We start from the raw sequence: 113,646 nt of genomic DNA on the forward strand, positions 1-113,646 counted from the left end.
GAACTACGAGACCACCGCAGGATGAAAAGGGCTCATTGTCTTGACTCACGAGTAGGGCCCGCTACCTGAAATGTGCGGTAATTTTCGTGATCGTAGCCATATTGTGTCAGGACACCAAGATCCGTTACGTTCAGGACTTTTCGAGATATTCCGCGCGGTCTTCGGCGACCAGTTGGCGGACCATCGTGGCCAATCCCGGATAGGGCTTGAGGTCAGGGTCGTCGGCGATGAGCGCCTGGGCTACGACCCGCGCGTCGGCGATGACGTCCTCGTCGCGCAGCAGCGACAGCATCTTGAGCCCGGAGCGCGATCCGGACTGGCTCGACCCGAGGATGTCGCCCTCGCGCCGCATCTCCAGGTCGAGCCGAGCGAGCTCGAAACCGTCCAAAGTGGAGGCCACAGCGGCCAGCCGGTCGCGGGTGGCGGTGCCACCCGGCATATCCGTGACCAGCAGACACAGCCCCGGCGCGCTGCCCCGGCCGACCCGGCCGCGCAGCTGGTGGAGCTGGCTGACACCGAACCGGTCGGCGTCCATGATCACCATGGCGGTCGCGTTGGGCACGTTGACGCCGACCTCGACGACCGTGGTCGCGACCAGGACGTCGATGTCGCCCGCCGCGAACGCCCGCATCACGCGGTCCTTCTCGTCGGGCGCGAGCCGCCCGTGCAGGATCCCCAGCCGCAGACCGGCGAGCGCGCCCTCGGCGAGCAGCGGCGCCACATCGGCGACCGCCAACGGCGGCCTGCGGTCGGTCCCGGAGTCCTTAGGGGGCTCCCCCTCATCGGTGTCCTCCGACGAGACCTCCTCGCCGATCCGGGGGCAGACGACGTAGGCCTGGTGGCCCTTGGAGACCTCCTCGCGGATGCGCTCCCAGACCCGGTCGAGCCACGCGGGCTTCTCCGACACCGGCACGACGTTGGTCGAGATCGGGGACCGGCCCGCGGGCAGCTCGCGCAGCGCGGAGGTCTCCAGGTCGCCGTAGACCGTCATCGCGACCGTGCGCGGGATCGGCGTCGCGGTCATGACCAGCACGTGCGGGCTGACGTTCTCCCCCGCCCGCGCGCGCAGGGCGTCGCGCTGCTCGACGCCGAAGCGGTGCTGCTCGTCGACGACGACGAAACCCAGGTCGGCGAAGGAGACCTTGTCCTGGATCAGCGCGTGCGTGCCGACGACGATGCCCGCGGCGCCGCTCGCCGCGTCGAGCATGGCCTGCTTGCGCTGCGGCGCGGTCAGCGAACCGGTGAGCAGCGTGATGCTGGTGGCGTTCTCCGCGCCGCCGAGCTGGCCGCCCTGGGCGAGGTCGCCGAGCATCTCCGCGAGCGACCGGGCATGTTGTGCGGCAAGGACTTCCGTGGGCGCGAGGAGCGCGGCCTGCCGACCGGAATCGACGACCTGCAGCATCGCGCGCAGGGCCACGATGGTCTTGCCGGAGCCGACTTCGCCTTGCAGCAGCCTGCTCATCGGGTGACTGCCGGAGAGGTCCTCGGCGATCGCGTGGCCGACCTCGACCTGGCCCTTGGTGAGGGTGAACGGCAGCCGCTGGTCGAACGCGTCGAGGATGCCGCCGGGCCGCGGCGGACACGCGGGCGCGGGCCGGGCTCCACTGGCCATCCGGCGCTGGGCGAGCACCAGTTGCAGCGCCAGCGCCTCATCCCACTTGAGCCTGGTCTTCGCGGACTCGACGTCGGCCCAGTCGGCGGGCAGGTGGATCGCGCGAACCGACGCGTCGTACTCCGCGAGGCCGAGCTTGTCGCGCAGCTCGTCGGGGAACGGGTCCTCGATCTCGTCGAGCATCCCCAGCGTCTGGCTGACGCACTGGGCGATCTGCCAGGACTGGATCTTCGCCGACGCCGGGTAGACCGGGATCAGGCTGCCCGCGAACTCCTCGGCGTCGACCTCGTCGGTCGAGTCGAACAGCTGGTAGTCCGGATTGGCGAGTTGGAGCTTGTTGCGAAACGCGGTGACCTTGCCCGCGAAGAGCGCGTTGAGGCCCGGCTTGAGCTTGTCCATGTGCCATGGCTGGTTGAAGAACGCGCACTCCAGCGACTTGCTGCCGTCGGTGAGGACGACCTCGATGATCGAGCCGCGCTTGGTCTTCATCTGCCGCTTGTTGACCGAGACGACCTTCGCCATCACCGTGACGTGCTCGCCGACCTCCAGACCGGCGATCTCGGTGAGCTTGCCGCGCTCGGCGTAGCGGCGGGGGTAGTGGCGCAGCAGCTCGCCCGCGGTCTCCAAGGAGAACGCGGCCTTCAGCGCGTCGGCCGACTTCTTGCCCACCACCCGGTCGAGCTTCTCGCTCAGCGAAGCCATACCTCTCCGTTCCGCACTCGGCTCGCCCGATTATGTCGACTCGCACCGACACCGGCACGCGCCCCTCGCCGTGCCTGTGGACAACCCCGGTTATTCGAGGCCGAGCGTGAGCACCGATTCGGACTGGCCCCCGCGGTAGACCACCAGTTCGGCTTCCGGCCGCGCGGTCCGCAGGTACTCGGTCAGCGCTTCGGCGAGGCCCTCGGGGGCGTCCCGGCCGAGCAGCGCGGTCACCAGTTCCCCGCCCACCGCGAGCATCCGCTCGACAACCCCGCACGCGACCTTGATCAACGCGTCGGACAGCGGCGGGCCGGGCTCGATCAGGACCACCTCGCCGTCGGCGAACCCGACGACGTCGTTCGCCGCGCACGAGCCGATCCAGGTGATCGCCGCCTCCGCGGCGACCACGACCGCGCCGCGCCGGGTCGCCGCCGCGGCCTCGGCCATGGCGACCACGTCGTCGCCTGACCGGCGCCTCGGGTCGTGGACCGCGATCGCGGCGAGCGCTTGCACAGGGGACGCGCACGGCACCACGACGACGTCCTGACCGGCGGCGACAGCGCGGATCGCGGCCTCGTCGGCGATCTCCATCAGCCCGGCGTCACCCGGCAGCACGGTCACGTGACCCGCGCCGGTGCCGGTGATGACCTGCAGCAGCTCGTAGGGCGTCGGCACGTCCGCGTCGCCGACCCGGAGCACGGCGACGCCCTCGGACAGGAACAGCTCCGCGAGGTCGTCGCCGCGCACAGCGGCCACCACGGCCCGGTCCTTCGTATATCGGCTGGCCTCACCGGAGACCGCGTCGGCGAATCGCGCGACCCGGATCTTGCGGGGGCGTCCGACGTCGACCCCGGCCTCGATGGCGGCGCCGACGTCGTTGCAGTGCACGTGGACGGTCCACAGGTCCGCGCCGTCGCCGACGACGGACACGCAGTCGCCGAGGTCGTCGAGCGCGTCGCGCAGCCGGTCGACCTCGGTGGCGTTCTCCAGCAGGTACATGACCTCGTATGCGTACAGCTCCGACCCGGCCTCCCGGGCCGCGACCAGCGGGTTCTCCGCCCGCCGGGGTGCGATCGGGGCGTCGGCGGTGACCCGCGCGGCGGCGGCCAGCTCGGGCGGCTTGCCACCGATCACCGCGACCAGCGCGTCGAGGACGACGACGACCCCGCGTCCGCCCGCGTCGACGACCCCGGCCTCGGCGAGCACGGCGAGTTGGTCGGGGGTGCGGTCGAGCGCCTCCGCGGCGGCGATCGCGGCGGCGGCGGCCACCTCGTGCAGGCCGTCGGGGCCGGTGGCCGAGGCGGCGGCGTCGAGCACGCTGAGCATGGTGCCTGGCACCGGCTTGGACACCGCGGCGGTGGCCAGCTCGGCCCCCCGCTTCAGCGCCGCCCGCAGCTCGGGTCCACCGACTTCGCGCTGGTCACGGACCGTTTCGGCGATTCCGCGAAGCAACTGGGAGATGATCACCCCGGAGTTGCCCCGCGCGCCCGCGAGCGCGCCCCGGGCGAGCACGGCGAACGCGCCGCCCGCGTCGGACCGCTCCATGACCGGCGCGCGCAGCAGCGCTTCGAGGGCCGCACGCAGCGTGTTGAGCAGGTTCGAGCCAGTGTCGCCGTCGGCGACCGGGTAGACGTTGATCCGGTCGATCGCCGCGCGGTGGGCGTCCATCGACTGCACGCAGGCCGCCGCCCAGCGACGCACCTCGCCCGCGTCCAGTGCCTGCAGCACGCAGCCTCCCAAATCCGCCGGTATCCGGGCAGCGTAGCGACCGGGTCCCGCCCCGGTTTGGAACACCACACCGGCACCCGTTACGCTGTGCTGACTGCCCGGGCCCCTGGGGCCCTCGTATGTGCGCCCATGTACAGATCCGTTTATGGGCACCGCAACCTGAAGGAGTTCGACGTGGCTGCCGTGTGCGACGTCTGTGGCAAGGGGCCAGGCTTCGGCAAGTCGGTCTCGCACTCCCATCGGCGTACCAACCGTCGTTGGAACCCGAACATCCAGACCGTGCACGCCAAGCTGGGCATTTCTCAGCGCAAGCGCCTGAACGTGTGCACCTCCTGCCTCAAGGCGGGCAAGGTCGTGCGCGGCTGACGCTGCCGCAACTTGTCGTCGAAACCGGCGTCGGTGACTCAGGTCACTGACGCCGGTTTTGTCATGCCCACCGCGCGCAGCGCGCGCAATGCGGCCAACCCGGCGAGCAGCGACGCCGCGCCCGCGATGGCGAACGACAGCCGGGGCCCGACGAGCGCGACCACGGCGCCGCCGAGCACGGTGCCCAGCACGTTCGACCCGATGAGGATCGCGCCGGCGGCGGCGAACACCCGCCCGCGCAGTTCCTGTGGCGTCCGTGAGCGCACCAACCCCTGGTTGCACACGTTCTGCACCCCGTTGGCCGCGCCGCCGAGCAGATAGCCCGCCGCCACCGGCGCCGCGAACGGCAGCAGCGCGGGCACGAGCATCGCGGCGCCCATCGTGCAGCAGGACAGGCCGAGACCGGTCAGCAGCACCCGCTCGGTCCGAGCCCGACCGGCCAGGCGCACGCCGACGAAGACCCCGATCATCCATGCGGCGTGCAGGATCCCCAGGGTCGCGGCGCCGCCGTGGAGCACGTCGACGACGTAGAAGACGTTGGCGACGTCGGCGATCATCACCCCGGCCATCGCCAGCGCCAGGCTGACCTGGGCGACCCGCAGCACCGGGTCCGCCGCGACGTGCCGCGCCCCAGCCATCGCCTCGCCCCGCCTACGCCGGGCGCGCGTCCCGCGCGGGTCGCGCTCGGCCCGCACGAAGCCGAGCAGGCACGCCTGGAGGAGGTAGGTGGCGGCGTCGAGGTACAGCGCGTCCCGGGTGCCCAGGGCGGCCACCAGCAGCCCGCCCGCCGCCGACCCGCCGAGCATCCCGAGTGTCCGTCCGGTCGCGACGACGGCGTACCCGCGGGTGGAGTCGCGCTCGCCGCAGATCACCGGGACCAACGCGGCCGCGGCCGGGTTGACCACTGCGGTGCCGCAGCCGAGCAGCACGAGCATGACCAGCACCAGCGGCAACCGGTCCAACACGGACACGACCCCGAACACGGCGCCCGCTTGGACCAGTTGGCCGACGATCATGAGCCTGCGGTTGGGCAGCCGGTCCACGAGCAGCCCGGCGAGCGGTGCGCCGAGGGTCACCGGGACGAACTCGGCGATCAGGATCGCGACGACCGCGTAGGGGCCGGAATCCTTGACGTGCAACAGAAGGACGATGAGCGTGATGGCGGTGCCGAACATCGACACAGCGGAACCGGATGCAACCAAAAGGAGATCGCGTCGGCCCAGCACACCGCCGACGCTACTGACGATCTTGGTGGAACAAAACGGACGTCACACCCTTGCCGGACGGTGCTACTCGGACACGCAGTCCTCCGCGGAAGCGTTCACCCGGTCGCCCCAAACGCTCCACTAACGGCCGATAGGAGACAGGGTCGAATCGTTGGCCAAGTCAACGTCCGTTGCTTTACGGCAGTTTCCAGTCGATGGGTTCGGCGCCTTGCTCTGCCAACAGGGCGTTGGCCCGGCTGAACGGCTTGGAGCCGAAGAACCCCGCGTGCGCGGAGAGCGGACTCGGGTGCGGGGACTCGATGCAGGGCACCGGGTCGAGTATCGGCCGGAGGTTGCGGGCGTTGCGGCCCCACAGGATCGCCACCAGGGGGCCGCCGCGGGCGGCCAGCGCCCGGATGGCCTGCTCGGTCACCTGCTCCCAGCCCTTGCCCTGATGCGAGTTCGCCTTGCCCGGCTCCACCGTCAACGCGCGGTTGAGGAGCAGCACCCCGTTCCCGGCCCACGGCGTCAGGTCGCCGTTCGACGGCAGCGGGTGGCCGAGGTCCTCGCAGTACTCCTTGTAGATGTTGACCAGGCTCTTCGGGATCGGCCGGACGTCCGGCGCCACGGAGAACGACAGGCCCACCGCGTGCCCCGGCGTCGGGTACGGGTCCTGGCCGACCACCAGCACCCGCACGTCGGCGAAGGGCTGTTGGAAGGCACGGAGAACGTTCTCCCCGGCGGGCAGGTATCGGCGCCCGGCGGCGATCTCCGCGCGCAGGAATTCGCCCATCTCGGCGATCTTGTCCGCGGCGGGGGCCAAGGCCGTCGCCCACCCGGCTTCGACTATCTCAGTCAGCGGTCGTGCCACGCCGGAAAACCTTACTCAGTCAAGCCTGCGCAGCCCCGCCCGGTAGGTCTTGGCGTGCTGCAGGTAGCCCTCCACGATCCCCGACGTCATGTCCTCGGGCACCACATGGCCCTCGCGGATCTTCGCCGGAACCCCGAGCGCCATCGATCGCGCGGGGATGAAACCGTTGAACGACATGACCGTGCCCGCGCCGAGGATCGAGCCCTCCTCGACCACGGAACCGTTGAGCAACACCGAACCCGACGCGATCATGCAGCGGTCGCCGACCGTCGCGCCCTCGATGTGGACGTTGTGCCCGATGACGCAGTCGGCGCCGATGATCGCGGGGTGGAACGGGGTGCAGTGCACGACCGTGCCGTCCTGCACGCTGGTCCGCTCCCCCACCACGATCTCCCCCGCGTCGCCGCGCAGGACGGCCCGCGGCCACACCGAAGCACCGGCGTGCAGGGTGACGTTCCCGATGACCGTGGCGTCCGGGTGGACGTAGGCGTCGGAATGGATGGACGGAGTCAGGTCGCCGAGGGCGTAGACGGGCACGCGATCTCCTTGCCGAGGTGGACGGACAACTCGTGCCCGGCGTAGTAGCCGAACGCGGGAACAGGTGTGTAGCCGGAGGACTTGTAGAGCGCGACGGCCTCGGGCTGCATCAGACCGGTCTCGAGGATCAACCGCGTGATCCCCGCATCGGCGGCGGTGCGCTCGATCTCGGCGAGCATCCGCCGGGCCAGGCCCTTGCCGCGGCCGTCCGGGGAGACGTACATGCGCTTGATCTCGGCGGTGCCGTCTCCGTGGTCACGCCAGGCGCCGGTGACCAGCGGGCGGCCGTCGACGTAGCCGACGAAGAAGCGACCCTTTGGCGGGAGAAACTCGGTCGGGTCTACCGGGCCTTCGTCGGGGCTGCCGTAGCGGACCACGTACTCCTGCTGCACCTCGTCGATGAGCAGCTGGGAGTGCGGGTGGTCGTAGGGCCGGGCTTCGATACGCACTGGTCGATTGTGGTTTATGCGAGTGCGCGACTAAAGGTCAGGTCTGTCACCTCGGGATGCTAGAACGGTCACATGACGCAACAGTCCGTAACCATGGCACTCCGCAAGGTCGCAGGGGACTGCGAACTCGCGCTCGCCCAAGAGGCCACCTGTGCCCTCACCTAGCCCGTTCCACACATACCGGCGGTCGGCATGGCGGTTGGAGATCCCGCAGGCCTTCGCCATCCCAAGAGAGCAGGAGCGACTCCGCGCGTTCCGCGCGGGTGAGCCCGAACCGCCGCACAGCGACAGCTATCGCGAGTGGTTCGAACTCACCAGGTCGAATGTCGCATCGGGCAAGACGATGGGGCGCGTGCGCGTGGTCCGTAGACCGCTCAGCGAATACGTCCGGTTTCAGTTCACCTGGGGCATCCCAAACAACATATCGGCAGGCGAGGACATCCGGATCCTCGACGTCACCGACCTCGACCTGTCACTGCCGGACCACGACTTTTGGATCTTCGACGAGGAGAGCGTCCTCCGAATGGACTTCGACAAGGACGGCGCGCTGACGAGCCAGGGAATCCTGGCCGGCGCAGACCTCGACCAGTACCGGGAATGGAAGCGCATGGCGCTGGCTCACTCCGTTCCCTTTGAGGACTATGTACGCCCCTGAGCGGCAGCGTCAGGAACGCCAGGACTTGGCCCGTGCCCTACGCAAACTGCGGAGGGCGTCCAGCCTGTCGGGCGAAAGGCCGGCGGCTCGATGCGCCCTGCTCATTCCAAGATCAGTCGGATCGAGCCCGTGCACCGGCCGGATTGCTGTTTATGCGAGTGCGTGACTAAAGGTCAGCTCTGTCACCCAGGGATGCTAGAACGTAGTCATGACAACACAGCCAGTGATGACCCTTCAGAAGATCGCAGGCGATTGCCACGACCGCGATTGCCCTACCGTGTACGTGTCAGACCGAGGGACTGTCGTCTTCCAGGGTGATGCGGTGACAGAAGCAGGCGGCCTTCGCCTCGGCGACGGCGAGCAGGCGGTCGAACTGCCGATGAGTGTGGTGAGAGAGGCGATCAGTGCGCTCGGGACCTGAGCCGACAGGGGATCCGTTCCTTGACTTCCGATCATCGGCGTGGCGTTTGGAGACCCAGCAGGTCTACTCGTTCCCACGCGAAATCGAACTCCTCCGACGCTTCCTGGCGGGCGAGCCCGAGCCCCCGATCGACGCACAACTCCAGGGTTGGCACGACCTAGTCCGAACCAGCGTCGCAGCGGGAAAGACGATCGGACGGGTGCGAGCAGTCCGACGACCGCTGACCGACTACGTCCGCTGCCAGTTCGCTTGGGCTATTCCCCATAACATCGCGGCAGGCGAAGACATCCGGATCCTCGACCTGACCGACGACCTCGATCTTCCCGATCAGGATTTCTGGCTGTTCGATGACACCGACGTTTTGGAACTCAATTTCCGCAAGGACGGCACGCTGCTCGATCGGCAGATGTCGACCGGACCGGACGTATCGAGGTACCTACGGTGGCGACAAATAGCTCTCGACCACGCGGTTCCATTCGAGGACTATGTTCGATCCTGAGCGACAACAGCAAGAGCGCAAAGACCTTGCCAAGGCCCTCCGCGACTTGCGGAGGGCCTCAGGCCTGTCCGGTGATCGACTCGCTGCCCGGTGCGCCATGTCGCAGTCCAAGATCAGCCGGATCGAAAGTGGGAAGGTCCTTCCGTCAATAGTTGATGTTCAGCGAATCCTGGCCGCGCTGGGCGTGGCGAATGACGCCGCCAAGCCGTTTCTTGATCTGGCGCGGGTAGCCAATGTTCATTATCGATCCGTGCGTTCGCTCGCAGAGATGGGCATCTGGCGAGGACAGGAGGAACTCGGCGCACTGGTCGAATCGGCGTCGACCATCCGCTACTTCACTCCCGCCGCGCCGTCCGGCCTGCTCCAGACCGCCGACTACGCGAGGGCCATCCTTACGCCGACCATCAGTGGCAGGCCGGCCCGAAACGTCGACCGGGCCGTGGAAGCCCGACTGAAGCGGCAGCAGGCACTGCACGACCGCTCCCGCCGATTCATTTTCATCATGACGGAGCAGACCGTGCGATGGCGGCAGGCACCCGCGGAAGTCATGTCCGCACAGTGCCACCACATGGCAGAACTGGCCGAACTGCCGAACGTTACGATCGCCGTCGTTCCCAACGACGCCGAGATGGATTGCGGTGTACCCCTCAATAGCTTCACCGCGTATGACGAACGGTTCGTCCTGGTCGAGTTGTTCTCCGGCGAGATGATGCTGCGCGATCCACGAGACGTGGAGTATCACCTCAACATCATGAACCATTTTCTGGAGCGCGCACTTGTCGGAGCGGAAGTTACCGCCCTTCTGCGACGAATCGAATTCTGATTATGCTGGAGCGCGAATAAAACACGCGCACCTGAGCGGTCGCCAGTTACGTTCGACGCGTGGAGATTCTGGGACTCACCAATCCTTATCGCGGCGATAAACCGTGTTCTCGAGCATTCCGGCACGGATTCACGTTCCGCTGGGTCAAAGGCGACCGCTACGTCGCCGTCATGCGCGGGTTCTGTGTCGACGCTCGGCGGTACCTGATCCTGCACGACCATCTCGCGGGCCATCAAGTCCACGAGAAGCCTCAACCGCTGGTCGACGCGATTTCCGCCCCTCCGGACGAGTGGTGGGACAACGCGCTTCTCCGGCACATCGCTGATTCCTGGGTCAACGGGCGGTCGCACCTCAGGAGGACGGGATGACGCAGCCCGTCCTGCTTGTCCGCCTGCGCTCAGGTCCCGGGATCGGTGAGCGGCGACGTGGAGTGCATCTGGTTTCCGCGCCCGACTCCGTGCCGGAGCACCTCACGGCGTGGTGCGGCATCAAGATCGCACCCGGTACCGCCGACCTGCTTCCGGAGTTCTCAGGAATGCCCTGCGAGCTGTGCCTGGCCCGGGCACCTCGACCGATCCTGCCGACAGGAGGATGAGCACGCCGAATGTCCGGACACCTCGAACAAGCGGCGGCGGCATTCGCCGCCGCTAGTCAAAGCGTTCCCCTCGACCATGTGCAGGCCGCCACCGGCCTGATTCCGGCAGTCGTGCAGGCGATCAGCCAGGCAGGTGGCCAGGCGGGACAGGAGCTGGTCCAACTCGCGCTGAGCGTTCAGGGGGATCTCGATGGGATCAGCGGAAGGTTGCTGGACCTCCGCGAGAAATGGACTCCGCGACGCAGGCCGTGTTGCGGGGAAGCGTTTGAGCGGCGCCGGGTAGCGAAAGTACCCAAGCGCCCGCCTTTCCGACAATCGCTGTTGAGGCTGGCGAGCTACGTTCGTTTCCTTCGTTCTCGGCAGCGAAACGTGCCCTGGGCACACGGGCGGGCCACGAGTTGCACCACATCGTCGAACAGAATCAGGGTGACATGCGAGCCGGCCGATCTACCGGCTACAGCGGATTCACCGAGCACCGGATCAACACGACCGACAACCTCGTCTGGCTGCCGATATCCGTCCATCGGCGCATCAGCCGCCACTACGCGACCAATGACAGGTTCACGGGGACACCGCCGCGGCGGCTTCTCAGGGGCACATCACGGGATCATCAGCACAGCTACGGCTTGCGGCAGATAGCCCGCGCACAGCGCCAGGAGGACAGCGATGGATCACCCTGACCAGCTGCGCAAAGAGTTCGAGGGTCGCGTGCGCGCACTCGACGCGACCACCGTCGAAGGCGATCCTGACGCCCGCCGAATCAACCAACTGTCCGCCGAACTGAGGGATCGGGTAGCCGAATGGGACGAACTCGGCCTCACCCAGGAGATCCTGACACCCCTGCTGAGATCCGAGGCGGCAGGCATCCGCGCTTCGGCGGCAGGGTTCCTGCTTCGGCGCGGCGAACAGGAACGAAGTCTCGTCGTGTTGCGTGAGATCGCCGAAGACATCTCCTTGGGCGATGTCTCCTCGATGGCTGAAACAGCACTCATGGCGTGGGACGCCGAACAGCGCTAGCGCCAGTGCTGCCAGCCCGCGGCGCCCTCGTAAGTGGCTCCATCGACGGTGACGCCCGAGCCCCGGGTGACCGTGCCGATCGCGCGCCAGCCCTCCGGGATCGCGCCCGGGTCGGGGAAGGTCGCCGCCAGGGCGTGGTCTTCGCCGCCGGTGAGGACCCAGTGGCGCGGGTCGGCGCCCAGGGCCTGGGCAACGTCGATCAGGCGCTGGTGCACCTCGATCAGGTCGGTGCGCACATCGATGGCCACATTGGATGCGACGCCGATGTGGCCGAGGTCGGCGAGCAGGCCGTCCGAGACGTCGATCATCGCGGTGGCTCCGCAGTCCGCCGCCTGCGGTCCGGCGGCATAGGGGGGTTCCGGGGCGCGGTGGGCGCCGACGACGGTGACCGGGGAGCGGAAACCCCGGCCCAGCACGGCCAGCCCGGCCGCGCTCCAGCCGAGGCGGCCCGCGACGGCGACGATGTCTCCGGGCATGGCGCCGCCGCGGGTGACCGGCATGCGGCCCTCCAGGTCGCCGAGGGCGGTGACTGAGATCACCATCGTGTCGGAGCTGGCCATGTCGCCGCCGATGATGCCGATGCGGGCTCTCGACGCCTCGTGCCACATGCCCGCTGACAGTTCGTCGATCACCGATACCGGTGTCGTCGACGGGCACGCGAGGCCGACCAGCACCGCGGTGGGGACCGCGCCCATGGCGGCGATGTCGGCGAGGTTCACCGCGATCGCCTTGCGGCCCACCTGATCCGGCGGCGACCAGTCGAAGCGGAAATGCACCCCCTCGACCAAGACATCCGTGCTGGCCACGACTCTGCCGTCGACCGCGGCGACCACGGCGGCGTCGTCGCCGGGGCCGAGCAGCGTCGGGGCGCCTTGTTTGCGGCCCTCGGTGATTCGGCGGATGAGACCGAACTCACCCACATCGGCCACGGTTTCCTGGCCATGGGTCGAATCCGGTCGCACGACTTCCTCCGATCACCGATGTTCGGATTCCCCAACGAATCCTGAACTGGGGTACGTTGCTGAACACGTTCCTACATCTTGGGGACTCCTAGCCGCGAAGGGGCGCGCCGTGGTCCACGCATACATCCTGATCCAGACCGAAGTCGGCAAGGCGGCGGCGGTCGCCGCTGAAATCGCCGAGATCTCCGGGGTCACCACCGCCGAGGATGTCACCGGACCGTACGACGTCATAGTCCGGGCCGAAGCCGACAATGTCGACCTCCTGGGCCAACTGGTGGTCGCCCGCATCCAGAATGTGGACGGCATCACTCGCACGCTGACCTGCCCGGTCGTCCACCTCTGACCCATGGTCTAGTGGGCCGGTGAGCGACCAGCCCCCAACCGGGCCGCCTCGCGCCGCCGTCATCGCCGCCGTGGTCCTTGTGGGCCTGCTGGCGGCAGGCGTGGTGATCGCGAGCCGGTTCCTGCCGTCCGACACCGCGACTCCGGCGCCGACGACCTCCGCCGTGCCCAAGACCGGACCGGTCGGGCTGGTTCCCGTCGAGGCCCCCGACTCTGGGTCGGCCCATTGTGCCGCCGTGATCGCCGCGCTGCCCGCGTCGCTGGTCAGCGCGGGGACGACCCTGTCGAAGCTGCCGCTGGCCGACCCGGCCCCGCAGGCCGCCGTCGCCTGGGGCGACCGGATCGCCCCGCCCGTGGTCTTGCGCTGCGGGTTGCCCAAACCGGCCGAGCTGACGCCGACCTCTGCCCTGCGTGAGGTGTCCGGCGTGCGCTGGCTGCCGATCGAGGGCACTGGCAGCTCCACCTGGTTCGTCGTCGATCGGCCGGTGCACCTCGCGTTGACGCTGCCCGACGGCGTGGGCACCGGGCCGCTGCAGACAGTGTCCGAAGTGGTCGGTGCCACGCTCCCCGCGCAGCCGGTCAAGCCTTAGCGGAGCCCGGTTCCGCGGGCGATCGCGGTGTCGATGAGCGTGGACAGCAGCGTCGGGTAGTCCACGCCGGTGACCTCCCACATCTTCGGGTAGGCCGAGGTGGGGGTGAAGCCCGGCATGGTGTTGATCTCGTTGATCGTCAGCGTGCCGTCCTCGCCGACGAAGAAGTCGACCCGGGCCAGTCCCTGGCAGTCGAGCGCGTGGAAGGCCTCGACGGCCATGGCGCGCAGGCGTTCGCTCACGTCGTCGGGGAGCTTGGCCGGGATGTCGAGTTCGCAGACGTCGTCGAGGTACTTCGAGTCGAAGTCGTACCAGTCGATCCCGTCGACCAGCCGCACCTCGGCGGGCTGGGACGCCTCGACGCGGCCGTCCGGGAACTCCAGGACCCCGCATTCGACCTCGCGGCCGACAATGGCGGCCTCGATCAAGACCTTCGGGTCGATCTCGCGCGCGTGCGCGATCGCCGCGTCGAGCTGGTCCCACTCGGTGACCCGGCTGATGCCGGTGGACGACCCGGCGCGCGACGGCTTGACGAACACCGGCAGCCCCAGGCGTTCGCGCTCGGCGGCGTCGAGCGTGGTCTGTCCGCGGCGCAGCTCGATGTACGGGCCGACGGGCAGCCCCTCGGCGATCAGCAGCTTCTTGGTGTAGCCCTTGTCCATCGCCACGGAGCTGGCGAGCACGCCCGGCCCGACGTAGGGCAGGCCGACCATCTCCAGCAGACCCTGGATGGTGCCGTCCTCGCCGTAAGCGCCATGGAGCATGGGAAAGACGACGTCGACGCCGGAGAGCACCTCGCCCTCGCGCCCCTTCTCCAGCACCACAAGGCGCCCCGAGGTCGGGTCGGCGGGCAGCGTCAGCTCGGTTCCCGCCTCGACGCTGGGCAGCGTCCGGCCCTGGATGCGCAGCGCCGCGGGATCCGACGGCCCGAGCACCCAGGCGCCGTCGCGGGTGATCCCGACGGGCAGGACCTCGAAGCGCTCCGGGTCGAGGTTGGTGAGCGCGCCCGCCGCGGACACACAGGAAATCGTGTGCTCGGTGCTGCGTCCGCCGAACACGACGGCGACTCGGATCTTTGAGCTGGACATGGGTCCCGACCCTACCCGGATGGGCTAACGGCGGACCCGATCGACCTCGCGAACAGCTCCACCAGCACCGGGATCGCGTCCGGCAGCTGTTCGCGGGAGCACGCCGCGTACCCGAGGGCGATGCCGAACCAGCTCGCCCGGCCGCTGTGGTGGCGGGCGAGGCCGTCGAGCAGCAGCCCCCGGCTCAGGCCCTCGTCGATCATGGCGTGCTCGGCCTCGGCGGAGTCGAGTGGGACGACCAGGTGCGCGCCCGCGTCGTCGCCGATCATCGGGATGTCCGCCGCCTGGAGGGCATCGACGAGCAGCGCCCGGCGCTCCGAGAGTTCGCGGCGGAGTTTGCGCAGGTGCCTGCCCAGGTCGCCGTTGCGCGCGAGTTCGACGAGCACGAGCTGGCCCGCGGCGGCCGGGCTGACTCCGCACTGGTCGCGGTGTTCGAGCACGGCGGTGACGACGGACGGCGGCGCGACCATCCAGCCCGTGCCGAGAGTCGGCGTGAGGATCTTGCTGGTGGTGCCGAGGTGCACCACGACGTCCGGGGCGAGCGCGGCGAGCAGGGGCAGTGGGGCGACGTCGTAGCGCAGTTCGCCGTCGTAGTCGTCCTCGATGACCAGCCAGCCCTCGCGGCGGGCGCGTTCGACCAGCTCGACCCGCCTGCCCGCGGACATCCGGCGGCCCAGCGGGTACTGGTGGGCGGGCGAGCAGTAGACCATCTTGGTGGCGGCGGGCAGCCCGTCGAGGAGCAGCCCGTCGGCGTCCACATAGGCGGGAACGACGCGCAGACCCGCGGCACGCAGGGTGTGCACGGCCCGCTGGTACCCGGGCTCCTCGACGGCGACGATGTCGCCCCGGCGCAGCACGGCCGCGGCCAGTTCGCTCACCGCGGCCGTGGTGCCGCCGGTGGCCAGCACGGACTCGCCTTGGCCGCCGTCGTCGAACTCGCCGCTCACCCGGAGCCCTCGATGGCGCAGCAGGTGCTCGGCCACGACGGCCCGGTAGGCGGGCAGACCTGCCCGCTGCGGCCTTGACAGCGGGGCGACGTCCGCCGCGCCGCGCCAGGCCCGCCGCCACGCGGAGCGGTCGATGCCGCCCGCCCACGGCGAGCCGGGGGTGAGGTCGATGGCGTCGGCGGCGATGACGTCCAGGCGTGGCCTGCGCGGCTTGGCGCGTAGCGATCCGGGGGGCTCGGTGGTGATGTAGGTGCCGGAGCCGTGGCGGCCCGCGATCCAGCCTTCGGCGTGCAACTGCTCGTAGGCGGCGGCCGTGACCGTGCGGCTGACGTCGAGTTGCGCGGCCAGCGCCCGGGTCGAGGGCAGCCGGTCGCCGCTGCGGAGCCTGCCGTCGCCCGCCGCGGCACGCAGCTCCTCGGCGAGCTGCACCGCGAGCGGGGTGGCCGACTCGCGATCGAGGGTGACCGGCAGCGCTGGACTCTCCGCCATAAGTGGCCTCCTGAAATCCCCGAGCTGTGGCTCTACAGGGATGCCACTCTACTCGGCAGGCTAGCCGGGTGACCCAGACACCGCTCTCCCCGACCAGCCGGAGCACCGTCCGACGGGGCAAGAAGCGCGCCGTCGCCGACCGCGCTGTCCTGCACTCGATCCTCGACTCCGGCCTGGTCTGCCACCTGTCCACGATCATCGACGGCGCGCCGGTGGTGCTGCCGACCGCCTATGGCCGCGACGGCGACACCCTCTACGTGCACGGCTCGACCGGCGCTCTGAGCCTGCGGACAGCGGGCGCGGGCGTCGAGGTGTGCGTCGCGGTGACCCTGGTCGACGGGATCGTGTACTCGAGGTCGGTGTTCAACCACTCGATGAATTACCGCTCGGCTGTCGTGCACGCCACCGCGACCGCGGTGACCGACCCGGACACGAAGTGGCACGCCTTGAAGGTCGTGACCGACCACGCCGCCCCCGGTTCATGGGACTACGCGCGCGAACCCAACGCCAAGGAACTGGCGCAGACCTCGGTGCTCGCGATCGACCTCACCGAGGCGGCGGTCAAGGTCCGGGCGGGCGGGCCCGCGGACGACGAGGACGACATCGAGGCGAACCGTGTGTGGGCCGGTGTGCTTGCACTGCACCAGGTCTGGGGCGAACCGGAGCCGTGCGAGTTGCTTCCGGAGGGGTTCCCGGCACCGGAGCACGTGGTCGCGCGCGAGGTCCGATAGCCGCCGGCTCGGGCAGGCTGCGGCGGACAGGCTGGGCGCATGACGTTCCAATTCCACGCCATCCCCGCCGCCGTCCTCACCGAGGTCCGCTCGCAGCCCACGCAACCGTGGACCGCGGGCGGCGGTGAGCCGCTGCGCTGCTGCCTGCGCGACGCCACGGCGGGCGAGGAACTGATCCTGTTCAACTACGAGCCGCCGCTGCCTTCGGACAGTCCCTACCGGGAGAAGGGCGCGGTGTTCGCGCACCCGGCCGACTGCGGCGGTCCCGCCGCGACCGACCGGTATCCGTCCGACTGGCTCGGCAGGCCACAGGTGCTGCGCGCCTACGACAGGCGGGGCTGGATTCACCCGTCGACGACGGTCCACGACGGACAGGACCCGGAAGGCGAGATCGCCCGACAGCTGGCGGACCCGAAGGTGGCCTGGGTGCACAGCCGCAACATCGCCTACGGCTGCTACATGTTCACGGTCACACGGGCTGCGGGCCGGTGAGCGGGTCGAGCCGGTAGTGCCCCATGGGCGGGCGGCCCTCGCGGTAGACGTGGATGCTCACCGCGGGGTCGGTCCCGGCGTTGGCGACCTGGTGGACGTAACCGGGGCCGAACACGCGGGTCTGGCCGACCGTCACCGGGTGCAGCACCTCGGCGGGCCGGGCGCCGCCGCGGGCCACCCGCTCGGTCAGGACGCCGGACACGACGGTGAACGCGCCCGCCACCGAGCCGTGGTCGTGCAGGTCGGTGCCCTGGCCCGGCAGCCACGACATCAGCCAGATCTCCTGGCCGTCGGCGCGGTCGATGAGCGCGGTGAAACGCTCGGCCGGGTCATAGCTGAGCAGGTCGCGCCAGCGGTCGCGGTCCAGGGCGTACTCGCGGGCGATCAGCGCCGGGTGCGCGAGGGCCGGGGTACCGCCAAGGGCGATGGTGTTCGGGGGAACGGCGAACATCTTCAAGTCTCTTCTCGGGATGCACGAGCACGACACGACCGGAACAGGTCGCAGGGCGGGCTGGATCACCGACAGAGACAGAGCGCGCCTGCGACACGACAGAGGTCGATGTGACCCCGTCGGCCGGTCATGGCGCGGAACAGCATGCCAATAGGGAACCATGAGTCCGGGCGACCGTCAAAGGCGCCCAGTTGATGAGACGACCCATCCGGACCCGCCAGGGCGCCGAATGTCAGCTGACGGGGTTGGACGGATGAGAGCGGGTGGCCATGGCCGACCGGGTTCGGCGGATCACGGGGAGCGTGCCCGATACGGAGCTGCCCCCGGACGCGGGCGCGCTGCTGCAGCGCGTCGCACGGGGCGACGAGCAGGCGTTCAGTGCGCTCTATGACCTTGTCTCAGCGCCCGTGTTCGGGCTGGTGCGACGCATTGTTCGAGATCCGGCGCAGTCGGAGGAGGTGACCCAGGAAGTGATGCTCGAGCTGTGGCGCACCGCCGCCAGATACGCCCCCGACCGGGGAAGCGCGATGACCTGGGTCATGACCCTGGCCCATCGCCGCGCCGTCGACCGCGTCCGCTCGGCGCAGTCGGCGACCGACCGCGAGGACAAGGCGTTCCGTCGCGAGACCACGCGGCCCTTCGACGAGGTCGCCGAGCAGGTGAGCACCCGCCTGGAGTACGAGCAGGTGCGCCGCTGCCTGGCCTCGCTCACCGATCTGCAGCGCGAATCGGTCGAACTCGCGTACTACCGCGGGCTCACCTACAAGGAGGTGTCGGAACTGCTCGACACTCCGCTCGGCACGGTCAAGACTCGACTCAGAGACGGACTCATCCGTCTGCGCGACTGCTTGGGGGTGGCCCGATGACCCCGGACATCCACGCGTTGACCGGCGCCTACGTCCTCAACGCGGTCACCGAGACCGAACGCGCGGACTTCGAACGCCACCTCGCCGAATGCGGGGCGTGCGCCGAGGAAGTCCGCGAACTGGAGGCCACGGCGACCCGCCTCGGCGAAGCCGCCGCCGCGGGGCCGCCCGCCGCGCTGAAGGCGGCGGTGATGGCGAGGATCGGCGAGGTGCGTCAGCTGCCACCGGTCCGCGACGAGTTGGCGGTCCGCCGCAAGCGGTGGTCCACGCGGATCCTGGGCATGGCCGCGGCCGCGCTGCTGGTCGTGTCGGTCGCGCTCGGGGTGGTCACGGCGCAGAGCAGGCAGGAACTCGACGCGGGCAGGCAGCAGGTGGCGGCGATGTCGGCGCTGCTGGCCGCCGAGGACGCGCGGCTGGTCAACGGGTCCACGCCGGACGGACTGGTCGGCACGGTCGTCGTGTCACGCAAGCGCGGTGAGGTGATGCTGCTGGCGGACAAGATGCCCGCGGCGCCGCAGGGCAAGACCTACCAGGTCTGGCTCATCGGCGAGGACAAGCGCTCGATCGGCTTGATGGCGCCCGACAACGGCCGAGCGGCCCTCATGGCCGCGTCCGCCATCCAGGACGCGGTCGCGATCGGCGTCACCGTCGAACCCGCGGGCGGCTCGGACCAACCCACCACCGACCCCGTCATGGCCATGACGCTTCCCACCTGACCCGGCTTTCGTTTCGGTCGCGAGTCCAACGTTCAGAACAACGAGTCCAACGTTCAGAACAACGAGTCCAACGTTCAGTACATCGAACTTCCGTCTTACGTCACGTGAGGCTGGAAATCAGATGTTCTGAACGTTGGACTCGTTGTTCTGAACGTTGGTCTCGTTGTTCTGAACGTTGGACTCGCGACCGGAACGAAAGCTGGGTCAGGGGTCGAGGGCGGTGAGGAGGTCGGCTACCAGGTCGGTGGGGTCCTCGCAGCCGCAGGAGAAGCGGAGAAGGCCGTCGGGGACGGGGTCGCCCCAGCGGGCTCGGCGGTCGGCTGTGGAGTGCAGGCCCCCGAAGCTGGTGGCGGCGGACACGAGGGTGGCGGCGGACACGAACGCGTCCGCTGCCTCCGCCGACTCCATTTCGAAGGTGACCACACCGCCGAAGCGACGCATCTGGCGGGACGCGATCTCGTGTGCGGGGTCGTGTGTGGAGCCGGGCCAACGGATCCCGCGGATCCGTGGGTGCTCGCGCAGCGCTTCGTAGACGGCCGCCGCGTTCTCCGCCTGCCTGGCCAGACGCAGGTCCAAAGTCCCCAGACCCCGGTGGGCCAGCCATACCTCGAAGGGACCCGGGACGCCGCCGCTGCCGGTGCGCTCCGAGCGGAGCCGGGCAGCCAGGTCAGGGTCGGCGGTGCTGATGTGGCCGAGCACCACGTCGCTGTGGCCGGAAAGGGCCTTGGTGTCGCTGGCGAAGACCACGTCCGCGCCCAGCGACAGGGGGCGTTGCCCCAGTGGCGTGGCCGTGGTGTTGTCGACTGCCATGAGCGCGCCCGCCGCGTGGGCGAGGTCGGCCACGGCCGCGATGTCGCACACGTCCAGGCGCGGGTTCGACGGCGTCTCGACTATCACCAGACGGGCGCCCTCGACCATGTCCTCGGTCCACACCATGCCGGTCGGCAGTTCGCGGACCGTCAGGCCCAGCGCGGCCAGGTTGTCGCGGACGTAGGTGCGGGTCAGGTAGTAGCCGTCCGAGGGGAGCACGACGGTGTCCCCCGCGCGAAGCACCGTGCGCAGCAGGGACGTCGTCGCGGCCATGCCTGAGGCGAACACGACGCACGTGCCGCCGTCGAGGTCGCCGATGGCCGTCTCCAGCGCGTCCCAGGTCGGGTTCTCGGCGCGGCCGTAGGTGCGCGCGCCGCCGAGGTGGAACTGGGAGGCGAGCACCGGCTGCGGCCCCACCGGGGCGCCGGGTTCGGCCGGGGGCAGTCCGGCGTGCACACAGCGGGTGCCGTCGCCGAGGGTCATCGTTCCGGCTTCGTCTTGCGCCCGATCAGCTCGCCCGCCATCTCCCGCGGGTCGAAACCGTCGTGGCAGACCCGGTGGACGACCTCGGTGATCGGCATCTCGACCCCGTGGCGCTGGGCGAGTTCGCGGATCGAGGAGCAGGACTTCACTCCTTCGGCGACCTGGCCCTGCGCGGCGGCCTGGGCCTGCGCGACGGTCTCGCCCTTGCCGAGCCGTGCGCCGAAGGTCCGGTTGCGCGACAGCGGCGAGGAGCACGTGGCGACCAAGTCGCCTAGGCCCGCCAGTCCGGAGAAGGTCAGCGGGTCCGCGCCGAGCGCCGCGCCCAGCCGGGCGGTCTCGGCGAGGCCGCGGGTGATCAGCGTGGCCAGGGTGTTCGCGCCGAAGCCGAGGCCGGTGGCCATGCCGCAGGACAGCGCGATGACGTTCTTGCAGGCGCCACCGATCTCGCAGCCGATGACGTCGGTGATCGTGTACGGCCGGAAGTAGCTGTTGGTGCACAGCTCCTGCAGCGCGATCGCGCGGTCGTGGTCGCGGCAGGCGATGACCGACGCCGTCGGCTGCTCCTGCGCGATCTCCACCGCGAGGTTCGGTCCGGACACCACCGCGACACGATCCTCGGCGACACCGGTGATGTCGACGATGACCTCGCTCATCCGCTTGAGGGTGCCCAGTTCCACGCCCTTGGCCAGGCTCACCAGGGTCGCGTCCGGCGGCAGCAGCGACGACCACGCGGCCAGGTTGTGCCGAAGGCTCTGGCTCGGGACGGCGAGCACGACCGTGTGCGCGCCGTCGAGCGCCACCCTCGGGTCCGATGTGGACCTCAGGGTGTCCGGGAGCCGAACGCCGGGCAGGTACTCGGCGTTCTCACGGTGGCGCTCGATGGCCTCCGACACCGAGCCGCGGCGGGCCCACAGGGTGACTTCGCGGCCGCTGTCGGCCATGACCTTGGCGAAAGTGGTGCCCCACGACCCGGCACCTAGGACGGTGATCTCAGCCATGTCAGATCGCGGTCTCGTCGCGCTTGGCGCCGGGCCGGAAGAACTCCGCGGGCGGCTGCTCCTCGCGGATCTCGGCGAGCAAGTCGCGGACCTGGGTCATCAGCAGGTCGGTGACCTCGCGAAGCAACTGGTTGGTGATGGGCTTGCCGCGGTACGGCGAGAGGTCGACCGGGTCGCCGACAACAGTGCGCACGTGCTTGCGCGGCAGCGGTCGGAACTTCTTGGTGTAGCCGTCCCAGATGTCGTTGGTGCCCCAGCGCGCGGCGGGCAGCACCGGCGCGTCGTTCTCCAGAGCCAGCCGCGCCACCCCGGTGCGGGCCCGCATCGGCCAGCCCGTCGGGTCCTTGCTGATGGTGCCTTCGGGGTAGATCACCACGACCTTGCCCTCCTTGAGCGCCTCGTGCGCGGCCCGCAGGCTGTCCTTGGCCTCGGAGGAACCACGGTAGACGGGAATGCCGCCGGAGCCCTTGAGGATGCGCCCGAAGATCGGCACCTTGAACAGGCTGTCCTTGGCCATGAACCGCGGGACCCGCTTGTTTCGGTGCACGAACACGGCGTCGTTGGGCGGGTCGAGGTGCGAGACGTGGTTCATCACGAGCAGCGCGGCCCCGGTGCGCGGCAGCTTCTCGCCGCCCACGTAGGTGCGCTTGCCCAACCAGGTCATCGGGTAGAAAGCGGCGGCGGCCGCACCGACCCAGAACCCGCCCTTCTCGCGCTTGCCCAACGTTCGTCCTCCTCCTGCTGCTGCCGTGGCCCGTGAGTCTCCCTGGCGACCCCGCCTCCGGTCCAGACGGGGTGTCCTCGGGCGAGCCGGCAGGATCTCGGATCGTGGTGGACTTGGTGGTCCCGGTGAAGCACCTCGACCGGGCGAAAACGCGGCTGCGCGGCACGGTGCCGGGCGGTCCGGGCGGCCACCTCGAACTCGTGCTCGCCCTGCTCGTCGACACCCTCGTCGCCGCCGTCGCGGCCCCCGGCGTGCGCCGGGTCCTGGTCGTCTGTGAGGACGAGCGGGTGACCGAGGCGGTCGCCGCGACCGGGGCGGAGTGTGTCGACGAGCGCGGGCTGCCGGGTCTCAACGCGGCACTGCGGTTCGGCGCGGACGTCCTGCTCACCGACGACCCGGACACCACCGTCGGCGCGCTGCAGGCCGACCTGCCCGCCCTGCGCCCGGCCGACCTGGGCGCGGCGATCAGCCGGGCCGCGGGCGCCCGGGCGTTCGTCGCCGACCGGGAGGGCACCGGCACGACACTGCTGATCGCCGCCGCGGGGACCTCGCTCGCCCCGAGGTTCGGCGCCGGGTCGGCGCTCGCCCACGGTCGCACCGCGTTGATGGTGGGCGCCGGACTGGCCACGCTGCGCTGTGACGTGGACACCGCGGCGGACCTCACCGAGGCGTTGGCGCTGGGCGTCGGACCCCGGACCAGCGAGGTCGTGCAAGGTATTCGGAAGGTGTGCTGACAATTAACCGCTCGGTTCGCCGGACAGTGGGCTGATGGCCGCTTCTTGCTGAACAATGAAACCGTGAGCACCCAGAGCAGTCAGAGCAGCGAGAACACCGACGAGAAGGTCATCGCCCCACCCGCCGCGGCGACCGACGGCCGGGCGGTCGAGCCACGCGCGCTGCCGTCCGCTCCGCCCGCGGCGACCCCCGCGGCGGCGGTGACCGACCTGCCCGACGACCGGTATCTCAACCGCGAACTGTCCTGGTTGGACTTCAACGCCCGGGTGCTCGCCCTGGCCGAGGACTCCTCGCAGCCGCTGCTCGAACGCGCCAAGTTCCTGGCGATCTTCGCCTCGAACCTCGACGAGTTCTACATGGTGCGCGTCGCGGGCCTCAAGCGGCGCAACGAGACGGGCCTGTCGGTCCGCAGCGCCGACGGGCTGACCCCGCGTGAACAGCTGGCCTACATCGCCAAGCGCAACCAGGAACTCGTCGAGCAGCACTCTCGGGCGTTCGAGGAGCGGGTTCGCCCGGAGTTGGCCGAGCGCGGCATCCGCATCGCCACGTGGAGCGAGATCACCGACGACGAGCGCACCCGGCTGTCGGCCTACTACCGCGACCAGGTCTTCCCGGTGCTCACCCCGCTGGCCGTCGACCCGGCGCACCCGTTCCCCTATATCTCCGGCCTGTCGCTCAACCTCGCGGTGACGGTGCGGGACCCGGAAGGCGGCATCGAGCGCTTCGCCCGCGTCAAGGTGCCCGACAACGTGCCCCGGCTGGTGCCGATCGACCGCAGCGCCGACGAGCAGGTCGCGATCTTCCTGCCGCTGGAGGAACTGATCGCCGCGCACCGCAACACCCTGTTCGCGGGCATGGACGTCACCGGCGTGCACGCGTTCCGGGTCACCCGCAACGCCGACCTCGAGGTCGAGGAGGACCGCGACGAGGACCTGTTGCAGGCCCTGGAAAGGGAGCTGGCGCAGCGCCGTTTCGGCGCGTCGGTGCGCCTGGAGGTCGCGGGCGACATGACCGAGCACATGCTCGAACTGCTGCTGCGCGAGTTGGAGGTCCACCCCAACGACGTCGTCGTCGTGCAGGGACTGCTGGACCTGTCGTGCCTCTGGCAGCTCTACGGCGTGGACCGCAAGGAGCTCAAGGACCCGGTCGTCGTGCCCGCCACGCACCCGGCGTTCGGCGAGCGCGAGACACCGAAGAGCATCTTCGCCACCCTGCGCGAGGGCGACGTGATGGTGCACCACCCGTACGACTCGTTCTCCACGAGCGTGCAGCGCTTTGTCGAGCAGGCCGCGAGCGACCCGCACGTGCTGGCCATCAAGCAGACGCTCTACCGCACCTCCGGCGACTCCCCGATCGTCGACGCCCTGATCGACGCGGCCGAGGCGGGCAAGCAGGTCGTGGCCCTGGTGGAGCTCAAGGCCCGGTTCGACGAGCAGGCGAACATCAAGTGGGCGCGCGCGTTGGAGAAGGCGGGCGTGCACGTGGTGTACGGGTTGGTGGGTCTCAAGACCCACTGCAAGATCTCGCTCGTGGTGCGGCAGGAGGGGTCCACGATCCGCCGCTACTGCCACATCGGCACGGGCAACTACAACCCGAAGACCGCGCGGCTCTATGAGGACGTCGGCTTGCTCACCGCCGAACCCACCATCGGCGCCGACCTGACCGACTTGTTCAACGTGCTCACCGGTTACGCTCGTCAGGACACGTACCGGGGTCTGCTCGTGGCCCCGTACGGTGTGCGGCGCGGGATCATCGAACGGGTCGACGACGAGATCGCGCACCAGCGCGCGGGCAGGCCCGCCGGGATCCGCATCAAGGTCAACTCGCTGGTGGACGAGCAGGTCATCGACTCGCTCTACCGGGCGTCGCAGGCCGGGGTGCCGGTGGAGATCGTGGTGCGCGGCATCTGCGCCCTGAAACCGGGTATCCCCGGGCTGAGCGAGAACATCGAGGTCCGGTCGATCCTGGGCCGGTTCCTGGAGCATTCGCGGGTGTTCGTTTTCAAGGGCTGCGACGAGCACTGGATCGGCAGCGCCGACATGATGCACCGCAACCTCGACCGCCGGGTGGAGGTCCAGGTCCGGGTCACCGACAAGCGGCTCACCAAGCAGTTGGACGACATGCTGGATTCGGCCCTGAACCCCGCGACCCGCTGCTGGGTCCTCTCCGGCAACGGCGACTGGCACCCCTCACCGGTGGGCGCCAAGTCGGTTCGCGACCACCAGGCCGAACTCCTCAAGCGCCACCGAGCCCTGGGTTAGTCCCGTGACAAATCCCATCCTCGCCGCCGGCGCCGTGCTGTGGCGGCGGTCGGCGGAGGTCGAGATCGCCGTGGTGCACCGTCCGCGGTACCGGGACTGGACCCTGCCCAAGGGAAAACTGGACGAGGGCGAGTCGCTCTACGCCGCCGCGGTGCGGGAAGTCGCCGAGGAGACCGGATTCCGCTGCGCGCTGGGTCGGTCCCTGGGGCACGTGTCGTACGCGGTGGACGGCGTGCCGAAGACGGTCGACTACTTCGCGGCGCGGGTCGTCGACGGGGAGTTCACCGCCAACGACGAGGTCGACAGGCTGCGGTGGCTGACTTTGCCCGCGGCGGCGGAACGCCTGACCTATGACCACGACCGCTCGGTGCTGGCTGGCTTCGCCGAGACCGGCCCGGAAACGGCGACCGTGTTGCTGGTCCGCCATGGCCACGCGGGCCGCCGTGACAGGTGGCCCGGTCCCGACGACGAACGACCGCTGTCCAAGACCGGGAGGGGGGAAGCGAAAGCCCTCGCGCACCTCATCCCGCTGTTCGCCCCGGACCGGGTGCACTCGGCCCCGAAGGCACGGTGCGTGCAGACAGTCCGGCGGGTGGCCGAACAGCTGAATGTAGACGTGCGTCTGGAAGCGACACTGCTCGAGTCGGCCGATCGGACCGACGCTGTGGACCGCCTACGGGAGATCGTCGGCGACGGCGGGACAGCGGTGGTGTGCAGCCAGGGCGGAGTCATTCCCGACCTGGTCAGCGACCTGGCGAAGGATTCCAGTGTGGACGTTGGCGAGGTCCGCAGCCGCAAGGGCAGCCTCTGGCTCCTGTCCTTCGCCGGGGACACAATGATAGGAGCCCTATACATAAGGCAAGCGTGACATGGCGCCTGGTGGCGCGGCTCGGCCGCTTTGTGGTGACCAAGCAGGACTGGGGTGCAGGCGCCATGGCACAACCCCACACACGCGAGAGCCCGCACGGGAGAAGCGTGCGGGCTCTCGCGATGTGCCTGTCTGACTACTTCTTGGCTGCCCGCTTCGCGGGAGTGGCCTTCGCCGTCGCCTTGGCCGCGGTGGTCTTCGCCGCGGTCGTCTTCTTGGCGGTGGTGGCCTTGGCCGCTGCAGGCTTCTTGGCCGCGGTCGTCTTCGCCGCCGCCTTGGGGGCCGCCTTCGCCGCGGTGGTCTTCGCCGCGGTCGTCTTGGCCGCGGTCGTCTTCACCGCCGCCTTCGGGGCCGCCTTCGCCGCGGTGGTCTTCGCCGCGGTCGTCTTGGCCGCGGTCGTCTTCACCGCCGCCTTCGGGGCCGCCTTCGCCGCGGTGGTCTTCGCCGCGGTCGTCTTGGCCGCGGTCGTCTTCACCGCCGCCTTCGGGGCCGCCTTCGCCGCGGTGGTCTTCGCCGCGGTCGTCTTGGCCGCCGTGGCCCTGGTGGTCGCGCGAGCCGTGGTGGCCTTGGGGGCCGCCGCGGGCTTCGCCGCCGCCGCGCGGGTCCGCGTGGTGGTGCTACGCGTAGCCGTGGGACGTGCCGTGGCGCCGGCCGCCGCCCGGGTGGTCCGGGTCGCCGTCGCGGTGCCGCGAGCCGCGGGGGCCTTGGCCGCCGCTGCCGCCGGACGAGTGGCCGCCACCTTGGGCAGCTTCTTCGTCCCGCTCACGACCTCCTTGAACATCGTGCCCGCGCGGAACGCGGGGACGTTGGTCTTCTTCACCTTCACCGTCTCGCCGGTGCGAGGGTTGCGCGCGGTGCGGGCAGCGCGAGCGCGCTTCTCGAACACGCCGAAGCCGGTGATGTTGACCTTCTCGCCCTTGTTGACCGTACGAACGATCACGTCGACGAGACCGTCGACCGCAGCGCCTGCGGCCTTCTTGTCGCCAAGACGCTCGGACAACGCCTCGATGAGTTGGGCCTTGTTCACCCTTCAGTCCTCCGTTTGAGACCACACTGCCGTTAACGGCCCAATTTGGCCGACTTCACGCCACCGTATGCCTATAGGCGCGTAATTTCCACGCGACGCGCCCGATTTTTCCTTGCATCGTGCGATGTTCGGCCCCCTGAGGGGTCGAAATCGGCGAAATCGGGTCCGTCACGCTGAAAGTGGGCGGCTGGATTGTGGTCCCGGGATACCCCTTGAGGGAAGGGAATCCGGGAGTCGATCAGGGGGCTACAGCGGGGTGGTTACCGGCTTCCACTTGGGCCTGGCCTGCTCGAACTCGGTCACGGCGGCCTCGTGGCGCAGGGTCAGGGCGATGTCGTCGAGCCCTTCGAGCAGCCGCCGGCGGGTGTAGTCGTCGACGAAGAACGGGGCGGTGAAGTCCTTTGCCCGGACCGTCTTCTCGATGAGGTCCACCGTGACCTCGGTCCCAGGCTCGGCTTCCAGGATCTTCCAGAGCAACTCGATATCAGACTGCTCGCACTGGGCGGCCACCAGGCCCTGCTTGCCGGCGTTGCCGCGGAAGATGTCGGCGAAGCGGGCCGAGAGGACGACCCGGAACCCGTAGTTCAGCAGCGCCCACACCGCGTGCTCACGCGATGAGCCGGTGCCGAAGTCCGGCCCGGCGACCAGGACGCTGCCCGCCCGGTAGGGCTCCTGGTTGAGGATGAACTGCTCGTCGCCGCGCCAGGCGGCGAACAGGCCGTCCTCGAAACCGGTCCGGGTGACCCGCTTGAGGTAGACGGCCGGGATGATCTGGTCGGTGTCCACGTTGGACCGGCGCAACGGCACCCCGACGCCGGTGTGGGTGGTGAACGGCTCCATGGTGTTCTCCGTCCTCAGTTCAGGTCGTCGGGGGTGGACAGGGTTCCGCGCACGGCGGTGGCCGCCGCGACGAGCGGGGACACCAGGTGGGTCCGCCCGCCCTTGCCCTGCCTGCCCTCGAAGTTGCGGTTCGACGTCGACGCGCTGCGCTCGCCGGGGGCCAGTTGGTCGGGGTTCATGCCCAGGCACATCGAGCAGCCCGCCTGCCGCCACTCGGCGCCCGCGGCGAGGAAGACCTTGTCCAGGCCCTCGGATTCGGCCTGCGCGCGCACCCGCATCGAGCCGGGCACCACGAGCATCCGGACGTTGTCGGCCACGTGGTGACCGCGGATGACGGCCGCGGCGGCCCGCAGGTCCTCGATGCGGCCGTTGGTGCAGGAGCCCAGGAACACCGTGTCGACGTGGATGTCGCGCAGCGGCGTGCCTGGCGCGAGGCCCATGTAGGTCAGTGCCTTCTCGGCGGCGATCCGCTCGTTCTCGTCGGCGATGTCCGCGGGGTCGGGCACGCTCGCGGTCAGTGGGAGCCCCTGGCCCGGATTGGTGCCCCACGTCACGAACGGCACGAGCGAGTCGGCGTCGATGACGACTTCCTCGTCGAAAACGGCGTCGTCGTCGGTGCGCAGCTCGCGCCACGCGGCGACGGCGGCATCCCAGTCCGCGCCGTCGGGGGCGTGCGGGCGGCCCTTGAGGTACTCGAAAGTCGTGTCGTCGGGCGCGATCATGCCCGCGCGGGCGCCTGCCTCGATGGACATGTTGCACACCGTCATCCGGGCTTCCATCGACAGCGCCTCGATGGCGCTGCCGCGGTACTCCAGGACGTAGCCCTGACCGCCGCCGGTGCCGATTCGCGCGATCACCGCGAGGATCACGTCCTTGGCCGTGACGCCGTGCCGCAGCTCACCGTTCACCGTGATCGCCATCGTCTTGAATGGACGAAGCGACAGGGTCTGGGTCGCCAGCACGTGTTCGACCTCGGAGGTGCCGATGCCGAACGCCAGCGCGCCGAACGCGCCGTGGGTGGAAGTGTGGCTGTCGCCGCAGACCACGGTCATCCCCGGCTGGGTGAGGCCCAGCTGCGGCCCGACGACGTGCACGATGCCCTGCTCGACGTCGCCCATCGGATGCAGCCGCACACCGAACTCGGCGCAGTTGCGGCGCAGGGTCTCGACCTGCTTGCGGGACACCGGGTCGGCGATCGGGAGGTCGATCCCCGTCGTCGGCACATTGTGGTCCTCGGTGGCGATGGTCAGATCGGGCCTGCGCACCGGTCGACCGGCCAGCCGCAGGCCGTCGAACGCCTGTGGGCTGGTCACCTCGTGAATGAGGTGCAGGTCGATGTAGAGCAGGTCCGGTTCGGCGCCGTCACCGCGACGCACCACATGCTGGTCCCAAACCTTTTCGGCGAGCGTTTTGGCCATCGCTCTCACCATCAACTTCCCATGGACTGGACTTCCCATATAACGGGAACGTAGTATCGCCTTGTGGGACAGCATAGCGGCATCGGGGTTTTGGACAAGGCAATGGCGGTACTGCAGGCCGTTGCGAAAGAGCCCTGCGGATTGGCGGAGCTGTGCACCAAGACCGGACTGCCAAGGGCCACGGCCCATCGCCTGGCGGTCGGCCTTGAAGTGCATCGCCTGCTACGCAGGGGTTCTGACGGTCGATGGCGACCGGGTGCGGCGCTCGGGGAGTTGGCGGGCGGCGCGACCGACCCGCTGCTCGACGCGGCCACCGCGGTGTTACCGAGATTACGTGACCGAACCGGCGAGAGCGTCCAGCTCTACCGCCGCGACGGCCTGCACCGCATCTGCGTGTGCTCGGCGGAGCCGCAGAGCGGGTTGCGGGACACCGTCCCAGTTGGAACGCGCCTGCCGATGACGGCCGGGTCGGGAGCCAAGGTTCTTGCCGCGTGGGCGGATCCCGCCACGCAGCGCAGCCTCCTGGCCGACGCGGTGTACGGCGAGCGCGCGCTGCTCGAGGTCCGCAGGCGCGGGTGGGCGCAGAGCGTCGCCGAGCGGGAACCCGGTGTGGCCAGTGTTTCCGCGCCCGTGCGCGACGCCACGGGGACGGTGGTGGCCGCGGTTTCGGTCTCCGGCCCCATCGACCGGATGGGACGTCGTCCGGGCGCCCGCTGGGCCGCGGACCTGCTCGCCGCCGCGGACGCCCTGCAAAACCGCCTCTAGCTGTCGTTTGTGTCGCCCGACAAGGTGTCGGGCGACACACAACGAGACTTAATCGTCATCGCGGCTGAGTAGTGCTACGGATCTCTTCCGGGCCTAGGCGAGCCATTCTCAGTCCATGGCAGCCGACAGAACCGCACTCGCGCGTCTCGCCGAGGAGATCGACGAACTTGGGCGCCGACTGACCCTGGTCGGCGCCGAACTGCGGACGATGCGGACATCGGGCGAAGCGGTGCCCCAACAGGCTCCGCCCGCCGCGCCCGCGTGGCCCGTCCCGCCCATGGCGCCCCCCGCCTTCACGTGGCCGTCGCCACCCATGGTCCAGCAGCCGATGCCCCAATACGGGATGGCTCAGCACGCGATGGCCCAGCCGCGGCCGCTGGGGCCCATGCCCGCGCCGATCCGCCGGGAGTCGCTCGGCGAGAAGCTGGGCAAGGAGGGCGCGGGCAGCAGGATGCTGGCGTGGATCGGCGGCGCCGTCACTCTTCTCGGGATCGTCCTGCTGCTCGTGCTGGCGATCCAGCGCGGCTGGCTAGGACCGCTCCCCCGGGTCCTCGTCGGCGCGGGTTTCGGCCTCGCGCTGGTCGCCGTCGGCCTGCGGCTGCACCGCGATCCCGCGGGTCGCACCGGGGCCTTCGCCCTCGCCGCGACCGGCATCGCCGTGCTCTACCTGGACACCATCGCGGCCACCACCCTCTACGAGTACCTGCCGGTCGTCGTCGGCTTGGGCATCGCGCTCGCCATCGTGGTCGGCGGTCTGCGGCTGGCCACCCACTGGGACTCCGCGTCGCTCGGCACGGCCGTGGTCCTGGGCTGCGCGGTGTGCGCTCCCCTCATCACCCAGGGCTTCACCCCGACGCTGGTGACGTTCCTGCTGGCCGTGCAGGTGGCGACGACTCCGGTTCAGCTGAGCAAGGAGTGGACCCCGGCGGCCTGGGGCGCCGGGATACCACCGCTGCTGGCCTCGGCGATAAGCACCTTCGTGCTCGCGAAGCCTGGTTCGTGGACCAACACCGCAGCCGCGGTGGGCGCCGGGGTGATCGGTCTCGGGCTGGCCGTGCTCGCCACCCACCGCCGCCCGGCGGACCCGGCGGCGCTGAGCCTGCTGGCTCTCGCGGCCGCGCCGACGCTGATCGCCGCGCTCTTCCTGCCCAAGTCCCAGGCCGTCCTGCTGGCCGCGGGCGCCGCGGCGGTCCTGCTGGGGGTGTGTGTGGCCCTGCGTGGGACGGCCGGACAGCTCGCGGGCATCGCCGGGATGGCGGCGGCCTTCCAGGCGACGGTCACCCAGTTCGACGGCACCGCCCGCACCGCCATCCTCCTCGCCGAGGCGCTGTTGCTCACCCTGGTGGCCTGGCGCGTCCGCAAGGACTTCGCGCTCGCGGGCGGACTCGCCTTCGCCGCGGTCGGCGGCATGCTCGCGTGGAGCACCGACTTCCCACCCACGATGATCGCCGAGTTCCGTCCATGGACGTCCGGGAGGCTCGCGGGCGCCTGTCTGGTGGCGGCGCTGATCCTCGCTGTCTCGGTGGCGCTGCCGTGGACGGCCTCGCGGTTGGGCAAGCTGGGCGCTCCGGGCAAAACCATGCCGCCATGGTTGTTCGGCGGATTCCTGGCGCTGTATGGGGCGGCTGGAGTGGTGCTCACCGCGTCCCTGCTGGTGTTCCCGGGCAGGACCGGATTCCTCGTCGGGCACGTGCTCATCACGGTCTCGTGGACCGCGGCGGCGCTGGTTCTGCTCGTGCGCGGGATCGACGTCCCCGCGTTGCGGACCATCGGATTGGTGCTCGTGGGCGCGGCGGTCCTGAAGCTCATCCTGTTCGACCTGTCCGCGCTGGACGGCATGGCCCGGGTCGCGGTCTTCCTCTGCGCGGGCCTGATCCTGCTGGCCGCGGGCGCCCGCTATGCCCGCAAGGTGGCCGCGACCGCCCGGCCCGAGGAGAAGATCTCTTAGCCGGAGCGGGATTCGCCGGGCGCGGGAGTCCGTGCCCGGCGAACCGACCGGTCAGCGGTGCCCGTGACCGCTGTGCGCGAGCATCTCGCGCGTCTCGTGGATCGCGCGGAACGAACGCGGTTCCACCCCGGAACGGCCTGCCGTGGTGGGTCCGTTCGGGCCGACGGCGGGCTTGCCCGCGGTGTAGAGCCAAGTCGTGAACAGCGCCCGCAGATCCTTTCCGGACGTCTTCTCCGCCAAGGCCCGGAACTGTTCGGTGGTGACGTTGCCGTACTGGTGGTCGGCGGGCCACGTGCGCAGCGTCTTGAAGAACGCGGCGTCACCCATCGCGGTCCGCAGCGCCCGCGGGGTCATCGCACCGCGGTCGTACACCGCGTCGTCGAACTGTCCGGCGGCGCTGGGGTCGCCCGGAAGCACCTGCCAGAACGGGTCCCCGGCCGGGATCGAGTCGTAGGTGTACCGCGCGAGTTGCGCCGGGGTGCCCTCGCCGAGGTGCTCCGACCACAAGTATTCCGCGTAGGTCGCGAAACCCTCGTTGAGCCAGATCTCCTTCCACCGCGCGACCGACACCGAGTCGCCGAACCACTGGTGCGCGTTCTCGTGCGCGACCACATAGGTGTCGCAGCCGCGGCGGAAGAACCGGTCGCTGCAGATCGGCCGGGTCTGGTTCTCCAGCGCGAAGGCGATCGCGGTGCTCACCACGCCGCCCTGCGCCTCGAACGGGCAGGGCCCGAACTGGGTCTCCTGGAACTCGACGATCTCCGGCGTGCGCTCCACACTGGCCCGGGCGGCGCCGCCGTAGACCAGGTCGTCGCCGTACGCGGTGATGAAGGACGGGCCGTTGGGCGTGGTCTGGTCGCGCGGTTCGAACTTCCCGACGGCGAGCAGGGTCTCGTAGGTTCCCTGTGGCTTGACACTGCGCCAGTTCCGCCGGACCCAGCCGTCGATCTGCTGCTGGGTGCCGACGAACACGCCGTTGGAGATCACCTTGTAGTCCTCGGGCGCGGCGACGGAGACGTCGAACGTCGTCTTGTCCAGCGGGTGGTCATTGCTCGGGTACCACCACGGCGCGATCTGCGGCTCGTCCGCGGCGAGCGCGCCGCCGTCGGCGCCGATCTTCCACGCGTTGTAGCCGTAGCGCTCGTACTTGCCCGGGGTGTCCTTGTAGCTGACCACGTTCGTCATGACCGTGCCCTTGGCGATGGGCTTGGCGGGGGTGACGACCAACTCGCCGTCCTTCGATCGAGTCGACGCGACGGCGTCGTTCATCCGCACGGAGTCCACTCGGAGCAGGAAGTCCAAATCGAATCGGGACAAGTCCTGGGTGGCGGTCGCGGTGACCGTCGTGGTGCCCCACAGCTCGTCGCGGAAGAGCTTGTGGCTCAGCCAAACGTCGTAGTGCGAGACGTCGTAGCCGCCGTTGCCGTCCCCCGGGTAGTGGTCGCCGATTCCGGCCGCGCCCCGGCGACGGGGCCGCACTGGCCGGGGTGGACACGAGCACCGCCACCACCGCGGCCGACATGACGAGTTGTGATCGCACGCGCATGAATCCCTGCCTCCTGGTCGGATTCGCCGGAACCTGCCACGAGGGATCACGCGCCACTAAAGACCAAATGGCGGCACGTGGCCGCCATTTCCGACAGACTTCCCATCGAATCGGCCTTCAAGGCACCTTTCTTCCCGGGACGACCGGTGACCGCGAAAGAATTCGCGGCCACCGGCACTGTCCTACTGGGTGTCCGTCGCGGTCAGCGTGATCGGCACCGCGGCGCCGAGCCAGAGCTGGGTCAGGACGTAGCGGGTGCCGCTGGGCAGCGTCCCCGACTCGTCCGCCGCGGCGGACGCGGCTGACCCGGTGAGCTTGCAGGCGGCGTCGTAGAAATACAGGTCGAGGTCGTACGGCGCGGGCGAATCGCCCTTGACCTCCACGTTGTGCGCGCCGTCGCCGAAGCTCGCCGGGACCTCGGTGACCCAGCCGTCGGCGCCCTGCGCGGGCGCGGCGGGCACGCCGCACGCCGCGGTCATGGCGGCGGCGGTGACGCCGGTCGGGGCGGTCCCGGTGGACGGGTTGGCCGCCACGATGGTGCCGGTGTCGGTGATCGGCTCGTCCGGCGGCAGCGGCGGGAGGGGCTCGATCCCCTTGACCTTGCCGGAGAACACCTGCACCTCGGCGGTCTGCACGACCGTCTTCGTCTCACCCTGCGCCGAGTCCGTCCAGAAGCGGATGTACTGCGCCTGCACGGGCTTGTCGAGGGTGAACGTCCGGTAGTTCAGGTCCGGGGCGGTCGGCCGCGGGGCCTGGTAGCCGAACGCCGCGGACTCGGTCCGCACGGTCTTCCAGTTCACGCCGTCGGTCGAGGTCTGCAGGGTGAACCCGCGCAGGGCCTCGAAGCGCGACGTCGTGAAGGCGCTGACCTGGATCGCCGAGATCGGCGCCGCCTTGGCCAGCTTGACGGTCGCCTTGCCCGTGCGCGGAGCGGACTTCCAGACACTGCCCGCGGTGTCGTCGAGCAGCTTCTCCGCGCCCGGCGTGGTGCTGTCGACAACCGTCGCGCCCATCGCCGTCGAGGCGAGGTTGGGGCTCAGCGTGAACTTCCGCGCGGTGGTCGCACCCGCGGCGACCGCGACATCGTCGAAGGTCTGGGTCCCGAAGCCGGGGGCGAAGATCGTCACCGGGTAGCGGCCCGCTGTCACCGGGGCGGAGAACGCGCCGGTCGCGGAGCTGGTGCGCAGCGCGCTCACCCTGGCCTCGAACCGGCCGAGCACGATCTTCGCGCCCGCCACGGGCGAACCGGTGGCGGCGTTGACGACGCTGCCGGTCAAAGTGCCGTTGTGGGCCGGGTTGAGGTGCGCGAACGACGGCACGGGATCGGTGTCCTCCCCGCCGTCGGTCGCCGCACCGACACCGAGTCCGCGCTGGGCGAACGCGCCGAAGACAAGGTCGACGACGGTGTCGTAGTCCGACCGCGTGTGGTAGCGGTTGTCCAACGCCGTCCGCATGGCGTCGCGCATGTCCACGAAGGACGGGTCCGGCGGGGACAGCGGCATCGCGTCGGTGACGATCCTGGCGGCCATCTCCCCGCCCCGCGCCTCACCGAACTTGGCGACCAGGGACTTGCGCATGGTCCAGAGGGTCGTCGTCCAGATCTCACCGTCCGCGTGTACCTGGGGACCGCTGAGGTCGTAGCCGACGTCGCCGAAGGTCGTCGGGTTGCTGTCGTAGTCCCAGTTGCGGATGCCGCGCTCGCCGTTGCCGGTGGCGTACTCGCCGACGACCGCCTTGCTCGCCAGTCCCTTGCCGTAGAGATAGTTCAGCGCGTACCAGTCGCCCCAGCCCTCGCCCATCGCGCCGGACTGGTGGGCGCCAAGGCTGTTGTCCTCGCCGCTGACATACCGGTTGGACAGACCGTGGGCGTACTCGTGCTCGATGACCGAGGCGTCGAAGTTGCCGTCGGTGTACGGGCCCTCGAAGGCGTCGTTGATCGGCTCCCACAGGAACATCCCGCTCCACGGCGGGATCCCGTCGGGCAGCGTGAGCATGTAGGCGTTGTCCCGGCCGGTGTACGTCGGCGCGCCACCCGAGGCGGCTCCCGCGTGGACCAAGCCGATGATCGGGTCGCCGCCCTGACCGCCCTTGCCGTTGTTGTTGACCTGGAAGTTGCCCGCGGACTCGGTGAAACCGAGTTCGGCGAACTCGTCGTGGATGCGGTTGTGGTGGAAGAACAAGTTGGTGGCCGCCGGATCGAGGTCGAGCGCGTAGCTCGGCGGGACGGTCGCGCCGTTGGTGCGGGCCCAGTTCGCCGCGTAGGCGTAGTTGAACTGGGAGGTCGGGCTCACCGGGCGCGGGCCCTGGTCGGCGGGGACGAGGAAGTTGGAGTAGTTGGCGTAGCTGTTGGCGTTGTTGCCGAACGTCGTCGGGCCCGGCAGACCGGCCAGCCCGGTCGGGTCCACCCAACCTGAGGGCGACTGCGGGGTGGGCCCGAACGGCTTGATGACGGGGTTCCCGCCGCGCGCCGCACCCGGGTGGTTCTCGTAGACAGTCCCCTCGGACTCGTGCGCGACAAGGTTCGCGCGGTAGAGCACGGCGCCGGTCTCGGCGTCGACCATGGTGTCCCACGCCGCGTCGAGCGCCTTGACGAACAGGACCCGGTACGCGGGCCGGGCGCCGTCGGCGGTGGGGAAAGCCGCCCGCTGGACATAGGACTCGGCCGCGAACGGGCCCTTGGCGAAGGTCTGGAAGCCCGCGCGCTCCCCCGCGCTCGTGGCGGTGAAGGCGACGCCGGGGGCGAGCGAAGCGACCACACCCTGCAGCGCCTGCGCCGAGGTGAGCCGATAATCGCCGCGCAGGTCGCCGCCGCGAGCGGTGGCACCGGAGTAGGACAGCACCCGTCCGTCAGCGGTGACGGCCACGACGAGATGCCCGCCTCGAGCGGCACGGACGCCTTCGAAGGTCTGGGCGAAGGTGACCAGCCGAGTGCCGGTGCCCGCGAGTTCATGCTCGCGCACGACGGCCATCCCCGCCACGTCGGCGGCACCAAGCCCGAAGGCGGCGCGGTGGCTGTCCACGAAGGACCTCGCGATGACCGCGGCGGCGCCGGCGGCGGGTCCGGTCAGCCAGCCGCCGTCACGCCGGATGGTGCGCGGCGTCCCGAACCTGGGATCCCAGGTCACGCGCGTGCCACTGCCCGCCAGGCCTGCCAGCCGGTTCGCGGCGGCGAGTTGCTCACCGGTGGGGGCGACTTCGGTGGCGCGGCGCACGTCGACGCCCTCGCCTGGGGGCGCCGCCGGGTCGACGGTGACCGAGTTGGCGACTGGCACGAGCGCCACTGTGGTGGCGACGGCCAGCGCGGCCGCTAACAGCGGACGGACACGCATGATTGCTCCTCACGTGCACGAGCAGGGGATCCGATCGGACGTGAATCGGGGGGACGCCCTGGACGCAACAGCGAAGCAGCGGAATTACGCCATTTGTCGCAACGCTACGGAAACCTCGGAATCACGCTCGGCAGCAAAGTCGGCAACCCAGGCCTGGTCCGCACGCTCGGGGTGGTGGTCGTGACCTGCGGTGGCTTGGTCGGACCGCCCGCGGTGACCGGGACGACCGTGGTGGTCGGGAGTATCCGGGCAGGTCGGGTGGTCGCCGCCGCGGAAGTCGTGGACGTCGGCGACGGCTCGACCGTCAGGGCGCGCAGCCGCTCCAGCTCAGCGCGCAGCCGCCGCTCCTCGACGGGGTCGCGGACCTCGCCGATGAGCACGGCCGCCCGGTCGAGCAGCGTTCGCGCGGACTGCACGTCACGACGTTCGATGGACCCCCGCACCTCCCCGAGGACCTGCTCGGCGGCGGCGATGGCGACCCGGTCGGTCCCGGCGGGGACCGCGGGCGAGGAGGGCCCGTCCGGCTGGTTGCCGGTGAGGCTGACCACCCCGACGCCTGCCGCGATGACAGCCGCCGCGGCGGCGACCCAGCGGACGGCCCGACCGGCGGCGCGCGGCTTCGCGGGCGCGCTCGTGCGGCGCTGGGCGTTCCTGGGCCGCGCGGCGCGCGTGATCTCGTGCACGACCGGGGGCGCGAGGAACGCGGTGGTCTCACCCGACGTGGCCGGTTCGCCGGACGGCAACGGGTCGAGCGTGCCGACATGCGGCTGATAGGACACGTCCGGAACCTCGGTGGCAGGCGGCGCCGAGTCGACAGTGGCGACGACAGCCGGTGATCCGGGCCTCTCCGGGAGGGCCGCGCGCCACTCGGCGAGCAGGGCGATGGGGCCCGCGGCGTCCTCGATGGCGTCGCCGCGGCCGATGCGGTCGAGCAGGTCGTCGTCCACGGCGAGGCGGGCGAGGTCGACGGCGGACTGGTCGTCGGTCATGCCACCACCTCGTCGGCCGGGTCCCGCGTCCACTCCCGCAGGCGCGCGAGCGCCCTGGACTGTGCCATGCGCACAGCGGCGGGCGTCATTCCCAACACCGCCCCGACCTCCTCCGCGGACAACCCGGCGGCGATTCGAAGCGTGATGATCTCACGCTGGGCGTCCGAGAGATGATGAAGCATCCCGGCGACCCGCTGAAACAGGTCCGCCGACAACGCGTGCCGCTCCGGGCCCGGCGCCTCGTCGGCGGGTTCGGGCACGCGGTCGAACGGGAACACCGAGCGTGCCTTCATCGCCGCGCGGTGCGCGTCGGCGACTTTGCGGGCGGCGATGGCGTACACGTAGGCGGTGAACGGCAGCCCGCGGTCCTGGTAGCGGCGCAACGACTGGAAGACCGCGAGACACACCTCTTGCGCCACGTCGTCAGGTGAGGCGTACCCCCGGCCCGAGGCCCCCAGCCGAGCCCAGCAGTACCGCAGGATCCCCGGCCGGATGGCGGCGAGCAGCGCGGCCTCGGCCCGCGAATCGCCGAGCACCGCCGACCGCACGACCTCGCGGTCGACTATGCGGTCGACACCGCGGTCGACACCGCCATCGACACGGCCGTCCGACTCAGCCATCACCACGCCCCTCCGCCTGCCGCCCGGGATCGCCGGACTCACGCACACGGGACAACGACAGACGGGCGAACAGGTCACTGCGGCACGGTGAGTAAACCGCGCCGCGGTGGGTAACTCACTGGGTATGACCAACCGTCTCGACGACCGGACCCACCGCGTCAGGGACCGGGTGGACCACCGGATTCAGCACACCACCCAGTTGGCGCGGATCGCCCGCCACAACCCGATACCGCTGGCCATCGCCGCGCTCGTCACCGCGCTGGTCGCTCGCTTGGTGCGCCGCAGGATCGCCCACTGACGACAGTCACCGCCCGAGGCAGTGTGACTCTCCCGGACAGCTGCGCAGCAGCTTGACCTCCGGCGCGCCGGTGATCGGCCCCGGAGCGTCGGCGGTGGCGGGGGGCCACTGGATGGAGATGGCGATCGACGACGAGTTGTTGTCGTAGTTCTTCTCGATCAGCCCGCGGTCCTCGTTCACCGTGTGGACCAGGTCGTAGGTGCCGGACGGCACGTGCGTGATGTCCAGCCACTGGTAGCCGATGCGGAACTCGTACTCGTCGCCCGCGCCGACGGAGATCCCCTGTGTCACGTCCAGCGCGGACGGCTGGTGCATGCCGCAGTAGTTCTCGCGCAGGTACTTGGCGAGTTCGCCCGTCGGGCTGGCGGTGTCGCGCGGGGTGTGGGGCAGGTCGTCGGCGTCCTTGGTGACATAGCGGTCGCCGAGGCAGAAGCCGTTCTTCCGATCGCTCACCACGGCCGCGCCCAGGTGGTCGCGCAGCTGGAACCGGTCGAAGCCGTTGAGGTGCCAGTGGTGGTGTGACTCGGCGGGCTCGTAGTACGCCGTCGCCGGGGTCGACGCCTGTGCTTCGCCGTAACTGTTCGGGAGCGGTCCGCCCGCGCCGAGTTGGAAGGCCTGGCGCACCGACATCAGCGGCTGGTCGACGCTGTCGCGGTGGCTGAACAGCAGCATCGGGCCGTCACCCACGTTGTCCACCGAGGTGGTGAACCGAAGTCGAACCGCCTTGGCCTTGCCGAAGTAGCCGATGCACCGACCCTTGGGCGCGTCCGCGTCCTCGACCAGGCAGACATCCCAGTCGGTGCAGGTCGCCGGGTCGCCCGCGAAACCACCTGGACAGCCGACCGGGCCCTGACGCAGATCCGGGACCATCGCCTCGGCCATGGCGCCCGCCTGAGCCGATGGCGCCAGAACCGCCGCCGCCACCACCGCGGCGGCCAGTGCCGCATACGTCCTGATCATGTGTTCCACGTCCGTCCGGAGATCTTGATCATCAACCGTCGACCCTAGCGACGGCCGCGCCGGGCGGTCTACAGAGGACAAGCCAGGTTCACTCGATAGATTGGGAAAGAAGAACCGGAAGTGCGCAGGCCATCACGCGTCGACCAGGATGCCCGCCACCCGGTTGGCCAGCCCCACGCTGGAGTTCCAACTGGTGACCTCCGGGTAGACATGCGCGGTGGTGGCCAGCAGCAGCGGGGTGTCGGCGACCTCGATCGGCGGCTGGTGGGTGAGAAATCCGAGTGGGTACACCGGCTCCACGAACGGCGCCTTGAACACCTGGACGTCCTCGATGTCCTCGGCGGTCAGACCGAGCCCGGCGTAGAGGTCGACCAGCTGCCCGGTCCACCTCGCCGCGATCGCGTCGTCGTCCTCGCGGTAGAGCGCTGACTCCCGGTCGGTGTAGCGCATGGCGTACACCAGGTGCCTGCCACCGTAGGCCTCGACGCCCGCCAGTTCGGACATCTCGATCACACCGTCGAAATCGGTGCCGGAGCGCAGCACCGGCGTCCAGTAGTGCCCGGCCAGCGGCCTGCGAAGGAAGAACAGCGCGTTCACCACACCCTGGTAGGGCAGTTGCAGCCCGGGCAACCGCGCGGCCAGGTCGGCGTCGGCGAGACCGCGCAACAGCGGCAGGGACACCGTGGACACGAGATGGTCCGCTTCGAGGACCTCGTTGTCCGCCAACGTGATCCGTGCCCGATCGGCATGCGTGGACACCTGCCGCACCGGGACCGAGGTGCGCACCGTCCCGCCTTGCGACTCGATCGACGCCCGGAGCCCGTCGATGAGCGACTTGTAACCGCCTTCGGGATATCCGCGGGTGGCGACGTTGCGCTCGCGGCCCAGGCGCTGCCACAGGTAGAGCGCGGGCACGTCGCCGAAGGACGGCCCGAACTTCGAGCCGAACATCGGCGCGAGCAGGTCCTCCCACACCTTGTCGCCGTACAGTCCGCGCAGCCAGTCCTCCGTCCGGGTGGTGTCGAGGTCACGACCCTTGCCCAACCGCCGCAGCAGCAGGGACATCGCGCCGAACCTGATCCGGTCGAGCGGACCCAGCGGGCGGAACCGCAGCAGGTCCAGCGCCGAGTTGAACGGGTGGTGCGCGCCGTCGACGATCATGCCCATCCGGGTCGGACGCCAGCGGATCGCGTCCCGCAGCCCGAGTTCGCCGAGCAGCCCCAACAGGTTGTCGTCGGTGGGCATGACGCAGTGGTAGAAGCGTTCCACCCAGCGGTCGCGCCAGGGGAAGAAGGTGCCAAGGCCGCCGAGTTGGTCGCCGCCTTCGAGCAGTGTCACCCGGATTCCGGCCTGGGCCAGGCGATGGGAGGTCGCCAGGCCGCAGATCCCGCCGCCGATCACCACCGCGTGCCGCGTTGTCGCGGTCATGTGCTCAAAGCTCCCGGTACGGCGCGGGCGCGAGCCGGTCGCGGATGAGCAGGCCCAGGTACTGCACGATCGTACGGCGCAGCCTGAGCTTGCTCGGGCCGCGCTTGCGGTCGTAGCGCAGTTTCAGCGGCACCTCGGTGATGACCGGGTGGCAGTGCCGCAGCTTCAGCAGGAGTTCGACCATGCAGGCGAACCCCTGCTCCTCGATGAGGCGCTCGCCCCAGTGCAGGCTGGCGCGTTCGAGCAGGGTGACCCGATAGGCGCGGAACCCACTGGTGAAGTCGTGGACTCCGTCGACCTTGAGCATGCGCCGGAACAGTCCCGCGGCGCCGCGGGAGAGCAGCCTGCGGAACGCGGGCGCGGTGTCGTCATCGCCGCCGTCGGTGAACCGGGAGCAGACGACGACGTCCGCGCCGCCGGCGATCTCCGCGCGCAGCAGCGGGATCAGTCCCGGGTCATGGGTGTCGTCGGCATCCATGACCACCACGATGTCGTCCTGCCCCGCCGAGTCCAGGGCGGCGCGCAGACCTGACCGCACGGCCTGGCCGAGGCCCAGGTTGACCGGATGGCGCACCAGCCGCACGTCGAGCCCGTCGACGCCCGCGGCGGCGACCTCGGCCGTGGCGTCCGACGAGCCGTCGTCGACCACCCACACCGTCAGCATCTCGGTGCGTCCGACTTCGGCGAGCCTCGCCAGCAGCGGTGGCAGCGACGCCGCCTCGTTGTAGGCGGGCAGCACCACGTGCGAATGGCAGGTCGTCGGCGTCGCCGGGCGAGTCGGAGCTGTCGGCGAAGTCGCGGTCACTGTCGCGTCGGCACTCGGGGCGGTGCCCGGCATGGTCCGCGACGTGCTGTCCCGTAGTACCACTGGCCCCCATTACGTTGGTTTCTCGGCTGGGGACAGAATTATTTGCCTGCGTGGTGAATGGGCCTCCGACCACCCCGGGCTTTGTCGTGCAGAATGCGGGCGAACGCGGCCGGGATCGGCTAAAAACTCCTTGTCACACCAGACTTGAGTCACCCAAAGGAGGGATCGGAAAGATCTCGAACAGGTGAGTCACGGCGCTAGTGAAGCAATTCAGCCGGCGTCGGGTAGTCAATTATCTCGTTCAGGTGAACTCTAATGGTTGAAGGTGGTCGAATGTGACTGGGATGCCTCAGCGAAGGTCGTGGAAACCAGGCTCAGATTTCACCCGAAAAGGTGGTTCCGGGTGAACCCGACAAGTTCCACGGTCACCTCGCTTCCCGCACCGAGGAGGCGACTGGCCCCGCCACGACCGCGACCGGCCGAGAGCACGTGGGTGGCCGACGCGCTCAGCCGGGTGAACGGCGTCGCGGTCCTGCTGGTCGTCGTGGACGTGGTCGCGCTGGTGGCCGCCTCGGTGACCGTCACCCTCGACCTGGCCTGGACGTTCGCCCTGGCGGGCGCGCTGCTCACGTTCCGGGGAAGCAGCAGGCTCTACCGCAGGCGGTTGCGGCTCTCGTGGCTGCACGAGCTGCCGCGGTCGGCCATGGCCACCGCCACCGTCTTCGCCACGCTCACCTGCGCCGCCCTGATCCTGGGGGTGTCCACGCCCGCCACGGCGACGGCCCAGTGGGCGGTACTGGTCTTCGTCGCCTACAGCGAGCCCGCCCGGGCCGGGGTGTTCGCGCTCGGCCGCTGGTGCCGCCGCAGGTTCGACCGCTGCGACAGGTCGCTGGTCGTCGGCGCGGGCAAGGTGGGCGCGGACCTGGTCAGGGCCATGCTCGACCACCCGGAGTTCGGCCTGCGCCCGGTCGGGTGCCTCGACACCGGGCCCGTCCCCGCGGCGCTGCCGGTGGAACTGCTGGACGAAGACCTGGCCGAGGCGATCACCCGGTTGCGGGTGGGGACGGTGGTCCTGGCGTTCTCGCACCGCGACTCGCCCCTGGTGGAGGCGGCGATCACCGCGCACCGACTTGGCTGCAACACGCTGGTCGTGCCCCGCATGTACGAGCTGCACGCCGACGGCCCCGACATCGAACGGGTGCGCAGCTACCCGCTGATGCGCCTGGGCACCGCCCCCACGAGCCGCCCGAGCTGGTGGGTCAAGCGGGCCTTCGACCTGGTGGTCGCCGGGGTCGCGCTGATCCTGCTCGCGCCGGTCATGGCGCTGTGCGCGCTGGCCGTCCTGGTGGAGAGCGGCAGGCCGGTGCTCTTCCGCCAGGTCCGCGTCGGCATGGACGACGAGACATTCGTCCTCTACAAGATCCGCACGGTCCGAATGCGCGGCGACGACGATTCGCAGATTCGCTGGTCGGTGGAAGGCGATACCCGGGTCGGGCCGGTGGGCCGATTCCTGCGCCGAACCGCGCTCGACGAGTTGCCGCAGCTGTGGAACATCATTCGCGGCGAAATGTCGGTGGTCGGTCCGCGACCCGAAAGACCGGGTTTCGTTCGCGAATTCTCCGCGATTCACGAACTATACTGGGCCCGTCATCGGGTGCCGACCGGTCTGACCGGTCTCGCCCAAGTCCACGGTTTGCGTGGAGACACCTCGATCGGCGACAGGTGCCGCTACGACAACTATTACATCGCGAATTGGTCATTGTGGCTGGACCTCAAGATCTTGCTGATGACGGTGGGTGAGCTGGTATGTCGACGGAATCGTTGAAGACCCCGGGCATGGCTTCGCGCGGACGACTCAGCCGCGCGCTTGCGGGCGTTGTGCTGATGTCCGCGACAGCCTGCGTCTCCAGTTCGGCCGGGGAATTCGACGCGCCGCCGCCGAAACCGCTCGCGCCCTGCGCGTGGTGGTACGGAATCGGTGATTCACCGTCCGCCGCGGAGATCGAGTCCGCGGCGAAGCGTTATCACGTCGTGGTGCTCAACTCGTGGGAAACCGCGGCCATGCGCAAGCTCCGCGAGCTCAATCCCAAGATCAAGGTCCTGGTCTACAAAGACCTCTCCAGCACCCGCAATTACCCGGGCGCCGTCATCGGCGACAAGGACGCCGACCAACTGCCGACCGGTCTCGGCTACCACAAGACCCAACGCGAGCATCCCGAGTGGTTCGCCGTGGACACCGCCGCCAGGCGCATCGAGTGGCAGGGCTACCCGAGGCACTGGCAGATGACGACCTGGGTCAAGCAGTACCAGGAGGCGTGGGCGTACGCGGTCACCAACGAGGTCACCCGCGAAGGCTGGGACGGGGTGTTGGCGGACAACGACTTCAACTCGCTGAGCCACTACTCGCCCGCGGTGCTGGCGGGCACGACGGACGCCGCCGCCACCGACCGGCTGCTGCGCGACGGCCTCGACGCGTTCCTCAGCGTCGCCGGGGATTCCCTGGAGAAGGCCGGAAAGTTGTTTGTTCCCAACGTGTCGGAGACCTTCCTGACGCCGGGGCGCTGGACGGCGCACTCCCGCTTCGCCGGCGCGATGGAGGAGAATTTCGGGTTCCGCGACGACAACGGCGCGGGCGGCCTGCTGACCTTCCAGGGCAACGAGTGGAAGGAACTGCGCGGCCAGGCCGCGCTCGGCGAGTCCTGGCTGCTGCTGGTGACCCGCGCGAGAAGCGCGCGCGAGGAACGCGTCGGATACGCCAGCGCCGCGCTGCTGGCCGGTCCGTACACGTGCTGGAACCTGGCCACGACGGCCGATTACAGCAGGCCGGAGTTGTCGCGGCTGCACAGATCCGGCCTAGGCGAGGCGGTCGAGGCGGCCACCCGGCACCCGAACGGAATGTGGACGCGGGAATTCACCGGTGGCTGGGTGGCGGTGAATCCGACCGGGGCGACGGCGGAGGTGGCGGTGCCCGCGGGGCTGGTCACGATCGACGGAGCCGCGGTGACCTCGCCGCTGCAGGTCACGGCCGCGGACGGGGCCGTGCTGGTCAAACCGAAGACGAATTCACCCACCCCAGTGCCATAACTCCCCGAATGGGTGGGGTTTCGCTGCCGAATAGCCGAAACCCGGCACTGATCGAAGTCGATCAACCACTTCTATATACCTCGAAAGGGTAATGGAAATACAGCCCGTACGCTCCCGACATCATCGAGCACGACATTCTCAGGGAGCATCGTGCGCGGCTATCTCGAACTCGCGGCGTCCACGACGATGTACGGGCTGGGGATCGTGGCCCAGACCATCGCGGCCCGGCGAGCTGAGCAGCGGCCCGGGTCCGGCCTCGGACTGCTGGCGCGGCTGGCCACCGACCGGATCTACCTCCTCGGATTCGCAGGCCAGGTCGGCGGGTTCGCCCTCGCTTTCCTTGCCCGGGAATCACTTCCGCTCTACCTGGTCCAGGCGGGCTCGTCGTCGGCCGTCGGGCTCGCCACCGTGTTCGGTGTGCTGATGCTGCGCTGGCGCGTCCGCGGGATCGAGATCGCCATGCTGCTGGTGATGGCCTTCGGCCTCGCCCTGCTGGCCGCGGCGTCGACACCTTCGGTGGCGAACGACATCCCGACCGGCACCGGGCTGGCCATGCTCGGGCTGCCACTGCTCGCGGGCGCGGTCGCCGTGCACCTGGGTCTGGTCACGACCGCCGTGCCTCTGGCCATCTTCGCCGGGCTGGCGTTCTCGGTCGTAGCCATCACCAGCCGCACGATCGCCGACGAATCCCTCACCGCGCTCGTGCTGCACCCGCTGGCGTGGCTGATGCTCGTGGCCGCGCTGGTCGGCCAGGCGTGCTTCGCCATGGCGCTGCAGCGGGGCTCCACCACCTCGACCGCCGCGTCGATGGACGGCACGACGGTGATGATCGCGTCCGCCGTCGGCGTGCTCGCCCTGGGCGACCAGATCGCGCCGGGCCGGTCCTGGTGGGTCGCGCTGGGTCTTACCCTCGTCGTGTTCGGCGTGCTCGTGCTCGGCGCGGCCTCGCGGTCCGCCCCGGCCGTCGTCACCGCGGGAGCCCGGGAGCTCGGGTGAGCGCGCGACCCGTGGCCAGCGTCTCGCTGGATCTGGACAACCTGTGGGCGTACTTGAAGACCCACGGCGACCCGAACTGGGAGCGCAGGCCGACTTTCCTGCCCGCCGCCGTGCCGCGACTGTTGGAGGTCTTCGGTGAGCACCGGCTGACCAGCACCGTGTTCGTGGTCGGCGCGGACGCGGAACGTGACGACGGGGCCGCGGCGATCGGCGCGATCACCGCGGCGGGCCACGAGGTGGCGAACCACTCCTTCGGGCACGAGCCGTGGCTGCACAGGTATTCCCGGGCCGAACTCGAGGTCGAGGTGGCCAAGGCCGAGGAGGCCATCGTCGGCGCGGGCGCGCCGCGGCCGACGGGTTTCCGCGGTCCGGGGTTCAGCGTCACCCGGGACCTGTTGGAGGTGCTCGCCGAACGCGGCTACCGCTACGACGCGACCACGCTGCCCACCTGGATCGGGCCGCTCGCCCGGGCGTACCACAACCGCACCGCGCCCACCGCGGGCGAGCCGGGCCGCGACGACCTTTTCGGCGGGTTCTCCATGGTCCGCGCGCCGAACACGCCCTACCGCTGGCGAGTCGGGAGCGGTGCGCTGACCGAGCTGCCGGTGACCACCATGCCGTTGCTCAGGACGCCCATCCACGGGTCGTACCTGCTGCAGTTGCACCAGGCTTCGCCCCGGTTGGCCCGCGGCTACTTCCGTACGGCGCTGTTCTTGTGTCGGCTGCGTGGTGTCTCACCGTCACTGCTGCTGCACCCGACAGACGTCCTCGGCGCCGCGGACGCGCCCGGGATGGAGTTCTTCCCAGGCATGTCGGTGCCCAGTGGGCAGAAGGTCGCCCTGCTCGGCTGGGTACTCGCCGAACTGCGCGGGCACTTCGACGTCGTGGGCACCGGCGAGCACGCCACCCGGGTCGGCGCCGAGCTGCGCGACCGGGACGTGAGCCGGGTGCGCCGATGCGGGTGACCACCGCCGTCAGGCCGCGGTGGACGAGTTCGTCGACCGTCTGGCACACCCCGGTGCTAGGGATCCTCGCGTGCGCGACGGTGGCCCTGGCGCCGATGGAGGGCTACCTGTTCGCGGTGCACGGCCAGCTCGCCAAGGTGGCGCCCGCGCTCCTCGCCGTGGCCTGGGTGGTGATCCGGGTGCGCGAACGCCGAGTCCCGCGCGCGCATCCGGTCCACGCGGTGCTGGCTCTGTTCGCCGTGGTCCTGCTGGCGTCGGCGGCCGTGCACACGGGCGGGCAGTTCACCATGGACTACACCGTGCGCTGGCTGCCGTTCCTGCTGCTCACCGTGATCATCGCGGACCTCGCGGCGAGGGAGCTGCCGATCCGGCTGCTGCTCGGCGCCGCCGCTGCCGGCGCGACCGCGGCGGCGGGCACGGCGCTGTACGCGATGTTCGCGCAGGGGCTGCCTCGGGCCAGTGGGCCGGTCGAGGATCCCAACGACCTTTCCTACTTCCTGGTCGTGGCCGTGCCGATGCTCATCGCGGCACTCCCCTCGGGCAGGCACACGCCGCCGACGTACCTTTCCGGCCAGACGTTCCTTTCCGGCCAGTCGACGGCGATCGGCCTGCGCGTGGTGGCGGCACTGGCCGGGGCGACCCTGGTGGCGGGGGCGATGGCGACGTTGTCGCGCGGCGGGTTTCTCGCGCTCAGCGCGGCGGTGGGCTGGCTTCTGCTTCGGCGGGTCCTGCCGCTGCGGGTGTTCGCGGGCGCGTTGGCCGTGATCGCCCTGATCGGCGCGTCGGCCATGTCCCTGGCAGGTCCGGCCCTGGCGAAGGCCTTCGGTGAGAAGAGCTTCATCGCCGGGTCCAATGTGGACGCGAGGGAGCTGCGGTGGCAGGCCGCCGCGCGCATGCTCGCCGAGAACCCCGTGCTGGGCGTCGGTCCGGGCGGCTTCCGCAGCGAGTACGCGGCGGCATCGCACAACGCCGAGATCGGCGAGCAGACACCCGTGGCGCACAACATGTACCTGGAAGTCGCCGCCGAACTCGGGCTGCCCGGGTTCGTGCTGTTCCTCGCCCTCCTCGTGCTGGCCACCGTCGCGACCGAACGCGTCCTGCGCGCGAGCCGACACCGGCGGCCGATGGTTGCCGTGCAGGCGGCCCTGATCGCCGTGGTGGTCGCCTCCACTTTCTTGTCCCAGCAGTACTACCTGCCGCTGTGGCTGCTGATCGGCCTCGCCGTCGCGGCCGAGTCGCGTCTTCACGAACGGAGAGGAAGTGCCGATGCGGGTGCTCCATGTGATCAGTGAGATGGGTGCGGGCGGCGCCGAGGCGCTTGTCTCGGGCATGGTCGGCGAAGGCGCCGGGTTCGGCTGGGAGTCGGCCGTCGCCTCCGGCGGCGGATACCGCGCGGACCGCTTGCGGGAACAGGGCTGCACGACCTTCCCGGTGCCGATCGCGCGCCGCAGCGCCATCGGCGTGCTGCGCGCCACGGGCGCGGCCGCCAAGGCCATTCGGGAGTTCGACCCGCAGGTGGTGATCGCCCACAACGTCTCCGCGAGCGTGGTGACCAGGCTGGCGATGCTGCGCGCCCGGCGGCGACCGGTGTTGACGGTCTTCCACGGGGTCGCCGACGCCGACTTCCCCGGGGCGGTCCGGCTGCTGCGGCGCACCTCCGACGCCGTGGTGGCGGTCTCCTCGGCCACCGCCGACCGGCTCCGCGTCACGGGACTGACCACACCGGACCCGGTCGTGGTCGCCAACGCGGTGTTCCCCGAGCGGCCCACCCTCGATCGCGCGGTGGTGCGCCGGTCGCTTGGGGTGGTGACCGACGCACTGCCGGTCGCCCTGTGCCTGGCCCGACTGGAGCCGCAGAAGCGCCACGACGTGCTGCTCGACGCCTGGGCCCGGCTCGGCGGCGACGCCGTGCTGTGGTTGGCGGGCGACGGCAGCAGGCGCGCCGCCCTCGAGCAGCAGGCGGCCGAACTCGGGCTCGCGGGCCGGGTCCGGTTCCTCGGCAGCCGGTCGGATGTGCCGAACCTGCTCGCCGGGGCCGACGTGACGGTGCTGACCAGCGACTGGGAGGGCATGCCCATCGCGGTGCTGGAGTCGCTGGCCGCGGGCCGACCGGTCGTCGCGTCCGATGTGGATGGTGTCCGGGAAGCGCTGGCGCACGGTGGCGGGATCACCGTGCCGCCCCGGCAGCCGGACGCGACCGCCGCCGCCCTGCGCACGCTGCTTTTCAACCCGGTGGCCCGGGCCGCCGCGGGTGCCTGCGGACCGGCGGCCGGACACGATCCGCACACGCTCATGAAGTCCTACGACGAACTCATCCGGACACTCGCGGGAGAGCGGCTGTGAAGGCGATCCTGTCCAGAACTCCCCTGTCGGTGTTGGCGGGACTGGCGGCGGGCCTGCTCATGACCGCCATCGTCCTGATCGCCGCCGAGGCGCGCGGCGAGGTGTTCGAGGGGCGGGTCGGGCTGCTCGCCCAACCGGTCCCGGACGCGCGGACCCCGTACGGCGAGGTCGTCTCGCTGGGTCTGCCCGCCATGGTCGAACTCGCCCGCAGCCCGTCGGTGCTGGAGGCCGCCACGCACGGTCTCGGGATCTCGCCCGCGGACCTGGCCAAGAGTGTGTCGGTCGAACTCGTCCCGGCCTCGGCGCTGGTGCGGCTGGCCGTGCGCGCGCCCACCGAGGCCCAGGCGCAGGCCGCCGTGTCCGCCATAGCCAAGGCGATGGTCGGCGCCGATCTGCTCGCGCCCGCGGGAAAGCTGCGGCTCGTCGACGAGCGGGCCGAACTCACCAGGGTCGCCCCCGACCGTCCGCTGGCCTTCGGTCTGGCGTTGGCGGCGGGCGCCGTGGCGGCCTTCGGCACCGGGACAGCCATCACGTTGCGCCGAGCCCGCTCGGTCAAGGCGGCGCTGGACGCCGCCGGGGTGCGCCACCGGGTGACGGTCGCGCGTGAGGACGACACGGACCTGGCCGACCGGCTCGCCGTGCTGTGCGCGGCGGCGGCCCGCCCCGCCCGAGTGGTGGCCGCCGCGCCGGACCTGGCCGACCGCGCGGACGCGCTGGCGGAACGACTGCCTGACAAGACCGGTGAGCCCGGTGATGGGAGTGCGGTGATCGTGATGGTGCACAAGGAGAATCCCGAGGAGGTGGCGACCGTGGTCGGCCTGCTCCCGTCGTCCTCGGTGCTGGTGGCGGTGGTGCTGGCATGAACAGCCGCACCCTGCGCGTGGTCACCGGGCTGGTCGCCGTCGTGGGCGCGCTGAGTGCCTGGCGTGCGCTGCAGCCATCGCTGCGCGTCCCGATTCCCAGCCTGGCCAACAAAGCCGAAGAGCGGATGCAGGACTTCAGGGACGCCCTGTACTTCCCGATCCGGGAGTTCATGGACGGCGGCAACCCGTACAACCCGGCGGTCATGTTCGCGAACTGGCCGGTGCGCCAGGACTTCAACCTGTACCAGCCCTACCACCTGGTGCTGCACCTGCCGTTCGCGCTGCCGTCCTACCGGGTCGGCGCGGTGGCGTTCACGGTGGTCTCGTTGCTGCTGCTGACACTGCTGGCGTGGATGGCGGCGGCGCACGTCCGGGTCCAGGTGCCGATTCCCCTGGTGCTCGGCACTGTCGTGCTGGCCACGCTGCTGGTGACCAGCCAGCTCGGCAAGGCGCAGTTGTACGTCGGACAGGTCAATCCCCTGATCGCGGTCGGCGCGGCGGGGGCGCTGATGGTCCGGTCGAGCCACCCGCGCTGGGCGGCGCTGGCACTCGCGGCGGCCTGGCTCAAACCGCAGTTCGGCCTTCCGCTGGCGATCCTGCTGTTCGCGCGTGGCTCGCAGCGGGTCGCGCTGACCGGCACGGCGATCGCGGCGGTCGCGAGCCTTCCGTGGGTGGCGCTGCTGATCGCGCGTGGCGGCGGTGTCGGCCCGTTCCTGGACGTGATCGCGGCGAACCTGGCCCACGCCAACAGCACCTCGTACGGGGCCGTGGACTCGGTGACGGCGCAACGGGTCGACCTTCCCGCGGTCTTGTTCCGGGTCACCGGTTGGGTCGCGCCGGGAGCGGAGGCGTTGGCACTGGTGGGGATCCTCGCGCTCAGTGTCGTCCTGCTGCGGCGGCTCGACCGGCTCGGGAACCCGAACGCCACGGCGATCGCGGATCTCCTGACCTGCCTGGCGGTCGTGGTCGCCGTGGTGCACCAGCCCGGCGACCTCCTGATCGCCGTGCCGGCGACGGCGCTGGTGGCGGCCCTGTGGTGGCGGCACCGGCGGGAACGCGACTGGCGGCTGGTCGGGTTCGCGGTCGCGGCGCTGGCCGTGCCTTTCGCGCATCTGCACTTCGTGGACAACGCGGTGGTCTCGCTTCTCGGCGCACGGGCGGGCGTCACGCTCGACGGTGTGGCCATCGTGACGGCCTGGGTGCTACTGGTGGTCTTCGCCGTCCGCCTTGTGCGCGAACCCGTTTTGCAGGGCGCCCGGTGACGGACCTGCTCGGCGTCCGCGCGGCCCGCGGGTCGCTGTGGCTGCTGGGCGTCAACGTCGTCTCCAAGGGCAGCCAGATGGCGGTCACCCTGGTCCTGGCCGCCTTCCTCACCGAAGGCGACCTGGGCACGGTGTCGCTGGTGGTGTCGCTGGTGAACATCGGCCAGGTCATCCAGTCCATGGGTGTCTACGACGTGATCAGCCGCACCGACCGCGACCCGCGGCTGCTGGCGGGGACGGTGCTGACGCTGAGCGTGGGCGCGGGCGCCGTGCTCGCCGCCGCGCTCGTACTCGCCGCCGACGTGGTCGCCGAGTTGTTCGGCACGCCGGGGGCGGCGCCGCTGATCCGGCTGGCGGCGGTGACCCTGCCGTTCTCGGCGGCGGGCGGGGTCCTGATGGGACTCATGCACCGCGACCTGGACTTCCGCCGCCGGATGCTGCCGGACGCGGGCAGCGCGGTGCTGGGCGCGGCGGTCACGGTGGTGCTCGCGGCGAACGGCGACGGTCCGCGGGCGTTGGTGATCGGGTTGCTGTGCACCGCGATCGCGCAGCCGGTCCTGGGCACGCTGGCCGGGGTCCGGTGTCGGCCGAGCTGGGATTCGGGCGCGGCCCGGGAGGCGCTGCGCTGGATCGCCGTGGTGGGTCCGGCGGCCATCGTCGCGGTGCTTTTGGTGACGGTGGACTACCTGGCGATCGGTCACGTGCTGGGCGCGGAGGCACTGGGCGTGTACTCGCTGGCCTACCGGATCGCCTGGGTGCCGTACATCCTCGTCGCGGTGGTTCTCGGCGGAGTCGCGTTCCCCCTGTGCGCGGCACTGATCCGGTCCGGGCGCCGGGCGGAGCTGCCCGCGGTGGCCAGCCGGTTCACCCGCGCCACCCTGGCGGTCACCGGCGGGCTGTTCGTGGTGGCCGCCGTGCTGTCCGACCGAGTCGTCCTGCTTGGTGCCCGCTGGGCGCCCGCCGCCGGTGTGCTGGCCCTGCTGTGTGGGTACGGGCTGGCCATCAGCCTGCTTCAGACGTGGCACCAGGTGATCAAGGCGGCCGGGCATGCCCGGCTGTACCTCGGGCTGCAGACAGCCCATCTCGTCGTCCTGGTGGCCGCGCTGGTGCCGGGAACCAGGTTCGGTGTCGCGGCGGTGGCCGCCATTCAGCTCGGCGCGGCTTGGCTGCTGGTCTGCGGCACGTGGTGGGCGATGGTCCGGCGCGGCCTCGCCTTCCGCCTGGGGGACCTCGCCCGAATGGCTCTGGGCGTGGGACTCGCGGGCGCGGTCTGCGCGGGCGCGGCGATCGCGCTCGACGCAGGCTGGACGCGCTCGGTTGCGGGCACGCTCGTCGAGGGACTGCTGCTGCTCCTGGTCTACGGCGGGGCTCTCCTGCTCGTCGACCGGGAAGTGGTCCGAGAGCTGCGCGGATTCCGGGCGGTGGGCCGGTGAGGGTGATCCACGTGACGCAGCCGGTGACCGCGGGAGTGGCCGCCGTGGTGCTGGATCTGGCGGTGGCGCAGCAGCGGTCGGGGTGGTCGGTCGCCATCGCGTGTCCGCCCGAGGGGTGGCTGGCGGAGCAGGCGCGGGAGGCGCGGATCGAGGTGTGGCCGTGGGCCGCGACGCGGATGCCGGGGCCGTCGTCGGCGGTGGAAGCGGTGCGGCTGCGCCGGATTCTGAACCGGGTCGCACCGGATGTCGTGCATCTGCACAGTTCCAAGGCGGGTCTGGTGGGCAGGCTGGTGCTCCGCGGCCGGGTGCCGACGATCTTCCAGCCGCACCTGTGGTCGTTCCAGACCGCCGACGGGCTTCTGCGCCGGGCGTGCGGCGCCTGGGAGCGGGCCGCGTCGCGGTGGACGCACCAGTTGGTGTGCGTGAGCGACGACGAACTGGCGGCGGGTCGGGGCGTGGGGGTTTCCACGCAGGCGGAGGTGGTCTGCAACGGGGTCGACACCGCCCGGCTGCGCCCTGGGGACCGCGCGACCGCCCGCGCCCGCCTCGGCCTGGCCGTGGACGCGCCGACGGTGGTGTGCGTGGGGCGGCTCGCCCCGCTCAAGGGGCAGGACCAGTTGCTCGCGGCCTGGCCCGCGGTGCTTGCCACCGTGCCCACGGCACGTCTGGTGTTCGTCGGCGACGGTCCGATGGGAGACCCGTGGCGCGAGCGCATCGCGGTCGCGCGGCACGAGTCCGTCCAGTGGTGGGGGCACAGCGAGGCGGTCGCGGACTTCTACACCGCGGCGGACGTCGTGGCCCTGCCGTCGCGGGCGGAAGGGATGGCACTGGTGCCGCTGGAGGCGATGGCCTGCGGCAGGCCGGTGGTGGCCTTCGACGTCGGCGGGGTGCGGCAGAGCGTGGCGGGCACGGGCGCCGTGGTGCCCGCCGGGAGCGTCCCGGCGTTGGCCTTCGCGATCGTGCGACGGCTGGCCGACCCCTGTTTCGCGGCCCGGGAAGGCGAGTTGGCGAGGCTGCGCGCCGAGACCCTGTTCGACCGTGATCGTGCGACGGACCAGATCGCCACGCTCGTCGAGAAGCTTGTCTCCCCAAGGGAATCCGTATGACCCAGCGGCTTCGGATCGCGTACCTGCTGACCCAGGACCACGGCGGGCCGGTGGACCTCACCGTGCGCCTGGCCGCGACCCTGATCGACTCCGGCGAGGCCGAGGTGCGGGTCTTCGGCCCGCCGCCGCGGCGGGGCTCGGACCTTGTCGATGGGCACCACGAGCTCATAGCCGTCCCCCGCAAGGGAGACCTGGGGGCGGCGCGGAGGGCCAGGGCCGCGCTGCGGGCGTGGAGTCCCGACGTGGTGCACGCCCAGGACCGTCGGGCGGGCTTGGTCAGCGCGGGCCTGCCTCGCGTCGTGCACACCTACCACGGTGTCCCGGACGACGTGGGCGAGCCGTGGTTCCGCGGCACCCGGGGCGCGCCGAAGCCGTCGAAGTACACCAGGGCCGTCCTGGCCGCCGACGCCTTGGTGGCGCGCGTCGTCGCCCGCACGGTGGCCCCGGCCCCGAGCATGGCCACGTTCCTCACCGGCCGCCTCCGCGTCCCCACGCAACGGGTCGTCCACATCGACAACTGCGTGGCGATGGGCGAGGCCCGCCCGACGGCCGGGCCCGTCCGGAAGTTGCTGTTCGCCGGTCTCCTGGTGGAACGCAAGGGCTTGGACCTCCTGCTGGCGGCACTCGCCATCCCCGACACCATGCCCCCCGACGCGACCCTGACGGTGGCGGGCGACGGCCCAGAACGCACCAGGGCGGAACGTCTCGCTGATCGGCCGGGGTTGCGTGGCCGCGTGCGGTTCCTCGGTTTCCGGTCCGACGTGCCCGTTCTCCTGCGCCAGCACGACGCTTTTGTGTTGCCATCCAGGATGGAGCAGCAGCCACTGGTGATCGCGGAGGCGATGGCGGCCGGGAAGCCGGTGCTGGCCACCGACACGGGCGGCGTCGCCGACATGCTGACCGTCCCCGGCACGCGGCGGTACTTGGCCACCCCGGGTGATGTCCACGACTTGGCGCGGCAACTGCGCGCCCTCTTCGCCGCTCCCGCACACAGTGGCGACCTTCTGGCGGCCAACGCCCGCTCCCGCTTCTCCCCGGAAACCTGCGCCCACCAACACCTAACCCTATACCGAACCCTCACTGCTCCCATGTGATCCCGCGCGTGGACGGCAGCGGGTTGGGCCAGCCGGCTTTCGCGGGAGGCGCGTCTTGAGCCCGGTTCCGCGACCTGGGTGGGGTGCACCTTCGGGTGGTTGGGCTTGATTCGGGGACCCCTGAGATGGCCCTGCGGGTCAAGAAGGTGGGGAGAGGGAAGCCCCGCCCCCGCGAGGGTATGGCCATCTCCGCCTCGAATAAAGCCCAACCACCCGAAGCTGCAGTCCCGTTGGAGCCCTCGCGTCAGCAGGGAGAGGGGCTCACCCCGAGCCACACACGTCCACCTGCCACCCACCGGCGAGCGCAGCGACGCGTCTCCCGCGGGAAGCCGTTGGGCGGGTTCGCGGTGGAGAGGCCGTGATCCACTCCACCCCGATGCGCGCAGCGCGAGCCCCACCGCTCCGCTCCTCTCGATGCGCGCAGCGCGAGCCTCACCCTTGGCCCGGTAGGGCTGGCATGGTCACCGATCGCACCGTGGGCGACGTGCCTACTGGTTACACACCCGATGCGCGCAGCGCGAGCCTCCCCCTTGGCCCGGTAGGGCTGGCATGGTCACCGATCGCACCGTGGGCGACGTGCCTACTGGTTACACACCCGATGCGCGCAGCGCGAGCCTCCCCCTTGGCCCGGTAGGGCTGGCATGGTCACCGATCGCACCGTGGGCGACGTGCCTACTGGTTACACACCCGATGCGCGCAGCGCGAGCCTCCCCCTTGGCCCGGTAGGGCTGGCATGGTCACCGATCGCACCGTGGGCGACGTGCCTACTGGTTACACACCCGATGCGCGCAGCGCGAGCCTCCCCCTTGGCCCGGTAGGGCTGGCATGGTCACCGATCGCACCGTGGGCGACGTGCCTACTGGTTACACACCCGATGCGCGCAGCGCGAGCCTCCCCCTTGGCCCGGTAGGGCTGGCATGGTCACCGATCGCACCGTGGGCGACGTGCCTACTGGTTACACACCCGATGCGCGCAGCGCGAGCCTCCCCCTTGGCCCGGTAGGGCTGGCATGGTCACCGATCGCACCGTGGGCGACGTGCCTACTGGTTACACACCCGATGCGCGCAGCGCGAGCCTCCCCCTTGGCCCGGTAGGGCTGGCATGGTCACCGATCGCACCGTGGGCGACCACGCAATTGGTTACACACCTCGAAGGCGCGTAGCGCCGAGCCACGCCGGGTCAGGCGTGCTGATCGCACCGTGGGGGTCCGGGGGGTCGCCCCCCCGGGTGAAATAGCGAAAGAGCCCCCTATGCCTGCTTTCCAGGCATAGGGGGCTCCCACTCTGTAGCCCCGACGGGATTTGAACCCGCGCTACCGCCTTGAGAGGGCGGCGTCCTAGGCCGCTAGACGACGGGGCCAAGGAACTTTCATCTTAAGTTATGTTGTCTTGCTGGCGGGAATCCTACCAGATGGCTTTGGACTCTTTACCGCTGGGGTACCAGGACTCGAACCTAGACTAACTGAACCAGAATCAGTCGTGCTGCCAATTACACCATACCCCAATGGCTATTCGATCAGCCCTGTTCGGATCTCTCCGTTAGTGCTGTTCGGGGCGCCGGAGAAGATGTTAGACCACACCCCGTACGGAGGAGAAATCGGGGCCTACCGTCGCGGGGTGGGGACTCCGGAGGCGCTGGTCAGTGTCGGTGTGCGGTAGTCGGTGACCAGGAGTTCCGGCAGGTCGGCGAGGCTGTCGATCACGGGGACGACGGTGTCGGTGTGTTCGCTGCCACCGGTGCGGTCGAGCCAGACGCCGTGGAGGCCCGCGGCGCGGGCGGCCAGGGCGTCGAGGTCGAGGCGGTCGCCGATGTGCAGGGTCTCACTGGGGTGTACGCCCAGTTGGGCGCAGGCCGCGTGGAAGATCGCCGGGTCGGGCTTGGCGACGCCGAGTTCGCCCGCGCTGACCACGACGTCGAAGTAGCGGGAGATGCCTTGTGCGGCGAGGCGTGCCCGCTGGTGAGGGGCTGAGGCGTTGGTCACAGCGGCGATCATGAAACCGGCGGCGCGGAGCCAGTCGAGGCAGGGGCGGGCGTCGGGGAACAGGGTCCACGCCTGGCGCATCTGGTCGAGTCTGCGGTCCTCCAGCACCGCGACGGCGTCGTCGTCGATGAGGGCGCCGAGGTCGGCCAGGAACGCCTTGGTGCGGGTGCGGCGCATCGTGTCGTAGTCGAGTTCGCCGGAGACGACCATGGCGCTGTGCTCGTCGGTGACGCGCTGCCAGGCGGGCCACATGTCGTCGCGGCCGATCAATTCGGTGAGTGCCGATCTTGCCGACCCAGTGAAATCGATCACTGTGTCGTCGATATCCAGGCACACCGCGTGAATTGTTGGCGGGCAGTGGTCGCGGGTCAGCGCTCCGGGCGTGGCCGTCGGCAACATAAAAGACATGAGCGCTGATGTCATTCAGCGACGATATGTTGTCGAAGCGCCTTTTCGATTCGTCTGCACAGGTGATATTTCGGCTACTTGCACGGTCAAGCACGAACGCGCCGCGATTGGTCCCGAAAGAGTTCTATCGCGGCGCGTTCGGCAAGCGTTACGGCAGTGCGGCGCGCAGCCTGGAGAGGGTGCGGTCGCGGCCGAGCAGTTCGAGGGACTCGTACAGCGGCGGGGACACCGTGCGGCCGGTCGCGGCGACCCGCACGGGGGCGAAAGCCTTCCGCGGCTTGAGACCCAGGCCGTCGATCAGCGCCGCCTTGAGCGCCTCCTCGATGGCCGGGGTGGTCCACTCGGCGAGACCCTCAAGCGCCTCGATGCTCGCGTCGAGGACGGGCTTGGCGTCCGGTCCGAGCGCCTTCGCCGCCGAGTCCTCCTCGGGGGCGAATTCGTCCTCGGGGGTGAACAGGAACCGCATCATCCCGGCGGCGTCGGCGAGCACGATGACTCGCTCCTGCACCATCGGCGCGATCGCGTCCACTGTGGCCACCTGCTCGGCGGTCGGCTCGGCGGGAAGCAGTCCGGCCGAAATCAGATAAGGCAGCGTCCGGCTGACGAACTCCGCGGGCGCCAGCGCGCGCACGTGTTCGGCATTGATCGCTTCGGCCTTCTTGAGGTCGAATCGGGCCGGATTGGAGCTGACTTTGCCGATCTCGAATGCCTCGACCATCTCCGCCATGGTGAAGATGTCGCGGTCGTCCGCAATGGACCAACCGAGCAGCGCGAGATAGTTGAGCATTCCCTCTGGGACGAATCCGCGCTCGCGGTAGGCGAACAGATTCGACTGCGGGTCGCGCTTGGACAGTTTCTTGTTGCCCTCGCCGCGCACCAATGGCATGTGTCCGAAATGCGGGGTGAACTCGGCGACGCCGACCCGCCGCAGTGCCTCGTAGAGCGCGATCTGCCGCGGGGTGGACGGCAGCAGGTCTTCGCCGCGCAGCACGTGGGTGATCCGCATGAGGGCGTCGTCGACCGGGTTGACCAGGGTGTAGAGCGGCTGGCCGTTCGCGCGGACGAGGACCGGGTCGGGCACGCTGCCCGCCGGGAAGCTGATGTCGCCGCGGATGAGGTCGGTGAATCCGATGGCCCGGTCGGGCATGCGCAGCCGCAGGGTCGGCTCGCGACCCTCGGCCCGCAGCTTGACCTTGTCCGCGTCGGTGAGGTCGCGGTCGAAGTTGTCGTACCCGAGCTTCGGGTCCTGCCCGGCCGCCTTGCGCCGCTCCTCCACCTCCTCGTTGGTGGAGAACGACTCGTAGAGCTCGCCCGCCTCGGTCAACTTGCGGATGACCTCGGCATAGCGGTCACCGCGCTGGCTCTGCCGGTACGGGCCGTAGTCGCCGCCGACCTCGGGGCCTTCATCCCAGTCGAGTCCGAGCCAGCGCAGCGCGTCGAGGAGGGCTTCGTAGCTCTCCTCGGAGTCGCGCGCGGCGTCGGTGTCCTCGATGCGGAAGACGAGTTTGCCGCCGTTGTGCCGGGCGAAAGCCCAGTTGAACAGCGCTGTACGGATGAGCCCGACGTGCGGGGTGCCGGTCGGAGACGGGCAGAAGCGGGCTCGGACTGGGGAGTTCGCGTCAGGAGTACTCATGGCCCGATCAGCGTATCTCTGCCGATCTCACTTGACCGACTCGACGCCCGGGTGCATCCTGAGCTTATTCAACCGGCGTTGAAAAGGGGAGATCACCATGGACCGCACGACGGTGTGCGTGGCGGGCGGCGGGCCCGCCGGGATGGTTCTGGGGCTGCTGCTGGCAAGGGCGGGGATCGAGGTCACGGTGCTGGAGAAGCACGACGACTTCCTGCGCGACTTCCGCGGCGACACCGTGCACCCGCCGACCTTGGACCTGCTCGACGACCTCGGCCTCGGCAAGCAGTTCGCCGCGCTGCCGCAGAGCCGGATCCAGCAGGTCCAGGTCCCGTACAAGGGCGGCTCACTCGTCCTCGGCGACCTGACCCTGCTGCGTGGCAGGCATGACTACATCGCGATGGTCCCCCAGTGGGACCTGCTCGACCTGCTGGCCAAGGCCGCGCGTGAGGAGCCGACGTTCACCCTGCGGATGGGCACGGAGGCGACCGGGCTGATCCGGGAGAATGGCCGCGTCACCGGCGTGACCTACTCGACGAGGGACGGTGGCAGCGGCCAAATCCAGGCGGACCTGACGGTCGCCTGCGACGGCCGGACCTCCCTGCTGCGGGCCAAGGCGGGCCTGCGGTCGAAGTCGTACCCGACCCCGATGGACGTCTGGTGGTACCGCCTCCCCAAGCACGAGGGCGACCCGTCGGGCATCGTCGGCCTCCTCGGCAACCACCGCGCCGCCGTGATGATCGACCGCGCCGACTACTGGCAGTGCGCCACCCTCATCCGCAAGGGCACGGACGCGGAGGCCCGCCGAACCCCGATCGAAAACCTCATGCGGGACATGACGGAAGCCGCTCCCTGGCTGTCCGACCGCGCCGACGCCCTGTCCTCCTGGGATGACGTCAAGGTGCTCGACGTCAAACTCGACCGCCTGCGCCAGTGGCACATCGACGGCCTGCTCTGCCTGGGCGACGCGGCCCACGCGATGTCCCCGGTCGGTGGTGTGGGCATCAACCTGGCGGTCCAGGACGCGGTGGCGGCGGCCCGACTGCTGGCGGCCCCGATCAAGCGCGGCACGTTGTCCACAAAGGACCTGGCGAAGGTTCGACGGAGGAGGCTGCTGCCGACGGTGGTGGTGCAGACGATGCAGCGGATCGCCCACGCGAAGGCCCTCAAGCCCGCGCTGGACGGCGAGGTGAACATCGCCCAGTCCGTGGTGCCGCCCAGGCCGCTGCGGCTGATGGCCCGAATCCCGGCCCTGCGCCGAATCCCGGCTCTGATCGTCGGCCGCGGTCTGCTCACCGAGCCGACCCCGGTCTTCGCCCGCCGCTGACCACGCGAGTCCCCACCTCCCGACGATGAGTTCTCACGTGAAGTGGGAACTCGGTGTCGGGAGGGTGGGGACTCGCGGGGGTTTAGCGGAGGGTGACGGGGTTGGTGAGGGTGCCTAGGCCAGCGATGGAGACCGAGACGCTCTGGCCGTCCTTGATCTGGCCGACGCCCGCGGGGGTGCCGGTCAGGATGATGTCGCCGGGCAGCAGGGTCATCACCGCCGAAACCCACTCCACCAGCTTCGGCACGTCGTGGATCATGAAGGCGGTGCTGGAGTCCTGCTTGACCTCGCCATCCACCGTGGTCGTCAGGTCGAGGTCTTCCGGCGAGACCGACGTGTCGATCCACGGCCCCAGCGGGCAGAACGTGTCGTGCCCCTTGGCCCGGGTGAACTGCCCGTCCGCCTTCTGCTGGTCCCGCGCGGTCACGTCGTTGGCGATCGTGTACCCCAGGATCACGTCCTTCGCGCGCGCCGCGGGCACGTCTCGGCACGGCATGCCGATGACGACCGCCAGCTCGCCTTCGAAGTCGACGTGATCGGAGTCACGCGGCAGCTTGATGGCCGCGTCGGGGCCGATGACCGTCGTGGACGGCTTCATGAAGATGACCGGGTGGGACGGGGCCTCCGCGCCCATCTCCTTCGCGTGGTCGGCGTAGTTCTTGCCGACGCACACGATCTTCGTGGGCAGGATCGGGGCGAGCAGCCTGGTGTCGGCCAGCGGCCACCGGCGTCCGGTGAACGTGGGCGTCCCGAAGGGATGCTCAGCGATCTCCGCCGCGACCAGGTCGTTCCCGTCGCCTTCGACGGCGACGAAGGCGACACCTTCCGGATGGGCAATTCGAGCGATACGCACGACCACACCCTAAGCCCCCCCGTTTCGGTCGCGAGTCCAACGTTGACGACAACGAGTCCAACGTTCAGAACATCACAGGTTCCAGCTCACAGTGACGTAGAGCGGAAGTCGATGTTTTGAACGTTGGACTCGTTGTTGTGAACGTTGGACTCGCGACCGAACGGGTCAGCGTTCGGTGGGGGTGAGGCTCTCCTTGGCCAGGAGGTAGCCGGGGAGGGCCTTGTCGTAGTCGGCTCCGTCGGCGGCGGTCACGGAGACGACCACCGACCGCAGCGGGGTCACCATGGCGAACGCGCGGGCTCGGGCGCCTTGCTCTTTGACGTAGGTCACCTCGACGCCCTCGCCCATGCCGACGTTCGTGTCGCGGTACTGCGGGTCGGAGATGGCGCCCTCGCTGCCGAGGAACTTCTCCAGCGCCCCGCGCGGCGTCGAGCCGGGCTCACGGCCCACCCAGGCCCGCAGGAACGCCGCCTTCCCGCTGCTCTCCTTGACCTGGCAGGCCAGTGCCAGACCACCGCGCGGCGACCCGCCCGGCGGCGTGGGCACGACCTCCCACTGCTGACCGATGTCGAACACCACCGGCATCGAACACGTGTCCGGCGTGCCGACCTGCTGCGCGGTGGCCGCGGGCGTGGCCCGGGTGTGCCAGACGTCGGAGGCGGGGGGCGCCGAACTGGGCGGCGGCGCGGCGTTGCCCGGCTGGGTGCCACCGCCCGCACACCCGGTGACCATGATCGCCACCGACACGATTGCCGCCGCCACCTGAATCCGACGCACCCGACTGCCTCCTCTGCCCTGAAAGGCCTACGGACGCAGGCCCCCACCCGTCGGCACACCCGACCGGACACGCATGGCCTTGTGCGTCAGCGCGTCGCAGAGGGCCAGCCAACTGGCCTCGACGATGTTGCCGTGCACGCCGACCGTGGTCCATTCGAGCCCGTGGTCCGTGGACTGCACCAACACCCTCGTGACGGCATCCGTGCCGTGTTCGGTTGCACGCGGACTACCACCGGAGGTCAGAATCCGGACCTTGTAGTCGGTCAGCTCGACCTCGTCGATCCACGGCAGGTGCGGCACCAGCGCCTTGCGCAGGGCCGCGTCCAGCGCGTGGACCGGCCCGTTCCCCTCGGCGGTGGCGATGACCCGGCGTCCGGCCACGTGCACCTTGACCGTGGCCTCGGAGACGACCTCGCCATCGATCCGGTGGTCGAGGATCACCCGATAGGACTCCAGTTCGAACGGCGTCCGAACCGCCTCGGCGCCGCCGACCTCGTCGCGCAGCAGCAGTTCCAGGGAGGCGTCGGCGGCTTCGAACGACCAGCCGCGCGCCTCCAGTTCCTTGACCTTGGCCAGCGCGTTGTTCAACGCGTCGGGCCTGCCGGCCAGGTCGACCCCGAGCTCGTGTCCCTTGAGCTCCAGGCTGGCCCGGCCGGCCATCTCGGTGACCAGCACCCGCATGTCGTTGCCGACGATGACCGGATCGATGTGGTTGTACAGCTCCGGGTCGACCTTGATCGCGCTCGCGTGCAGGCCCGCCTTGTGGGCGAACGCTGACGTCCCGACATAGGCCTGGTGGGTGTCGGGAGCGATGTTGGCGATCTCGGCAAGAGCATGGGAGACCCGGGTGAGCTCGGGCACGGCCTCGGTGGGTAGCACCTGCATGCCGAGCTTGGTCACGAGATTTCCGATCACGGCGAACAGGTCGGCGTTGCCTGCCCGCTCCCCGTAGCCGTTCGCGGTGCACTGGACGTGGCTCGCGCCCGCCTGCACGGCCGCGACGCTGTTGGCCACCGCGCAGGACGTGTCGTCCTGACAGTGGATGCCGACCCGGAAGCCGGTCTTGTCGATGACCGTGCGGACCGTCTCGGCCAGGCCGAGCGGAAGCTGCCCGCCGTTCGTGTCGCACAGGACGGCGACGTCGGCGCCCGCCTCCATGCCCGCGCCGATGACGCGCAGCGCGGTGTCGGGGTCGAATGCGTAGCCGTCGAAGAAGTGTTCGGCGTCGAGGAAGACCCGCCTGCCCTCGCCGACCAGGAACGCCACGGTGTCGCGCACCATCTCCGCGGCCTCGTCGACGTCGGTGCGCAGGGCGAGTTCGATGTGCCTTCGGTCGGACTTCGCGACCAGGGTGACGACCGGCGCCTGCGACTCCAGCAGCGCCCTGACCTGCGGGTCCGTGGCCGCCTTGGCCCCGGCGCGCCGGGTCGAGCCGAACGCGACGAGCGCGGCGTGCTTGAGGTCGAGTTCCTTGGCCGCGCGGGCGAAGAACTCGGTGTCCTTGGGCATGGCGCCCGGCCAGCCGCCCTCGATGAAGCCGACGCCCATGTCGTCGAGCAGGCGGGCCACCGCGAGCTTGTCGGTGACGGAGTAGGAGATGCCTTCCCGCTGGGCACCGTCGCGCAGGGTGGTGTCGTAGACGTGGAAGGTGTCGCCGAGCGGTGTGCCTGCGGGCGTCGTGCGGGTCACGGGGGCTCCTGGGTCAGAGGGCATTTCGTTGGCCGGAAAACAAAAAGACCCCCCGCATGGATGCAGGAGGTCAGCGCGCCGGGTGTGTAGCTCTGCTACCCAGCGCGCTCGTCAATAATGATCATGGAGAAAGTGGCCACGGCCTGATAGTGCCACAGTGGACGTGGCGGTACCAACTCGCGGACCCAGGTTCCCAAGCCCTGGGACCCGCGAGTCGGCAGCGCAGGTCAGCGGACCGCGACCACGACGTGGTCGTCGCCGAATTGCCAGACCGGACCGGCCGCGGCGAAGCCCGCGTCGGTCAGCAGGCCCACGTACTCGCCCACCGTGAGGCCGCTGGAGGAGACGTGGGAGATGGTGACCGCGGAGTGCGCGGCGGCGAGGTCGCCCATGCCAGGTTCGGCGAGCACGGCGTCCCACCAGGCCCGCCAGTCCTCGTTGTCCACGACGCCCACGCGGACCGCGCGGGCCTCCCGGACGACCTTGGCGTACGCGTCGAGCGGCCCGTCCAGGTGCATGTTGTCGGCGTTGACCAGCACGCCGCCCGGCCGGAGCCTGTTGGCGGCGGTGACGAACACCTGGGCCAACTCGCCCGGCACGAGCCAGTGCAGGGCGGTGCTGGAGACCACGGCGTCCCACTCCCCCGCCATGCCCACGGCGTCAGCCCAGGCCGGATCGCCGAGGAGGGCGCGGACGAACCGGACGTCGGCCCGGGTGCCCGCGTTCGCCAGCTCCAGCAGCAGCGGGTCGGCGTCGACTCCGACGACCTCGGCGTGTGGCAGCGCGTCCGCGATCCGTTCGGCCAGCGAGCCGGGGCCGCAGCCGATGTCGACGATCCGAGGCTTGGCGATGCCGGCCGTGGCCTGCCGGACCACGTCGACGACGACCCGGAACCGCTCTTCTCGGTCGGCGACGTAGCGCTCCTGCTGGGCGTCCCACCGGTCCAGCCACTTCCGTGCGGTTATCGTGTCCACAAGCCCCTCCAGTAACTGACGAAATCAAGAACGACAGTGACAAACCTAGAGACAAGGACGTGACTGGTCAAGTGGACTTCGACAGTCACTCAAGCGTGGTGACCCAAGTGGCACTGGCCTTGATGAACGAGGTGTCCCCGGGATGCAGGCGCGGCCGTGAGTTCCCCGCGCCCGACGACCTGCCCAAGGCCATGACCAGGGCGATCGCGTCGGTCAACCCGAAGTGGGGCGGCCCGCCGAACGACGCCGCCGCGGCGCGGCTGGCGGCCTGGGCGGTCCGACTGCACCAGGCGGTCAGGGCCGTGGACGTGGGCGACGTCGACACCGCGTGCGTCGAGGTGAACCAGGTCATGCGGGAAGCGGGCGCGCTGCCGACCTTGGCGCGGCACGACAACGAGCCCTGGCACCTGCACTTCCACGCCGTCGACGCGCCGTGGGACGAAAGCTGGGCGGCGTCGATGGCCACCAGCCTGGCCATCGTGCTCGGCAACACCACGATCGAACGGCTCGGCATCTGCAACGCGACAGCGTGCGACCGGGCCTATTTGGACGTCTCACGCAACGGAACGCGGCGCTTCTGTTCCACGGCTTGCCAGAACCGGGTCAAGGCGGCCGCGTTCCGCGCGCGTCAGTCGGGTTAGCGGCCCAACAGGAACTTGTTGAACTCCACGATCGCGGCGGGATTGCGCGGCCCTTCGACGAGTGCCGCGTAGGGCAGCACGTAGAACCGCTTGTCGCGGATCGCGGGCACGCTCGCGAGCGCCGGATGCGAGAGCAGGAACTGCTTCTTGGCCTCGATGCTGTCGCTGGGCCCGTTGCCGTAGTCGTTGATCAGGATCACCTCAGGTGCCCGCTGGACCACGGACTCCCAGCTCACCGTCGTCCAGCTGTCATCCAGATCGCCGAAGATGTTGTCCCCACCCGCTTTCGCGATGATCTCCTGCGGGCCGGCGTTGCGCCCGGACGTGAACGGCTGGTCGATCCCGGCGTCGTAGAGGAACACCTTGGGCCGCTTCCAGTCCGCGGGAAGCGCCTGGGCGGAGGCGACCTGCTCCTGGTAGCCCGCAACGAGTTCGTCCGCCCGCCGCCGCACGCCGAAGACCGTCCCAAGGTTGCGCAGGTCCGTGTACAGCGCCTCCAAGGGGTCCATGATGCCGCGCTGCTTGCCGACGCCGTTGCGGCACGACTCGGTCAGCAGGTAGCTCTGGACGCCCAACGCCTTGAGGCTGTCGGGCGTGAGGCCCTTGGTCTCGTTGAACCCGTAGTTCCAGCCCGCGAACACGAGATCGGCGTTGGCGCCCTGGATCGGCTCCAGGGCGATGTCCTCGGCGATGCGCGGGACCTTCTCGAAGTCCGCCTTCCACGGCGAACTCGCGATGCCGCGGTCCTGCCCGCGGTCCACTGTGTACCCGGCCATCCGGTCCGCCAGGCCGAGCGCGAACATGATCTCGGTGATGCCGATGTCGTTGGCCACCACCCGAGACGGCGCGCGGTCGAACTTCACGTCCGCGCCGCAGTTGCGGACACTCACCGGATATCCCTGTGTGGGCGCGGAATCGTCGGCCGCGATCTCCGCACCACAGGCGGACGTGGTCAGCACCATGGCGACGGCCAGGACTCGGGTTTTCACTGAATCTCCTCTTGGTGGACGAGCCGGTCATAGAGCAGCTGTGGGGCACCGGAAACGGGATGCTCGACGACGAACGCCCGCACCCCGAACACCTCGGCGACCAGTTCCGGGGTGAACACCTCGGCGGGCCGTCCACTGGCGACGATCCGCCCTTCGGCCAGCACGTGGACGCGGTCGCAGTAGGTGGCGGCGAGGTTGAGGTCGTGCAGCACGGTCAGCACCGTCAGCCCGGTACCCGCCACCAGCGCGAGGATCTCGTGCTGGTGGCGGATGTCGAGGTGGTTCGTCGGCTCGTCGAGCACGAGGACTTTCGGCTGTTGAGCCAAGGCGCGGGCGACGAGCACCCGCTGCCGCTCCCCGCCGGACAGCGTGAGCACGCTGCGCTCGGCGAGGTGGGTGGCGTCGACGCGTTTCAGCGCCTCCGCGCAGATCGCGGCGTCGGCCTCGTTCTCGCGCTCGAAGGTTCCCTTGTGCGGCAGGCGGGCCATGGCGACGACCTCGGCGACGGTGAAGTCGAGGTCCACCTGGCTGTCCTGGGTGACGGCGGCGAGCACGCGGGCGCTGTCCTTCGGCGCCATCGCCGCGAGTGGTTCGCCACCGAGCAGCACGGCTCCCGTGTTCGGGGTCAGTGAGCGGTAGACGCAGCGCAGGGTGGTCGTCTTGCCGCTTCCGTTGGGTCCCACCAGACCGACGACGCTGCCGGTGGCGGCGGTGAGCGAGACGTCGGACACGATCGTGCCGACGGACAGGTCGCGGAGTTCGATGTCCATCAGCGGCCGCCGAACACGTAGCCGCGGCGACGCATGAGGAACACGAAGCACGGCACACCCACGACCGCCGTGATCACGCCCAGCGGCAGCTCCTGCGGCGCGGCGACCGTGCGCGCCACCAGGTCCACCCAGATCAGGAACACCGCGCCCGCCAGCGGCGCCACCGTCAGCACGCGCCGGTGGTCCGCGCCGACCACCATCCGCACCAGATGCGGCACGACCAACCCGACGAACCCAACCGCGCCGCTCACCGCGACCAGCGTCCCGGTGAGGACCGACGACACCACGAACAGCGTGCGGCGCAAGGCGGTCGGGTCGACACCCAGGGTCAGCGACGTCTCATCGCCCATGGACAAAGCGTTGAGGGAGCGGGCGATCAGCCGCAGGTAGACGAGACCGACGACCACCGCCGCGGTCGACAGCGGCAGCATCGCCCAGGTGGCGGCGCCGAGGCTGCCCAGCAGCCAGAACAGCACCGACCGGGCCGCTTCCCCGTGCGGCGCGAGGAAGATCAGCACCGTCGTGACCGCCGAGAAGGCGTACGCCATCGCGGTTCCGGTCAGCACGAGCCGCAGCGGCGTCAGGCCCTGCGACGTCCGCGCCGCAAGGTAGACCAGCACCGTCGCGACCAGCGCCCCAAGCGACGCCGCCACGGACAGCGCGTAGAGGCCCATCGACGCGAACACCCCGAACACGACCACCGTCGACGCTCCGACCGACGCCCCCGACGACATCCCCAGCACGAACGGGTCCGCCAACGCGTTGCGCACCATGGTCTGCACGACGACACCGACCACGGACAGCCCCGCCCCGACGACGGCGGCGAGCAGCACCCGGGGCAGTCGGATCTCCCACACGATCCGATAGGTGCCCGCGTCGGCGTGATCGATGATCCCGCCGAACAGGGCGGCGCGCAGGTGGGTGACGGTGTCGACGAGGGGAACCCGGACCGGGCCCAGTGCGACACCGCACACCACGGACACCAGGAGAGCCACGCAGAGCAGCGCGACCGTCGGCCCGAGCGGGCGCCTGGACAAAGGGACAGGGGCGGACACGGGCACCTTTCGGAGTGCGGGTCCGAAACGAAACCCACGACCCCGGCACGCGCGCGTCGACACCGGAAGGGACTTCGCCCGCAGACCTCGGCGGGAGAGAGCTGGCTTGCGCGGGTTGTCAGGTGGTCGGGCTCGTCCGCCGTGAGGCGGACCTACCGTTGCGGGTCAGCGCCGGATTTTGACCGGTCTTCCCCTTCGAACCGCGGATGAAGTTGTGGCACGCATGGTGGTGGCACGGCGACTGGCCTGTCAACGCGACATGCTCCGCACGTGCGAATGGCCACACCCGCGTCGGCGGATGTGGCCATTCGGACGAGCTTTCTCCTAGCTGACGCGCACGTTCGACGACACCAGGGCCGCCAGCCGGTCGCCGATGGCGAACGTGCCACCGGGCGACGCGTGGTCGCGGGTGGCGAGGTCGAACGCCACCGACGCCTCGATCCGCCGGGCCGACTCGTTCTGGCCCAGGTGGTCGAGCAGCAGCGCGACCGACAGCACGGCGGCCGTCGGGTCGGCGATGCCCTGGCCCGCGATATCCGGCGCGCTGCCGTGCACCGGCTCGAACATGCTCGGGTTGCGCTTGGTGATGTCGAGGTTGCCGCTGGCCGCGAGGCCGATGCCGCCGGTGACCGCCGCCGCCAGGTCGGTGAGGATGTCACCGAACAGGTTGTCGGTGACGATCACGTCGAAGCGGGTCGGGTCGGTCACCATGTGGATGGTCGTGGCGTCCACGTGCTGGTAGGCGACCGTGACCTCGGGGTGCTCGAGCGAGACCTCCTCGACCACGCGCGACCACAACGAGCCCGCGTGGGTGAGGACGTTCGTCTTGTGCACCAGCGTGAGGTGCTTGCGCGGACGGGCCGAGGCACGGCCGAACGCGTCGCGGACCACCCGCTCGACGCCGAACGAGGTGTTGACGCTCACCTCGGTGGCGATCTCGTGCGGAGTGTCCTTTCGCAACAGACCGCCGTTGCCCGCGTACAGGCCCTCGGTGCCTTCGCGGACGACGATCATGTCGATCTCGCCCGGGTCGACGATCGGGCTCTTGACGCCCGGGTAGAGCCGCGCCGGGCGCAGGTTCACGTGGTGGTCGAGCTCGAACCGCAGACGCAGCAGAAGGCCGCGCTCCAGGATGCCGCTCGGCACCGAAGGGTCGCCGACCGCGCCGAGCAGGATCGCGTCGTGCTCACGCAACTCGCCGAGCACCGACTCCGGCAGCAGCTCACCAGTCGCGTGCCAACGCGACGCGCCGAGGTCGTAGCGGGTGATCTCGGCGGTCGGAACGACCTCGCCCAGCACTTTCAGTGCCTCAGCGATGACTTCCGGCCCGATCCCGTCACCTGGGATCACCGCGAGCCGCATGCACACACCTCCCGGAGTATCGGCCCGAACTGACAGGGCCTCGTAGACGAACGAAAGGCTACCGGCAATAAGCCCGATTGCCGCACCTCGCCACCCCTCTGGGTGGTTTCATCACACCTCGACCGTGCTTCTGCTACACCTGCGGTGCCGAAACCGGCTGAGAGACAACCATTCCGGGCACGCGGACGGGAAGATCGAGCATCCCAGCAGTTGGACCCGATCAGGTGTCGCGCTCCCCGCGGCCGCGGGGAGCGGACGGAATCCAAGTCGATCAGCCGAAGTCGATCGAGCGGACCGTGCGGGCGCCGATGGACTTGCCGATCGACTCCAGCACCGACTGGTCGACCGAGCGGCCCACGCGCAGCACCATCACCGCGTCGGTGCCGTCGGTGGTCTGGCTGATCTGCGCGGCGTCGATGTTGATGCCCGACTCGCCGAGCAGGGTGCCGACGGTGCCCATCACGCCGGGGCGGTCCGGGTATTCCAGGAACACGACGTCGCCTTCGGCACGCAGGTCGAAGTGCCTGCCGTTGACCTCGACGAGCTTCTCGACCTGGGTCAGGCCGGACAGCGTGCCGCTCACGGTCAGCGACGCGCCGTCGGGGTAGACCGCGCGGAGCGTGACAAGGCTGCGGTGGTTGGCACTCTCGGACTCCTTGGTGAGGTCGATGGCCACCCCGAGGTCCTCGGCCAGGCGCGGCGCGTTCACGAACGTCACCTGGTCCTCGACGATGCCGGAGAACACGCCGCGCAGGGCGGCCAGCGGCAGGATCGAGACGTCCTCAGTGGACAGTTCGCCGCGAACGACCACCGAGATCGAGGTGGGTGCCTTCGGGCTCAGCGCGGAGAGCACGGTGCCGAGCTTCTGGGTCAGCCGCAGGTACGGGCGGACCTCTTCGCCGACGACGCCGCCCGCGGCCACGTTCACCGCGTCGGGCACGAACTCGCCACGCAGGGCCAGCAGCACCGAGCGGGCCACGTCGGTGCCCGCGCGGTCCTGGGCCTCGCCGGTGGAGGCGCCCAGGTGCGGGGTCACGACGATGCCCGGGACGCCGAACAGCGGGCTCTCGGTGGTGGGCTCGGTGACGAAGACGTCGACACCGGCGCCGCCGACCTGGCCGCCGCGGACGGCGTCGGCGAGCGCCTGCTCGTCGATCAGGCCGCCGCGGGCGGCGTTGACGATGATGACGCCCTTCTTGGTCTTCGCGAGGGCGTCGGCGTTGAGCAGGCCCTTGGTCTCCGGCGTCTTGGGCAGATGCACGGAGATGACGTCGGCGCGGGAGAGCAGCTCGTCGAGGCTGACCAACTCGATCCCCAGCTGCGCGGCGCGCGCGGGCGAGGCGTACGGGTCGTAGGCGATCAGCGTGGTGCCGAACGCGGCGAGGCGCTGGGCGAACAGCTGGCCGATCTTGCCCAGGCCGACGACGCCCACGGTCTTGCCGTTGAGCTCGACCCCGGAGAACTTGCTCCGCTTCCACTCGCCGCCCTGCAGCGTGGCGTGGGCGTCGGGCACCTGGCGGGCCACGGCGAGCAGGAGCGCCACGGCGTGCTCGGCGGCGGAGACGATGTTGGAGGTCGGCGCGTTGACGACCAGGACACCCCGGTCGGTAGCGGCGGGCACGTCGACGTTGTCGAGGCCGACACCCGCGCGGGCGACGACCTTGAGCTTGTCGCTGGCCTTGAGCACCTCGGCGTCGACCTGCGTGGCCGACCGGACCAGCAGCGCGTCGGCACTGGCCACGGCGGCGAGCAGGGCGGGGCGGTCGGTGCCGTCGACGTGGCGGACCTCGATCTCGTCGCCGAATACGTCCAGCACGGACGGCGCGAGCTTCTCGGCGATGAGGACGACGGGTCGGGTCGAATTGGTCACGCTGCGACTCCAAGGTCAGGAGGCTGGGCAGGAGACGGTTACCGCGCTGTAACCAGACGTGGACGAGTCTATGACGTGGGCTGAACCGTTTCACCAGGAGGTGGGATTCATGACATGGCAGCGTTGGGCCACACCAAGGTCAACTACCGACTGTCACTCCCCGATGACTTGCGGAGCGGTGAACTCGCCGCTGCCGAAGACCTCGTCGTCATCGCCCTCGACCAGGAAGGCGGGGCGCTTTTTCTCCTGGTCCTTGACGGTGGGGAGCTCGGGGTGGTCGTCGTTGGAGCGAACCGGGACGGGAGTGCTGCCGGTCGAGTAGCCACCGGAGCCCGCGGGCCCGAAGCCGCCGCCGAAGGCCCCGACGGGCGGCAGCTTGGCCGCCATGGCCGGGGGTGGCTGTGGTGGCCGGTTGGGTGCGGGAGGCCGGTTCGGCGGGTTCGGCCCGGGTGGCCGGTGCTGCAGGCGGGAGGCGTCGGGGCCGGGTTGTCCCATCGGACGGGCATTGTCCGAACCCGGCTGGCCCATCGGACGGGAGGCCTCGCGGCCGGGCTGACCGGGCCGAACCGGCGGCCGGGTCTCTGGCCCGGGCTGACCCATCGACGGACGGGAGCCGTCGAAACCAGCCTGACCAGGCCGAACCGGCGGCCGCGATGGCCCCGGCCCGGGCTGACTCATCGGCTGCGACGCGTCAGAACCCTGCCCCGTCGGACGAGGAGCATCGGGACTGGACTGTCCCGTCGGACGAGGGTCGGGACCGGGCCGCCCCATCGGCGGGCGGGACGCATCAGGGCCGGGCCCGCCCGATGGGCGCTCAGGGATGTGACGGTGCGCCGGATCTGCTTGGCCGGGCATGACCGGACGGTCGGAGCCGGGCATGGACTGGCCAGGCCGCATCGACCGATCGTCGGGCGAGGGCTGGGCGGGGTGATTCCGCGATCCGGGCAAATGCTGACTGGCCTGGCCGGGCGAACGGTCCGTCGCGGGCGTCGGACGGCCGGGCCCGGACACGTGCTGGCCAGGTCCCGTTGCCGGGCCCCTGCCATCGGGCAGGTGCTGTCCGGGGCGCCCCTGAGGGGCAACCGGATGCCGGCCGGAAAAGTCGGGCCGACGGTCGCCCTCGGGTGTCGGTTGCCCGGGCACGGCGGGCAGGTGCTGACCGGGCACACCAGGCGGGCGATCGCCGTCCGCCATCGGATGAGCAGGCCGGACGGGCGGACGCTGACCGGACACGCCCGGCATCGGGTGGGGATGGCGGGGCTGATCGGGCACGTGCTGACCAGGCCGCATCCCTGGCCGCTCACCCTGAGACACCTGCTGACCGGGGCCAGTCGGGGGTGGATCGTCGGCGGGAGCCTCACCCACCGGGCGCGGTGGGTTGTTCGGGCCAGGATGGCCGGGACCGTTGGCCGGGTGTCCAGGCCCCATCGGTGCTCCAGGCCGGCCCTGCCGCGGGTGCGCCGAAGCCGGATCGGGCCGTAAGCCGGGCCCACCCGGCAGCTTTCCCTGCGCCCCTGGGGGTGGGGCTTGGTCGGCCGGGTGCCGACGATGCTGAGGGCCGGTCGGCGGGTGGTTCTGCCGGGCAGGCATCGGCACCCTGCCCGCCGACGAGTCCTCCATCGGGTCCCGCCCACCCATCGGCCTCGGCGGGAACGGCGCTGGTTGAGGGCCGGTGTGCGACCGGGCGGGCTCTCCACCGCCGAACGGCATGGACGGGGGCTGAATGGGCTGCGGTCCGCCCGGAGGCGACCCAGCCATCGGGCGCCCCTCGTCCGGTGACCGAGGTCCGGCCGGGCGCTCGCCGGTCGGAGAGGGATCGGGCATGGGCAAACGGTCCTCACTCAAAGGCGTACGCGACACCTCCACCGGCCCAGGTGGGCCGGGTGGAAGCACAGGACCACCCATCCGATCGGACGCCGGGTACGCATCCTCCACCGGCGCTCCGTGTCTGCCGGCGGAGCCCGTCATGGGCTCGACGGAAGCCGGAGGGTAGGCGCCGAACACAGGATCATCCACGAACGAACGATCCCCAACAAACGACGAAGACGGGCCCTCCATCAGAGCTCCGTGCCTGCCCACCGGGGGACCACTCACCATCGGCTCGGCAGAAACCGGTGGATAAGCCTCAACGGCCTGCTGATCCCCATCGAACGGCGGGTATGAACCCACTGACCTCCCACGACCGCCCAGCGGCAGCGGAGGGCCATCCACAACGGGCGCGGATGCCGGGTCAGCCATCGACGCCCGAGGGAGATCCGGTGAGGCGGGGGTTGGCCGGTCCGCGTCGGCAGGCGCTTCGGCAGGCCAAAGCTCCTCCCGCCGCGTCGCCTGCTCCTCCGCCGCGTCTCCGGGCCATCCGATCGCCCCCGTTCCAGGGGCAGGCTCCTCGGAGCCGCCGATCCGGGGGGCGACAAGTTCCTCGTGCGGCACGCCGCGGGCTCGGCGTGAGCGGCGGCCGGGAGGGGCGCTTGGCTCCTCGAACCGGTCTGCCGAGTCGTGTGTCAAAGAGTGGGGCTCCACGAAGCCTCCACCGGGCCGGACATCCCCAGAACCCCCATCGAAAGAACCGCCGACCGGATCAGCGCCCGTCCGACCATGCCCCCCACCGGGTAAGTGCTCCTCAGCCGCCTTCCGCGCCTCCGCCGAATGGCGTCCCGAAGGGGGCGCCCACGCGCCCTCCTCCTGCGGCCACTCCGGCGTCGCGGCTGGAGCCACCCAGTCACCCGATCCAGTGAAATCCCCCCGGTCCCGGGCCGCGCCCGGGCTCACCACGGCTCGTCGAACTCGCCTGCCTTGGCGCCCTCGACGAAGGCATCCCACTCAGACTCGGTGAAGACCAGGACGGTGTCGTCCGGGCCGGTGAACTTGGAGTTGCGCATCGCGATGTAGGTCTTGCCGTCGGTGTGCGGCACGAACGCGATCTCGACGTATTCGCCGTTCGGGTCGGCGTCGGGCTCCGCGGCGCGCTGCCAGTCGGCCTTCGTCAGGTCGAGGTTGCCGCGCACCTCGGCCTTGTCGTCGTAGATGGGGGCGCTGTCCATCGCGTCTCCTACTGGTCCGAATGCGTCACCAAAAACTGTCGGGCCCAGGTATACCGCAGTGGGCGGCGCGGTGATGCCGGAACGTGTCGGTCCGGCCACTGTGCTGTCGCGCTCAGTAGCGTGGCCCGGGTGAGCTCGTATTACGCGCGTTACCTGAGTGGCGACCATGTGGCCGTCTGGAACGACCTTCGCGCGCTCGGCGACATCCCCGACGACGTGGCGGAGGACGCCGCCGCGGTGGCCGACGAGACGATGATCCGGGTCGCCCAGCACGTGGCCCGCATCGCGGCGGCGCTGCCCGAGTTCGGTTGGGTGTCCTCGGACCGGCTGGTCCCCGCCCACCAGCCGCCCACTGAGGACGACGACGACCTGGTCGACATGCTGATCGACAAGATCGGCGGCCTGCCCCTGGCCCTGGAGGCCTGCCTGCGCCGCGTCGGCGAGGTCTGGTTCGCGGGCGACTGCCAGGTCCTGGAGCTGACCTACCACCAGCAACCCGCCCCGCGCGGCACCCCGCCTGGCCCGGAGTACCCGGACCCGCTGTGCCTGGGCAACGCCTACTCCCTGAGCTACGAGTGGCAGCGCTGTGAGAACCCGGCGGCCTTCGTCTTCGCCATCGCCCCTGACGAGAGCACGAAGGCCAACGTCAACGGCGCCACCCACGGCATCGAACTGCCCGCCCTGACCGCCGATCCGGTCCTGCGGGGCGTCTCGGGCAGAACGGGCATCACGCTCGTCGACTACCTGCGCGAGTCCGTGGCCTGGGGCGGCTTCCCGGGCTTCTCCTTCATCCCGGAACTGGCCCCCGCCGCGCTCATCACCCTGCGCACCAAACCCGACTTCTGAGAGAAACACGGTGGCCCGCGGCGTCGAGGACGCCACGGGCCACCGTTGGGGAGAAGCCTCAGGCGGTGTCGGTCAGCGGCCGGTCGACCCAGGACATCAGGCCACGCAGCTTGCGCCCGGTCTCCTCGATCGGGTGCTGCTCGCCCTGTTCCTGCAGCTTGCGGTAGTTCTCGCGACCGGCCTCGTCCTCGGCCACCCACTCGCGGGCGAAGGTACCGTCCTGGATCTCGCCCAGGATCTTCTTCATCTCCTCCTTGACCGCGGGCGTGATGACGCGCGGGCCGCGGGTGAGGTCGCCGTACTCGGCGGTGTCGGACACCGAGTAGCGCTGGCGGGCAATGCCGCCCTCGTACATCAGGTCGACAATGAGCTTGAGCTCGTGCAGCACCTCGAAGTAGGCGATCTCCGGGGCGTAGCCGGCCTCGGTGAGCACCTCGAAACCGGTCTGGACCAGTGCGGACGCGCCGCCGCAGAGCACGGCCTGCTCGCCGAACAGGTCGGTCTCGGTCTCCTCGGTGAACGTCGTCTTGATGACGCCGGCGCGCGCGCCGCCGATGGCCGCGGCGTAGGACAGGGCGAGCGCCTGGGCGCCGCCGGTGAAGTCCTGGTGCACGGCGATGAGCGCCGGGACGCCCTTGCCGTCGACGAACTGGCGGCGCACGAGGTGGCCGGGGCCCTTCGGCGCGACCATGGCCACGTCGATGTTCGCCGGCGGCTTGATCAGGTCGTAGCGGATGTTGAAGCCGTGGCCGAAGAACAGCGCGTCGCCGTCGGAGAGGTTGGGCTCGATGTCCTCGGCGTAGATGAAGCGCTGCTTGGTGTCGGGCGCCAGCACCATGATCAGGTCGGCTTCCTTGGAAGCCTCCGCCGGGGTGAGCACGCGCAGGCCCTGCTCCTCGGCCTTGGCGCGGGACTTGGAGCCCTCGGGGAGCCCGATGCGGACGTCGACACCCGAATCACGCAGGCTCAGCGCGTGCGCGTGGCCCTGGCTGCCGTAACCGATGACCGCGACCTTGCGACCCTGGATGATGCTCAGGTCGGCGTCGGCGTCGTAGAAGATCTCGACGGACATGGTGCTAGTTGTTCCTTCCTGGGACTAACGAAATCAGTGGGAGTCGGTCACCGCACGGCGGTTGCCGTGATAGAGCGCGGACCGCGGCCGATGGCGACCATGCCGGACTGGACCATTTCGCGCACACCGTAGGGCTCGAGCATGCGCAGTAGCGCTTCGAGCTTGTCGGCGGTGCCGGTGGCCTCGATGGTAAGCGCCTCGGGTGAGACGTCGACCACCTTGGCGCGGAACAGGTTCACCGTTTCGAGGACCTGGCTGCGCACGGTGGCGTCGGCGCGGACCTTGACCAGCAGCAGTTCCCGCTGCACCGCGATCGACGGCTCGAGCTCGACGATCTTGATGACGTTGATCAGCTTGTTCAGCTGCTTGGTGACCTGTTCCAAGGGCAGTTCGTCGACGGCGACCACGATCGTCATCCGGGACACGTCCGGGTGCTCGGTCGGCCCGACCGCGAGCGAGTCGATGTTGAAGCCGCGCCGGGAGAACAGGCCGGAGACGCGGGCCAGGACACCGGGCTTGTTCTCGACGAGAACGCTCAGAGTGTGAGTAGTCATGATCATTCCTCGTCGAACAGTGGCCGGATGCCGCGCGCGGCCATGATCTCGCTGTTGCCCGTGCCCGCGGCGACCATGGGCCACACCTGGGCGTCCTTGCCGACGACGAAGTCGATCACGACGGGCCGGTCGTTGATCGCCATGGCCCGGTTGATGACCTCGTCGACCTCTTCCTTGGTCTCGCACCGCAGGCCCGCGCAGCCCAGCGCCTCGGCGAGGAGGGTGAAGTCGGGGATGCGGAACTTGTGCGTGCCGAGGTCGGTCTGGGAGTAGCGGCCGGAGTAGAAGAGGTTCTGCCACTGCCGGACCATGCCCAGGTTGCCGTTGTTGATGACGGCGACCTTGATGGGCGCCCCCTCGATGGCGCAGGTGGCGAGTTCCTGGTTGGTCATCTGGAAACAGCCGTCGCCGTCGATCGCCCAGACCACCGAGTCCGGCTTGCCGAACTTGGCGCCCATGGCGGCGGGGACGGCGTAGCCCATGGTGCCCAGGCCGCCGGAGTTGAGCCAGGTGCCCGGCTTCTCGTAGCGGACGTGCTGCGCGGCCCACATCTGGTGCTGGCCGACGCCCGCGGTGTAGATGGCGTCCGGGCCCGCGATGGCGCCGATGCGCTCGATGACGTACTGCGGCGACAGCGTCCCGTCCTCGGGCCACTCGTAGCCAAGGGGGTAGGTCTCGCGCCACTGGTCGAGCTGCTTCCACCAGGGGGTGAGGTCCTCGGAGCCGGAAGCCTTCTCGGCCTTCACCGCGGCGATCAGCTCGATCAGGATCTCCTTGCAGTCGCCCACGATCGGGACGTCCGCGCGGCGGTTCTTGGAGATCTCGGCCGGGTCGATGTCGGCGTGCACGATGGCCGCGCCGGGCGCGAAGGACCCGAGCTGACCGGTGACCCGGTCGTCGAACCGGGCGCCGAGGGCGATGAGCAGGTCGGAGCTCTGCATGGCGCCGACCGCGGGGACGGTGCCGTGCATGCCGGGCATGCCCAGGTGCTGCTTGTGCGAGTCGGGGAACGCGCCACGGGCCATCAGCGTGGTGACCACGGGCATGCCGGTCAGCTCGGCGAGTTCCAGCAGTTCGGGGGACGCCTGGGCCTTGATGACGCCGCCGCCGACGTAGAGGACCGGGCGCTTCGCCGAGCACATCAGCTTGGCGGCCTCGCGGACCTGCTTGCCGTGCGGGCGGGTGGTCGGGCGGTACCCGGGCAGCCGCAGCTCCGGCGGCCAGATGAAGGACGTCTGCTCCTGTAGGACGTCCTTGGGGATGTCGACGAGAACCGGGCCGGGCCTGCCGGTCTTCGCGAGGTGGAACGCCTCGGCGATGATCCGCGGGATGTCGGCCGGGTCGGTGACCAGGAAGTTGTGCTTGGTGATGGGAAGCGTGATGCCGCAGATGTCGGCTTCCTGGAACGCGTCGGTCCCGATCAGCGCGCGGGTCTGCTGGCCGGTGATGGCCACGAGCGGCACCGAGTCCATGTTCGCGTCCGCGAGCGGGGTGACCAGGTTCGTAGCGCCGGGGCCGGAGGTGGCCATGCAGACGCCGACCTTGCCGGTGGCCTGCGCGTAGCCGGTCGCGGCGTGGCCCGCGCCCTGCTCGTGGCGGACGAGGATGTGGCGGACCTTGGTGGAGTCGAGCAGGGGGTCGTACGCGGGCAGGATCGTGCCGCCGGGGATGCCGAAGACGATTTCGACGCCTACCGCCTCGAGCGAGCGGACGAGTGACTGCGCGCCGGTCACCCGAACGGGTGTCCCGGTCGGCGGCGCGGGCTTGGGGCGGGCGGAGTTGCCCGGCCCCGGTGTCGCGGGGGCCGGCGTGGGCCGCGATGTGGCGCTGGTCATCGTTTCTGCCTCGTGGGTAGAAGTGTTATCTGGTCACGGGAAGCGGGTGAGGGCACAAAAAAGCCCCCGTCGACCGGCATGGTCGTACGAGGGTCCGCGCGTTCGATGCGTGCTGGCTTCCGTCAGCGTCGAACGCGCGGCGGAAGTACGAGAATTGACTGTGAGGGCACGGCTCAGACGCTAATGCGTTCGGCCTAGGGCGTCAACTCTGCGGGATCGTGATCCCGGATACTGGACGGGCGGCAGGGGGTCGCGCGTATGCCCGCGGGTGCGAGGGTGCACCATTTGTCCTGTGTCCGACCAGCAGATTCCCTCCAAGCTCGTGTTCCGGATCCCCGGTGTCGCCATCCTCGCGGCCCTGCTCCTGGCCGTGTGCGCGACGCCGGTGGCGTTCGCGGCGCCCTGGCTCCCGCTGCTCTACGTGATTCCGCTCGCCATTGTGGTGTGGGTCATCCGAGTTCGCACCACGGCGACCGCCGAGGGCATCGTCGCCCGCGAGGTCTTCCGGAGCCGGACCATGCCGTGGGACTCCCTCAAGAGCCTGCGGCTGACCAAGCGCTCCGGGGTGCGCGCGGTGCTGGCCGACGACACCGAGGTCACCCTTCCGTGCGTCCGCGTCCGGCATCTGCCCGCGCTCGCGCTGGTCAGCGGCGGCCGGCTGGACGACCCGACCGAGACTCCGGTCACCGAAGCCGAGGACAAGGCCGAGGAACCCGTCGTCGAGGCGGAGTAACCTAAGGCCACCGCTCCCCGCTCGGGCGCCTATCCGGCGCCGTGCACGTCCCATAGCTGATAGCGACACGAACCTTGGAGGAGCAGCCGTGCCCGCATTGCGCTCCCGCACGACGACCCACGGCCGCAACGCCGCCGGAGCCCGCGCGCTCTGGCGCGCCACCGGCATGACCGACAGCGACTTCGGCAAGCCGATCATCGCCATCGCCAACTCCTACACGCAGTTCGTGCCCGGCCACGTGCACCTGCGCGACCTCGGCGACATCGTCGCCGACGCGATCCGCGAGGCGGGCGGCGTGCCGCGCGAGTTCCACACGATCGCGGTCGACGACGGCATCGCCATGGGACACAGCGGGATGCTCTACTCCCTGCCTTCGCGCGAGATCATCGCCGACGCCGTGGAGTACATGGTCAACGCCCACCAGGCCGACGCGCTGGTGTGCATCTCCAACTGCGACAAGATCACCCCCGGCATGCTCAACGCCGCGATGCGGGTCAACATCCCCGTGGTGTTCGTCTCAGGTGGACCGATGGAGGCGGGCAAGGCGGTCGTCGTCGGCGGTGTCGCCCAGGCCCCGACCGACCTGATCACCGCGATCTCCGCGTCGGCCAGCTCGGAGGTCGACGACGAAGGCCTGACCGAGGTCGAGCGCTCCGCGTGTCCGACCTGCGGTTCCTGCTCGGGCATGTTCACCGCCAACTCGATGAACTGCCTCACCGAGGCCCTCGGCCTCGCGCTGCCGGGCAACGGGTCCACGCTGGCCACCCACTCGGCCCGCCGCGACCTGTTCACCCGCGCCGGGACGACGGTCGTCGAGCTGTGCAAGCGCTGGTACGGCAGCGAAGATCACCCAGGCGACGACTCCTCAGTTCTCCCGCGCTCTATCGCGAACCGCAAGGCGTTCGAGAACGCGATGGCCCTGGACATGGCGATGGGCGGGTCCACCAACACGGTGCTGCACGTTCTCGCCGCGGCCCAGGAAGGCGAGATCGACTTCACCCTGGCCGACATCGACAACATCTCCCGCCGCGTCCCGTGTCTGTCGAAGGTCTCGCCGAACTCCGACTACCACATGGAGGACGTGCACCGCGCGGGCGGAATCCCGGCGCTGCTGGGCGAGCTGTGGCGGGGCGGGCTGCTCAACACCGATGTCGCGGCCGTGCACAGCCCGTCGCTGGAGCAGTGGCTGTCCGAATGGGACATCCGCGCGGAGAACCCGTCCGCGGCGGCCCTGGAGCTGTTCCACGCGGCCCCCGGCGGGGTCCGCACCACCAAGGCGTTCTCCACGTCGAACCGCTGGTCCTCTTTGGACACCGACGCGGCGGGTGGCTGCATCCGCGACGTCGAGCACGCCTACACCGTCGACGGCGGCCTCGCGGTGCTGCACGGCAACCTCGCCGAGCGCGGCGCGGTCATCAAGGCGGCGGGCATCGACGAGGAACTGTTCACCTTCCAGGGCCCGGCGCGGGTCGTGGAGAGCCAGGAGCAGGCCGTCTCGGTGATCCTCGGCAAGCAGATCCAGCCCGGCGAGGTGCTGGTCGTGCGCTACGAGGGTCCGGCAGGCGGTCCGGGTATGCAGGAGATGCTGCACCCCACGGCGTTCCTCAAGGGCGCGGGCCTGGGCAAGAAGTGCGCCCTGGTCACCGACGGCCGGTTCTCCGGCGGCTCAAGTGGACTGTCCATCGGCCACGTCTCCCCGGAGGCGGCGGGCGGCGGCACCATCGGCCTGGTCCAGGACGGCGACCAGATCCTCATCGACGTGCACGCGCGGAAGCTGGAACTGCTGGTGGCGCCGGAGGTCCTCGCCGAGCGCCGGGCGAAGATGGACGCCAGCGAACGCCCGTGGCAGCCGGTCGACCGGGTCCGCCCGGTCACCGCGGCCCTGCGCGCCTACGCCCGCATGGCCACCGACGCCTCGACCGGCGCGGTCCGCGACCCGGACAAGTAGACAGTCAACGATCGAGGGGCCCATCCGGACTGTCCGGATGGGCCCCTCGGTGTTTCCGGCTCTGGCGAAGAACGCCTCGACCGGAGCGGTGCGCGACTCAGACAGCTAACGCGTTGACCAGGGCATACTGGTGGACTAACCTCTTAGCTAGGAGGTCTATCCATGGACGCCGAACACCTTGATCAGTTCAACATCCATGAAGCCAAGACGAATCTGTCTCGGATCATCGACCGTGTCGAACACGGCGAGGAGATCATCATCAGTCGGGCGGGCACACCCGTGGCGAAGGTGATCCCGCTTCCGCGGAAGACCCGACGTTCCAGCTACGGGATCCTGAAAGGCAGGATCGCCGTCGCGGGCAACTGGGATTCCCCCGAGGTGAACGAGGCTATCGCCGACGACTTCTACGGGACGACATGAGGCTTCTTCTCGACTCGCACGTCGTTCTGTGGTGGCTGACGGGCGACCCTGGCTTGTCCGATGAAGTCAGAGACCTCATCGCCGAGGAGGCGGAGGTTTACGTAAGCACCGCGTCCGTATGGGAACTCGGCATCAAGCAGGAGTCCGGCAAGCTCACCAGCCCTGAGCGACTGCCGGAGACCGTCATGGACGCGGGCTTTCGCACCCTGCCGATCACTGCAGCCCACGCGATCAAGGCCGTTCGACTGCCGATGATTCACCGCGATCCCTTCGATCGCGTGCTGATAGCGCAGGCCATGGTGGAGGAGTTGACCTTGATCACCTGTGACGCGCACATCAAGCGATACGACGTACCAGTCCTCGCTCCGTAGGAATCCTCCGTAACGACAGTGGCACCGGAGTCACGGACTCCGGTGCCACTGTCATAAACGGTGTTCGGCTAGCGAAGAACGATCAGTGTGGCGACGGAGAGTCCGATGGCCAGCACCAGGAACACGAACCCGAACGCGGGTGCGCGGCGGAACCATGGGGTGTTGCGGTCGAGCGAGATCTTGCCCGCGCCCGCGAACAGCAGGGCGAAGGCGCCCGCCGCGTACAGGCTCTCGAGTTCGACCGCGCCGAGGAATTCCTTGATGTCGAGCTTGACCCAGATGGCGTTCGCCATCACGCCGAGCGCGCCCGCCGCGGCGGCGGGGGTGAACAGGCCGAGGACGAGCAGGGAGCCCGCGGTCAGTTCGGTGACGCCGGTGACCCAGGCCAGCAGCGTCGTCTGCTGGTAACCCAGCGTGCCGAGGAACTTCGCGAAGCCGTCGATCCCCGGGCCCTGCATGATCCCGAAGACCTTCTGCAGCCCGTGCCCGACGAGCATCGCGCCGAGCGCGACCCGCAGGACGAGCAGACCGAGGTCGGCACCGAAGTGCCATTTGTGTGGTTCCCGAGTCGCGACGACATCGTCGTCGAAGCCGGTGGTGTCGTCAGAGTCGTATGCGGTGTACCTCTGTTCGGAAGGCGTGAAATATCCGCTGTCCGTGCTGCCGCCCGCGACTGGGGTGCGGTCATCATCGATACTCACGGGCGCAGACTAGGCCCTCCGTCAACCCTTCGCCCTCCGGAAGATCGTTCAATAGGCGCCGCGCAGCAGGTTCAGCGGTGTCTCGCCCGCGGCGAAGCGGGCGATCTCAGCGGCGACCACTCGGTACGCGCGAGCCCGGTGACCTGCGCTGTTGCCCGCCACGTGCGGGGTGATGATGATGTTCGGCGCGGTCCACAAAGGATGATCGGCGGGCAGCGGCTCCGGATCGGTCACATCGAGCGCGGCGCGCAGCCTGCCGGAGGTCAACTCCGCCAGCAGCGCTTCGGTGTCCACAACCGGGCCGCGCGCGGCGTTGACGACGATGGCGCCGTCGGGCAGCAGGGACAGGAATTTCCTGTCGACCATGCGCGTGGTCGCCTCGGTCAGCGGCATGACCAGGACCACCGCGTCGTGTTCGGGAAGCAGCGCGGGCAGTTCGTCGACGCCGCGCACGCCGTCGCGGGCCCGGCTGGCGACCAGCGTGGTGTGCGCGTCGAACGCGTCGAACCGGCGGCGCAGCTGCTGACCGAGGTCGCCCGCGCCGATGACGAGGATTCGCTTGTCCTGCAACGTGTCCGTCGTGTGCGGGGTCCACTTGCGCAGCTTGCGCGCCGCGTCGAACTCGGCGAACTCCCGGTAGAACGTGAGCAACGCGCCGACCGCCCACTCCGCGCTGCTACCCCCGTGGGCTCCGCGGCAGGTCGACAGCATGACGTGCTCCGGCAGCCTGCCGGTCCAGGCGTCGGCGCCGGTCGTGAGCAGTTGCACCAGACGCAGCTTCGGCAGCCGGTCCACCAGGTCCAGCGCCGCACCGGCGATGAAGTCCGGGATGAGCACCTCGGCGTCCTCGGCCTCGGGCGGGAGATCCGGCCAGTGCCGGAACACCCGGAAGCCGTCGATTCCGGAAAGTGCTTGGATACCGTGCTCGTCGGGCACGAGAACTGTCACCGTCACACAGAACACACTAATCAGGCGTAGTTGTCAGGCAAACTATGTTCGATGCGCGAACACGACCTCACCGCCGCGGACGGCACCCGGATCCGCGGCTGGCAGACCGAGTCCGATGGCCCGGTCGTGCTGCTGTGCCCAGGACTGGGCACCATTCCCGAGGCCTGGCCCGCGCTGCTGTTGCCGTCGTCGGGCGTGCGGGTGTTGAGCTGGTACCACCGCGGCACCATGGGATCCGACCGACCCGCCGACCCGGATCGGATCTCCCTCGACGACCACGTCGCCGACGCGATCGCGGTCATGGACGCGGCCGGGGTGACCCGCTGCGTGGTCATGGGCTGGTCGATGGGCGTGATGGTCGCCACCGAGTTGGCCACCCGATACCCCGAGAGGGTCTCCGGTCTGATGCTGACCGCGGGCGTGCCCGGCGACCTGTTCGGCGGGATGCTCGGCGTCCTGGGGATCCCGGCGGCGGTGCGGCGGCCCGTGGCGTTGGCCGCCGCTCGGGGGCTGCGGTTCGCCGGTCCGCTGATCGATGCCGTGCTGCACCGCGTCCCGGTCAACCGGGTCACCGCCTCGGCCATGCGGTACAGCGGGTTCATGCTTCCAGGCGCCGCGAACGCCGACGTGGTCACGGCCCTGCGGCGGTTCCTGCACCACGACTGGCGCTGGTACGTCACACTCGCCCTCGCCTTGGCCGACGTTCCCGACCGCGACCTGGCCGGGATCACCTGCCCGGTCACCGTGCTCGCTGCCCGCTACGACCTCCTGGCTGACCCCCGACGCTCCACAGAGGCCGCCTCCGTGCTGCCCGGCGCCCGCGTGCGGGTGCTGCCGACCAGCCACTTCCTGCCGTTGGAGGCGCCGCGGGTGATCGTCGACGAGCTCCACCTGCTCGTCGACCGGGCGCTCACCGCGGATTCACGGACCGCCTCCTAACCTGGGGACCATGTCGGGTACACACCGCCGGGTCCGCGCGCTCGCCGCCGCCTGCGTGGCCAGTGCCCTGCTCGCCTCCTGCGCGACGTTCGAGGAGCAGCCGCCGCCGCAGAGCTGGCAGGCCGAGCCGCCGCTCACGCCGCAGGCCGCGCCCGAGCCGGACACCGGTGGCGGCGACAGCGGCGGTGGTGGACCGGCGGGCGAACAGCGGGTCAACCCGCCCGGCCCCGTGCCCCCACCAGATGGATGCAAGGACTTCCACCCCGCGGTGCTCGCCACCTGCCTGGACACGGTCGTCGCGGTGGCCGCGCTGCCGGGTGACGGGTCGACGCCGTCGGCGCTGGTCGGGGAACGCAAGACCGGCCGCATCCTGCTGGTCCGGATGGGTTCGGAGCCGGTCGTGGTCGCCACGGTCCCGGTCGACGGCAGCACCGACGGCGGCCTCACCGGGCTCGCACTGTCGCCCACCTTCGTCGAAGACCAACTCCTTTTCGCCTACATCACCACGCCCACGGACAACCGCCTGGTCCGCATCGCGCCCAACGACACGCCCAAGCCGGTGCTCACCGGCATCCCCCGGGGTGCGTCGGGCAACCGCGGGGCGCTCGCGAACGACCACCGCGGGGCGCTGCTGATCGCCACCGGCAACGCGGGCAACGCCGCCGCGGCCGCGGACCCCGCGTCGCTCGCCGGGAAGGTGCTCCGGATCAACTCCAGCGGAAAGCCCGCCGAGGACAACCCGACCCCGACGGCCGTGGTGGCCAGTGGCCTTGAGTCACCCGGCGGCCTGTGCAGCTCGCTGGACGGGTCCCGGGTCTGGGTCACCGATCGGACCGCGGCGGCCGACGTGCTCTACCGGCTCGACTACGGCAAGCCCCTGGGCGCTCCGGCCTGGTCCTGGCCGGACAAACCGGGCATCTCGGGCTGCGCGTCACCCGCCCGGAGCATGTGGGTGGCCATGTCGAAGGGCGCGCACCTGCAGAACCTGGCCCAAGCCCCGGACGGCACGTTCACCGGGAAGCCGCAGGTCGTGATGGCCGAACCGGACGGGTTCGGCCGGGTCGACGGGCTCGACCTGCTGTCGGAGCAGCTAGCCATCGGCGGCACGGTCAACAAGGAGGGCGGCAAAGCCGCCTCCAGCGACGACCGCGCCGTCGTGATCGTCGTCGAACAGGGCGGCGGCGGCAGCGGCGTCGACTAGACCTCGGTGAAGACGCCCGTCCCGTCGTTGCGGAAGTAATACGTGGCGAACACGGTGCCGGAAAAATCCTGCTCGACCACCCCCGCATCCGGGATTCCGTCGGCGCCGAGATCGGTCAGGAAGACCTTGTATTCTCGGTGGCTGTCGGTCGAGTTGACCAGCACCGCCTGCGCCCCGCCGCTGCCGAAGTAGATCTCGGCGTTGATCACCGGACCGCCCCCGTAGAAACACGTTCTTGAGAGCAGCATGTCCTGTCCGCCATCGCCGTTGAAGTCCGCGAAGACGTGCTGAGGAACGGGTGCGGCGCTGCACGCATCGAACGGACCTGAAACCAAGCCACCCGAGCCGTCGTTGCGGAAAGCCCGCAACCTGCCGCTCTGGTCGCTGGACTGCCAAATGTCCTCGCGTCCGTCGCCATCAAAGTCGATCTTCCGCAGCGTGCTCGGATAACCGATTCCCTGATAGATCCCGGCGGGCTTGAAGTGGCGCAACACCAACATCTTGTCCGCATAGGTCGTGCCGGAGAACCATGCCGTGACGATCTCGAGTTCCCCGTCGCTATCGAGGTCGACCGCCTCACCCATGTCCGGGCAGTATGGCAACCGCGTCGCGGGGGATGTGAAAGACCGGGTCTTGGGTGCCCGATAAGTGCCGTCCGGTTTCATGGTCTCGACGCTGACGGTGCACGTCGTAGTGGTGCCGACCCGGCCGAGTATCGCTCGATCTTGGCGGCCATCCTGGTTGAAGTCGGCAAAGAACGGCTCGTGACGACCACCCGCCGACGCGGGGGCAGGCATCAGCATCGGCACCACGAGCAGGGCCGACAAAACCATCACGGTTCGACGTAATCGCATGAGGCTCCCATCCGAGTGGGGACTGGCAACTCATGCCTCGTCGGCTTCGCGGAACCATTACCGGCCGCGTTCTGTGGCTGAGAAACCGACTGCCCGCCATCAGGCGATGGCGGGCAGTCGGATGGTGATTCTGTCGGTTATCCGCCGCAGCGTTCCAGGATCAGTTCCCGGACGCGCTTGGCGTCGGCCTGGCCCTTGGTCGTCTTCATGACCGCGCCGACGATGGCGCCCGCGGCGGCGACCTTGCCGTCGCGGATCTTGTCGGCGACGTCGGGCTGGGCGGCCAGGGCCTCGTCGATGGCGGCGTAGAGGGCCGAGTCGTCCGAGACGACCTTGAGGCCGCGCTTCTCGACGACGTCCTCCGGTTCGCCTTCGCCCGCCATGACGCCGTCGACGACCTCACGGGCCAGCTTGTTGGTCAGCGAACCGTCGGCGACCAGGGCGATGACCTTCGCGACCTGCGCGGGGGTGATCGGCAGCTCCCCGAGTTCCACGCCGCGGTTGTTGGCCTGCTGGCTCAGGTAGGACACCCACCACGACCGGGCCTCGGCGGGCGACGCGCCCGCTTCGACGGTCTCGGTGATCAGGTCGATCGCACCGGCGTTGATCAGGTCGCGCAGCTCCAGGTCGGTGAGGTTCCACTCGGCCTGGACTCGCTTGCGGCGCTGCGCGGGCAGCTCCGGCAGGGTCAGGCGCAGTTCCTCGACCCACTCGCGGGACGGGGCGATCGGGACCAGGTCGGGCTCCGGGAAGTACCGGTAGTCCTCCGAGGTCTCCTTGCGCCGCCCGGCCCGCGTGGTGCCCGAGGCCTCCTCGAAGTGCCGGGTCTCCTGCAGGATCGTGCCGCCCTCGACCAGGATCGCCGCCTGCCGGGTCATCTCGTGCCGCACGGCCCGCTCGACGCTGCGCAGCGAGTTGACGTTCTTGGTCTCGGTGCGGGTGCCGAACTCGGTGGCGTCCTTGGCCATCAGCGAGATGTTCGCGTCGCAGCGCAGGGAACCCTGGTCCATCCGCACGTCGGACACGTCGAGCGCCTTGAGCAGGTCGCGCAGGGTGCTGACGTAGGCGCGGGCCACCTCGGGGGCACGCGCGCCGGTGCCCTCGATCGTCTTGGTGACGATCTCGATCAGCGGCACCCCGGCGCGGTTGTAGTCGAGCAGCGAGTGCTCGGCGCCGTGGATGCGGCCGGTGGCGCCGCCCACGTGCAGCGACTTGCCGGTGTCCTCCTCCATGTGGGCGCGCTCGATCTCCACGCGGAAGATCTCGCCGTCGTCGAGGGTGACGTCGAGGTAGCCGTTGAAGGCGATCGGCTCGTCGTACTGCGACGTCTGGAAGTTCTTCGGCATGTCCGGGTAGAAGTAGTTCTTCCGGGCGAAGCGGCACCACTCGGCGATTTCGCAGTTGAGCGCGAGGCCGATACGGATGGCCGACTCGACGCCGATGGCGTTGAGCACCGGCAGCGCCCCGGGCAGGCCGAGGCAGACCGGGCACACCTGGGTGTTCGGCTCACCTCCGAAGGTGACCGGGCAGCCGCAGAACATCTTGGTGTTGGTGTTGAGCTCGACGTGGACTTCCAGGCCCAGCACCGGGTTGAAGCGCTCGATGACCTCGTCGTAGTCCATCAGCTCCACAGTGGACGTCATTTGTCCCCGCCCTTCCGGAACGCCCGAACCGCGATCAGCACGCTGGTCAGCGCGACGAAGATGCCCCCGAGCGCGTTGGCCAGCAGCAGCTTGTCGTTGTCCTCGCGCGCCTTGCGCAGGCTGGTGACCGCGGTCGTCGCCGCCGTCACCGAGCCGACCACACCGAAGGCGCCCTTGAGATTCTTCACGCCGGCCATCAGTGAGCCACCTCCAGCTCGGGAACGCGGTTGATCAGCGGACCGCCCTGCGCGGCGTTGCGGGCGGCCTCGTACGCGGCGGCCACGCGGTACCCGCGGTGGTCCTGCAGCGCGGGCGACATGATCTGCAGGCCCACCGGCAGCCCGTCGTCGTCGGACAGTCCACTCGGGACACTCAGGGCGGCGTTGCCCGCCAGGTTCGACGGGATCGTGCACAGGTCGGCCTTGTACATGGCCATCGGGTCGTTCGCCCGCTCGCCGATGCGGAACGCCGTGGTGGGCGTGGTCGGCGAGATGAGGACGTCCACGGTGCCGAACGCGGCGTCGAAGTCACGCGAGATGAGCGTGCGGACCTTCTGCGCCGAGCCGTAGTACGCGTCGTAGTAGCCCGAGGACAGCGCGTAGGTGCCGAGCATGATGCGCCGCTTGACCTCGGGGCCGAAACCGGCCTCACGGGTCAGCGACATGACCTCCTCGGCACTGCGGGTGGCGTCGTCGCCCACCCGCAGGCCGTAGCGCATGGCGTCGAACCGGGCGAGGTTCGACGAGCACTCGCTCGGCGCGATCAGGTAGTACGCGGGCAGCGCCAGGTCGAAGCTCGGGCAGGACACCTCGACGATCTCCGCGCCCAGTTCCTTGAGCTGCGCGACCGCGGCCTCGAAGGACGCGAGCACGCCCGGCTGGTAGCCGTCGCCCGCGAACTGCGTGACCACGCCGACGCGGACACCGGTGAGCTCGCCGTTGGCGCCCTCGCGGGCCGCGGCGACGACGGGCGGCAGCGGCGCGTCGATCGAGGTGGAGTCGAGCGGGTCGTGGCCGCCGATGACCTCGTGCAGCAACGCCGCGTCGAGGACCGTGCGGGCACACGGGCCCGCCTGGTCGAGCGAGGAGGAGAACGCGACGAGGCCGTAGCGCGAGACCGTGCCATAGGTGGGCTTGACGCCCACCGTGCCGGTCACGGAGCCGGGCTGGCGGATCGAGCCGCCCGTGTCGGTGCCGATCGCCAGGGGGGCCTCGAACGCGGCCAGCGCCGCCGCCGAGCCGCCGCCCGAGCCGCCGGGGATGCGGTCGAGGTCCCACGGGTTGTGGGTGGTGCCGTAGGCGGAGTTCTCGGTGGAGGAGCCCATCGCGAACTCGTCCATGTTGGTCTTGCCGAGGATGACGACGCCCGCCTGGAGCAGCTTCAGGGTGACCGTCGCGTCATACGGCGGGTTCCACCCCTCGAGCATCTTCGACCCGCAGGTCGTGGGGGCGCCCTGCATCGTCAGGACGTCCTTGAGCGCGAGCGGCACACCGGCGAGCGGCGACGCCGCCGGGCGGCCGGCGGCCACGTCCTCGTCGACGGCCTTGGCGGCCTGCAGCGCGCGCTCGGTGTCGACGTGCAGGAACGCGTGCACGGCGGAGTCGACCGCGCCGATGCGGTCGAGGTGCGCCTGGGCGACCTCGACGGCGGAGACATCCTTGGCCTGGATCTTCGCGGCCAGTTCGGCGGCGGTCAGGCGGATCAGGTCGGTCATGCTTCCTCCCCGAGGATGCGCGGAACGCGGAAGCGCCCGTCCTCGGCGGCGGGTGCCGCGGCGAGTGCCTGCTGCTGGGTGAGCCCGGGTCGAACGAGGTCCGCACGGAAGACGTTGGTCAACGGCACCGCGTGAGAAGTGGGCGGAATGTCCTGGTCAGCGACGTCACCGACCTTCGCCACGGCCTGCACGATCTGGTCGAGCTGGCCCGCGAACAGGTCCAGTTCTTCTTCGGTGACGGCCAGCCTGGCCAGTCTGGCGAGGTGGGCTACCTCGTCACGGGAGATGCTTGGCACTCGACGAACCCCCGGGGGTGTCTGCGATAGGACCCCGTGAGTCTATTTCGCGCAGGATGGAAGCCCCGAACGGGTTGTTCTCAAGCCGCCGGGGGTGTACACCGAAGCCCATCCCGCGATGCGGTCCGATGGATACCAGCCGCCGTCTGGGTCACCTGGTCTGCGACAATCGGCGGTCGGCGTAGGGCGTGGACGTTTGGTTTCGCGCACCGAGTAGGAACATCGGGAGGCGTTCGCCTTGTCCTTCCTGATCCGGGTCCAGCTCCCGGACAGCCCCGGAACCCTGGGCGCGGTCGCGACCGCGCTGGGGGCCATCGGGGCAGACATCCTCAGTGTGGACGTGGTGGAACGCGTGGGCGGTGTCGCCATCGATGACCTCGTCGTCGAACTGCCCGGCGGCAGGCTCCCCGACGTCCTGATCACCGCGGCGGAGTCCGTGGCAGGCGTCGAGGTCGACGCCGTGCGCCCGTACGCGGGGGTGCTCGACACCCACCGTGAGCTGGAGCTGGTCGAGGACGTCGCGGCCGAACCCAACGACGGCCTGGCGATCTTCACCGAGGGCGTCCCGAAGATCATCCGAGCGGGCTGGGCCTTGGTCATCACCTTCGACTCCGACGGCGCCCACCCCATCGCGTCGAGCAGCGCGGCGCCGACGGTGAACCGGCTGGAACTGCCGTGGATGCCGTTGGCGCGGGCGACGGTGCTTGACGGGGAAGAGTCGTGGGTGCCGGAGACCTGGCAGGAACTCGGGACCGAACTGGCGGCCACGCCGTTGGGGAAGCCGGACCGGGTGTTGCTGGTCGGGCGCCCTGGTGGGCCGATGTTCCGGGCGGCTGAGGTGGCGCGGTTGGCACACCTGGCTGGGATTGTCGCTGTGGTGCTGCCGGACTAGGGACGGATTACGGGCGGCCCATCCGTGCCGGGCCTCTCGCGCAGAGCTTTCGGTCTGGGCTTCCGGCGCCGGACGTGCCGCGCCGGGCCTACCACGCCAGGCATCCCGCGCCGACCTTTCCGCGCCCGACCTTTCCGCGCCGGGCCTTCCGCGCCGGGCCTTCGCGCCGGTGCTCTTGCGTCGGGAGTGCCGGGTTGGCTTGGCGGTTTGCCTGTTGGTGTCGCGGGTGCCTGTTGGGCCGTGTGTTCTGCCCCTCGCGTTCTTCGGGGTTGGAATGGCGGCGGCCGTGTCCGAAACGAGCCTTCAGGATCGGACCGACATCTCGGGTGTTTGGGTATTTCCGTATGCCTCCCGTGCGTTCAGCCAGTCCCCGCGTTTTGCCGGGGCAGCCAACCCTGGCTCAGGCGTCCGGGAGGTCCAGCTCGAAGGCGATCAGGCGGACTTTCGGGCCCGGACTCCAATCGCGGTCGGGTAGACGGGTGAAACCTAATCGCTGGTAGAGGCGGTGGGCGGGGGCCATGTTCTGGGAGCTGCACAGCACCACCCTGGGCAGGCCGAGTTCCCGGGCTCGGTCCAACACCGCGCGGATGAGGGCTTCGCCGATGCCTCGGTTGCGGGCGGTGGGTGATACGGCGAGCATGCGGAACTCCAGTTCGCCCTCGCGGGAGATTTCGGCGTAGTCGCTGCCGGGCAAGGCGAGGGTGACGGTGCCGAGGAGGGTGTCCTCACCGTCGACGGCGACCAGGAGTTCGGCGCTGCGCAGTCTGCCTGCGGCGTCGGCCAGGCTGGCGGCGTAGCCGGTGGAGTCGGGGCCCAGGTAGCCGTCGGCGGTGTAGGCCTCGAGGGTGAGGGTGCCGATCTCGTCGACCTCGTCCGCGCGGGCTGAGCGCACGGTGATGCTGGAAGCGTCCATGCGGCTACCCATCGGCGGCCTCGGAGTCCTCAGCCACGGCTGTCTTCGGGTCGGCCTTCGCGCCCGCGCCTTCCGCGTCCGGGTCGCCGATGGTGGCGAGTTCCGTTGCGGGCTCGGGGCCTTGCTCCAGCAGGACGCGGAAGCCGTCCTCGTCAAGGACGGGGACCTTGAGCTGGATCGCCTTGTCGTACTTCGAGCCCGGGGCGTCGCCCACGACCACGAACGCGGTCTTCTTCGACACCGAGCCCGACGCCTTGCCGCCGCGGGCGATGATCGACTCCTTGGCCTCGTCGCGGGAGTAGGTCTCCAGGCTGCCGGTGACGACGATCGACAGGCCCTCCAAGGTCCGCGGCGTCGAATCGTCGCGTTCCTCCTCCATGCGCACGCCCGCCGCGCGCCACTTGTCGACTACCTCGCGGTGCCAGTCGACGGCGAACCAGTCGCGGACGGAGGTGGCGATGGTCGGGCCCACGCCCTCCGCGTCGGCGAGTTCCTGTTCGGTGGCCTTGGCGATGGCGTCGATGGAGCCGAACTCGCGGGCGAGCGCCTGCGCGGCCGTCGGGCCGACATGGCGGATGGAGAGGCCGACCAAGACCTTCCACAGTGGACGGTTCTTCGCACTGTCGAGGTTGGCCACCAGCTTGCGGCCGTTCGCCGACAGCTCGCCCGCCTTGGTGCGAAACAACTCCACCCGCGAGAGCTGCTCCTCGTCGAGGGAGAACACGTCGCCCTCGTCCTGGACCACACCGGAGGTGAGCAGGGCGGAGGCGGCCTCGAAGCCGAGCACCTCGATGTCGAACGCGCCGCGGCCCGCCAGGTGGAACAGCCGTTCCCGCAGCTGCGCCGGGCAGGACCGGGCGTTGGGACACCGGATGTCCGCGTCGCCCTCTTTCTCGTAAGCCAGAGTGGTGCCGCAGACCGGACACTCGGTGGGCATCTCGAACTCGTAGGCGTCCGGCGGGCGGACCTCGATGACCGGGCCGAGCACCTCCGGGATCACGTCACCGGCCTTGCGGATCACGACGCGGTCGCCGATCAGGACGCCCTTGCGCTTGACCTCCGACGCGTTGTGCAGCGTGGCCATGGCGACCGTGGAACCCGCCACCTTGACCGGCTCCATCACCGCGAACGGCGTCACCCGGCCGGTCCGCCCGACGTTGACCTCGATGTTGAGCAGCGTGGTCGTCGCCTCTTCGGGCGGGTACTTGTAGGCGATCGCCCACCGCGGCGCGCGCGACGTCGTGCCGAGGCGGCGCTGCAGCGACACCTCGTCGACCTTGATCACCACGCCGTCGATCTCGTGCTCCGCGTCGTGGCGGTGCTCGCCCCAGTACTTGATGTGCTCGGCGAGTTGGTCGGCCGAGTCGAGCACCTTGGTGTGCTTGGACACCGGCAGCCCCCACGCCGCCAGCGCCCGGTAGGACTCGGACTGGGCCGTGGGCTCGAAGCCCTCGCGCCTGCCCAGACCGTGGCAGATCAGCCGCAGGTTGCGGCTCGCGGTGATCTTCGGGTCCTTCTGCCGCAGCGACCCGGCCGCCGTGTTGCGCGGGTTCGCGAAGGGCGGCTTGCCCGCCTCCACCAGCCGGGCGTTGAGGTCGGCGAAGTCCTCGACCGTCATGAACACCTCGCCCCGCACCTCGACCAGCGCCGGGACCGGGAACTCATCGCTTGGGGTGAGCCGGTCGGGCACGCCGTGCATGGTGCGGACATTGAGCGAGACGTCCTCGCCCGTGCGTCCGTCGCCCCGCGTGAGCGCCCGGGTGAGGCGGCCGTTCTCGTAGAGCAGGTTGATCGCGAGGCCGTCGATCTTCAGCTCGCACAGGAAGTGCGCGGCCGAGCCGACCTCCTTCGCCACCCGGTCGACCCAGCCGCTGAGCTCGTCGAGGTCGAAGGCGTTGTCCAGGCTGAGCATGCGTTCGAGGTGGTCGACCGCGGCGAACTCGGTGGAGAAGGACCCGCCGACCCGCTGGGTCGGCGACTCCGGACTGACCAGCGACGGGTGTTGCTCCTCGATCGCCTCCAACTCACGCAACAGCGCGTCGAACTCGCTGTCGGAGATCGTCGGCGCGTCGAGCACGTAGTAGCGGAACTGGTGGCCGAGGAGTTCCTCGGACAGCTCGGCGTGCCGCTCACGCACGTCGGAGGGCACATCCTCGACGCCCTCGACCGTGGTCGGTCGTTCCTGCGGAAGATCCTCGTCAACACTGGTCACGTGTCAAAGAGTAGCCAGGACGACCGACATTCGAAGGCTCAGGAAGCCAGCCTGTGGACAAGTTCGCGCAGCTCCAGCAAACCGATGCTGTCGGCGGGCTCGGTGTCCGCGGCCTCGACCCGGCGCAGCCGCTCCCCCGCCAGCCGCTCACCGAGCGTGGCGTCCAGCGGCAGGAACGTCATCGCCGCGCGCGCCGACGGCTCCAGCCCGGCGAGCGCCGGGTGGTAGACCGCGACGTCGACCAACCCCTCGTCGATCTGGGCGTGCACGCGGACGTCCGCGAGCGCGACCCGGGTCGCGCCGAGGTTGACCGTCACCTCTGTCGGGTCGGGGACGGCGGGCACCGAGTCGTGGAACTCCCACAGCGGGGTGTCCGGCTCGGCGGCCGCCTTCCACGCGTCGGTGTACGGGCGCAGCTCCGGGTCTTCCTGACCGCTGACCACGAACGCGTAGATCGACCGGATGCCGCGCTCGAGCGAGAAGTGCAGGTCGGGGTGCAGCGCCGCGACCATCTCGCAGAGCTGGTTCTCGACCCGCTGCGGCTCACCCTCGCCGAGCGCGGCGGCGATCTCAGGAAGCAACTGCTGCCACTCGCACCAGAAACGTTGCGCGAGGACGGCCGGGTCGGGCCGGTCGACCGGGTCGCGGGAACGCTTGAACCACCGCGCTAGCCGCCCGCCACCGACGGAATCACCTGGATCTCGGCGTCCGCCGTGACCGGTGTGTCCGCCCCGCCCAGAAACCGGCATTCCTCTCCGTCCACGTAGAAATTGACGTACCGGCGCAGCGCCCGGTTCTCGTCGCGCAGGCGCCGCTCCAGCGCCGGGTAGCGCTCGCAGACCGCGTCGAGCACCCCGGCCAGGGTAGCGGGATCGGGCGCGTCGATCTCGAGTTTCGCCTGACCGTCCGCCTTGGCCCGCAGCACTTGGGGCAGCAGCACGGTGATCATCAGATCACCGCGGCCCGCACCGACAACACGTCCGGCAGGTGCGCGGCGACCTGCGTCCAGTGGTCACCACCGTCTCGGCTGGCGTAGACCTCGCCGGAGCGGGACCCGAAGTACACGCCTGCCTCGTCGGCGTCGTCGACGCACATCGCGTCGCGCATGACCGCGCTCCAGAAGCCGTCGGGCAGGCCGTCGCCCAGCGCGGCCCAGGTCGAGCCCGCGTCGTCGCTGCGGTAGACCCGGCAGCGGCCGTCCGGCGGGAAGCGCATGGAGTCTGCGGTCAGCGGGAAGTTGAAGATCGTGTCCGGCTGGTGCGGGTGCACGACCATCGGGAAGCCGAAGTCGCTGGGCAGGCCGTCGGCGATCGATTGCCAGGTCTTGGCGTTGTCGTCGCTGCGATAGACGCCGTGGTGGTTCTGCGCGTAGAACCGGTCGGGCCGCTGGGGGTGCTGGGCGATCTTGTGGACGCACTGCCCGAACTCGGGATACGGGTCGGGGAGGAAGTACGCCTTGATGCCGTCGTTGCTCGCGTCGAACGTCTTGCCGCCGTCGGTGCTGACATATACGCCACCAGTGGACATCGCGACCGTGATCCGGCCCGCCTCGGTCGGATGCGGGATGACCGAGTGGACCGCCATGCCGCCGAAGCCGGGCGTCCACTTGTCGCGGTGCGGGTGGTCCCACAGGCCGCGGACGAGTTCGTAGTTCACGCCGCCGTCGTCCGAGCGGAACAGGGCCGAGGGCTCGACCCCCGCGTAGACCACGTCCGGCTCGCCGGCCGGTCCGGGCGCGAGTTGCCACACGCGGCCGAGGGCGGTCTCGGTGTCCTCGGGGAACGCGACGGGCGCGTGGTCGGGCTCCGACCAGGTCTCACCGAGGTCGTCGCTCGTCGCGACGCTCGGCCCCCAGTGCTCGGATGTGACCGCGGCCAGCAGCCTCGGCGTGGCGCGTCGGGTGTCGATGGCGACGGCGTAGACGTCGGTCATCGGGTGGTGGGGACCGGTTGTCTCCCAGTCCCCACCGGAGTTGGTCGCGAGGAACAGCCCTTTGCGCGTCCCTATCGCGAGCAGCACCTTCTGTGTCATCGGGCACCTCCATCAGTGACCCGCGACACGTTACGCCCGGGCACCGACAGCTACCAGGAGTCCGGCGGCTCCACGAAGGCTTTGCCCAGGTCACGAACCTGCTTGAGGGCAGTGCGCACCCATCCGGAGGACGCTCCGGCCAGGCCGCAAGCGGGGGTGGCGACGGTGTGCGAGGCGAGAATCGAACGCGGGAAGCCGAGCCGGTCGACCAGCCGCAACGCGGGCTCGGCGGCGTCGCGCAGCGAAAGCCGCTCGCGCGGTTCCGTCCCGGGCACCAGGCCGAGGAACATGAACACGCCCGCGTCCCACGCCTCGCCCAGATCGTCGGACAGCGACGCGGGGATGCCCTCCAGCAGAGCGGCGTCCAGAGCAAGTGCTCCGGCGCCCGCTTCGCGAAGCAAGCCGATCGGCGGACGCGGCGCGCAGCAGTGGACTATGACCGGATTCCCGGTAGCGGCGCGCGCCGCGTCGATCAGCTTCGACAACACGTCACGGGCATCGTGAATGGGCACCGACGGCACAGTGCCGTAGCCCGACGGCGTGGGCAGCGCTCCGGCGAGGACCGTCGGCAGGCTCGGCTCGTCCAACTGGACGACCACCTCTGCCCCGGTCCCCTTGCGCACCTCGGCGACGTGCAGGGCGAGGCCCTCCGCGAGCGACTCGCCGAACTCCCGGCGCGCGCCGAGATCGGTCAGGACGCGGTGGCCCCGGTGCAGTTCGACGCCCGCCATCAGCGTCCACGGTCCGGCGAGTTGGACTTTGAACACGGCGGGTGATTCGCCCGCGCGCCCGATCGCGTCCTCGACAGCGTCGAGGTCCCAGCGGAGCAGATCGACCCCGCGGCGGTGGTCCCGGCCGGGGTGGGCGGCGACCCGGTAGCCCGAGGGCACCAGTTCGACCGCCAGGTCGACGAGCAGTGCGGTGGTCCGGCCGATCATGTCGGCGCCGAGTCCGCGGGCGGGCAGTTCCGGCAGGTGCGGCAGGTCGGGCAGCTCACCGAGGACGACTGTGGCGGCCTCGGCGGGATCGTCGCCGGGCAGCGAGCCGATTCCGGTGGCGGCTCCGTGCGGCCATGGTGCGTTCGTCACGCGGCCAGTGTGGTCGATCGGCTGACCCCGACGCACACCGACCGGCCGCGGTTAGCATGACTCGTGGACCACACTGACATCCTCGCGGCCGCCGACCGCATCGCCCCGCACATCCGCCGCACCCCGCTGCTTCGCTCCGAAGTGGACGGTAGGGGCGTGGTCCTCAAGCTCGAACACCTGCAGCGAACCGGGTCGTTCAAGTTCCGCGGCGCGCTCAACGCGCTGCTCGGCGGCGACCGTCCGGAAACCGTGGTGACGGCGTCGGGCGGCAACCACGGGGTCGCGGTGGCCACGGCGGCGCGCGTGCTCGGCCTTCCCGTGACCGTGTACGTCCCGGCGTCCGTCCCACCGGCGAAAGCCCGGCGAATCGAGGCGGCGGGCGCGAAGCTGATCGTCGACGGCGACTCATACGGCGAAGCGTCGGCGGCGGCGCTGGCCGAAGCGGACAGCACCGGGGCGCTCTACGTGCCCGCGTACGACCATCCTCTGGTCATCGCCGGACAGGGCACGTGCGCGGCCGAGGCGGTCGCGGACGCACCCGACATCGACACGTTCGTGGTGGCGGTCGGCGGCGGCGGGCTGGCCTCCGGCACCGTGCTGGGCGGCGGCAGGCCGGTGGTCGCCGTCGAGCCCGAGAACTGCCAGGCCATGCACAACGCGTTCGCGGCGGGCCACCCCGTCGACTCGGCGGTCGACTCCGTCGCCGCCTCCGCCCTCGGCGCGACCCGGGCGGGCGACCTCACGTTCGAGATCCTCCGGTCGGCGGGCACGACGTCCGTGCTGGTCAGCGACGACGAGCTGCTGGCCGCTCGCGACCGGCTGTGGGAGGAGTTCCGATTGGCCGTCGAACCCGCCGCCGCCGTGCCGTTCGCCGCGTGGCTCGCAGGGCGGGTGCCCGGCGAGCTCGCGTGCGTCATCGTCTGCGGCGCCAACACGGAGTGGTCTCCGAGCTAGTGGCCCGGCCACTAGGCGCGCATCACCGTCGCGATGGGAATGCGCGCGGCCCGGATCGCGGGAAGCAAACCGCCGAGGACACCGGCGGCGAGACCCGCGAGCACCCCCGCCACGCCTGCCTGCCATGGGAACGCGAGTTCGGCCCCCATCGTCTCGAACCGCCCGCCGAGCACCGTCGGTGCCAGTTTGAGTCCGATGGCGCCCACACCGATCGCGGCGGCGGCCGTCAGCATTCCGATGATCAGCGTCTCCGAGAGCACGATTCCCGCCAGCAGCAGCCGCGGTGTGCCCACGGCGCGGCGCAGGGCGAACTCCTCGATGCGCTCGCCGACAGTGGCCAGACCGACGTTGAGGATTCCGGCGACGCCGATGAGCAGGACCAGGACGGCCATCGCCAGGAAGATCATCCGCATGACCTCGAGTTGGGACTCGATCTGCTTCTTCGCCTCGACCGGGTAAGCATGGAACTGGTCGGCGGGAGCGCCGCGGGCACTGAGTCGAGCTCGCAGCGTCTGCTCCACATCGGAGACCCCGGGCGGCATGTAGACCGTGAACTGGTTGCGGCCGTCGAAGTTGCCGCCTGCCGGGGTGGTCCAGTTCAGGAGTTCGTCGGCCCTGACGTAGGCCGTGGGGGCGCTATCGCCGTCGTGCACGACGCCGAGGACACGTGGGGTCGGATTGGCCGACGAATCCTTGATCCGCATCTCCGCGGGAATTTGGTACGTCGTGAAGGCGGCGGCCGCCTCCCGGTTCAAGACCAGTCCCGGCGATAGCGAGGGCTCGCCGGAGAAGTCGAGCCAGCGACCCGCCTCCGCGTGAAACGGCCGGTACTGGCGGATGTCCCCGGTGAGTCCGACGAGGCGAAGTTCGATGGCCTTACCCGCGGGGGGTGGGCTGTCGTCCTGCTTGACTTCCCGGCAGCCGTTCTGGTCGCAGACCATTTCCGAGCCGTAGTACCCGCCCTGCCCGGCGTACTTGAGCGGCGAGCCACCCGGATTGATGGGCGTGACCCCCGGCTCGCCGATGACCGCCATGGTGCTCGTCATGCCGACCATCTCGGGCCGGTCGCGCAGGACCTCCATCATGACCGGCACCGTCGCCTCGTGACCGGGCAACGTCAGCACCACCGTGCCGTCCTTGCCCGCACCGAGTTCGATGTCCGAGAGCAACGCACGGTTCGCGATCTCCGACCCGGCCTGCACGGTGACCACCGCAAGAACGCCTAGAAACAGACTGACCATCGAGAGCAGCGTGCGCAGTTTGCGCGCGCGGATGCCTTGTCCGCCGATGATGAGCGCGGAGCGGAACCGACCGGACAGGGCCATCAGGCGTACACCCCCGCCCGCTCCGTCACGAGCCTGCCGTCGGTCAGCCGCACCACACGACCCATGCGGCTGGCGTGCGCCTGGTCGTGGGTCACGAGGACGAGCCCGCACCCCCGCGCGGTCGCGGAGTGCAGGACCTCGATGACGTGGGCGCCGGTCTCGGTGTCCAACGCGCCGGTGGGCTCGTCGGCGAGCAGGATCTTCGGCTCGCGGACCAGCGCGCGGGCGATGGCCACGCGCTGCTGCTCGCCACCGGACATGCGCTGCGGCTTCTGCTTGGCCAGGTGCGCGATGCCGACCTGGTCCAGCGCCGCCATGACCTTCGCGCGCCGCTTGCGCCGCGCCGCCCAGCCTTGGCCGTTGACCAGCGCCATCGCGACGTTTTGCGCGGCGGTGAGGTGCTTGAGTAGGAAGAAGCGCTGGAAGACGAAGCCGAACTCGTCGCTGCGCAGCCGCGCGGCCCGGCGCTCGGAGACCCGGCTGATGTCGGCTCCGCCCAGCAGGTACTGACCGCCGTCCGGGCGGTCGAACAGCCCGATCAGGCTCAGCAGCGTGCTCTTGCCGGAGCCGGAGCGGCCCAGGATCGCCACACTCTCTCCACTGTGGACAGTGAGGTCGACACCGGTCAGGATCGGCCGCGGCTCGCCCTGCCCTTTCAGCGTCTTGGTGAGTCCGGTCAACTCGATCAGGGGCGTCATGTCAGGACCCCATACCGGGCTTGGCCTGCTGCTCGGGCGGGCCCGGCGGCAGGTTCGGGCCGGGCACAGCCAGCGTCTCGTCGCCGGTCAGGCCGGACTTGATCTGCACGACCCGGCCGTCGGTCAGGCCGAGGACGACGTCCTTGGTCTGGCGTGAGCCGTCCGGACCGAGGACGTCGACCTTGCCACTGCCCTGCTTGCCCGCGACCGCCTCGACCGGCGCGACGAGCACCTGCTTCGCCGTCTCGGTGATGACCTCGATGGTGGCGGCAGCGCCGTTGATCAGCTTGACCTCGGCGGGAGCGGTGCAGACCAGGCGCATGCCGGTGGCCTCCGACGGCTTGCTCTGCGGTTGCTCGGGCTGCGGCTTGGGCTGCGGCTGGGCCGGTGGCGCGTTCGGATCGGTGTTCGGCTGCTGCGGTGCGGGGTTCGGCGCGGGCGGCTCCGGAATGGTGCCCGCGGGCAGCGCGGCGATGGTGCCCAGGACCGCGCAGTCGAACGGGCCGGGCCCGCTCTTGATCTGCGCGCGCACGGAAGTCAGCGAGTCGGACAGCTGGTACGCCTGCGCGCCGTCGATTTCGGCCACGATGCCGTATCCGACGTACGTCGCGGAGACGATCGGCATGCCCGTGGTCACCGACGACTTGTCGGCGACAAGGCGGCCGGCGAAGACCGCGCCCGCGGGGACGTCGACGTGCGTGGGCTTTCCCGACGCCCACACCGCGCCCGCGCGAGTCGGCTTGGTAGGCGTGCTCGTCGGCGGCTTCACCTCGACGTAGCGGACCTGGCCGTCGCGGGGCGCGACGAGACCGAAGATCGGGTTGAGCGTGACCTTGCCGGTGAGGCTGACCTTGTTGGTCAGGTCCTGCCGGGTGATCTTGGCCGTGGTCATGGTCGTGCCGCGGTCGGCGAGGCCGGGCACGGGCGGTGGCGCGTCGGATGACGTACACCCCGTGAGCGTCAATACGGCGGCGACGACCGCCGCGCAGATTCGTGAGTCCACCGGTACCCCCAGAGTCGATTTGCCCGGTACTCGCTCAGTCTATACATGGAGTGAATAGTGATGTTCACGCCACTGTCGCACCGCCATTTCGACGAACGCGCGGACTGCGGGCTTGCGGCCGCTCTCCTCACGCCAGACGGCGAAAACCCGCCGTGACATGGCGGGGGCGACCGGCCGCAGGCGCACGCCATCGGGGACGTGGTCGCCCGCCAGCCGCGGCATGAGCGCGACGCCGAGACCCGCGGCGACCAAGGCGAGCTGGGTGGGGAATTCGACGGCCTGATGGGCGATGTCGGGCTCGTGCCCGGCGCAGCGGAAGGTGCTCGTGAGCCAGTCGTGACAGATCGTCCCGGCCGTGGACGCGATCCACCGCTCACCGACGAGATCCGACAGCGCCACGGTGGACGCGTCGGCCAGCGGATGACTGACGGGGAGCGCGACATCGATAAGGTCGTGGCCGATTTCGTGGGAGCGCAGGCGGTCGGAGACGGCGATGGGGACGTTGACCCAGTCCTGCGCGATCGCGAGGTCGAGGTCGCCACGGGCGAGTTGGGCGATGGCGTCATACGGTTCGACTTCCCTCAGGCCCAGGCACAAACGCGGGTAGCGCTCGTTCATCGCCGCCAGCACCTTGGGCAGCAGCCCACGCGCGGCGGTGGAGAACGCGGCGACGGTGAAGTCGCCGAGCACCTCGCCTCGACGCTCGTCCAGATCGGCCTCGGCCTGCTCGACCGCGCCAAGGATGCGTTCGGCGTGCCTCGCGAGCAGCCTGCCCTCTTCGGTCAGCCGGACCCGCCTGCCGTGTCGCTCGATGAGCACACAGCGGGCCTCGCGCTCCAGCTTCGCCATCTGCTGGGAGACCGCCGACGGGGTCAGGTGCAGGACCTCGGCGGCCGCGGCGAGGGTGCCTTGATCGGCGACGGTGCGCAGGACACGGAGCCTTACCAGGTCGAACATGAAGCAAGGCTAACGTCGGCCGCCCGAAAGCCATTAGCGGAGCTTCAGGATACGAAGACCGTGAACGCCCCTCGGTGGACCTGGCCGTCGCGGTTGAACTCCAGGAACAGGCGGTACTCGCCGCGCTCGCCGAACAGGGCCTGGAACGTCAGCTCACCGTTGATCAGCGGCGCGCCCAGCGGTTCACGCGGGTGCAGGTGGGTGGCCGACAGCAGGGCGGTGTGGAAGCCCGTCATGTGGCCGTAGGCGCCGAGGTGCGGATCGACGGTGTCCAGCGGCTTGCCGTCGGGGCCGCGCAGGGAAAACCGCAGGACCGTCGGCTGCCGGACGGCGACGGTGGTCGCCCCCTCCGGGCGCACGATCCGGTAGCCCTGGCCGGCGTCGGCCTCGGCGGCCGGGGCGGGGATCTCGACGGTCGCCGTGTCACCGGCGATCGCGAAGGGCAGGCCGAGGACTACGGGATGCGTGGTGTCGGTGGTGTTCATCGGGATGAACTCGGCGAACATGCGGTAGGCGCCGCCGTCGGCGATGGCGACCGCGACCTGCCAGGTGTCGCCCACGAGTTCCGGATGCAGGTGCTGGTAGCCCTGCATGTCGTCGCGGACAACGAAGAAGTGCAGCTGCTTGGTGGCGTTGAGCTGGAACTGGGTCTCCGGCTTACCGGAGGGCCCCAGGATCCGGAACGCCACCGGCACAGCGTCGCCGCGGGTGGTGGGCAGGGTGACCGGCACGAAGCGGAAGCCGTTCTCGAAGTCCGACAGCCCGTCGCTGTGCGCGGCCAGCGTCATCGGAGAACCCATGCCCTGGTGTGGCGAGGCACCGGTGGACGAGCGCAACACGACGAAGACAATCGCCACCACAGCGACCAACACCGCCGCCCCGAGCGCGGCCCAACTGGCCCAGTGCAGCTTGCGCATGCCGGCAGAACCTCCGAACCCTCGCGACCGGCGCGTCGGCGGACAGCGGGCATTCACCGAATACGTGCCGGTTTCGTCAATCAGCAGGATCTGCAGTGTCGCTGAGGGGGATGACGATGACAACCCGCGAACGGTGAGGTCACTCGATGACACTGGATCGTCGGATCCCAGGGTTGAGGTGATCTGCGCGTTCTCAGCGTTCTCAGCAGGCGGTCGATACCTTTGCGCCAGGACGGGGAGGTGGATCGCCTTGGTTTCGGAGGGGCAGACCCGGTTGATGCTGGCCTCGCTGCGAGGCGTGTGGGTGCGAGGCCGGACGGTCGAAAGAATCGGCTACGTCGTGGGTGCCTGCCTCCTCCTCTCCGGTTTCGCACATTTTGGCGTGTTCCTGGCCGACGGCGGCCCGTGGGAAGGGCCGGTGTCCTGGCGCAAACCCGTCACCTTCGGACTGTCGTTCGGTCTGGCCCTGATCACCCTGGTGTGGGTCGGTACCTGGATTCGGCAAAGCGAGCGCACGCGGTCGGTGACGCTGTGGCTGTTCACGGTGGCGAGCGTCGTCGAGGTCGGGCTGATCTCACTTCAGGCGTGGCGTGGGGTGCCGTCGCATTTCAACAGCGAAACCGGATTCGGCCGGGTGATCGCCACCTCGCTCGCCGTCGGCGGCGGCCTGATCCTGGTCTCGGTGCTGACCATCACCGCCGCGGCGCTGCGGGCGGACTCGGTCACGCGGCCCGACATGCGCCTGGCCGTGCGTGCCGGGCTGCTGCTTCTGGTCGTGGCACTGCTTGTCGGCGCGGCGATGATCGCGCGGGGCGTGATCGCCGTCAACGCGGGCGATCCGGACGTCGCCTACACGACGGCCGGGGCGTTCAAACCACTCCACGCGGTCGCCATGCACGCCGTCCTGGTTCTGCCCGGCATCGCGTGGCTGGTGGGCTTCACCCGGTGGACGGAACTGCTCCGGCTGCGCGTGGTGCAACTCGGCACCACGGGTTACGGCGTGCTGGCCGTGACCACCGGTGTCGAGTCAGCGCTCGGTGTCTCGCCGTTCTCCGCACCCCTGCTCGCCGATGTCGCCAATCTCGTCGGCTTGGTCGCCCTGGTGTTGGCTGGAGTGGTCGCCTGCTATGGCGTGGTTCATTTTCCGGCCAGGGGCACCAACCCCGTCCGCACCGCATAGAGCGCCGCCTGAGTGCGGTCCTGCAGGCCCAGCTTGGCCAGGATCGCGCTCATATGGGATTTCACGGTCTTCTCGGACAGGTCGAACTTCTTGGCGATCTCCCGATTGGACAGTCCACGCACCACTGCTTCCAACACCTCCGACTCCCGCGAGGTCAGCCTCAGGTCGCTCGGACGCGAGTCGCCTTCGGCGAGGAGCCGGGCCACGTCGGGGTGCAGCAACACATGGCCGGCGTGGACGGATCTGATCGCCGCAGCCAGCGCGGGCGGATCGACGTCCTTGTAGACATAGCCCGCCGCGCCCGCGCGAACCGCGGGAACGATCGCCGAGGGATCGGCGAAACTGGTGATCACCAGGACGCGCGCGGGATTCGCACGGTCGCGGAGACCACGCAGCGCGAACACACCATCCGTGCCCGGCATGCGCAGGTCGAGCAGGATCACGTTCGGGTGCAGCCGCTCCGCCTCGGCCACACAGGACGCGCCGTCGAAGGCTTCGCCGATAACGGTGATGTCGTCCTGGAGGTCCAGGAAGGTGCGCAATCCCTGCCGCACCACCGGGTGGTCGTCGACGATCAGCACCGTGATGTCGTCAGTCAACGGGCACCTCCAGCAGCACCGTCGTCCCACCGGGACGCTCCGAGGTGACCTTCAACTTGCCGCCCGCCGATCGCGCGCGCTCGCGCATCGAGGAAAGCCCCAGGCGGCGCGAGGTCTGGCCGGACGGCGAGGTGTCGAAGCCGATGCCGTCGTCCTTGACCAGCACGACGAGCATCTGGGCCCGGAACGACATGTCGATCTCGATCTCGCCCGCCTGGGCATGGCGCAACGCGTTATGCAAGGCCTCTTGCGCGATTCGATACACCGCCTCCTCTCTCGCCGAGGTCAGCCTCGGCACGTCGCGGCTGCTGAACTTCACGACGGCGTCGTGCACGCGGTTCAACAGGTCGGCCTGCTTGCGCAACGCGATGTCCAGGCCATCGCCCGCGAGATCGGGCGACCGCAGCCCGACGACGACGGACGACAATTCGTCCGTGGCAGCCGCGGCGAGCCTGCGCACGGTGTCGATCTCGGTTCGGGCGCGGTCGAGGTCGCGGTCGAGCAGGGCGGCCGCCGCCTCCGCGGTGAGCCGGAGGCTGAACAGCTTCTGGGTCACGGAGTCGTGCAACTCCCGTGCGATGCGGTTGCGCTCTTCCACAATGGACAGCTCACGGCTGCGCTCGTACAACCGGGCGTTGACCAGCGCGATCGCCGCGTGGGACGCGAGCAGGGCGAGGAGTTCCTCGTCCTGGGCGGTGAAGCCGCCCGGCACCTCCTTGTTGGCGACGAAGATCTCGCCGAGGATCTCGTCGCCATCGCTGATCGGCACCCCGAGGAAGTCGGTCAGCACGGGATGCGCCGCGGGCCACCAGCCGAACTTGGGGTGCTCTCGGATGTCGTCGAGCCGGACCGGGTGGGGATCGGACAGCAGGACGCCGAGCAGGCCGTGCTGCCGGGGCACCGGGCCGATCTCGGCCCACTGCTCGTCGCTGATGCCGTCGGCCAGGAACTCGGCGAACCCGCCGTTCTTGTCGGGCACGCCGAGCGCCGCGTACCGGGCTCCGACCAGCCTTCGGGCGGAGGTCAGAATCGTCTGGAGGACCTCGCGCACCTCAAGGTGGGTGGCGACCGCCAGCACGGCGGCGCTCACCTCACGCAGTTCGTCTCGGTCGATTCCGGTCACCAATTCAAGGTACCCACGAGGACCGACAAAGCCCCTGGTCCTAGGACTAAAGTCTGAGAAAAGAGCCATCTCTGGTCCGATGGCGACAGCCCCCGACCGGCCTAACGTCGATCACGTCAAACGACGATCGACGGAAGGACCGACATGCCTGTCGCCATCATCACCGGCGCGTCCCGCGGCCTGGGCCAGGCGCTCGCGGCCGGACTCGCGGGCGAGGGTTGGGACCTTGTTCTCGACGCCCGCGGCGCGGACGCGCTCGCCGAGGCCGCCGCCGCCCTGCCCAAGTCCGTCACCGCCGTGCCGGGCGACATCACCGACCCAGGTCACCGCGCGGACCTGATAGCCGCCGCCGACGCGCTCGGCGGAGCGGACCTGCTGATCAACAACGCGGGCGCCCTGGGGTCGAGCCCACTGCCGAAGCTGGCCGAGTACCCACTGGACGCCCTGCGCGAAGTGTTCGAGGTCAACGTCGTCGCTCTGCTCGCCTTGGCCCAACTCGCGCTTCCCGGACTGCGCGAGCGAGCGGGCGCGCTGGTCAACATCACCTCGGACGCGGCGGTCGAGCCCTACGAGGGCTGGGGAGGCTACGGCTCGTCGAAGGCGGCGGTGGAGCAGCTCAGCAACGTGCTCGCCGCCGAGGAGCCAGGGGTCCGTGTCTGGTGGACCGACCCGGGCGACCTGCGAACCCAGATGCACCAGGACGCCTTCCCGGGCGAGGACATCAGCGACCGGCCGCTGCCCGCGACAGTGGTCCCCGCGATGCTCAAGCTGTTGGCGGACCGTCCGGAGTCCGGCCGGTATCGGCTTGCGGAGCAGGCGTGAGCCAGGCGCTGTGGATCCCGTTCGAGGCGGCCGATATCGAGCCGGCGCGAAGGTTCTACCTGGACCGTCTCGGGCTTTCCGAAGTGGACACCTGGTCCGCTTCGGAGGAACGGGGATCGGTGATCCAGATCGCCCCGGGCGCGTACCTCGAGCTGGTCAGCCCGATTCGACGCCGTCCCGGACAGGGACCGCTGGCGTTCGAGCTAGCTACAGCCGCCGACGTCGACAGGCGGCTCGCGACGATGGAGCAGGCCTCGGTCACCCGGGCGCCCGGCCGGTATCCGCGTGGGCATTACGGGTTCGAGGTCACCGGGCCTGACGGGGTCGACGTGATGGTGTGGACCGAGGACAGGAGGACGGGGAGACGATGAGCGCATCACCGGAGTGCCAGGTGTCCACAATGGAGTTTGTGCTTCCCGCGGAGCTGGAGGCACACGAGCCGCCGGAAGCGCGCGGCCTTTCCCGCGACGGCGTACGTCTGCTCGTCGGAACCGGGTCCTCGGTCGAACACCGACGGTTCGCCGACCTGCCCAGCGCCCTGCGGGCGGGTGATCTGCTCGTGGTCAACACCTCGGCGACAGTCCCGGCAGCGGTCAAGGTGCAGGACAGCGACCTGTCGGTGCACTTCTCGACAGAGCTCCGCGACGGTTCGTGGCTGGTGGAAATTCGGCAGGCCGAGGGAAAGACGACAGCGCGCTACCGCGGAGGCGTCGCGGGACGGCGGTACACCCTTCCCGCCGGCGGCTCGGTGACGTTGACGCGGCCGTACTCCGAGGACCGCCTGTGGGAGGCGGCGGTCGACCGAGGGCCGTTCGGTTCGGTGATCGGGTACCTACGGGCGGTCGGCTCACCCATCCGCTACGAATACGTCTCCAGAGACTGGCCGATCGCCTACTACCAAACAGTTTTCGGCACCGAACCCGGCAGCGCCGAGATGCCCAGCGCGTCCCGACCGTTCACCGACCGCATGGTCACCACCCTGGTGACCAAGGGGATACGCATCGCCCCGGTCCTACTCCACACCGGCGTCGCCTCGCAGGAAGCACACGAACGCCCCTATCCGGAACGCTTTCGTGTGCCGCCTTCCACGGCGTCGCTGATCAACGACACCCGCGCCACCGGCGGCCGCATCATCGCGATCGGCACCACATCGGTCCGAGCCATGGAAAGCGCCGTCACCCCAGACGGAACCGTCCACGCGGCCGAGGGATGGACCGACCTGATCATCACCCCGGAACGCGGAGTCACAGTGACCGACGGCCTCCTCACCGGCTTCCACGAACCCCGTGCGTCCCACCTCGACATGCTCGAAGCCATCGCAGGCCGCCCCTTATTGCACGAGTGCTACCAAGAGGCCATCGCCGCCGGCTACCTATGGCACGAATTCGGCGACCTCAACCTGCTGATCCCGTGATCATCGCCTGGTACCCGACTTGATGAGAACTCTGGGCCGGAGGGGCGGCCTACGCAGGGTCAGATCTTCGATGGCGGCATGGTCAGGCGTAATCCCGTCGGCCGGTACCAGTCACCGAACCCGGCCACGGCGCCGACGATCCGGGCATTAGTGCGCCATGTCCCTCGCAGCTAGGTATCAGCCGTGCTGCGACGTCAGCGTGTGCCCTAGGCACTCAATGAGCAACCGATCTAGGGCAAGTCACCAGTGCCGACTACCACGCCAAACCAGCGAGACCGCAACTCCTGGAGGTGGTGGGCTGTCTCCGCCAAGACCGCCAGAAGCGCGTCGGCCTGTCGACGGTGAGGTCTTCGCGCACGATCGCCGCAGAAATCTGTGGAGCCTTCGCGGCGAGCATGGCCAGGGCCTTGGCCACGTCCGTGTCTTCCAGCCCGATCATCGGGTGCCGCCGTGCACCGAAAACCGATGCCGCGCAAGGGTTTTCGCCGCAGCGGCCGCGCTCACACCGAAGCAGTAGGCGCGGCAGTCGGGGCAGGTCACGTGCTCACGCACCGGGTCGGTCACGGGTGGCGGTGACGGCGTGGAGGCCCACCGCCGGGCCATATCGCGGTGGCTCAACGCTCCCCCACCGTGGTCGTGCTGGTGGTGCTCGGCCGGTGCGGTGTCGGGCCGACCGCATCGGCCGAAGACTGCGGGCCTCGCGGTGCGGGCGGGTCGAACCGGCGTGAGCTGTTCTGATCAGGTGGGATAGCACGGGCGGCTTCAGCCACGGTCGCGGCGATGGCGAGTGCGGCAACGGCACCGAGAAACGCGAGAACGGTCACGGTGATCAGCCTCAGTGCCCGGCGCGGCGCACGGGAGCGCGGATCGTGGAGCACATCGGAGCAGATAGGGGCAGGTCAAGCCTCTGACTCTCCGAGTCGGCACGGCTACACTCGGCGCGTGTCCGAGGCAAACCGCCAGCTCCGTGCCGCCCGCGAACGCACCCCGTCCCGGCGCATACCGGGCGAGCCAATGGGACGGGAGGAACTGGCCGAGGCCGTCAACGCCTGGCTGTGGGAGAACACCGGCGAACGCTTCGACCTTGATGCTCGCGCCATCGCCCGATACGAGCGCGGGGTCGTGCGCTGGCCAGGCGCGCACTACAGGGCAGCGATGCGGCATATGCTCGGCGCGCGAAGCGACGCCGAGTGGGGTTTCCACCCTGGCAGGGCGACCACATCCAGCGCGCCATGCGACACCGAGTCGGGCTCCCATCCCGGCAGCGGAACCACATCCAACGCGCCAACCCCGTTGGGTTCCGGCACCCCGCCTTGGCTGATCACCGACACCCTCACCCGGTCCGGCATCGCTGCCACCGCCCTGGACCAAATGGAACAGGCCGTCTACGGCCACGCCTTGCGCTACCCGTCGACGCCGCCGCACGAACTGTGGTCCGCGGTGAGCACCCTGATCAACCACCTCAACGGCGTGCTCACCCACCCGCTGCCGCAACAGTCGCGGCTGCGCGCCGTAGTCCTCATGGGCGTGCTCACCGGCTTGGCCGGTTCCCTCTGGGTCGACTTCGACCGGCCACACGAGGCATCCGGATACTTTGACGTCGCCGAGCTGGCCGCGCGTGAGGCCGGTTCTCCCGACCTGGCCGCCTGGGCCCTGGCCACACGCTCCGTCGGCGTCTTCTACGCGGGCGACCACCTCACGGCCCACACCCTCCTGGCCCGCGCCGAACGGGAAGCCGCACCGGCCGGGCCGCGTCGTCGCGCCTGGGTCGCCGCACTACGAGCGCGGGCAGCCGCCGCGTGCGGCGATCCTGACGGCGCCCACCGCGCACTCGAATCCGCGAGACAGCACATCGACCGGGTGACCGAGCCTGGCACCGGCACCGACTTCTTCGACGCCGCCCGCCTGGATGGTCTCGCGGGCGCCACGTACCTGATGCTGCGCGACACCACCCGCGCGGCAGACGTTCTCCGCGGCGCCCTAGCCCGGCGCGCCACTCAGGACGCCAAGGGTCGTGCGCTCCTTGGCCTCGATCTGGCCGAGTGCCTCCTACATGACGGCGAAGGGATCGAGGCGTCCCGCGTGGCGGTCGAGGCATTGGACTGGGCCAAGGGTGCGATGGTGGAGCCGATCGCTATCCGCGCCTTGGAACTGCGGGCACACCTGATCCGGCTGTCGGGGCCCGCCGGCGCGCAGGAGTTCGACGCCCGGCTGAGGGAGGCCGCACATGCCTGAGGACCCCGCACGGTGGACGGTTCACGGGACCCGCCGCGTGTTCGCCTCCGAGTGGGTCAACGTCGACTTGGACGACGTCGAGATCCCCGGCCACCAACGGTTCGAGCACCACGTGATCCGGTTTCCCCGCGTCTCGGTCGGAGCCGTGGTCATCGACGGTGACCGCGTGCTGTTGCTATGGCGGCATCGGTTCACGACCGACACCTGGGGGTGGGAGATTCCCGCGGGATGGGCCGACGACGGCGAGGACGCGCTCGAGGCCGCACGCCGGGAGGTTCTGGAAGAGACGGGCTATCAGGCTGACACGGTCACACCGCTGATCGTTTACAGCCCGATGACTGGGATCAGTGACCAGCGTTTCCAGGTCTTCCTCGCCTCGGATGTCCAGCGGGTAGGAATACCGGACGCCGCTGAGGCGAGCCGCGTCGAGTGGGTGCCGATCGCCGATCTGCGGTCGCTCATCGCGAGCGAGCAGATCGGCGACGGACCGTCCCTGACAGCCCTCTCCAGTTACCTGGTCTTGCGCTGAGTGAGCGCTCCCGTCAGGAGCCGACGTTGATGGTGTCCGGGGTCGGTGAGTCCGCGTAGAGGTCGTCGATGTCGTGGGTGTATTTCTCCGCGATGGGCTTGCGGCGGAGTTTGAGGGTGGGGGTGAGTTCGTCGCCGCCTGGTTCCCAGAAGCCGGGGACTATGCGGAACCGCTTGATCTGTTCCACCCGGGACAGGGTGGTGTTGCCCTTCCGCACAGCGTCGGTGATCAGGGTGCGTACGGCCTCGTGGTTGAGCACCGCGCTTGGGGAGGCGGGGTCCAGTCCGTGCTTGGCGGCGAGGCCCGCGGCGGCGTCCTGGTCCACGACGATCAGGGCCGAGACGTAGGGGCGGTCGTCTCCGATCGCCACTACCTGGCCGATGAGGGAGCTCGCTGCCTTGACCGCGTTCTCGATGTTCGTCGGGGACATGTTCTTGCCCGACGAGTTGATGATCAGTTCCTTCTTGCGGTCGACGATCGTCACGTACCCGTCGGCGTCGATCACGCCGATGTCGCCGGTGTGGACCCAGCCGTCGGTGTCGATCGTCTCCGCTGTGCGGGTGGGGTCGTTCCGGTAGCCGCGCATGACCGACGCGGCTCGGATGAGGAGTTCGCCGTCGTCGGCGAGGGTAACCTCGGTGCCGTGGACGGCGGTGCCCACGGTGCCCAGCTTCACCTGGCCCGCACGGCAGGACGTGCCCAGACCACCTGTCTCCGACATGCCCCAGATCTCGTACACGGGGATGCCGATGCCCCAGAAGTACTCCATGGTGTCCACCGGGATGGCCGCCGCGCCGGAGGCGGGGACCTTGGCCTCGTCCAGGCCCAGCTTCTTGCGCAGCTTGGACAGCACGAGCTTGTCGGCGAGCTTGTGCTGGAAGCCGAGGACGGCGGGAACGGATTCGCCCGCCAGCCGCAGCTTCGCGACCTTCCGGCCGACGTCGAGTGCCCAGCCGGCGATCTTGCGCTTGGCGCCGCTGGGTTCCGCCGCCAGGCCGGTTTCGATGGCGAGCTTGAACTTCTGCCAGACGCGGGGCACGGCGAAGAACACGTGCGGGCGGGCGTCGGGAAGGGCGGCGGCGAGTTGCTTGGGGTCGGCGACGGAGGTGACGACGGTGCCGAACAGCATCGACAGGTAATGCGAGATCACGCGGTCGGCGATGTGGGCTGAGGGGAGGAACGACAACACGCGGTCACCGGGGTCGACCTCGTACGCGCTGCGGACGGCGTCGGCGACGGCGAGGATGTTGCGGTGGGTCAGCTCGACGCCCTTGGGCGGGCCGGTGGTGCCCGAGGTGTAGATGATCGTGGCCAGGTCACCGGGTTCGACGGCGCGCCAGGCGGCTTCGAAGTCGAAGTCGGGGTCGCCCGCGGCCTCAAGGTCGGCGAGCGTCATCGTGCCTTCCTCGGGACCGTCGACGCAGACGATCTTCAGGTCGGCGCCGGTGGCGCGCAGGGTCGGCAGGAATGCCTTCTCGGTGACGACGATGCTGTTGCCCGCGTTGGAGAACACGTACGCGAGTTGCTCGGCGGCGCTGGTGTTGTAGACGGAGAACGGCACCGCGCCCAGGTGTAGCGTGCCCGTGTCGACCAGATGGAACTCGGGGCGGTTGGTGAGCATGATGCCGACCGTGTCGCCCCGCTTGACCCCCTGCGCGGCGAGACCCGCGGCGATGCGGCGGATCCGGTCGGCGTACTCCTGCCATTTGATCGACACCGCGTCGCCGGTCGTGCGCAGTGCGACGAGCGTGGGGATCTCCTTCGCCGTCGCCTGGAATGCCTCGCACAGGGTTTGGCTCATGGCTCGCCTCTCGACCTTTGTGACCCGTCACACAGGGGCGTGATCGTATTCAGATCCGTCGCTCCCTGTCTATGGTCGATTCGCCCGATTCGGCCGGAATCAGCCCGCACCCAGGCAGATGAACGGCCTGCGGTACGGGTCCTCGGCGATCGACTCGGCCAGCGCCCGAGCCGGGGCCACACCAGATGAGAGCCGCTGGTGGTACTCGACCATCGCGCCCGCGGCCGCGGCGTCGCCGACCCGGCTCGTCGCGGCGACAACGGTCTGGACGCCGCCCGCGAGCAGGGCGCCCGCGTACCCGAGGGCCTCGTCGCCGGGCCGGACGTAGTTGAGTGCCAGTTCGCACGCGGCGAGCA

109 protein-coding genes, 2 tRNA genes and 1 pseudogene (1 of these 112 only partly in view) are annotated in these 113,646 nt (G+C 69.9%); 48 read left to right on the plus strand and 64 right to left on the minus strand.

Annotated features, from left to right (window positions below):
- Nucleotides 1-130: 130 nt before the first annotated feature.
- Nucleotides 131-2,314 carry an ATP-dependent DNA helicase RecG gene (gene recG, locus GPZ80_RS16655; RefSeq protein ID WP_187221299.1) on the minus strand — a complete coding sequence of 728 codons (2,184 nt, stop codon included), beginning with the start codon at nt 2,312-2,314 and terminating at the stop codon, nt 131-133.
- A 90-nt stretch (nt 2,315-2,404) separates the two neighbouring features.
- On the minus strand, nt 2,405-4,039 hold the full coding sequence (locus GPZ80_RS16660; RefSeq protein WP_281401292.1) for a fatty acid kinase ATP-binding subunit FakA: 1,635 nt from the start codon (nt 4,037-4,039) through the stop codon (nt 2,405-2,407).
- A gap of 177 nt (nt 4,040-4,216) precedes the next feature.
- On the opposite strand from GPZ80_RS16660, the gene rpmB reads away from it, so the two are divergent.
- On the plus strand, nt 4,217-4,408 hold the full coding sequence (gene rpmB / locus GPZ80_RS16665) for a 50S ribosomal protein L28 (protein WP_054294989.1): 192 nt from the start codon (nt 4,217-4,219) through the stop codon (nt 4,406-4,408).
- A 38-nt stretch (nt 4,409-4,446) separates the two neighbouring features.
- On the opposite strand, the gene GPZ80_RS16670 is transcribed toward rpmB, so the two are convergent.
- The 4 genes from GPZ80_RS16670 to GPZ80_RS16685 form a co-directional block, all read right to left on the minus strand.
- Nucleotides 4,447-5,634, minus strand: a complete 1,188-nt coding sequence (locus GPZ80_RS16670) for an MFS transporter (protein WP_312880378.1) — start codon at nt 5,632-5,634, stop codon at nt 4,447-4,449.
- A gap of 175 nt (nt 5,635-5,809) precedes the next feature.
- Nucleotides 5,810-6,484 (minus strand): uracil-DNA glycosylase, encoded by a 675-nt coding sequence (locus tag GPZ80_RS16675; protein WP_312880379.1) that lies wholly within the window; start codon nt 6,482-6,484, stop codon nt 5,810-5,812.
- 15 nt (nt 6,485-6,499) lie between these two features.
- On the minus strand, nt 6,500-7,021 hold the full coding sequence (locus tag GPZ80_RS16680; protein ID WP_187221302.1) for a gamma carbonic anhydrase family protein: 522 nt from the start codon (nt 7,019-7,021) through the stop codon (nt 6,500-6,502).
- The gene (locus GPZ80_RS16685) at nt 6,994-7,470 is read right to left on the minus strand and encodes a GNAT family N-acetyltransferase (RefSeq protein ID WP_187221303.1); all 477 of its coding nucleotides are present in this window, start codon (nt 7,468-7,470) and stop codon (nt 6,994-6,996) included. Before GPZ80_RS16685 ends, GPZ80_RS16680 begins: the two co-directional genes overlap by 28 nt.
- 151 nt (nt 7,471-7,621) lie before the next feature.
- Between GPZ80_RS16685 and GPZ80_RS16690 the strand changes: the two genes are divergently transcribed.
- From GPZ80_RS16690 to GPZ80_RS16720, 7 genes are all read left to right on the plus strand, one after another.
- The gene (locus tag GPZ80_RS16690; RefSeq protein WP_187221304.1) at nt 7,622-8,125 is read left to right on the plus strand and encodes a DUF6879 family protein; all 504 of its coding nucleotides are present in this window, start codon (nt 7,622-7,624) and stop codon (nt 8,123-8,125) included.
- 208 nt (nt 8,126-8,333) lie between these two features.
- Nucleotides 8,334-8,546, plus strand: a complete 213-nt coding sequence (locus tag GPZ80_RS16695; RefSeq protein WP_246477192.1) for a hypothetical protein — start codon at nt 8,334-8,336, stop codon at nt 8,544-8,546.
- A 46-nt stretch (nt 8,547-8,592) separates the two neighbouring features.
- Nucleotides 8,593-9,045, plus strand: a complete 453-nt coding sequence (locus GPZ80_RS16700; protein ID WP_222719437.1) for a DUF6879 family protein — start codon at nt 8,593-8,595, stop codon at nt 9,043-9,045.
- Nucleotides 9,032-9,868, plus strand: coding sequence for a helix-turn-helix domain-containing protein (locus tag GPZ80_RS16705; protein WP_187221307.1), 837 nt, complete (start codon nt 9,032-9,034; stop codon nt 9,866-9,868). Before GPZ80_RS16700 ends, GPZ80_RS16705 begins: the two co-directional genes overlap by 14 nt.
- Nucleotides 9,869-9,927: 59 nt before the next feature.
- Nucleotides 9,928-10,236 (plus strand): hypothetical protein, encoded by a 309-nt coding sequence (locus GPZ80_RS16710; RefSeq protein ID WP_187221308.1) that lies wholly within the window; start codon nt 9,928-9,930, stop codon nt 10,234-10,236.
- Complete coding sequence (locus tag GPZ80_RS16715; protein ID WP_187221309.1) at nt 10,233-10,463, plus strand: hypothetical protein; 231 nt, start codon at nt 10,233-10,235, stop codon at nt 10,461-10,463. The genes GPZ80_RS16710 and GPZ80_RS16715 overlap by 4 nt, the downstream gene beginning before the upstream one ends.
- A 666-nt stretch (nt 10,464-11,129) precedes the next feature.
- Nucleotides 11,130-11,480 (plus strand): hypothetical protein, encoded by a 351-nt coding sequence (locus GPZ80_RS16720; RefSeq protein WP_187221310.1) that lies wholly within the window; start codon nt 11,130-11,132, stop codon nt 11,478-11,480.
- Here GPZ80_RS16720 and GPZ80_RS16725 read toward each other — a convergent pair.
- On the minus strand, nt 11,477-12,442 hold the full coding sequence (locus tag GPZ80_RS16725; protein WP_187221311.1) for a thiamine-phosphate kinase: 966 nt from the start codon (nt 12,440-12,442) through the stop codon (nt 11,477-11,479). The genes GPZ80_RS16720 and GPZ80_RS16725 overlap by 4 nt on opposite strands.
- Nucleotides 12,443-12,551: 109 nt before the next feature.
- Between GPZ80_RS16725 and GPZ80_RS16730 the strand changes: the two genes are divergently transcribed.
- Both GPZ80_RS16730 and GPZ80_RS16735 read left to right on the plus strand, forming a co-directional pair.
- Entirely contained in the window at nt 12,552-12,785 is a 234-nt protein-coding gene (locus tag GPZ80_RS16730) for an Lrp/AsnC ligand binding domain-containing protein (RefSeq protein ID WP_187221312.1), read from the plus strand.
- Between the two features lie 19 nt (nt 12,786-12,804).
- Nucleotides 12,805-13,374: a DUF3515 domain-containing protein gene (locus GPZ80_RS16735; protein WP_187221313.1), complete on the plus strand. Its 570-nt coding sequence runs from the start codon at nt 12,805-12,807 to the stop codon at nt 13,372-13,374.
- On the opposite strand, the gene GPZ80_RS16740 is transcribed toward GPZ80_RS16735, so the two are convergent.
- Nucleotides 13,371-14,462: a D-alanine--D-alanine ligase family protein gene (locus tag GPZ80_RS16740; protein WP_187221314.1), complete on the minus strand. Its 1,092-nt coding sequence runs from the start codon at nt 14,460-14,462 to the stop codon at nt 13,371-13,373. The two genes, GPZ80_RS16735 and GPZ80_RS16740, sit on opposite strands and share 4 nt — an antisense overlap.
- An 11-nt stretch (nt 14,463-14,473) precedes the next feature.
- On the minus strand, nt 14,474-15,898 hold the full coding sequence (gene pdxR / locus GPZ80_RS16745) for a MocR-like pyridoxine biosynthesis transcription factor PdxR (RefSeq protein ID WP_187221315.1): 1,425 nt from the start codon (nt 15,896-15,898) through the stop codon (nt 14,474-14,476).
- A gap of 68 nt (nt 15,899-15,966) precedes the next feature.
- Between pdxR and GPZ80_RS16750 the strand changes: the two genes are divergently transcribed.
- Both GPZ80_RS16750 and GPZ80_RS16755 read left to right on the plus strand, forming a co-directional pair.
- Nucleotides 15,967-16,629, plus strand: a complete 663-nt coding sequence (locus GPZ80_RS16750; protein ID WP_187221316.1) for a pyridoxamine 5'-phosphate oxidase family protein — start codon at nt 15,967-15,969, stop codon at nt 16,627-16,629.
- 39 nt (nt 16,630-16,668) lie between these two features.
- Nucleotides 16,669-17,121 carry a DUF1203 domain-containing protein gene (locus GPZ80_RS16755; RefSeq protein ID WP_187221317.1) on the plus strand — a complete coding sequence of 151 codons (453 nt, stop codon included), beginning with the start codon at nt 16,669-16,671 and terminating at the stop codon, nt 17,119-17,121.
- Here GPZ80_RS16755 and GPZ80_RS16760 read toward each other — a convergent pair.
- Both GPZ80_RS16760 and GPZ80_RS34045 read right to left on the minus strand, forming a co-directional pair.
- Nucleotides 17,099-17,572, minus strand: coding sequence for a cysteine dioxygenase (locus tag GPZ80_RS16760; protein ID WP_187221318.1), 474 nt, complete (start codon nt 17,570-17,572; stop codon nt 17,099-17,101). The genes GPZ80_RS16755 and GPZ80_RS16760 overlap by 23 nt on opposite strands.
- Before the next feature lie 65 nt (nt 17,573-17,637).
- Nucleotides 17,638-17,718 carry a putative leader peptide gene (locus GPZ80_RS34045; RefSeq protein ID WP_376771691.1) on the minus strand — a complete coding sequence of 27 codons (81 nt, stop codon included), beginning with the start codon at nt 17,716-17,718 and terminating at the stop codon, nt 17,638-17,640.
- A 123-nt stretch (nt 17,719-17,841) separates the two neighbouring features.
- On the opposite strand from GPZ80_RS34045, the gene GPZ80_RS16765 reads away from it, so the two are divergent.
- Together GPZ80_RS16765 and GPZ80_RS16770 are read left to right on the plus strand one after the other, a co-directional pair.
- Complete coding sequence (locus GPZ80_RS16765) at nt 17,842-18,438, plus strand: sigma-70 family RNA polymerase sigma factor (protein ID WP_187221319.1); 597 nt, start codon at nt 17,842-17,844, stop codon at nt 18,436-18,438.
- Nucleotides 18,435-19,154 (plus strand): anti-sigma factor, encoded by a 720-nt coding sequence (locus GPZ80_RS16770; RefSeq protein WP_187221320.1) that lies wholly within the window; start codon nt 18,435-18,437, stop codon nt 19,152-19,154. Before GPZ80_RS16765 ends, GPZ80_RS16770 begins: the two co-directional genes overlap by 4 nt.
- A 204-nt stretch (nt 19,155-19,358) precedes the next feature.
- Here GPZ80_RS16770 and GPZ80_RS16775 read toward each other — a convergent pair whose 3' ends face one another.
- The 3 genes from GPZ80_RS16775 to GPZ80_RS16785 are packed head-to-tail and all read right to left on the minus strand — an operon-like array spanning nt 19,359 to nt 22,169.
- Entirely contained in the window at nt 19,359-20,447 is a 1,089-nt protein-coding gene (locus GPZ80_RS16775) for a cystathionine gamma-lyase (protein ID WP_187221321.1), read from the minus strand.
- On the minus strand, nt 20,444-21,445 hold the full coding sequence (locus GPZ80_RS16780; RefSeq protein WP_187221322.1) for an NAD(P)H-dependent glycerol-3-phosphate dehydrogenase: 1,002 nt from the start codon (nt 21,443-21,445) through the stop codon (nt 20,444-20,446). Before GPZ80_RS16780 ends, GPZ80_RS16775 begins: the two co-directional genes overlap by 4 nt.
- A 1-nt stretch (nt 21,446) precedes the next feature.
- Nucleotides 21,447-22,169 carry a lysophospholipid acyltransferase family protein gene (locus GPZ80_RS16785; protein WP_187221323.1) on the minus strand — a complete coding sequence of 241 codons (723 nt, stop codon included), beginning with the start codon at nt 22,167-22,169 and terminating at the stop codon, nt 21,447-21,449.
- Nucleotides 22,170-22,273: 104 nt separating this feature from the next.
- Here GPZ80_RS16785 and cofC point away from each other — a divergent pair, with 104 nt between their 5' ends.
- The 3 genes from cofC to GPZ80_RS33725 all read left to right on the plus strand — a co-directional run bounded on the left by cofC (nt 22,274) and on the right by GPZ80_RS33725 (nt 26,033).
- Nucleotides 22,274-22,903, plus strand: a complete 630-nt coding sequence (gene cofC / locus GPZ80_RS16790; protein ID WP_312880381.1) for a 2-phospho-L-lactate guanylyltransferase — start codon at nt 22,274-22,276, stop codon at nt 22,901-22,903.
- 111 nt (nt 22,904-23,014) lie between these two features.
- A complete protein-coding gene (locus GPZ80_RS16795) occupies nt 23,015-25,165 on the plus strand; it encodes an RNA degradosome polyphosphate kinase (RefSeq protein WP_312880408.1) in 2,151 nt (716 codons plus the stop codon).
- A gap of 4 nt (nt 25,166-25,169) precedes the next feature.
- Entirely contained in the window at nt 25,170-26,033 is an 864-nt protein-coding gene (locus tag GPZ80_RS33725; protein WP_187221325.1) for an NUDIX hydrolase, read from the plus strand.
- A gap of 136 nt (nt 26,034-26,169) precedes the next feature.
- On the opposite strand, the gene GPZ80_RS16805 is transcribed toward GPZ80_RS33725, so the two are convergent.
- The 3 genes from GPZ80_RS16805 to leuC all read right to left on the minus strand — a co-directional run bounded on the left by GPZ80_RS16805 (nt 26,170) and on the right by leuC (nt 29,318).
- Nucleotides 26,170-27,060: an HU family DNA-binding protein gene (locus GPZ80_RS16805; protein WP_187221326.1), complete on the minus strand. Its 891-nt coding sequence runs from the start codon at nt 27,058-27,060 to the stop codon at nt 26,170-26,172.
- A gap of 246 nt (nt 27,061-27,306) precedes the next feature.
- Nucleotides 27,307-27,900 (minus strand): 3-isopropylmalate dehydratase small subunit, encoded by a 594-nt coding sequence (gene leuD / locus GPZ80_RS16810; protein ID WP_187221327.1) that lies wholly within the window; start codon nt 27,898-27,900, stop codon nt 27,307-27,309.
- A 14-nt stretch (nt 27,901-27,914) separates the two neighbouring features.
- The gene (gene leuC / locus GPZ80_RS16815) at nt 27,915-29,318 is read right to left on the minus strand and encodes a 3-isopropylmalate dehydratase large subunit (RefSeq protein ID WP_187221328.1); all 1,404 of its coding nucleotides are present in this window, start codon (nt 29,316-29,318) and stop codon (nt 27,915-27,917) included.
- A gap of 63 nt (nt 29,319-29,381) precedes the next feature.
- Between leuC and GPZ80_RS16820 the strand changes: the two genes are divergently transcribed.
- Together GPZ80_RS16820 and GPZ80_RS16825 are read left to right on the plus strand one after the other, a co-directional pair.
- Nucleotides 29,382-30,083, plus strand: coding sequence for an IclR family transcriptional regulator (locus GPZ80_RS16820; RefSeq protein ID WP_176926721.1), 702 nt, complete (start codon nt 29,382-29,384; stop codon nt 30,081-30,083).
- A 115-nt stretch (nt 30,084-30,198) separates the two neighbouring features.
- A complete protein-coding gene (locus GPZ80_RS16825; RefSeq protein WP_187221329.1) occupies nt 30,199-32,031 on the plus strand; it encodes a DUF2339 domain-containing protein in 1,833 nt (610 codons plus the stop codon).
- 51 nt (nt 32,032-32,082) lie between these two features.
- Here GPZ80_RS16825 and GPZ80_RS16830 read toward each other — a convergent pair.
- The 4 genes and pseudogenes from GPZ80_RS16830 to shbA all read right to left on the minus strand — a co-directional run bounded on the left by GPZ80_RS16830 (nt 32,083) and on the right by shbA (nt 38,515).
- Nucleotides 32,083-33,577 (minus strand): annotated as a pseudogene (locus tag GPZ80_RS16830) (M1 family metallopeptidase).
- A gap of 182 nt (nt 33,578-33,759) precedes the next feature.
- The gene (locus GPZ80_RS16835) at nt 33,760-36,906 is read right to left on the minus strand and encodes a M36 family metallopeptidase (protein WP_187221330.1); all 3,147 of its coding nucleotides are present in this window, start codon (nt 36,904-36,906) and stop codon (nt 33,760-33,762) included.
- Nucleotides 36,907-37,010: 104 nt separating this feature from the next.
- Nucleotides 37,011-37,895 (minus strand): hypothetical protein, encoded by an 885-nt coding sequence (locus GPZ80_RS16840; RefSeq protein ID WP_187221331.1) that lies wholly within the window; start codon nt 37,893-37,895, stop codon nt 37,011-37,013.
- Nucleotides 37,892-38,515: an RNA polymerase sigma factor ShbA gene (gene shbA / locus GPZ80_RS16845; RefSeq protein WP_187221332.1), complete on the minus strand. Its 624-nt coding sequence runs from the start codon at nt 38,513-38,515 to the stop codon at nt 37,892-37,894. The genes GPZ80_RS16840 and shbA overlap by 4 nt, the downstream gene beginning before the upstream one ends.
- Before the next feature lie 124 nt (nt 38,516-38,639).
- Here shbA and GPZ80_RS16850 point away from each other — a divergent pair, with 124 nt between their 5' ends.
- Nucleotides 38,640-38,813 carry a hypothetical protein gene (locus tag GPZ80_RS16850; protein ID WP_187221333.1) on the plus strand — a complete coding sequence of 58 codons (174 nt, stop codon included), beginning with the start codon at nt 38,640-38,642 and terminating at the stop codon, nt 38,811-38,813.
- Between the two features lie 6 nt (nt 38,814-38,819).
- Here the strand turns inward: GPZ80_RS16850 and GPZ80_RS16855 are convergent, their stop codons facing one another.
- The 3 genes from GPZ80_RS16855 to GPZ80_RS16865 all read right to left on the minus strand — a co-directional run bounded on the left by GPZ80_RS16855 (nt 38,820) and on the right by GPZ80_RS16865 (nt 41,943).
- Nucleotides 38,820-39,773: a lysyl oxidase family protein gene (locus GPZ80_RS16855; RefSeq protein WP_187221334.1), complete on the minus strand. Its 954-nt coding sequence runs from the start codon at nt 39,771-39,773 to the stop codon at nt 38,820-38,822.
- 132 nt (nt 39,774-39,905) lie between these two features.
- Entirely contained in the window at nt 39,906-41,201 is a 1,296-nt protein-coding gene (locus GPZ80_RS16860; protein WP_187221335.1) for an FAD-dependent oxidoreductase, read from the minus strand.
- Between the two features lie 4 nt (nt 41,202-41,205).
- Nucleotides 41,206-41,943, minus strand: a complete 738-nt coding sequence (locus tag GPZ80_RS16865; protein ID WP_312880383.1) for a glycosyltransferase — start codon at nt 41,941-41,943, stop codon at nt 41,206-41,208.
- A 469-nt stretch (nt 41,944-42,412) separates the two neighbouring features.
- On the opposite strand from GPZ80_RS16865, the gene GPZ80_RS16870 reads away from it, so the two are divergent.
- From GPZ80_RS16870 to GPZ80_RS16920, 11 genes are all read left to right on the plus strand, one after another.
- A complete protein-coding gene (locus GPZ80_RS16870) occupies nt 42,413-43,834 on the plus strand; it encodes a sugar transferase (protein ID WP_187221337.1) in 1,422 nt (473 codons plus the stop codon).
- 59 nt (nt 43,835-43,893) lie between these two features.
- On the plus strand, nt 43,894-45,093 hold the full coding sequence (locus GPZ80_RS16875) for a putative glycoside hydrolase family 15 protein (RefSeq protein ID WP_246477193.1): 1,200 nt from the start codon (nt 43,894-43,896) through the stop codon (nt 45,091-45,093).
- 150 nt (nt 45,094-45,243) lie between these two features.
- Nucleotides 45,244-46,089 (plus strand): DMT family protein, encoded by an 846-nt coding sequence (locus tag GPZ80_RS16880; protein WP_312880384.1) that lies wholly within the window; start codon nt 45,244-45,246, stop codon nt 46,087-46,089.
- Complete coding sequence (locus GPZ80_RS16885; protein WP_187221338.1) at nt 46,086-47,054, plus strand: polysaccharide deacetylase family protein; 969 nt, start codon at nt 46,086-46,088, stop codon at nt 47,052-47,054. The genes GPZ80_RS16880 and GPZ80_RS16885 overlap by 4 nt, the downstream gene beginning before the upstream one ends.
- Nucleotides 47,045-48,346: an O-antigen ligase family protein gene (locus GPZ80_RS16890; protein ID WP_187221339.1), complete on the plus strand. Its 1,302-nt coding sequence runs from the start codon at nt 47,045-47,047 to the stop codon at nt 48,344-48,346. The genes GPZ80_RS16885 and GPZ80_RS16890 overlap by 10 nt, the downstream gene beginning before the upstream one ends.
- Complete coding sequence (locus GPZ80_RS16895) at nt 48,321-49,397, plus strand: glycosyltransferase (protein ID WP_187221340.1); 1,077 nt, start codon at nt 48,321-48,323, stop codon at nt 49,395-49,397. Before GPZ80_RS16890 ends, GPZ80_RS16895 begins: the two co-directional genes overlap by 26 nt.
- On the plus strand, nt 49,394-50,260 hold the full coding sequence (locus GPZ80_RS16900) for a YveK family protein (protein WP_312880386.1): 867 nt from the start codon (nt 49,394-49,396) through the stop codon (nt 50,258-50,260). Before GPZ80_RS16895 ends, GPZ80_RS16900 begins: the two co-directional genes overlap by 4 nt.
- A complete protein-coding gene (locus tag GPZ80_RS16905) occupies nt 50,257-51,522 on the plus strand; it encodes a glycosyltransferase family 87 protein (protein WP_187221341.1) in 1,266 nt (421 codons plus the stop codon). Before GPZ80_RS16900 ends, GPZ80_RS16905 begins: the two co-directional genes overlap by 4 nt.
- The gene (locus GPZ80_RS16910) at nt 51,519-52,955 is read left to right on the plus strand and encodes an oligosaccharide flippase family protein (RefSeq protein WP_187221342.1); all 1,437 of its coding nucleotides are present in this window, start codon (nt 51,519-51,521) and stop codon (nt 52,953-52,955) included. The genes GPZ80_RS16905 and GPZ80_RS16910 overlap by 4 nt, the downstream gene beginning before the upstream one ends.
- 11 nt (nt 52,956-52,966) lie before the next feature.
- Nucleotides 52,967-54,061, plus strand: a complete 1,095-nt coding sequence (locus GPZ80_RS33730; protein ID WP_222719492.1) for a glycosyltransferase — start codon at nt 52,967-52,969, stop codon at nt 54,059-54,061.
- Entirely contained in the window at nt 54,058-55,155 is a 1,098-nt protein-coding gene (locus GPZ80_RS16920) for a glycosyltransferase family 4 protein (protein WP_187221344.1), read from the plus strand. The genes GPZ80_RS33730 and GPZ80_RS16920 overlap by 4 nt, the downstream gene beginning before the upstream one ends.
- A 1,286-nt stretch (nt 55,156-56,441) precedes the next feature.
- Here the strand turns inward: GPZ80_RS16920 and GPZ80_RS16925 are convergent.
- The 4 genes from GPZ80_RS16925 to gltX all read right to left on the minus strand — a co-directional run bounded on the left by GPZ80_RS16925 (nt 56,442) and on the right by gltX (nt 59,177).
- Nucleotides 56,442-56,514, minus strand: a tRNA-Glu gene (locus GPZ80_RS16925).
- Between the two features lie 72 nt (nt 56,515-56,586).
- A tRNA-Gln gene (locus tag GPZ80_RS16930) sits at nt 56,587-56,658 on the minus strand.
- A 100-nt stretch (nt 56,659-56,758) separates the two neighbouring features.
- A complete protein-coding gene (locus tag GPZ80_RS16935; RefSeq protein WP_376771685.1) occupies nt 56,759-57,472 on the minus strand; it encodes an HAD family hydrolase in 714 nt (237 codons plus the stop codon).
- A 220-nt stretch (nt 57,473-57,692) separates the two neighbouring features.
- Nucleotides 57,693-59,177 carry a glutamate--tRNA ligase gene (gene gltX, locus GPZ80_RS16940; RefSeq protein ID WP_187221345.1) on the minus strand — a complete coding sequence of 495 codons (1,485 nt, stop codon included), beginning with the start codon at nt 59,175-59,177 and terminating at the stop codon, nt 57,693-57,695.
- A 97-nt stretch (nt 59,178-59,274) separates the two neighbouring features.
- On the opposite strand from gltX, the gene GPZ80_RS16945 reads away from it, so the two are divergent.
- Nucleotides 59,275-60,501, plus strand: coding sequence for an FAD-dependent oxidoreductase (locus GPZ80_RS16945; RefSeq protein WP_187221346.1), 1,227 nt, complete (start codon nt 59,275-59,277; stop codon nt 60,499-60,501).
- Nucleotides 60,502-60,583: 82 nt separating this feature from the next.
- Here the strand turns inward: GPZ80_RS16945 and GPZ80_RS16950 are convergent, their stop codons facing one another.
- From GPZ80_RS16950 to GPZ80_RS16965, 4 genes are all read right to left on the minus strand, one after another.
- A complete protein-coding gene (locus GPZ80_RS16950) occupies nt 60,584-61,354 on the minus strand; it encodes a fumarylacetoacetate hydrolase family protein (protein WP_187221347.1) in 771 nt (256 codons plus the stop codon).
- 165 nt (nt 61,355-61,519) lie between these two features.
- On the minus strand, nt 61,520-62,131 hold the full coding sequence (locus GPZ80_RS16955; protein WP_187221348.1) for a lipoprotein: 612 nt from the start codon (nt 62,129-62,131) through the stop codon (nt 61,520-61,522).
- A 27-nt stretch (nt 62,132-62,158) separates the two neighbouring features.
- On the minus strand, nt 62,159-63,820 hold the full coding sequence (cimA, locus tag GPZ80_RS16960; RefSeq protein ID WP_187221349.1) for a citramalate synthase: 1,662 nt from the start codon (nt 63,818-63,820) through the stop codon (nt 62,159-62,161).
- 227 nt (nt 63,821-64,047) lie between these two features.
- On the minus strand, nt 64,048-64,794 hold the full coding sequence (locus GPZ80_RS16965; RefSeq protein ID WP_187221350.1) for a class I SAM-dependent methyltransferase: 747 nt from the start codon (nt 64,792-64,794) through the stop codon (nt 64,048-64,050).
- Nucleotides 64,795-64,901: 107 nt separating this feature from the next.
- On the opposite strand from GPZ80_RS16965, the gene GPZ80_RS16970 reads away from it, so the two are divergent.
- Complete coding sequence (locus GPZ80_RS16970; RefSeq protein ID WP_312880387.1) at nt 64,902-65,435, plus strand: CGNR zinc finger domain-containing protein; 534 nt, start codon at nt 64,902-64,904, stop codon at nt 65,433-65,435.
- On the opposite strand, the gene GPZ80_RS16975 is transcribed toward GPZ80_RS16970, so the two are convergent.
- The 7 genes from GPZ80_RS16975 to GPZ80_RS17005 all read right to left on the minus strand — a co-directional run bounded on the left by GPZ80_RS16975 (nt 65,432) and on the right by GPZ80_RS17005 (nt 74,522).
- Entirely contained in the window at nt 65,432-66,424 is a 993-nt protein-coding gene (locus GPZ80_RS16975; protein ID WP_312880388.1) for an ABC transporter substrate-binding protein, read from the minus strand. The two genes, GPZ80_RS16970 and GPZ80_RS16975, sit on opposite strands and share 4 nt — an antisense overlap.
- Nucleotides 66,421-67,194, minus strand: coding sequence for an ABC transporter ATP-binding protein (locus GPZ80_RS16980; RefSeq protein WP_187221351.1), 774 nt, complete (start codon nt 67,192-67,194; stop codon nt 66,421-66,423). Before GPZ80_RS16980 ends, GPZ80_RS16975 begins: the two co-directional genes overlap by 4 nt.
- Nucleotides 67,194-68,249, minus strand: coding sequence for a FecCD family ABC transporter permease (locus GPZ80_RS16985; RefSeq protein WP_312880389.1), 1,056 nt, complete (start codon nt 68,247-68,249; stop codon nt 67,194-67,196). The genes GPZ80_RS16980 and GPZ80_RS16985 overlap by 1 nt, the downstream gene beginning before the upstream one ends.
- A 324-nt stretch (nt 68,250-68,573) precedes the next feature.
- Entirely contained in the window at nt 68,574-69,611 is a 1,038-nt protein-coding gene (locus tag GPZ80_RS16990; protein ID WP_187221353.1) for a 3-isopropylmalate dehydrogenase, read from the minus strand.
- Nucleotides 69,612-69,882: 271 nt separating this feature from the next.
- Complete coding sequence (gene serA / locus GPZ80_RS16995; RefSeq protein ID WP_187221354.1) at nt 69,883-71,481, minus strand: phosphoglycerate dehydrogenase; 1,599 nt, start codon at nt 71,479-71,481, stop codon at nt 69,883-69,885.
- Nucleotides 71,482-71,634: 153 nt separating this feature from the next.
- Nucleotides 71,635-71,976, minus strand: coding sequence for a hypothetical protein (locus tag GPZ80_RS17000; RefSeq protein WP_187221355.1), 342 nt, complete (start codon nt 71,974-71,976; stop codon nt 71,635-71,637).
- A gap of 2,270 nt (nt 71,977-74,246) precedes the next feature.
- Entirely contained in the window at nt 74,247-74,522 is a 276-nt protein-coding gene (locus tag GPZ80_RS17005; RefSeq protein ID WP_187221356.1) for a DUF397 domain-containing protein, read from the minus strand.
- Nucleotides 74,523-74,651: 129 nt separating this feature from the next.
- On the opposite strand from GPZ80_RS17005, the gene GPZ80_RS17010 reads away from it, so the two are divergent.
- Nucleotides 74,652-75,368 (plus strand): hypothetical protein, encoded by a 717-nt coding sequence (locus GPZ80_RS17010; RefSeq protein ID WP_187221357.1) that lies wholly within the window; start codon nt 74,652-74,654, stop codon nt 75,366-75,368.
- A gap of 58 nt (nt 75,369-75,426) precedes the next feature.
- On the opposite strand, the gene ilvC is transcribed toward GPZ80_RS17010, so the two are convergent.
- From ilvC to GPZ80_RS17025, 3 genes are read right to left on the minus strand one after another with little or no spacing between them, the layout of a single operon-like run.
- Complete coding sequence (ilvC, locus tag GPZ80_RS17015) at nt 75,427-76,440, minus strand: ketol-acid reductoisomerase (RefSeq protein WP_187221358.1); 1,014 nt, start codon at nt 76,438-76,440, stop codon at nt 75,427-75,429.
- Nucleotides 76,441-76,487: 47 nt separating this feature from the next.
- Complete coding sequence (gene ilvN / locus GPZ80_RS17020; protein ID WP_091371379.1) at nt 76,488-76,994, minus strand: acetolactate synthase small subunit; 507 nt, start codon at nt 76,992-76,994, stop codon at nt 76,488-76,490.
- Nucleotides 76,995-76,996: 2 nt separating this feature from the next.
- Complete coding sequence (locus GPZ80_RS17025) at nt 76,997-78,829, minus strand: acetolactate synthase large subunit (RefSeq protein WP_187221359.1); 1,833 nt, start codon at nt 78,827-78,829, stop codon at nt 76,997-76,999.
- A gap of 292 nt (nt 78,830-79,121) precedes the next feature.
- Here GPZ80_RS17025 and GPZ80_RS32765 point away from each other — a divergent pair, with 292 nt between their 5' ends.
- From GPZ80_RS32765 to GPZ80_RS17045, 4 genes are all read left to right on the plus strand, one after another.
- Entirely contained in the window at nt 79,122-79,562 is a 441-nt protein-coding gene (locus tag GPZ80_RS32765) for a PH domain-containing protein (RefSeq protein ID WP_187221360.1), read from the plus strand.
- 88 nt (nt 79,563-79,650) lie between these two features.
- A complete protein-coding gene (gene ilvD / locus GPZ80_RS17035) occupies nt 79,651-81,510 on the plus strand; it encodes a dihydroxy-acid dehydratase (protein WP_187221361.1) in 1,860 nt (619 codons plus the stop codon).
- A 162-nt stretch (nt 81,511-81,672) separates the two neighbouring features.
- Nucleotides 81,673-81,930 (plus strand): type II toxin-antitoxin system Phd/YefM family antitoxin, encoded by a 258-nt coding sequence (locus GPZ80_RS17040; RefSeq protein ID WP_187221362.1) that lies wholly within the window; start codon nt 81,673-81,675, stop codon nt 81,928-81,930.
- Nucleotides 81,927-82,301, plus strand: coding sequence for a type II toxin-antitoxin system VapC family toxin (locus tag GPZ80_RS17045; RefSeq protein WP_187221363.1), 375 nt, complete (start codon nt 81,927-81,929; stop codon nt 82,299-82,301). Before GPZ80_RS17040 ends, GPZ80_RS17045 begins: the two co-directional genes overlap by 4 nt.
- Before the next feature lie 68 nt (nt 82,302-82,369).
- Here GPZ80_RS17045 and GPZ80_RS17050 read toward each other — a convergent pair whose 3' ends face one another.
- Together GPZ80_RS17050 and GPZ80_RS17055 are read right to left on the minus strand one after the other, a co-directional pair.
- Complete coding sequence (locus tag GPZ80_RS17050; protein WP_187221364.1) at nt 82,370-83,002, minus strand: DoxX family protein; 633 nt, start codon at nt 83,000-83,002, stop codon at nt 82,370-82,372.
- A 48-nt stretch (nt 83,003-83,050) separates the two neighbouring features.
- Nucleotides 83,051-83,956 carry a 2-hydroxyacid dehydrogenase gene (locus GPZ80_RS17055; protein ID WP_187221365.1) on the minus strand — a complete coding sequence of 302 codons (906 nt, stop codon included), beginning with the start codon at nt 83,954-83,956 and terminating at the stop codon, nt 83,051-83,053.
- Between the two features lie 45 nt (nt 83,957-84,001).
- Here GPZ80_RS17055 and GPZ80_RS17060 point away from each other — a divergent pair, with 45 nt between their 5' ends.
- Both GPZ80_RS17060 and GPZ80_RS17065 read left to right on the plus strand, forming a co-directional pair.
- The gene (locus tag GPZ80_RS17060; RefSeq protein WP_187221366.1) at nt 84,002-84,889 is read left to right on the plus strand and encodes an alpha/beta fold hydrolase; all 888 of its coding nucleotides are present in this window, start codon (nt 84,002-84,004) and stop codon (nt 84,887-84,889) included.
- A 10-nt stretch (nt 84,890-84,899) separates the two neighbouring features.
- Nucleotides 84,900-86,090: a PQQ-dependent sugar dehydrogenase gene (locus GPZ80_RS17065; RefSeq protein ID WP_187221367.1), complete on the plus strand. Its 1,191-nt coding sequence runs from the start codon at nt 84,900-84,902 to the stop codon at nt 86,088-86,090.
- Here GPZ80_RS17065 and GPZ80_RS17070 read toward each other — a convergent pair.
- The 5 genes from GPZ80_RS17070 to gatC all read right to left on the minus strand — a co-directional run bounded on the left by GPZ80_RS17070 (nt 86,087) and on the right by gatC (nt 90,597).
- Nucleotides 86,087-86,944 carry an FG-GAP repeat domain-containing protein gene (locus GPZ80_RS17070; protein WP_187221368.1) on the minus strand — a complete coding sequence of 286 codons (858 nt, stop codon included), beginning with the start codon at nt 86,942-86,944 and terminating at the stop codon, nt 86,087-86,089. The genes GPZ80_RS17065 and GPZ80_RS17070 overlap by 4 nt on opposite strands.
- Before the next feature lie 137 nt (nt 86,945-87,081).
- Nucleotides 87,082-88,587, minus strand: coding sequence for an Asp-tRNA(Asn)/Glu-tRNA(Gln) amidotransferase subunit GatB (gene gatB, locus GPZ80_RS17075; RefSeq protein WP_187221369.1), 1,506 nt, complete (start codon nt 88,585-88,587; stop codon nt 87,082-87,084).
- Nucleotides 88,584-88,784 carry a hypothetical protein gene (locus GPZ80_RS17080; RefSeq protein ID WP_187221370.1) on the minus strand — a complete coding sequence of 67 codons (201 nt, stop codon included), beginning with the start codon at nt 88,782-88,784 and terminating at the stop codon, nt 88,584-88,586. The genes gatB and GPZ80_RS17080 overlap by 4 nt, the downstream gene beginning before the upstream one ends.
- The gene (gatA, locus tag GPZ80_RS17085; RefSeq protein WP_187221371.1) at nt 88,784-90,301 is read right to left on the minus strand and encodes an Asp-tRNA(Asn)/Glu-tRNA(Gln) amidotransferase subunit GatA; all 1,518 of its coding nucleotides are present in this window, start codon (nt 90,299-90,301) and stop codon (nt 88,784-88,786) included. Before gatA ends, GPZ80_RS17080 begins: the two co-directional genes overlap by 1 nt.
- A complete protein-coding gene (gene gatC / locus GPZ80_RS17090; protein WP_091370743.1) occupies nt 90,298-90,597 on the minus strand; it encodes an Asp-tRNA(Asn)/Glu-tRNA(Gln) amidotransferase subunit GatC in 300 nt (99 codons plus the stop codon). The genes gatA and gatC overlap by 4 nt, the downstream gene beginning before the upstream one ends.
- A gap of 238 nt (nt 90,598-90,835) precedes the next feature.
- Here gatC and GPZ80_RS17095 point away from each other — a divergent pair, with 238 nt between their 5' ends.
- On the plus strand, nt 90,836-91,489 hold the full coding sequence (locus GPZ80_RS17095; protein ID WP_187221372.1) for an ACT domain-containing protein: 654 nt from the start codon (nt 90,836-90,838) through the stop codon (nt 91,487-91,489).
- A 400-nt stretch (nt 91,490-91,889) separates the two neighbouring features.
- Here the strand turns inward: GPZ80_RS17095 and GPZ80_RS17100 are convergent, their stop codons facing one another.
- From GPZ80_RS17100 to GPZ80_RS17125, 6 genes are read right to left on the minus strand one after another with little or no spacing between them, the layout of a single operon-like run.
- A complete protein-coding gene (locus GPZ80_RS17100) occupies nt 91,890-92,402 on the minus strand; it encodes a GNAT family N-acetyltransferase (protein ID WP_187221373.1) in 513 nt (170 codons plus the stop codon).
- Nucleotides 92,403-92,406: 4 nt separating this feature from the next.
- A complete protein-coding gene (ligA, locus tag GPZ80_RS17105) occupies nt 92,407-94,614 on the minus strand; it encodes an NAD-dependent DNA ligase LigA (protein WP_312880391.1) in 2,208 nt (735 codons plus the stop codon).
- A 38-nt stretch (nt 94,615-94,652) separates the two neighbouring features.
- Complete coding sequence (locus tag GPZ80_RS17110) at nt 94,653-95,363, minus strand: hypothetical protein (RefSeq protein ID WP_376771686.1); 711 nt, start codon at nt 95,361-95,363, stop codon at nt 94,653-94,655.
- Complete coding sequence (locus GPZ80_RS17115) at nt 95,282-95,563, minus strand: MoaD/ThiS family protein (RefSeq protein WP_246477194.1); 282 nt, start codon at nt 95,561-95,563, stop codon at nt 95,282-95,284. Before GPZ80_RS17115 ends, GPZ80_RS17110 begins: the two co-directional genes overlap by 82 nt.
- Nucleotides 95,563-96,645 (minus strand): exo-alpha-sialidase, encoded by a 1,083-nt coding sequence (locus GPZ80_RS17120; RefSeq protein WP_187221375.1) that lies wholly within the window; start codon nt 96,643-96,645, stop codon nt 95,563-95,565. The genes GPZ80_RS17115 and GPZ80_RS17120 overlap by 1 nt, the downstream gene beginning before the upstream one ends.
- A gap of 50 nt (nt 96,646-96,695) precedes the next feature.
- Nucleotides 96,696-97,733: a uroporphyrinogen decarboxylase/cobalamine-independent methonine synthase family protein gene (locus GPZ80_RS17125; RefSeq protein WP_187221376.1), complete on the minus strand. Its 1,038-nt coding sequence runs from the start codon at nt 97,731-97,733 to the stop codon at nt 96,696-96,698.
- A 63-nt stretch (nt 97,734-97,796) separates the two neighbouring features.
- On the opposite strand from GPZ80_RS17125, the gene GPZ80_RS17130 reads away from it, so the two are divergent.
- The gene (locus GPZ80_RS17130) at nt 97,797-98,687 is read left to right on the plus strand and encodes a threonine/serine dehydratase (protein ID WP_187221377.1); all 891 of its coding nucleotides are present in this window, start codon (nt 97,797-97,799) and stop codon (nt 98,685-98,687) included.
- An 11-nt stretch (nt 98,688-98,698) separates the two neighbouring features.
- On the opposite strand, the gene GPZ80_RS17135 is transcribed toward GPZ80_RS17130, so the two are convergent.
- From GPZ80_RS17135 to GPZ80_RS17155, 5 genes are read right to left on the minus strand one after another with little or no spacing between them, the layout of a single operon-like run.
- Nucleotides 98,699-100,012: an ABC transporter permease gene (locus GPZ80_RS17135; RefSeq protein ID WP_187221378.1), complete on the minus strand. Its 1,314-nt coding sequence runs from the start codon at nt 100,010-100,012 to the stop codon at nt 98,699-98,701.
- Nucleotides 100,012-100,710 (minus strand): ABC transporter ATP-binding protein, encoded by a 699-nt coding sequence (locus GPZ80_RS17140; RefSeq protein WP_187221379.1) that lies wholly within the window; start codon nt 100,708-100,710, stop codon nt 100,012-100,014. The genes GPZ80_RS17135 and GPZ80_RS17140 overlap by 1 nt, the downstream gene beginning before the upstream one ends.
- A 1-nt stretch (nt 100,711) precedes the next feature.
- Nucleotides 100,712-101,713, minus strand: coding sequence for an efflux RND transporter periplasmic adaptor subunit (locus tag GPZ80_RS17145; RefSeq protein WP_187221380.1), 1,002 nt, complete (start codon nt 101,711-101,713; stop codon nt 100,712-100,714).
- A gap of 39 nt (nt 101,714-101,752) precedes the next feature.
- Nucleotides 101,753-102,670, minus strand: a complete 918-nt coding sequence (locus tag GPZ80_RS17150) for a LysR family transcriptional regulator (protein WP_187221381.1) — start codon at nt 102,668-102,670, stop codon at nt 101,753-101,755.
- Nucleotides 102,671-102,714: 44 nt separating this feature from the next.
- Nucleotides 102,715-103,587, minus strand: coding sequence for a DUF8832 domain-containing protein (locus tag GPZ80_RS17155; protein WP_187221382.1), 873 nt, complete (start codon nt 103,585-103,587; stop codon nt 102,715-102,717).
- Between the two features lie 304 nt (nt 103,588-103,891).
- Here GPZ80_RS17155 and GPZ80_RS17160 point away from each other — a divergent pair, with 304 nt between their 5' ends.
- Complete coding sequence (locus GPZ80_RS17160) at nt 103,892-104,767, plus strand: hypothetical protein (protein ID WP_312880392.1); 876 nt, start codon at nt 103,892-103,894, stop codon at nt 104,765-104,767.
- On the opposite strand, the gene GPZ80_RS17165 is transcribed toward GPZ80_RS17160, so the two are convergent.
- Both GPZ80_RS17165 and GPZ80_RS17170 read right to left on the minus strand, forming a co-directional pair.
- Complete coding sequence (locus GPZ80_RS17165; RefSeq protein WP_187221383.1) at nt 104,725-105,366, minus strand: response regulator; 642 nt, start codon at nt 105,364-105,366, stop codon at nt 104,725-104,727. The two genes, GPZ80_RS17160 and GPZ80_RS17165, sit on opposite strands and share 43 nt — an antisense overlap.
- Nucleotides 105,359-106,489 carry a GAF domain-containing sensor histidine kinase gene (locus GPZ80_RS17170; RefSeq protein ID WP_312880393.1) on the minus strand — a complete coding sequence of 377 codons (1,131 nt, stop codon included), beginning with the start codon at nt 106,487-106,489 and terminating at the stop codon, nt 105,359-105,361. The genes GPZ80_RS17165 and GPZ80_RS17170 overlap by 8 nt, the downstream gene beginning before the upstream one ends.
- 144 nt (nt 106,490-106,633) lie before the next feature.
- On the opposite strand from GPZ80_RS17170, the gene GPZ80_RS17175 reads away from it, so the two are divergent.
- The 5 genes from GPZ80_RS17175 (at nt 106,634) to GPZ80_RS17195 (ending at nt 111,489) form a co-directional block, all read left to right on the plus strand.
- The gene (locus GPZ80_RS17175) at nt 106,634-107,311 is read left to right on the plus strand and encodes an SDR family NAD(P)-dependent oxidoreductase (protein ID WP_187221385.1); all 678 of its coding nucleotides are present in this window, start codon (nt 106,634-106,636) and stop codon (nt 107,309-107,311) included.
- Nucleotides 107,308-107,682: a VOC family protein gene (locus GPZ80_RS17180; protein WP_187221386.1), complete on the plus strand. Its 375-nt coding sequence runs from the start codon at nt 107,308-107,310 to the stop codon at nt 107,680-107,682. Before GPZ80_RS17175 ends, GPZ80_RS17180 begins: the two co-directional genes overlap by 4 nt.
- Nucleotides 107,679-108,725, plus strand: coding sequence for an S-adenosylmethionine:tRNA ribosyltransferase-isomerase (locus tag GPZ80_RS17185; protein ID WP_187221387.1), 1,047 nt, complete (start codon nt 107,679-107,681; stop codon nt 108,723-108,725). Before GPZ80_RS17180 ends, GPZ80_RS17185 begins: the two co-directional genes overlap by 4 nt.
- A 942-nt stretch (nt 108,726-109,667) precedes the next feature.
- Nucleotides 109,668-110,960, plus strand: coding sequence for an NsdA family TPR-like regulatory protein (locus tag GPZ80_RS17190; RefSeq protein WP_187221388.1), 1,293 nt, complete (start codon nt 109,668-109,670; stop codon nt 110,958-110,960).
- Nucleotides 110,953-111,489 carry an NUDIX hydrolase gene (locus GPZ80_RS17195; protein WP_187221389.1) on the plus strand — a complete coding sequence of 179 codons (537 nt, stop codon included), beginning with the start codon at nt 110,953-110,955 and terminating at the stop codon, nt 111,487-111,489. The genes GPZ80_RS17190 and GPZ80_RS17195 overlap by 8 nt, the downstream gene beginning before the upstream one ends.
- A gap of 13 nt (nt 111,490-111,502) precedes the next feature.
- Here GPZ80_RS17195 and GPZ80_RS17200 read toward each other — a convergent pair whose 3' ends face one another.
- Both GPZ80_RS17200 and GPZ80_RS17205 read right to left on the minus strand, forming a co-directional pair.
- Nucleotides 111,503-113,290, minus strand: coding sequence for an AMP-dependent synthetase/ligase (locus GPZ80_RS17200; RefSeq protein ID WP_187221390.1), 1,788 nt, complete (start codon nt 113,288-113,290; stop codon nt 111,503-111,505).
- A 99-nt stretch (nt 113,291-113,389) separates the two neighbouring features.
- Nucleotides 113,390-113,646: the final stretch of a CHAT domain-containing protein gene (locus GPZ80_RS17205; RefSeq protein ID WP_187221391.1), read on the minus strand. Its footprint extends 2,314 nt past the window's final position; 257 of the gene's 2,571 nt are visible here — the last part of the coding sequence; the start codon falls outside the window, past its right edge; its stop codon occupies nt 113,390-113,392.

Source organism: Actinokineospora xionganensis (genome assembly GCF_014323725.1).
Lineage (GTDB): Bacteria > Actinomycetota > Actinomycetes > Mycobacteriales > Pseudonocardiaceae > Actinokineospora > Actinokineospora xionganensis.

Coding starts and splice junctions, on each gene's coding strand:
- gatA (WP_187221371.1), bottom strand. CDS start 90,301: ATGACCGACCTGATCCGCCTGACCGCCGCCGAACTGGCCGCGAAGATC.
- gltX (WP_187221345.1), bottom strand. CDS start 59,177: ATGAGTACTCCTGACGCGAACTCCCCAGTCCGAGCCCGCTTCTGCCCG.
- GPZ80_RS16705 (WP_187221307.1), top strand. CDS start 9,032: ATGTTCGATCCTGAGCGACAACAGCAAGAGCGCAAAGACCTTGCCAAG.
- GPZ80_RS16740 (WP_187221314.1), bottom strand. CDS start 14,462: ATGTCCAGCTCAAAGATCCGAGTCGCCGTCGTGTTCGGCGGACGCAGC.
- GPZ80_RS17045 (WP_187221363.1), top strand. CDS start 81,927: ATGAGGCTTCTTCTCGACTCGCACGTCGTTCTGTGGTGGCTGACGGGC.
- GPZ80_RS16835 (WP_187221330.1), bottom strand. CDS start 36,906: ATGCGTGTCCGTCCGCTGTTAGCGGCCGCGCTGGCCGTCGCCACCACA.
- GPZ80_RS16895 (WP_187221340.1), top strand. CDS start 48,321: ATGCGGGTGCTCCATGTGATCAGTGAGATGGGTGCGGGCGGCGCCGAG.
- GPZ80_RS16990 (WP_187221353.1), bottom strand. CDS start 69,611: ATGCGGCTCGCGGTGATCCCAGGTGACGGGATCGGGCCGGAAGTCATC.
- GPZ80_RS16780 (WP_187221322.1), bottom strand. CDS start 21,445: ATGGCTGAGATCACCGTCCTAGGTGCCGGGTCGTGGGGCACCACTTTC.
- GPZ80_RS17135 (WP_187221378.1), bottom strand. CDS start 100,012: ATGGCCCTGTCCGGTCGGTTCCGCTCCGCGCTCATCATCGGCGGACAA.
- shbA (WP_187221332.1), bottom strand. CDS start 38,515: ATGGCTGAGTCGGACGGCCGTGTCGATGGCGGTGTCGACCGCGGTGTC.
- gatB (WP_187221369.1), bottom strand. CDS start 88,587: ATGACGTCCACTGTGGAGCTGATGGACTACGACGAGGTCATCGAGCGC.
- GPZ80_RS17175 (WP_187221385.1), top strand. CDS start 106,634: ATGCCTGTCGCCATCATCACCGGCGCGTCCCGCGGCCTGGGCCAGGCG.
- GPZ80_RS17115 (WP_246477194.1), bottom strand. CDS start 95,563: ATGATCACCGTGCTGCTGCCCCAAGTGCTGCGGGCCAAGGCGGACGGT.
- GPZ80_RS16945 (WP_187221346.1), top strand. CDS start 59,275: ATGGACCGCACGACGGTGTGCGTGGCGGGCGGCGGGCCCGCCGGGATG.
- recG (WP_187221299.1), bottom strand. CDS start 2,314: ATGGCTTCGCTGAGCGAGAAGCTCGACCGGGTGGTGGGCAAGAAGTCG.
- GPZ80_RS16855 (WP_187221334.1), bottom strand. CDS start 39,773: ATGATCAGGACGTATGCGGCACTGGCCGCCGCGGTGGTGGCGGCGGCG.
- GPZ80_RS17120 (WP_187221375.1), bottom strand. CDS start 96,645: ATGACACAGAAGGTGCTGCTCGCGATAGGGACGCGCAAAGGGCTGTTC.
- GPZ80_RS17110 (WP_376771686.1), bottom strand. CDS start 95,363: ATGCCGGTTTCTGGGCGGGGCGGACACACCGGTCACGGCGGACGCCGA.
- leuD (WP_187221327.1), bottom strand. CDS start 27,900: ATGGAGCCGTTCACCACCCACACCGGCGTCGGGGTGCCGTTGCGCCGG.
- GPZ80_RS34045 (WP_376771691.1), bottom strand. CDS start 17,718: ATGCTGTTCCGCGCCATGACCGGCCGACGGGGTCACATCGACCTCTGT.
- GPZ80_RS16860 (WP_187221335.1), bottom strand. CDS start 41,201: ATGACCGCGACAACGCGGCACGCGGTGGTGATCGGCGGCGGGATCTGC.
- GPZ80_RS16980 (WP_187221351.1), bottom strand. CDS start 67,194: ATGGACATCGAACTCCGCGACCTGTCCGTCGGCACGATCGTGTCCGAC.
- GPZ80_RS16840 (WP_187221331.1), bottom strand. CDS start 37,895: ATGACCGACGACCAGTCCGCCGTCGACCTCGCCCGCCTCGCCGTGGAC.
- GPZ80_RS17155 (WP_187221382.1), bottom strand. CDS start 103,587: ATGCGCAAGCTGCACTGGGCCAGTTGGGCCGCGCTCGGGGCGGCGGTG.
- GPZ80_RS17185 (WP_187221387.1), top strand. CDS start 107,679: ATGAGCGCATCACCGGAGTGCCAGGTGTCCACAATGGAGTTTGTGCTT.
- GPZ80_RS16850 (WP_187221333.1), top strand. CDS start 38,640: ATGACCAACCGTCTCGACGACCGGACCCACCGCGTCAGGGACCGGGTG.
- ilvC (WP_187221358.1), bottom strand. CDS start 76,440: ATGTCCGTCGAGATCTTCTACGACGCCGACGCCGACCTGAGCATCATC.
- GPZ80_RS16875 (WP_246477193.1), top strand. CDS start 43,894: ATGTCCGCGACAGCCTGCGTCTCCAGTTCGGCCGGGGAATTCGACGCG.
- GPZ80_RS16890 (WP_187221339.1), top strand. CDS start 47,045: ATGCGGGTGACCACCGCCGTCAGGCCGCGGTGGACGAGTTCGTCGACC.
- GPZ80_RS16760 (WP_187221318.1), bottom strand. CDS start 17,572: ATGTTCGCCGTTCCCCCGAACACCATCGCCCTTGGCGGTACCCCGGCC.
- GPZ80_RS16775 (WP_187221321.1), bottom strand. CDS start 20,447: ATGACCCTCGGCGACGGCACCCGCTGTGTGCACGCCGGACTGCCCCCG.
- leuC (WP_187221328.1), bottom strand. CDS start 29,318: ATGGCCAAAACGCTCGCCGAAAAGGTTTGGGACCAGCATGTGGTGCGT.
- ilvN (WP_091371379.1), bottom strand. CDS start 76,994: ATGACTACTCACACTCTGAGCGTTCTCGTCGAGAACAAGCCCGGTGTC.
- GPZ80_RS17060 (WP_187221366.1), top strand. CDS start 84,002: ATGCGCGAACACGACCTCACCGCCGCGGACGGCACCCGGATCCGCGGC.
- GPZ80_RS17100 (WP_187221373.1), bottom strand. CDS start 92,402: ATGGACGCTTCCAGCATCACCGTGCGCTCAGCCCGCGCGGACGAGGTC.
- GPZ80_RS17065 (WP_187221367.1), top strand. CDS start 84,900: ATGTCGGGTACACACCGCCGGGTCCGCGCGCTCGCCGCCGCCTGCGTG.
- GPZ80_RS17140 (WP_187221379.1), bottom strand. CDS start 100,710: ATGACGCCCCTGATCGAGTTGACCGGACTCACCAAGACGCTGAAAGGG.
- GPZ80_RS16755 (WP_187221317.1), top strand. CDS start 16,669: ATGACGTTCCAATTCCACGCCATCCCCGCCGCCGTCCTCACCGAGGTC.
- GPZ80_RS17070 (WP_187221368.1), bottom strand. CDS start 86,944: ATGCGATTACGTCGAACCGTGATGGTTTTGTCGGCCCTGCTCGTGGTG.
- GPZ80_RS17195 (WP_187221389.1), top strand. CDS start 110,953: ATGCCTGAGGACCCCGCACGGTGGACGGTTCACGGGACCCGCCGCGTG.
- GPZ80_RS16765 (WP_187221319.1), top strand. CDS start 17,842: ATGGCCGACCGGGTTCGGCGGATCACGGGGAGCGTGCCCGATACGGAG.
- GPZ80_RS17080 (WP_187221370.1), bottom strand. CDS start 88,784: ATGGCCGGCGTGAAGAATCTCAAGGGCGCCTTCGGTGTGGTCGGCTCG.
- GPZ80_RS16825 (WP_187221329.1), top strand. CDS start 30,199: ATGGCAGCCGACAGAACCGCACTCGCGCGTCTCGCCGAGGAGATCGAC.
- GPZ80_RS17000 (WP_187221355.1), bottom strand. CDS start 71,976: ATGGGACAACCCGGCCCCGACGCCTCCCGCCTGCAGCACCGGCCACCC.
- GPZ80_RS16905 (WP_187221341.1), top strand. CDS start 50,257: ATGAACAGCCGCACCCTGCGCGTGGTCACCGGGCTGGTCGCCGTCGTG.
- GPZ80_RS16920 (WP_187221344.1), top strand. CDS start 54,058: ATGACCCAGCGGCTTCGGATCGCGTACCTGCTGACCCAGGACCACGGC.
- pdxR (WP_187221315.1), bottom strand. CDS start 15,898: ATGGCGGAGAGTCCAGCGCTGCCGGTCACCCTCGATCGCGAGTCGGCC.
- GPZ80_RS17040 (WP_187221362.1), top strand. CDS start 81,673: ATGGACGCCGAACACCTTGATCAGTTCAACATCCATGAAGCCAAGACG.
- GPZ80_RS17025 (WP_187221359.1), bottom strand. CDS start 78,829: ATGACCAGCGCCACATCGCGGCCCACGCCGGCCCCCGCGACACCGGGG.
- GPZ80_RS16715 (WP_187221309.1), top strand. CDS start 10,233: ATGACGCAGCCCGTCCTGCTTGTCCGCCTGCGCTCAGGTCCCGGGATC.
- GPZ80_RS16720 (WP_187221310.1), top strand. CDS start 11,130: ATGGATCACCCTGACCAGCTGCGCAAAGAGTTCGAGGGTCGCGTGCGC.
- GPZ80_RS17150 (WP_187221381.1), bottom strand. CDS start 102,670: ATGTTCGACCTGGTAAGGCTCCGTGTCCTGCGCACCGTCGCCGATCAA.
- GPZ80_RS16695 (WP_246477192.1), top strand. CDS start 8,334: ATGACAACACAGCCAGTGATGACCCTTCAGAAGATCGCAGGCGATTGC.
- GPZ80_RS17200 (WP_187221390.1), bottom strand. CDS start 113,290: ATGAGCCAAACCCTGTGCGAGGCATTCCAGGCGACGGCGAAGGAGATC.
- GPZ80_RS16770 (WP_187221320.1), top strand. CDS start 18,435: ATGACCCCGGACATCCACGCGTTGACCGGCGCCTACGTCCTCAACGCG.
- GPZ80_RS17005 (WP_187221356.1), bottom strand. CDS start 74,522: ATGGACAGCGCCCCCATCTACGACGACAAGGCCGAGGTGCGCGGCAAC.